Below are 115,343 nucleotides of genomic sequence, written 5' to 3'. Positions count from 1 at the left end.
GGCTCCACCCTCCACCCCGAAAGGCACCCCCATGTCGCGAACCGCCCTGCGCCGTACGGCCTCCGCCGCCGTGCTCACCCTGGCCCTGTCCGCCTTCGCCGCGTGTGGCGGGGGAGACGACGAGTCGGCCGACGACCCGGTCCCCGACACCAGCAGCTCCACCAGCGAGCCGACGGAGGAGACCTCCGACGAGCCCACCGAGGAGACCGAGGCCGCCGAGCCGACCGCGGGGGAGGAGATCGACGCGTCCGAGATGGTCGAGGTCTTCGCCGGCGCGTTCGAGCAGGCGACCACCGCGACGTTCGCCATGAACACGGGAGGGGACGCCGGCTACTCCGCGACGGGAGAGGCCGACTTCAGCACCGTCCCTCCGTCGATGCACGTGTCCATGGAGATCGCTCAGCTCCCGGAGCCGATCGAGATGATCATCGTCGACAACACGCTCTACCAGACCAGCCCCGGCACCGGCGGCAAGTTCACCGCCACCTCGCTCGATGACCCCAGCAGCCCCTTCGCCAGCCTCGGCGACCAGCTCGACATCCGTTCGCAGTTCGAGGCGATGGAGAAGGCGATCACCGCCGCGACGTACGTCGGTGAGGAGGACGGCCTCGAGCACTACAGCCTGGTGCTCGACTCCGCCGTCCTGCTCGAGGGCCAGGGCACCGACGTCAGCACGCTGCCGGAGGGCACGCTGCCGCCGTCGTTCGCCTACGACCTGTGGTTCGACGACGACGGCTACTTCCGCAAGATGGAGGCCGGCCTCGGTGACCTCGGCGGCAAGCTGACCGCGACCTACGACAACTGGGGCGAGCCGGTCAACATCAGCGCGCCGCCGGCCTCGCAGATCCAGTAGGCGAGACCCAGTAGTCAGGACGAGCTGGGTCAGCGCCCGCGCATGTTGCCGCGCATGCCCTTCATCGACGTCGGCACCGGGCCCTTGGGCATCGGGATGGCCGAGCGGTTGGCGTCGAGCGCCTTCAGCCGGTTGAGCACGTCGGTGATCTGCGCGGGCTTGACCTGACGGCCCAGCTTGGTCACGTGGCGCACCAGGCGGGCGAGCGGGACCTGACCCTCGCCGTCCCCGACGAGGACCTCGTGGATCGGCGTCTCGGCGGCCACCCGCTCGTGCTTGCGGCGCTCGCTGAGCATCAGCTGGCGTACGCGGTGGGGGTTGCCCTCACCGACGAGCACGATGCCCGGAGGGCCGACGACCCGGTGCACGACGTCCTGCTGCTTGGTGAACGCGATGACCGGGTCGGACTTCCAGCCGCGCTTGAGCATCGTCAGCGCGCTCGCCGCGGCCCCGGGCTGGCCGGACATCCGGGCGTACGCCGTCTTCTGCGCGCGGCGCGAGAAGACGATCATCATCCCGAGGAACCCGAGCAGCAGGCCACCGACGGTCGACATGACCCAGCCGATGACGCCGGCACCGGGCAGGAGGTAGAAGATCGCGAAGCCGATCCCACCGAAGAGCAGGAACGAGCCGAGCAGCCACAGCCCGATCCGCTTGTCGGTCTGCTTCGTCATCTTGTAGGTGGCGAAGATCTGCTGCCGACGACTCATGTCGGCGGGGTCGGTCGGGGTTTCCTTGCTCTTTCGGGCCATGAGAGCGGTGCTGCCTTTGCTATTCAGGTGGTCAGACGGTGGCGGTGGTGGACAGGCCCTCGCGGGCATCCATCGCCTGACGGTACAGCCGTCCGGCCCGGTAGGACGAACGGACCAGCGGCCCGGACAGGACTCCGGAGAAGCCGATGTCGTCGGCCTCGTCGCGGAGCTCGACGAACTCCTCGGGCTTGACCCAGCGCTCGACCGGGTGGTGGCGCACCGAGGGGCGGAGGTACTGGGTGATCGTGATCAGCTCGCAGCCGGCGGCGTGCAGGTCACGCAGGGCCTGGGAGACCTCGTCGCGGGTCTCGCCCATGCCGAGGATCAGGTTGGACTTGGTGACCAGGCCGAAGTCGCGGGCCTGGGTGATCACGTCGAGCGACCGGTCGTAGCGGAACGCCGGGCGGATCCGCTTGAAGATCCGCGGCACCGTCTCGACGTTGTGGGCGAGCACCTCGGGACGGGACTCGAAGACCTCGCGGAGCAGGTCGGGCTTGCCGTTGAAGTCGGGGATGAGGTTCTCGACGCCGGTGCCGGGGTTGAGCTCGTGGATGGCGCGCACGGTCTCGGCGTAGAGCCAGGCGCCGCCGTCCTCGAGGTCGTCGCGGGCGACGCCGGTGATGGTGGCGTAGCGCAGCTCCATCTTCTGCACCGACTCGGCCACGCGGCGCGGCTCGTCGCGGTCGAGCGGCTGCGGCTTGCCGGTGTCGATCTGGCAGAAGTCGCAGCGGCGGGTGCACTGGTCGCCGCCGATGAGGAACGTCGCCTCGCGGTCCTCCCAGCACTCGAAGATGTTGGGACAGCCGGCGGCCTGGCACACCGTGTGGAGGCCTTCGGACTTCACCAGGCTCTGCAGGTGCTTGTACTCCGGACCCATCGTGGCGCGGGTCTTGATCCACTCCGGCTTGCGCTCGATCGGGGTCTCGGCGTTGCGGACCTCCAGCCTGAGAAGCTTGCGCGGTCCGGGGTCGGTAGGAGCGGTGGTCACGTCGGCCAACTCTACGCGGGGGTCGGTCAGGGGACGTCGCGGCGCCGGAACGTCAGCACCGAGGCGGTCCCCACCCCGAGCAGCAGCACGCCGTAGTAGAGCGAGCCGTCGACGAGCGTCAGCTCGCGCAGCTGGTCACACTCGGAGCCCTCGATCGGCCCATCGGTGAAGCAGTGCTGGGGCACCTCGACGTAGTACCTGGTGCCGTCCTTGATGATCGCGGAGACGTTCTTGTGGGGGAACCAGCGCTCGCTGATGCCGAGCGCGGCGAAGATGAGGCTGCCGGCGAGGACGACCCCGAACAGGACGCCGACCGTGGCCACCGTGCTGCGGAAGAGCATCGTCATGGCGAAGGCGCCCAGGGCCGCCGCGGCCCCGAAGACGGACCCGCGCAGGGCGAACTCCAGGCAGTCGGCCAGGACGCCGTCAGGAACCTTCAGGTCGCGGGAACGCGCCACCATCCACAGCGCCAACCAGTACGTCGCCGACATCACCGCCGAGACCACGAAGGAGGTCACCAGGACGACGAGTGCCTTGGCGGCCCAGACCCGTCCTCGCCGTGACTCGAAGAGGAGCTGGTTGCTCATCGACCCGCTGTTCCAGTCGTGGCCGGCGAACGTCGTGCCCGCGAGCATGACGAGCAGGGTCAGCACGGCGACGACCGCCAGCCCGGTCTCGCTGCGTTGCTGGCCAAGCTTGAGCGGCTGGCTGTTGGTGTACCACCCGACGACCTGCTCCTCGCACAACGCTCGGTCCTCCACCCCGAACCGGCCGGGGCGCTTCTCGCACTGCGCGATCTCCGGCGCGGCGCTGGCCCGGGCGGCGTCGAGGTCGTCCTGGGACGGCGGCCTGGTGTCCCAGATCAGCGTCGCCGCGATCAGGGTGGGGACGACGACGGCCGCGGCCAGCAGCAGGAGCACGGCGCGCCGCCAGCGCAGGCGGGTGAGCTCGACCGCGAGGAGCTGCCTCATCGGGTCGCTCCCGTGGCTTCGTGACCCAGCGTGTGACCCAGCGTGTCGGCCTCGGTGAGCTCGAGGAACACCGACTCGAGGTCGCGGCGGACCGGGGTCAGGGCCGAGAGCCAGATGCCGGCCTCGCCGAGCACCTGGGTCACCCGGGAGGGGTCGTCGCTCTCGACCAGCAGGCTCGCCCCGTCGGCAGGCGTGGTCACCACGAAGCCCGCGCCGTCGAGGACGCGATGGGCAGCGGTCGGGTCCGGTACGTCGACCCGCATCGAGGCGGGGCCGCCCTGCAGGAGCTCGTCGACCGGGCCGCTCGCGAGCATCCGGCCGTTGCCGATGATCGTGGCCGACGTACAGACCTGCTGGACCTCGGCCAGGATGTGCGAGCTCAGCAGCACGGTGACGCCGCGCTCGCCGAGGTCGCGGATGGTGTCGCGGATCTCGCGGATGCCGGCGGGGTCGAGGCCGTTGGTGGGCTCGTCGAGGATCAGGAGCTCCGGGTCCTTGAGGAGGGTGGCCGCGATGGCGAGCCGCTGCTTCATGCCGAGCGAGTAGGACTTGAAGCGGTCTCGGTCGCGTCCGGTGAGCCCGACGGTCTCGACCGCCGCGTCGACCCGGGCCTTGGGCACCCCGATCGAGCGGGCCAGGAGCGTGAGGTTCTGGTGGCCGCTGAAGTTGGGGGAGAACTTGGGCGACTCGACGACGGCCCCGATGCGGTCGATGACCTGGGGGAGCGCCGACGGCACGGGATGCCCGAAGAGCTCCATCGAGCCCTTGCTGGCCCGCGCCAGGCCCAGCAGCATCCGGATCGTCGTGGTCTTGCCCGAGCCGTTGGGCCCGAGGAACCCGTGTACGCCGCCGCGTGGCACGGCGAGGTCGAGGTCGTTGACCGCGACCCGGAGGCCACCCCTCCGGCTGCGGAACTCCTTGCGAAGCCCCGTCGTCTCGATCACCAGGTCACTCATGTCGCCCTCTCATCGTCCGAGGTAGACGATCCAAACAGCCGAAAGGTTGCCCGGAGGGACAGACACGCGTCAGGGAGTGAGCAGCTCGATCCGTGGAGCCAGCGGCCGCGGCTCGTAGTCGGGGGTCGCGACGTAGGGGCCCCAGGCGAGGAGGTCGGCGAGGTGCCGCTCCACGGACGGCAGCACGTCGCGCACGGTCACCGGCCGGCCGACCTCCTGCGTCAGCGTGGTGACGCCGGCGTCGGCGATGCCGCAGGGGACGAACCGGTCGTACCAGCCGAGGTCGACGTCGCAGTTGAGCGAGAAGCCGTGCATCGTCACGCCGCGGCTGACCCGGATCCCGATCGCGGCGACCTTGCGCTCGGGGCCGCGGCCGTCGGCGTGCAGCCACACTCCGCTGCGGCCGGGCACCCGCGCGGTGACCACGCCGAGGTCGGCGCACACCCCGATCAGGGCCTCCTCGACGCGGCGTACGTAGTCGACGACCTTGACGTGGTCGGGCAGGGTGACGATCGGGTAGCCGACCAGCTGGCCGGGACCGTGGAAGGTGATCTTGCCGCCGCGGTCGACGTCGATGACCTCGGCGCCGCCGGGGTCGGCCGGTCGCTCGTGGGGCTCGGTGCGCTTGCCCGCGGTGAAGACAGGCGGGTGCTCGAGCAGCAGGACGGTGTCGGGCTGGCTCTTGTCGACGACCCGGGCGTGCACGTCGCGCTGGAGGTTCCAGGCAGCGAGGTAGTCGACCGCGTCGGCGCCGAGGCCGACCTGCTCGAAACGGAGGTCACTCACGCGCTCGAGGTTACTCGGGCGGTGCCTGTGGACAACCGCGGCGGCACCTCGCGAGGTGGGTAGGAGTCCACGCATGTCCCGATCCCGTACGACGCTCGCGGCCCTCGCCCTCGTGGTGACGGTCGCGGGGTGCACGCCCGACCCGCCCGCGACCGTGCCGACCGATGCGCCGGTCGCGGGCCCCGCGGTGCCGGGCCGGTCCCCGGTCGCCCTCCTGCACGCCTGGGACCGGCGGCGTGCCGCTGCCTGGGCGGCAGGTGATCCTCACGCGCTGCGGTCGCTCTACGTCGCGGGGTCGGCGGCCGGGGCGCGGGACCTGGCGATGCTGAGGTCGTGGTCGGCACGGGGCCTCACCGTCGCGCCGCTGGACGTGCAGGTCCTGGCGGGCGCGGCGGTGGCACGCGCGCCGGGTCGGGTCACGTTCGTGGTGACCGAGCGGCTGGCCCGGGCCGAGGCCCGCTCGGGGTCGCGAACCTGGCTGCTGCCGCGCGGGCAGGTCGGCACCCGGCGGGTGACGATGTGGCGCGTCGCAGGCCGGTGGCGCGTCGCGTCCGTCTCCGCAGGCTCCTAGGCCAGTGCCGTGTGGAGCACGGCGTGGACGTCGCGGTCCTGGATCGCGTAGCCGGACGCCTCGAGGGCGGCGGGGCGGACGTTGAGGGAGCCGAGCAGCTCGGGGGCCATCTCGCCGGCCCCGACCTTGAGCAGCGGGCCGGGCACCACGGCGAACGCCGGGCGGGAGAGAGCCTTCGCCAGCGCCTTGGTGAACTCCGCGTTGGTGGGCGTCTCGGCGCAGCACAGGTTGAACGCGCCTGACGCCGACGGGTGCTCGGCGAGGTGCGCGACCGCGTCGACCCAGTCGCGCAGCGAGATCATCGCCATGTGCTGGCGGCCGTCGCCGAGGCGGGCGCCGAGGCCGGTCTTGAAGACGGTGCGCAGCTGCTTGAGTGGCGCGCTGCGCCGGTCCATCACCGGGGACGTGCGCAGGATGCAGACCCGGGCGCCGGCGTCGACGGCCGGGTCGGCCGCGGCCTGCCACTCGCGCGTCACCTGCGTGAGCAGCGCGTGCCCGCGGCTGTCGGAGCTCTCGGTGAGGACCTGGCTCCCGTGGTCGCCGTAGTAGGAGATGCCGTTGCCGGCGAGGAACGCCGGCGGCGTGTCGGCGGCCGCGATCGCGTCGGCCAGGGCCCGCGTGGTGCGCACCCGGCTGGCGCGCAGGTCACGCGCCCAGGTCTTGGAGTGCGGGTTGCCCGCGGTGGGGGAGCCGGCCAGGTTGACCACCGCGTCGGCGCTCGCGACCAGGTCGTGGTCGACGACGCCCTGGTAGGGGTCCCACGTCGACTCGCCCGCGCCCTCCGCGGCCCGACGTACGAGCGTGGTGACGGTGTGGCCGCGGCGCAGCAGCTCGTCTCGCAGGTGGGTGCCGAGGAAGCCGGAGCCTCCGGCGAGGACGATCGAGAGGGAGGCCATGCCGTCCACCCTGCCATGCGGAGCAACCGACACGCCGACCCAACATGTGGTCCCGGAGATCGCAGGCGCCACTACATATGGTGGCCGACGCAGCTGGTTCGGCCCATCATCCAGACGGGTCGAGGCAAGAGGGAACCCGGTGAGACTCCGGGACTGCCCCGCAGCGGTGAGTGGGAACGAACGCCGTCACGAAGCACTGGGTGCGAGACCTGGGAAGCGACGGTCAGTAGGGGTCGAGCGTCATGCCCACGAGTCCGAAGACCTGCCAGCGCACCGCACCCGCCGGGTGTGGTGGTCCGAGGCCTCGTGGGACGGCCGACGGCTCGTACGACGGCGCCCTGCCCTCGTGCCGTCGTCCCCCTCGCAGACCCCGGACCGTCAGGACCGATCTCGCGAGGAGAGAGACATGACGGTCACAGATCTGGGCACCGAGACGCGCACGACCATGAGCGTGCGCAAGCGCAACGGCGACAGCGAGCCGGTCGACGTCAACAAGATCGTCAAGGCGGTGGACCGGGTCGCGCGCGACCTGGCCGACGTGGACCCGATGCGGGTCGCGACCCGCACGATCAGCGGGCTCTACGACGGCGCGACCACCGCGGAGCTGGACCGGTTGTCGATCCAGACGGCCGCGGAGATGATCGGCGAGGAGCCGCAGTACTCCCGGCTCGCGGGCCGGCTGCTGGCCGGCTACGTCGAGAAGGAGGTCCGCAACCAGGGGGTCGCGTCGTTCAGCCAGTCGGTGTCGCTCGGTCACGCCGAGGGGCTGATCGGCGACGAGACGGCGTCGTTCGTGAAGGACAACGCCCGCAAGCTGGACTTCGCGGTGGACCCCGCCGGTGACCAGCGCTTCGAGTACTTCGGGCTGCGCACGGTCTACGACCGCTACCTGCTGCGGCACCCGTCGACCCGGCAGGTGATCGAGACGCCGCAGTACTTCCTGCTCCGCGTCGCGTGCGGTCTCGCCCAGAGCCCGGGGGAGGCCATCCGGTTCTACCGGCTGATGTCGTCGTTGGCCTACCTGCCGTCGTCGCCGACCCTGTTCAACTCCGGCACCCGGCACACGCAGATGTCGTCGTGCTACCTCGTCGACAGCCCGCGCGACGACCTCGACTCGATCTACGGGCGCTACGCCCAGGTCGCCAAGCTGTCGAAGTTCGCCGGCGGGATCGGGATCGCGTTCTCGCGGGTGCGCTCGCGCGGAGCACTGATCCGCGGCACCAACGGCCAGTCCAACGGGATCGTGCCGTTCCTGCGCACGCTCGACAGCTCGGTCGCCGCCGTCAACCAGGGCGGTCGCCGCAAGGGGGCTGCCTGCGTCTACCTCGAGCCCTGGCACCCGGACGTCGAGGAGTTCCTGGAGCTCCGCGACAACACCGGTGAGGACGCCCGTCGTACCCACAACCTCAACCTGGCCAACTGGGTGCCCGACGAGTTCATGCGCCGGGTCGAGGCCGACGAGGTGTGGTCACTGGTCGACCCCGACCAGGCGCCGGAGCTGCCCGACCTGTGGGGGCCGGCGTTCGACGAGGCCTACCGCCGCGTGGAGGCCGAGGGCCGCTACGTGCGGCAGGTGAAGGCGCGTGACCTCTACGCCCGGATGATGCGCACGCTCGCGCAGACCGGCAACGGCTGGATGACGTTCAAGGACGCCGCCAACCGCACCTGCAACCAGACCCGCGACACGCCGGGCGGGCCAGTCGTGCACCTGTCCAACCTGTGCACCGAGATCATCGAGGTCTCCTCCGACGGCGAGACCGCGGTGTGCAACCTGGGTTCGGTCAACCTCGCGCAGCACGTGACGCGCGAGGGCATGGACTGGGACAAGCTGCGCGAGACGGTGCGTACGGCGGTCCCGTTGCTCGACCGCGTCATCGACATCAACTTCTACCCGAGCGTGGAGTCGGCGGCCTCCAACCCGCGCTGGCGGCCGGTCGGGCTCGGGCTGATGGGGCTGCAGGACGTGTTCTTCGCGCTGCGGCTGGCCTTCGACTCCGACGAGGCGCAGGAGCTGTCGACCCGGATCTCGGAGGAGATCTACCTGACCGCGCTCGAGGTGTCGTGCGAGCTGGCGCGGCGCCACGGCGCCCATCCGTCGTACGACGAGACGCGTGCGGCGACCGGCGTACTCCAGCCGGACCTGTGGGACGTCACCGGCAGCCAGACGGAGCGGTGGGCGGCGCTGCGCGCCGACATCGCCGAGAACGGGCTGCGCAACTCGCTGCTCGTGGCGATCGCGCCGACGGCAACGATCGCGTCGATCGCGGGCTGCTACGAGTGCATCGAGCCGCAGGTGTCCAACCTGTTCAAGCGCGAGACGCTCTCGGGGGAGTTCCTCCAGGTCAACGCCGCGCTGACCCGCGAGCTCAAGGCGCTCGGGCTGTGGACGCCCGAGGTGCGTGAGGCGATCAAGCGGGCCGAGGGCTCGGTGCAGGGGATCCGTGAGCTGCCGGACGACGTGCGGCTGCTGTTCCGTACGGCGTGGGAGCTGCCTCAGCGGGCGCTGATCGACATGGCGGCCGCGCGGTCGCCGTACATCGACCAGAGCCAGTCCCTCAACCTGTTCCTGGCCGGTCCGTCGATCGGCAAGCTGTCGTCGATGTACCTCCACGCCTGGAAGGCCGGGCTGAAGACGACGTACTACCTGCGTTCGCGTCCCGCCACCCGGATCACCCAGACGACGACCAGCGTCAACGCGCCGGTCGCCATACCCCTGACCATGAGCGACGACGAGGCCTTGGCCTGCTCGCTCGAGAACCCTGAGAACTGCGAGGCCTGCCAGTGACCGCCACCGACCAGATGCTGCTCGACCCGGGTATGAACCTGACCCTGCGACCGATGCGCTACCCGCACTTCTACGACCGCTACCGCGACGCGATCAAGAACACCTGGACGGTCGAGGAGGTGGACCTGCACTCCGATCTCAAGGACCTGCAGCGGCTCACCGCCGCCGAACGGCACCTGGTGTCGAGGCTGGTGGCGTTCTTCGCGACCGGCGACACGATCGTGGCCAATAACCTGGTGCTCAACCTCTACCAGCACATCAACTCACCGGAGGGCCGGCTCTACCTGTCGCGCCAGCTCTTCGAGGAGGCGGTGCACGTGCAGTTCTACCTGACCCTGCTCGACACCTACGTGCCCGACGAGACCGAGCGGCACGAGGCGTTCGCGGCGGTCGACAACATCCCCTCCATCAAGGCCAAGGCCGACTTCTGCTTCCACTGGATCGACTCGGTCTTCGAGCTCGACGAGCTGCAGACCAGGGAGCACCGTCGCAAGTTCCTGCTCAACCTGATCTGCTTCGCGGCGGTGATCGAGGGCCTGTTCTTCTACGGCGCGTTCGCCTACGTCTACTTCCTGCGCTCGCGCGGGCTGCTCAACGGGCTGGCCTCGGGCACCAACTGGGTCTTCCGCGACGAGTCGATGCACATGGCGTTCGCGTTCGACGTCGTCGACACCGTGCGGGCCGAGGAGCCGGACCTGTTCGACGACGAGCTGGCCGCGCAGGTGCGGCAGATGCTGATCGACGGGGTCGAGGCCGAGGCGCAGTTCGCCGACGACCTGCTGGGCGGGGGAGTCGCAGGCCTCTCGACTGCCGACATGCGCTCCTACCTGGAGTACGTCGCCGACCGGCGCATGGAGCGTCTCGACCTGCCGGTCATCTTCGGCTCCAAGAACCCGCTCGCGTTCATGGAGCTCCAGGACGTCCAGGAGCTCTCGAACTTCTTCGAGCGCAAGGTCTCGGCCTACCAGGTCGGCGTCTCCGGGGCGGTCGGCTTCGACGAGGAGTTCTAGCCCCATCGCACGTTGACCCGCCCGAAAGTTTCGGGCGGGTCAACGTGTGGTGCGGGTCTAGATCTCGAACTGGCCGGCTTCAAGGCGCTTCTTGACGTCCTGGAGGAAGCGGCCGGCGTCGGCGCCGTCGACCAGGCGGTGGTCGTAGGTGAGCGCGAGGTAGACCATGTGGCGTACGGCGATGGTCTCGCCGAGGTCCGGGTCGTCGATCACGACGGGGCGCTTCACGACGGCGCCGGGGCCGAGGATGGCGACCTGCGGCTTGTTGATGATCGGCGTGTCCCACAGGGCGCCGACGCTGCCGAGGTTGGTGATCGTGAACGTGCCGCCGCCGAGCTCGTCGGGACCGATCTTGTTGGTCCGCGTGCGTTCGGCCACGTCGGCGATCTTCTTGGCCAGCCCGGCGATCGACAGGTCGCCGGCGTCCTTGACCACCGGGGTGATCAGGCCCTTCTCGGTGTCGACGGCGAACGCGAGGTTCTCGCGGTCGTAGTAGGTGATCGTGCCCGCGTCGGTGTCGATGGTCGCGTTGAGCTTGGGGTGCACCTTCAGCGCGTCGATCGAGGCCTTGGCGAAGAACGGCAGGTAGGACAGCTTGACGCCCTCGCGCGCCAGGAAGTCGGCCTTGGACGCCTCACGCAGCCGGGCGATCCGGGTGACGTCGACCTCCACGACCTGGGTGAGCTGGGCCCCCGAGTGCAGGGAGTCCAGCATCCGCTCGGCGATGATCTTGCGCAGCCGGCTGATCTTCTCGGTGGTGCCCCGCAACGGCGACGGCGTCGTGCTCGGGGCGGAGGCGGCGGGCGCCGACGGGGCAGCGGCGGCAGCGGCGGGAGCCGGGGCCTGCCGGGCCTTGGCGGCGTCGAGCACGTCCTGCTTGCGGATCCTGCCGCCGACACCGGTGCCCGTGACCGCGCTCAGGTCGACGTCGTGCTGGGCGGCGAGCTTGCGGACCAGCGGGGTGACGTAGCCGGCGCCCTCCGAGGACGACGACTCCGATGACGTCTCGGGGCTCGGCTCCGGCGCCTTCTCGGCGGCGGGCTTGGTCTCCTGAGCGGGCTCCGGTTTCTTCTCCGGCTCCGGCTCAGGGGCAGCCTTCTCCTCCGGCTCCGGCTCGGGCTCGGGCTCCGGCTCGGGCTCCTCGTCCTTGGGCTCGGCCTGCGGCTCGGCCTTGGCGGGGGTGGCGTCGCCGGACCCGATCACGGCGAGCTCGGCACCGACCTCGACGGTCTCGTCCTCCTCGACCTTGATCTCCAGGAGCTTGCCGGCCACGGGGGACGGAATCTCGGTGTCGACCTTGTCGGTGGAGACCTCGAGCAACGGCTCGTCGACCGCCACGTCGTCGCCGACGGACTTCAACCAGCGGGTGACCGTGCCCTCGGTGACCGACTCGCCCAGGGCGGGCAGGACGACCGACGTACCGCCGCCACCTCCACCGCCACTGCCGCTGTCGCCCTCAGACGACGCCGCGGGCTGCTCCGGCTCGGGCTCCGGCTGGGCCTGCTCCTCGGGCTCGGGCTCCGCCTTCTCCTCGGGCTCGGGCTCCGGCTCCGGCTCGGGCTCGGACTCCTGCGACTCGCCACCGGAGTCACCGGCGGACTCACCCTCGTCGCCGATGATCGCCAGGATCGCGCCCACCTCGATGGTGTCGTCCTCCTGGGCCTTGATCTCGAGCAGCGTGCCCGCGACGGGGGAGGGGATCTCGGTGTCGACCTTGTCGGTGGAGACCTCCAGCAGCGGCTCGTCGACGGCGACACTGTCGCCGACCTGCTTGAGCCAGCGCGTGACGGTGCCCTCGGTGACGGACTCGCCGAGTGCCGGGAGGTTGACTTCGGTGGCCATGGAGTTCCTTAGCTCGTGATGGGGATCGGTGGTCAGGAGTGGGCGTGGAGAGGCTTGCCCGCGAGCGCGAGATGGGCCTCTCCGAGTGCCTCGTTCTGGGTGGGGTGCGCGTGGACGAGCGGCGCGACGTCCTCGGCGTGGGCTTCCCAGTTGTAGATCAGCTGGGCCTCGCCGATGAGCTCTCCGACCCGGTCACCGACGAGGTGGACGCCCACGACGGGACCGTCCTTGCGGCGGATGAGCTTGACGAAGCCCTGGGTCTTGAGGATCTGGCTCTTGCCGTTGCCGCCCAGGTCGTAGGTGAGCGTCTCGATGCCGTCGGCGCCGTAGGCCTCGACCGCCGCGGACTCGTTGAGCCCGACCGACGCGATCTCGGGGTGGCTGTAGGTGACCCGGGGGATGCCGGTCTCGTCGATCGGCTGCGGGTCGAGGCCGGCGATGTCCTCGGCCACGAAGATGCCCTGCTGGAAGCCGCGGTGGGCCAGCTGGAGGCCGGGCACGATGTCGCCGACGGCGTAGACGCCGTCGACGTTGGTGCGGCAGCGCTCGTCGGCGAGCACGAAGCCACGGTCCATCGCCACGCCGAGCTCCTCGTAGCCGAGACCCGATGTGCTCGGGCCGCGGCCGACCGCGACGAGCAGCAGCTCGGCCTCGATGACGCTCTGCTCACCGTTGGCGCCCTCGACCGTCACGGCCACCCCGGTGTCGGTGGTCGTGACGCTCTGGAACGGCGTGCCGGTGCGGAAGGCGATCTTGCGCTTGCGGAAGGCCCGCTCGAGGGCCTTCGAGGACGCCTCGTCCTCGGCCGCGACGAGACGGGGCAGTGCCTCGATGATCGTGACGTCGGCGCCGAAGCTCTTCCAGACGCTCGCGAACTCGCAGCCGATGACTCCACCGCCGAGGACGATCACGGAGGTGGGTACCCGGTCGAGTCGCAGCGCATGCTCGGAGGTGATGACCCGCTCGCCGTCGACGTCGAGGCCGGGCAGCGACTTGGAGTAGGAGCCGGAGGCGAGCACGAGGTGCTTGCCGGAGTAGGCCCGGTCGCCGACCGTGACCTGGCGGTCACCGGTGACCCGGCCCTCACCCTCGATGACGGTGATGCCGCGCGAGCTGATCAGGCCGGTCAGTCCCTTGAAGAGGCGCGCGACGACGCCGTCCTTGTAGGAGTTGACCCCGGCCATGTCGATGCCGTCGAGCGTGGCGCGGACGCCGAACTGCTCTGACTCGCGGGCGGAGTCGGCGACCTCGGCCGCGTGGAGCAGCGCCTTGGTGGGGATGCAGCCGACGTGGAGACAGGTGCCGCCGAGGTTGCCCTTCTCGACCAGGCCGACGCTCAGGCCGAGCTGGGAAGCACGGAGCGCACACGCGTAGCCGCCCGAACCCGCCCCGAGAACGAGCACGTCGAAGTCCGCCTCAGTCACGCTGGTCCCTCCGTGAGTCAATGTCGCACCATCCTTGCACTTCTCGTGAGCGTCACAACACCGGCCTCACGGCGGCACGACATGCCCTCGGTATGGCTCCGATGCGGTCCGGTGTGCCCTCCTGCGGACGCAATGACCTGCCTACAGGCAGACTAGGCGCATGGGTTTCATGGACCGCTTCCGTCGCGGCACCAGCACACGCATGCGCAAGCCGGCCAAGGACGCGCTGCGCACCGGCTCCACGACGGTGCGCGCCTCGAGCAAGGTCGACGAGGAGCACCTGCACGCGTTCGTCACCGAGCGCCGCGGAGTGGAGGGCTTCGTCGAGCCTCGTACGGCGGTCAGCGACGTGACGCTGCTGCTGGTGGCGCACGACGGTGAGTGGACCCGGCGCCGGGTCCCGTCGGTCAAGTGGGCCCACGACTTCGCCAACAAGCACCAGGTGCCGTCATACGACGCCGCGGTGGTCGGCATCCCGCAGCGGATGCGCGACTACAACCGCCGCCAGAAGCAGCTGCGCAAGGAGCAGGGGCTCTAGCAGCCTCAGTCGTCCTTGGACAGGGCGCGGGCGTAGTCGACCAGGGTGGCGACCGCCCAGCCCGTGCCGCCGGAGGTGAGGTGCCCGCGGGGGCCGCCGGAGTTGAACGCGGTGCCCGCGATGTCGAGGTGCGCCCAGGGCAGACCGCCGGTGAACTCACGCAGGAACGCCCCGGCGAACAGCCCGCCGCCCCAGCGGACCCAGTCGTGCTGGGCGAGGTCGGCCACCTTGCTGCCCTTGATCCGGTCGACCATCCCGTCGGGGATCGGCATCGCCCAGTGGTCCTCACCGGCGACCTCGGAGGCCGCGAGGACGCCCTGGACGATCTCGTCGGTGCCCATGACGCCGGCGACCCGGTCGCCCAGGGCGAGGACCATGTGGCCGGTCAGGGTGGCGACGTCGAGGAGCACGTCGGGCTCGGTCTCGACCGCGCGGCCGAGCGCGTCGGCCAGGACCAGCCGTCCCTCGGCGTCGGTGTTGAGGACCTCGACGGTCGTGCCGCCGTACTGCGTGAGCACGTCGCCGGGGCGTACGGACGAGCCGGAGACCATGTTCTCGGCCATCGCGGCGAACGTGCTGACGCGGATCGGCAGCCCGAGGGCGGCGATGGCATACGTCGCCTGGATGACCGCGGCGGCGCCGCCCATGTCGCTCTTCATCTCGTGCATGGAGGCGGCCGGCTTGATGGTCAGGCCGCCGGAGTCGAACGTGATCCCCTTGCCGACCAAAGCCAGGTGGCAGCGGGCGTCCTTGGGGGAGTAGGTGATCTCGACCAGCCGCGGCGGCGCGGCCGAGCCCTGACCGACGCCGAGGATGCCGCCGCAGCCGAGCTCGGCCAGCCGCTCCTCGTCGAGCACCTTGACGGTGACCTTCGGGCCGCCGCGTCCCTTGCTCCACTCCTTGGCCGAGGCGACCGCCGCGTCGGCGAACGCCGGGGGAGTCAGGTCGCCGGGAGGGGTGTTGACCCAGTCGCGGGTCTTGGCGACTGCCCGGGAGACGATCTGCGCCTCGTCGAAGGCGAGCACGCTCTCCTTGCGCCGCGCGCCGGGGCTGAGCACGACCACGTCGCCGGGGGCGTCGTCGGCCGTCGCCTTCTTGTACGTCGTGAACGCGTAGCCGCCGAGCTCGTAGCCCTCGGTCACGGCACGCACCAGCTCGGGGGAGTCGGCGGGGAGCGCCACCGCGACGGACGCCGCGTTGGTGACCGTGCGTGCGGCGCCGCCGGCGGCCCGTCGTACGGCGTCCGGGGTGATGCTGTCGCCGAGCCCGGCGAGCACCAGCACGGGGGCGCCGATCGTGCCGCCGGTCGGGACCTTCACCAGCTCGCCGGCCTTGCCCTTGACGCCCAGCGTGGCCAGCAGCGGCGCGAACTTGCGGCCGTAGGCCTTGGCGACGTCCTCGCCGCCGGTCGCGATCTTGGGTCCCTTGGGGGTGGACAGGACACCCACCACGACCACGTCTGCTCTGGACTTTGCGGGGCTGGCACTGCGCAGCGTGTAGGACGTGGTCACCGCGGCAGACTAACCCGCACCCCTGCTGTTGTAGGTTCGCGCCATGGCCGAGGACCTGCTCCGTTCCCCGCTCCACGACCGCCACGTCGCCCTCGGGGCGAAGTTCGCCGAGTTCGGCGGGTGGTCGATGCCGCTCGAGTACTCCTCGGGGGTGGTCAAGGAACACACGGCTGTGCGCTCTTCGGTCGGCATCTTCGACGTCAGCCACCTGGGCAAGGCCATGGTGAGCGGACCCGGCGCCGCCGACTTCGTCAACCGCACGCTGACCAACGATCTGCGCAAGATCGGGCCGGGCCAGGCGCAGTACACGCTGTGCTGCGACGACGCGACCGGTGGCGTGGTCGACGACCTGATCGTCTACTACCGCGACGATGAGCACGTGCTGCTCGTGCCCAACGCCGCCAACACCGCCGAGGTCGTACGCCGAATGGCCGCCGAGGCGCCCGAGGGCGTCACCATCGTCGACCACCACCGCGACTACGTCGTGCTCGCCGTGCAGGGCACGAGGTCCGACGAGGTACTGAGCGCGGTCGGGCTGCCGGTCGGCCACGACTACATGAGCTTCACCGAGGCGGAGTTCGAGGGCGTCGGCGTCGTGGTGTGCCGCACCGGCTACACCGGCGAGCGCGGCTACGAGCTGATCGCGGCCAACTCGGTCGCCGAGGCGCTGTGGGACGCACTCCTCGCCGCGGGCGCGCCGTACGACATGCTCGCGTGTGGGCTGGGAGCCCGCGACACCCTGCGTACGGAGATGGGCTACCCGCTCCACGGCCACGAGCTATCCCTCGACATCACGCCCAACGAGGCCCGCGTTGGCTGGGCGGTCGGGTGGAAGAAGGACGCGTTCTGGGGCCGCGACGTGCTGCTGGCCGAGAAGGAGGCCGGGTCCCGGCGCACCTTGCGCGGCCTCGTCGCCACCGGCCGCGCGATCCCGCGGCCGCACATGATGGTCAGCCTCACCCACGACGTGATGCTCGGTGAGATCACCTCCGGGACGTTCTCGCCGACCCTCAAGAAGGGCATCGGCCTGGCGCTGCTGCCCTCCGACATCCATCCGGAGGCCGAGGTCGGCGTCGATGTCCGCGGTCGCCGCGAGATCTTCCAGCTCGTCAAACCGCCCTTCGTCGACACCTCCGTGAGGGAGTCATGAGCCTGCCCGACCAGCCGCCGACCTTCCGTTCACCGAGCCCCACCGAGCGGCCGTGGTTCTGGCGGCTCGAGAACGCCGCCGGCGAGGAGGTCGAGGTCTCGGGCGAGCACGCCGACCAGCGGTTCGCCAGCCAGGCCGACGCGGAGTCCTGGGTCGGCGAGATCTGGGCCGACCTCGCGGCCGAGGGTGTCGACGGCGTCACGCTCTTCGAGCACGACCGCCGGGTCTACGGACCGATGTCGCTGCACGCGTGACCCCAGAGCCCGTCTCGGAGGTCTGCGCGACGTTCCTGCGCGAGGCGCCGGCCGGTCTCGTCACCGGCCTCTACCTGCGCGGCGGGGTGGGCTTCGGGGAGTGGGTGCCGGGGCAGAGCGACGTCGACTTCGTCGCCACGCTGGACCACCGGCCGGACGACGCCGAGGTCGACGCGCTGCGGCGTACCCATGAGGCGGTGGCGGCCGCCCACCCGGACCTCCACTTCGACGGGCCGCACGTCCTGGCCGGCGACCTGGCGGCCGACCCCGCCGGCTGCCCCGACGTGCCGACCGTCCTCGGCCGGCTCTTCGAGCCGGCCGGCACCGTCCACGACGGCGTCGTCGCGTGGCACGAGCTGGCCTGGCACGGGGTCCACGTCGCCGGCCTGCCGATCGTCGAGCTCGGGGTCTGGACCTCCCGGGAGCGGCTGCGCGACTTCACGGTCGACAACCTCGACACCTACTGGCGCGGAAACGCCGAGGCGCTGGCCGCGATGCCCTCGGAGGGCGCGGCGGAGACTGCCTGCGCCTGGTGCGTCCTCGGGGTGACCCGCCTGCACCACCTGCTGGTCACGGGGGAGATGACCACGAAGTCCGCGGCCGGCCGCTGGGGGCTGACCTACTACCCCGAGCGCTTCCACCGGGTGCTGCGCGAGGCACTGCGGATCCGTGAGGACATCCGCGGCGACGAGGGCACCGAATACCCCGACGACAGGCATGCTCGGGGGCAGGACACCGCGGAGCTGACGGCCTACGTGGTGGCCCGGGGGACGGAAAGGCGGTAGACGTGCGCGACGACGCTGACTTCTCGGCGTACGCCGTCGCGCGCTGGCCGTCGCTGGTGCGGATCCTCGTGCTCCTCGGCTCGCCGCCCGACGAGGCGCACCACCTCGCCCGGACCGTCCTGGCCCGGCTGCGCTCCGACTGGCGCTACCGCGACGAGCTCGGTGACCTCGACGAGCACACCGCCCAGACGCTGCTCGAGTGCCGGGCGCGGCAGCACCCGACGGGCACGCCCGACCAGGCCGCCGTGGTCCTCCAGGCCCTGCTCGACGTCGGTGGACCGGCCTCGCAGGCCGACCAGGAGGAGGTACGACGAGAGGCCGAGTCGGTCGTCGTGGACCCGCTGGAGCTCGACCAGGTGGTGCTCCTCGACCAGCAGGAGCGGCGCGCGCGGCGGCGCCGTACGACGCGTCTCGTGGTCTCGGTCGTCGCGGTCCTGGCGGTGGTCGCGGGGGGCTGGACGTGGTGGGCGACCAGGCCCGGTCCGCCCCCGGGCCTGCCCGACGCCCCGGTGCAGCGGGTCGACAACCCGGTGGCCGTCGGGTGGTACACCGACGACACCCTCCAGCTCGACCGGGTCGCGCTCACCATCGACGACCTGACGAGCTTCACCCAGGTGCCGCAGGGTGCCGTCTACGCAGACGGCGCGGGCGAGGTGATCCTGGTCGAGACCGACGGCGAGCGGACCCGGCTCGGCACCCAGGCGCCGGACGGGGCCTTCGCCGCCTCCGCCGAGGACGGCCTGGTGGCGTGGGTGGACCCCGGCGGCGCCGACGAGCTGCACGTCTACGACCTGGCCGAGAGTGAGGAGGTGACCTCCCAGGTGGTCGGGGACCTGACGCGCGTGGTCGCCGTCGACAGCGCCACGGTCCATGTGGCCGGCCCCGAGGGGGCCTACGGCCTCGAGTCCAGTCCCGGCTGGACCGCGCTCGCGAGGCTGGGTCGGGACCGTCTGCTCGACGCGGCCGGGGACGCGCTCGCGTTCCAGGACGGCCCCACGTCGCTCCTCGTGACGCACGGTCCGTCCTCGATCGAGGTCCCCGGCGTCGGCGCCCAGCTCGCGCCGGAGGGCGACCACGTGCTCACGCGCGTCGGCGACGCCCAGGGCCGGGTCCGGATCTTCGACACCGTCACCGGCCAGGAGGTCGACACGGGACTCACACCGGACGCGGAGGTCTACGCCGCCAAGCTCGGGGGCCGCGGCCTGGTGACGTACCTTGTCGAGCTGGAGCAGGGCGACCCCGACGACGGACCCCGCCTGTCCAGCTCGGGCAGCCTCCAGCTGGTGACCTGTCCACTGCTCGACCCGGGCCTGTTCACCACCTGCACGGTGCACCGCACCTTCCCCCGCAGCACCCCGTGGGCCCTGGAGCAGTAACGTCCTCGCGTGCGCGCATTTCGTCAGGTCGACGTCTTCTCCGACCAGTCCCTGCTCGGCAACCCCGTGGCCGTCGTACACGACGCCGACGGCCTGACCGAGGAGGAGATGGCGCGCTTCGCGCGGTGGACCAACCTCTCCGAGACCACGTTCCTGCTGACGCCCACGAGCGACGCGGCCGACTACCGGCTGCGCATCTGGACGCCGGGCGGGGAGCTGCCCTTCGCGGGCCACCCCACGCTCGGCAGCGCCCACGCCTGGCTGGAGGCCGGCGGCGTCCCGCGCTCGGACGACGAGGTCGTCCAGGAGTGCGGGGCCGGACTGGTCCAGGTACGCCGGGGGCTGCGGCTCGCCTTCGCCGCGCCGCCACTGGTGCGTTCGGGTCCGGTCGACATCGACGACCTCACCCGGATCGCGGCCGCTCTCCAGATCGACGAGCACGACATCGTCGACGCCGCGTGGATCGACAACGGGCCCGGCTGGGTGGGCGTCCTCCTGGCCGATGCGGCCGCGGTGCTGGCCTGCACACCGGACCCGAGGGCGTTCAGCTCGCTCGACATCGGCGTCGTCGGCCTCTACCCGGCCGGCAGCGACGTCGCGATCGAGGTGCGGGCGTTCTGCCCGGGTCTCGGCGTCGTCGAGGATCCGGTGACCGGAAGCCTCAACGCCGGGCTGGCCCAGTGGCTGGCCGGCAACCGCCTCCCCACGTTGTACGTCGCGTCGCAGGGCACCGTCCTCGGCCGGCAGGGCCGGGTGCACGTCTCGGTCGAGGGCGACGGGGTCTGGGTCGGCGGCGACACCCGCACGAGCATCACCGGGACCGTCGATATCTAGGCAGTAGGTTGGCTCCATGCAGCAGTACCTCGACCTCCTCCAGCGGATCCTCGACGAGGGAGTCGAGAAGAGCGACCGCACGGGCACCGGGACCCGCAGCGTCTTCGGTCACCAGATGCGCTTCGACCTGAGCGCCGGCTTCCCGCTGGTCACCACCAAGAAGGTGCACACCCGCTCGATCTTCGCCGAGCTGCTGTGGTTCCTGCGCGGCGACACCAACGTCAAGTGGCTCCAGGACCGCGGCGTGACGATCTGGGACGAATGGGCAGACGCCGACGGCGACCTCGGCCCCGTCTACGGCTACCAGTGGCGCTCGTGGCCCACGCCCGACGGCCACCACGTCGACCAGATCGCGCAGGTCGTCGAGCAGATCCGCCGCGACCCCGACTCGCGCCGCCACATAGTCTCCGCATGGAACGTCGCCGACATCCCGCAGATGGCGCTCGCGCCCTGCCACACGATGTTCCAGTTCTACGTCGCCGACGGCCGGCTCTCGTGCCAGCTCTACCAGCGCTCGGCCGACGTCTTCCTCGGCGTGCCCTTCAACATCGCGTCCTACGCACTGCTCACCCACATGGTCGCCCAGGTCACCGGGCTCGAGGTCGGCGACTTCGTGCACACCTTCGGCGACGCCCACCTCTACACCAACCACGTCGACCAGGCCCGGCTCCAGCTCACCCGTGAGCCGCGGGCGCTGCCCACGCTCGTGCTCGACCCGTCCGTGCAGGCCCTCGACGAGTTCGAGCTCGAGCACATCAACGTCGAGGGCTACGACCCTCACCCCGGCATCAAGGCGCCCATCGCGATATGACGCCAGGGGGCAAGCGCGTCGTCATGGTCGCGGCCGTGGCCGACAACGGCGTGATCGGGGCCGACGGCGACATCCCGTGGCGGATCCCCGACGACTTCGCGCACTTCAAGCGCACCACCCTCGGCCACGTCCTGGTGATGGGCCGCGCCACGTTCGAGTCGATCGGCCGCCCGCTCCCGGGCCGCACCACGATCGTGCTCACCCGCGACGCCGCGTGGTCGGCCGACGGCGTGATCGTGGCCCCGTCGCTCACCGCCGCGCTGGACCTCGCCGACGACCTGCCCGGTGACGTCATGGTGGTCGGGGGGGCGCTCGTCTACGACGAGGCGATGCACGTCGCCGACGAGCAGGTGCTCACCGCGGTCCACCTGACTCCCGAGGGCGACACGTTCTACCCCGACTTCGACCCCGCCGACTGGGTCGAGCAGCGTCGCGAGACCTTCCCCGACCGCGATGTCGTCTGGCTCACCCGCTCCTAGACGTTGACCCGCCCGAAACTTTCGGGCGGGTCAACCGTGGATCGGGGTCAGTGGGAGGCTGGGTGGCATGGAACTCCGCGTGTTCACCGAGCCCCAGCAGGGGGCGACGTACGACGACCTGCTCGACGTGGCGCTGGAGGCGGAGAGCCTGGGGTTCGGGGCGTTCTTCCGCTCCGACCACTACCTCTCGATGGGCGGCCCGGGGCTTCCCGGCCCGAGCGACGCCTGGGTCACGCTGGCCGGCCTGGCCCGTGACACCAGCACCATCCGCCTCGGCACGATGATGACCAGTGCGACGTTCCGCCACCCCGGCCCGCTGGCCATCACCGTCGCAGGAGTCGACCAGATGAGCGGCGGGCGGGTCGAGCTCGGGATCGGTGCGGGCTGGTTCGAGGCCGAGCACACGCGGTACGGCATCCCGTTCCCCAGCACCGCGGAGCGCTTCGACCGGTTCGAGGAGCAGCTCGCGATCATCACCGGCCTGTGGGCCACCCCGGCGGACGGCAGCGGCCGGTTCACCCACGACGGCACCCACTACCAGGTCACCGACTCCCCGGGGCTGCCCAAGCCCGCGCAGGCCCGGCCCCCGCTGCTGGTCGGAGGCCTGGGCAAGAAGCGCACGCCGGCCATCGCCGCGGCGTACGCCGACGAGTTCAACCTCCCGTTCGTCGACGAGGAGACGACCGCGGCGCAGTTCGCCCGGGTGCGTGCGGCTTGCGAGGCCAACGGCCGCAGCCCGGACGCGATGGTCTACTCCAACGCGCTGGTGCTCTGCGTCGGCGCCGACGAGGCCGAGCTCGACCAGCGGGCGGCGGCGATCGGTCGCGACAAGGCCGAGCTGCGCGCCAACGGCCTGGCCGGCACACCGGCCGAGGTGCTCGACAAGATCGGGCGCTACGCCGCGCTCGGCAGCCAGCGGCTCTACCTCCAGGTGCTCGACCTGAGCGACCTCGACCACCTCCGGCTGGTGGCGTCCGACGTGATGCCGCACCTCTGACGACAGCCCGGGGCGATAGCCTGGGGACATGACGACCACGCCCACCTTCCCGCGGCCGACGCCGTTCGGCCGCGTGCTCACCGCCATGGCGACGGCGTTCCACGACGACGGCTCGGTCGACCTCGAGGGCACCGCCCGGATCGCGACCCACCTCGTCGACCACGGCCACGACGGTGTCGTGGTCTCGGGCACGACCGGCGAGTCCCCGACCACGACGGTGGCCGAGGACGGCGAGATCCTGGCTGCCGTCAAGGACGCCGTGGGCGACCGCGCGACCGTGGTCGCCGGGGTCGGCACCAACGCGACCGCCCACTCCGTGGAGCTCGCCGTGCAGGCGGAGAAGATCGGCGTCGACGGCCTGCTGCTGGTCACGCCCTACTACAACAAGCCCAGCCAGGCGGGCGTCCTCCACCACTTCCGCACCGTCGCCGAGGCGACCGGTGTCCCGGTGATGCTCTACGACGTGCCCGGCCGCACCGGCCTGGCCATCTCCCTCGAGACCTACGCCGCCGCCATCGAGCTCGACACCGTCGTCGCGGTCAAGGACGCCGTCGGAGACTTCGTCCGGGGCGTCAAGCTGATGCAGATGGGCTACGCCGTCTACTCCGGTGACGATGTGTCCACCCTGGGATGGCTCGCCCACGGCGGCAGCGGCGTCGTCTCCGTGCTCGGCCACGCCGCCGGCCCGCAGATCCGCCGGATGTTCGACGCCTTCGACGCCGGCGACCACGCCGCCGCGCTCGCCGAGTTCACCCGGATGCTGCCCGCGGTCGACGCCGTGATGGGCGTGCCCAACTACGGCGCGACCACCGCCAAGGCAGCCCTCCAGCTGCTGGGCGTGCTCGACAACCGCAACGTCCGCGGACCGCTGGTGCCGCTGGACGACGACGAGGTGGCCGCGCTGCGCGCCGGGCTCGCCGCCTCCGGCCTTCTCTAGACGAGGACCCCCACTTGAGCCATCCCCACCCCGAGCTGTCCGCGCCACCGCCACTGGCCGAGGGGGGCCTGCGAGTCATCCCGCTCGGCGGTCTCGGCGAGGTCGGTCGCAACATGACCGTCTTCGAGTACGACGGTCGCCTGCTGATCGTCGACTGCGGGGTGCTCTTCCCCGAGGACCACCACCCGGGGGTCGACCTGATCCTCCCCGACTTCGACCCGATCCGGGACCGGCTCGACGACGTCGAGGCGCTGGTCCTGACGCACGGGCACGAGGACCACATCGGCGCCACGCCGTACCTCCTGCGCGAGCGCGGGGACATCCCGCTGGTGGGCTCCGAGCTCACCCTCGCGCTCCTCGACAGCAAGCTGCGCGAGCACCGGCTCAAGGAGACGGTGCACCACCAGGTCCGCGAGGGCGACCGGATGACGCTCGGCCCGTTCGACCTGGAGTTCATCGCGGTCAACCACTCGATCCCCGACGCCCTGGCGGTGGCGATCCGCACCGGCGCCGGGCTGGTCCTGCACACCGGCGACTTCAAGATGGACCAGCTGCCCCTCGACGGCCGGATCACCGACCTGCGCGCGTTCGCGCGGCTGGGGGAGGAGGGCGTCGACCTCTTCCTCACCGACTCGACCAACGCGGAGACGCCCGGCTTCACCCCCACGGAGAAGTCGATCACCCCGGTCATCGACCAGGTCTTCCGCGACTCCGCGCAGCGGATCATCGTGGCCTGCTTCGCCTCCCACGTGCACCGCGTCCAGCAGGTGCTCGACGCCGCCGTCGCGCACGACCGCAAGGTCGCCTACGTCGGCCGCTCGATGGTCCGCAACATGGCGATCGCCAAGGAGCTCGGCTACCTCACCGTGCCCGCCGGCGTGCTGATCGACGCCAAGGAGCTGCCCACCCTCGCTCCGGAGCGGCAGGTGCTCATCTCCACGGGCTCCCAGGGCGAGCCGATGAGCGCTCTGAGCCGGATCGCCCAGCGTAACCACAACCTCGTGCACATCGAGGCGGGCGACACCGTGCTGCTGGCCTCGAGCCTGATCCCCGGAAACGAGAACGCCGTCTACCGCGTGATCAACGGCCTGGCCCGCTGGGGCGCCAAGGTGGTCCACAAGGGCAACGCGCTGGTCCACGTCAGCGGCCACGCCAGCGCCGGCGAGCTCCTCTACTGCTACAACATCGTCAAGCCGCGCAACGTGCTGCCGGTGCACGGCGAGATCCGCCATCTTCTGGCCAACGCCGACCTCGCCCGGCTGACCGGCGTACCCAACGTCGTGATCGCCGAGGACGGCGTCGTGGTCGACCTGGTCGACGGCGTCGCCGAGATCGCCGGCAAGGTCGCGTGCGGCTACGTCTTCGTCGACGGCAGCTCGGTCGGCGACATCACCGAGTCCGACCTGAAGGACCGCCGGATCCTCGGCGAGGAGGGCTTCATCTCGATCATCGTGGTCGTCGACTCGGTGAGCGGGAAGGTCTCGAGCGGACCGGAGATCCACGCCCGCGGCAACGCGCTCGAGGGGTCGTCGTTCGAGGAGATCAAGCAGCCGATCATCGACGCGCTCGACCGCACGATCGCCGAGGGCAACACCGACGCCTACCAGCTCCAGCAGACCGTACGACGCGTGGTCGGCCGCTGGGTCAACAGCACCCACCGTCGCCGGCCGATGATCATCCCGGTGGTCATCGAGGCCTGAGCGCACTCGCCCCCCGCACGACACGAGGCCCCGCCGGAGCTGTCCGGCGGGGCCTCGCTGCGCGGTGCGTGCCTAGCTGATGCGGACCCTCACCTCGTCGGACGACGCGGCGAACCCCCCGGAGCCGGCGTACCTCACGGTGAGGTCGTGCATGCCCCGGGCAAGACCCCCGACCTGAACGGTCGTGGAGCCCCTCCGGACGACACCCTTGCCGACCAGCTTGGCGCCCTTGAACACCTTGACCACCCCGGTCGGGGCAGCGCCCTCGGAGCCGTCACGCGAGACTTTGACGGCGACCTTGCCGCTGCCGCCAGGCGTGGCCCTGGTGACCGTCTTGGCCTTGCAGATCGAGACCTCGACGTTGTCGACGTACCAGCCGTCGAGCCCGCCGCAGCCGTCACGGCCCATGTCGAAGCGGATCCTGATGTTCTTGCCGGGCGTGGCGCCGGCCTTCTTCAGGTCCACGATCGACGTGCCCCACGAGCCGTGGTTCTCGCCACCGTCGGTGCCGGTGAAGCCCTCCTCGCCCGCGAGCGGGCTGGTGTTGCCAGGAGCGGGCTCCAGCGTGGCGCCGGGTGCGTTGAACACATAGGCCTTGGTCGGGATGACCTCGAAAGGCTTGCCGCCGACGCTGATCTTGACGTTGCCGCCGTCGTAGCCGTACTCGGTTGCCAGGTAGTGCTCGAACGACAGGCGCGGTGACGGGCCGGCCGGGAGCTTGATCGCCGGGCTGGTGATCGAGTCGCGGCTGGAGACGTCCTCGGCGCCACCGGTGCAGCTACCGACGTCGGCCGGGTCCGGACCCTTGACGACCTTCGACGCGTGGGCGCCGGGGGCGTCAGTGACGGACTGCCACGGCAGACCGCTGGCACCTTCGAAGACGACGTCCTGGGTCTTGGTCCAGTCCTTCAGCCCGTCCTCGAACTTCTCCGACCAGGCGACGTCGGTCTTGAACGCCTTGCCGCACAGCCCGGGCGTGTCCTTCGCCAGGAGCGGCTTGAACTCGCACTGTTCTGTCGGGTCGAGCCGGAGCTCCACCGCGTCGCCGACCGACGTCACCGACGCGCAGTCGAGCGCGGTGATGGGCGTGGCCGCCTCCGGGGTGGCGTTGGGCTCGACCGTCACCTTGTTGATCGGGTCGCCCACCAGGTCGGTGCACGACGCGGCCAGGCTGTCGGCCAGGTCGGCGAAGTCAGCGACGGGGAAGAGGTACTCGCTCTGTGCCCGCCAGAAGATGTTCGCTGCCTTGTCCATGCCGATCGCCGGGACGGTGACGCCGTTGTAGGTGCCGCCGTCGACGAGCAGCGCGTAGGCGTGGTTGACCACGCCCGAGTTGCTGTGGACGCCGCCCGAGTCGTCGGGGCTGCACTTGTACTCGACGTCGGACACCTTGCCGGGGTCGCCGTAGCACGTGGGGTTCCACATGTCGCGGATCGCGCCACCGAAGGCGGGGTCGCCCTCGGCCGACAGCCAGCGGTAGGAGTCGTCCTTCGTGGCCTCGTCGATGTCCTTGATCGTGACGTTGACCGGGCCGGCGGCCGACTTGATCTTGGTGCCGTCCTCCTTGCGGATCATGATGCCGTAGATCTCGGCGTCACCCGAGGGCGAGAAGGGTGCCTCGCCGTCGACGTTGTTGCCGATGATGATGCCCTCGGCGCCGGCGTCCTGGGCGTTCTGTGCCTTCGTGGCGAAGGTGCAGCCGCCCCGGTCGACGTAGGCGAAGTTGCCGTCGACCGCGGCGGCGTTGTCGAACGCCGCGCAGCCGTTGGTCGGGCTGCCGTCGGTGGCGTCGTCCTGGGCCACGACGACGTCGGTGGTCACGCCGGTCTTGTTGAAGACCGGGCCGAACGCGGCGGGAGCGGCGTCACAGGCACCCGCGATGTCCGGGGGCGTGTTGATGGTCATGCCCACGGCGCCGCGCGTGTAGGCGGAGCACTGGCCGACGGTGCGGGCAGCGTCAGGGGTCTCGTTGTGGCGGTCGTTGATCTGGTCGACGGTCTCGCCCCAGATGTCCGAGAACGCCTCGTTCATCGCGCCGGACTGCCACTGGTAGATCAGGCCGGAGGTGTACTCGGTGTAGGCGTGGGCCCACTCGTGCGCCACCGTGTCGTCGGAGCTGACGCCGGCGCAGTAGTTGGTGGTCTCGCCGTTCCAGTTGGCGTTGGGGCAGTTGATGGTGGGGTCGTTGTTGACCGTGATCATCTTGGCGCCCGCGGCGTCGTAGGAGTCGCGGCCGAAGGTGTTCTTGAACAGCCAGTAGGCATCGCCCGTGCCCTCGACCTCGTTGCGCTGGTCCACGTCGAGCGAGCCGGGGAAGGCGTCGCCCTCGCTCCACACCAGGGCGTAGTCGACGAAGTCGTCGGTCTCGTCGTCGGGGGTGCCGTTGTCGTCGATAGAGGCTTCGTAGAGCTCACGGTCGAGCGCGTGCGCCAGCATCGAGTAGCGGTTGAGGATCTTGCCGGTGTCGGCGTCGAGGAAGACCATGTCGCGCACGGAGCTCGCGTTGGTCACCTCGACGACCCACGTCAGCACGGCCTTGCCGGTCACGCCGCGGGTGGAGCCGAGGCGGTAGATCATCAGCTCGGTCTCGGCGGCCTTGAGGTCGCCGGTGCTGGCGCGGCCGTCGGGCACACCGGACTTGGCGCGGACGATGTCGACGGCGCGACGCGCGGCCGAGTCGGCCGACAGTCGCGGCGTGATGTCGAGGGAGAGCCCCGGTGCGGCGTAGCCGTTGACGGAGGTCAGGTCGCCCTGCTCGTCGAGGTGCGCCCGGATCTTCGAGCCGAACACCTCCACGCCCCGGTGGCTCTGGACGTAGTCGACGGTCCAGCCGGACGTGGTCGACGAGATCCCGGACTGCGTGAGCTCACCGCGCGCCGCACCGAAGGCGGCGCCGTACTCCGTGAGGTAGGCGGTGGCCTTCTTGGCCGCGGCGGCCGCGGACCCGGCCGCGACCGACGGGAGGAGGTCTCCCTGGCCGTTGGCGCGGATGAAACCGATCTTGCCCGTGGCCCGGTCGGCCGAGAGCCGCACCGAGCCGGTCGCCTCCTCGCGCATCCGCTGCACGAGCGAGTCTCCGGCCGCGTTGGCGGCCGGGGCCGGCGAGTGGCCGAGGGCCGCCGCCGTGAGTCCCGGGGCGGCCGCGAGGCCCGAGCCCAGGAGAACAAGGCTGAGCCCTGTCTTGAGAAACTTCACTAGTTCTTCCCTCCGAGTGGGTTTTATGCGGTGATCAAGTCGTGTGACACACCGAATTGGCACCCTAGGTAGCGATGACCCGGATGGTCCATAGGCGGGGCGGTCATTTCGGGGATTTCCGCTCCGGGCGCCCCGCCGGGGCCGTCCAGGGCCTCTCGGGCCGGTCAGGGGCCTCCGGGAGGAGCCCGCGGGCGACACGCTCCCTGTGATGCAAGTGACTGGTGGGGCTGTGGCCTACTTTGGTCGCATGGCGACCCGTACGTCTTCCCCGCCGGGTTCGCGGAGCAAGAGCACGTCCTCGTCGCGATCCAACAGCGGACGAGGGGGCTCGAGCACCCGAACGCGGAGTGCCCGGAAGTCACCCAGCAGGACCACCCAGGCGAAGAGCCGCGGCCGGACGACGGCCGCCAAGAAGCGCACGCCTGCCAAGCGCCGCCCCGCAGCCCGGCCCGCCCCCCGCGCCGTACGCAGCGGCACCGGTCCGGTCGCCCGTCTCTTCCTGGCCGTCTTCCGCGGCCTCAGCACGGTCTGGCTCGGCATCGCCCACGTTGTCGGCGCCGCTGCCCGCGGGATCGGCCACACCGCGCGTGACCTCGAGCCCGAGCAGCGCCGTGACGGTGCCGGACTGTTCCTCTTCGGTCTTGCCGTCGTCGTCGCCGGTGCCGTGTGGTTCCAGCTCCCCGGCGGGGTCATGGAGGTCGCTCGTACGGCGGTCGCCGGCTCGGTCGGCAAGGTCGGCTGGTTCGTCCCGCTGCTGATCGTCGTCGCCGGCTGGCGGGTCATGCGCGACCCCGTCCGCACCGGACCGGCCGGACGCCAGGTCGTCGGCTGGGCCGCGTTCACGTTCGGCCTGCTCGGCGTGGTCCACATCGCCAACGGCAACCCCCAGCCCACCGCCGGCGACTCCAGCAGCCTCCAGGACGCCGGTGGAGCCGTGGGCTTCGTGGTCTCCTCGCTGCTCCTCGACCTGCTCCAGTCGGAGTACGTCGTGGTGCCGCTGCTGCTGCTCCTCGCCTTCTTCGGCACGCTCGTCATCACCTCCACGCCGCTCTACCGCGTGCCCTCGAGGCTCGCGGCGCTGCGCGACCACGCGCTCGGCCGCCACGCCGAGGACGACGACGCCACACAGCCGATGCGCACCCGCAAGGACCTCGACATCGACCCCGAGATGGGCGACCCCGCCTACGACACACCGGTGGTCGAGGAGAAGCCGCGCCGGCGCCGCAAGGCAGACGCCCTCGACGTGGCCCTCGACGAGGACGCGGGGCTCGGCATCATGGGCGCGCACGACGCGCCCGAGCCCATGCCGGTGCCGGTGGAGGACGAGAAGCACGAGCTGGAGCCGCCTCCGCACACGCCGATCCCGCAGCGCGTCGAGCAGCTGGCGCTGTCCGGCGACATCACCTACTCGCTGCCTGGCAACGAGGTGCTCAAGCCGGGCTCGGTCCACAAGCCGCGCTCCAAGGCCAGCGACGACGTCGTCCACCGCCTCACCCAGGTGATGGAGGAGTTCGGCATCGACGCCCAGGTCACCGGCTACACCCGGGGCCCGACGGTCACCCGCTACGAGGTCGAGGTCGGCCCGGCGGTCAAGGTCGAGAAGGTCACCGCGCTCTCGCGCAACATCGCGTACGCCGTGGCATCCGCCGACGTGCGCATCCTGAGCCCGATCCCCGGCAAGTCCGCCATCGGCATCGAGATCCCCAACCTGGACAAGGAGATCGTCTCCCTCGGCGACGTGCTCCGGTCCAACGCCGCACGCTCCGACCACCACCCGATGGTGGCCGGGCTCGGCAAGGACGTCGAGGGCGGCTTCGTGGTCGCCAACCTCGCGAAGATGCCGCACCTGCTCGTCGCCGGCGCGACCGGCTCGGGCAAGTCGAGCTTCATCAACTCGATGATCACCTCGATCCTGATGCGGTCGACGCCCGACGAGGTGCGGATGATCATGGTCGACCCCAAGCGGGTCGAGCTCAACGCCTACGAGGGTGTGCCGCACCTGATCACCCCGATCATCACCAACCCCAAGAAGGCCGCCGAGGCGCTTCAGTGGGTCGTGCGCGAGATGGACATGCGCTACGACGACCTGGCCAACTTCGGCTTCCGCCACATCGACGACTTCAACAAGGCTGTCCGCGGTGGCAAGGTCGAGGTCCCCCCGGGCAGCGAGCGCGTGCTGACGCCGTACCCCTACCTGCTGGTGATCGTCGACGAGCTCGCCGACCTGATGATGGTCTCGCCGCGCGACGTCGAGGACTCCATCGTCCGCATCACGCAGCTCGCGCGCGCCGCGGGCATCCACCTCGTCCTGGCGACCCAGCGGCCGTCGGTCGACGTGGTCACCGGCCTGATCAAGGCCAACGTGCCGTCGCGGCTGGCGTTCTCGACCTCGTCGCTCGCCGACAGCCGGGTCATCCTCGACCAGCCGGGTGCGGAGAAGCTCGTCGGCCAGGGTGACGGGCTGTTCCTGCCGATGGGTGCGTCCAAGGCCGTGCGTGTGCAGGGCTCCTGGGTGACCGAGGCCGAGATCCACCAGGTCGTCGCGCACTGCAAGTCCCAGCTCGAGCCCAGCTACCGCGAGGACGTCACCGTCGCGGCGGCGAGCAAGCGCGAGATCGACGACGACATCGGCGACGACATGGACCTCGTGGTCCAGGCCATCGAGCTGGTCGTGACGACCCAGTTCGGCTCGACCTCGATGCTGCAGCGCAAGCTGCGGGTCGGCTTCGCCAAGGCGGGCCGGCTGATGGACATCATGGAGAGCAGGGGAGTGGTCGGACCGAGCGAGGGCTCCAAGGCCCGCGACGTGCTGGTCAAGCCCGACGAGCTGGACGCCGTGATCATGACGCTGCAGTCGACGGGGATGTGAGCGAGATGACCGACACCGTGGTGACCACCGACCCGGCCGAGATCGAGGCCGCCGAGGAGTCGTCGACCGTCGAGGTACGACGCCGGGTGCCGCTCGCCGCGGCCCTGGGGCTCGCCGGCTCCGCCGTGGCGATCGCCTACCTCGTGCGTGCCACGAGCACCGGCTCGGTGCTCGACTGGGTGATCTGCGCCGTGATGGCCGCGGTCGGCGGGGTGCAGCTCCTGGCGCTCCTCGACGCCCGCTCACCGCTGCTCGTCGCCGACGAGCTCGGGCTGCGCGTGCGCCGCGGACGGACCTGGCACGGCCTGCCCTGGTCGGACGTCGAGCGGATCGAGCACCTCAAGCCCCGTGGGCCCTTCCGCGACGGCCGCCTGGACGTGTTCGGGGCCGACGGCACCGAGTGGTCGGTGCGGCTCGGCCTCGCCACCAGCGTCCTCGGTGGCGGCGACGACCTCGCCACCACCCTGCTCGAGCGCTCCGACTTCACCGCCGACGTGGTCGAGATCGAGATCGTGCCGCCCGAGCTGCACCACGACGAGCCCGTCGACGAGCTGGACGAGGCACCCGCCGCCTCGGAGGTCGCTGACGACACTGACGACACCGTGGTCGCTGACGACGCGGACGATGCTGCCGACGTGGAGCCCGCGCCGCCGGCCGCCGAGAAGCGCCCCGCCTTCGCCAGCCCCACCCCGAGCCCGCTGCGGGCGCTGATCCGCGCGGCCCGGGCCGAGACGCGGCGCGAGCCGCAGGACGCACCGACCATCGGTGCCACCGCGCTCCGCCTCGACGAGGTCGACGCGGTGCGCCCGCTGCCCGAGGCCGACCAGCTGCGCCGCGACAGCGACGGCCTGGAGGACACGGCCTACTGGGCCGGTGGGCTGTCCGCCGCCGACGAGGACGAGCCCGGCGACGTCACCGTGGTGATCGACGACCTGGCCGCGGTCCCGGTGGCCGACCCCGTGGTCGGACCCGAGCTCGCCGCCGCCCGCACCCGTCTGGGGCTAAGCGTCGACCAGCTCGCCGACCGCACCCGCATCCGTCCACACGTCATCGAGGCGATCGAGGTCGACGACTTCGCTCCATGTGGTGGCGACTTCTACGCCCGCGGCCACCTTCGCACGCTCGCCCGGGTCCTCGGGGTCGACGCGGCGCCACTGCTGACGTCGTACGACGAGCGCTATGCGGACGCCCCCGTCGACCCGCGCCGGGTCTTCGAGGCCGAGCTGGCCACCGGCTTCAACGGCTCCATCCGCGGCACCCGCGGCGGTCCCAACTGGTCGGTGCTCGTGGCGGCCGTGATGGCCGTGGTCCTGGTGTGGTCGATCGCGCGCCTGGTCATGGACGGACCGGTCCCGGTCAACGACGCCCTGCGGCTCAACGGCAGCAGCGGTCCTCAGAACCCGGGTGCCGTCAACGCCGGCCCCAAGGTGCCGTTCGTGCTGACCGCGGTCGGTGGCGGTGCCACGGTCGTGGTGCGCGACGGCGGCGGCAACGTCGTCTACGACGGCACCATCGCGTTCATGCAGAGCGTCGAGCTCGACGTCGTGCCGCCCGTCCGCGTGCAGTCCAGCGACGGTTCGGTGACGGTCACGATGGACGGAAAGGACGAAGGACCGCTCGGTGTCACCGGCCAGGAGGCCCAGGACACCTACGTCGTGCGCGACTGACCGATAACGATCACGCGCGGGCGTCGTTGAGTTGGCGACGTCTCCGAAAGGTCACCCGTGCGCGCGATCCTCCGACTGTTGCTGCCCGTTGTCACTGCCGTTGTCCTCGTGAGCGGCGCCGTGTCCTACGCGGGCACCGACGCGCAGCCCACCGGTCCCTACTCGCAGTCCTACTTCGGCGACGGCAACCTGCCGCCGGGCTGTGTCCGCGACATGAACCTCGACAACCCCGACAACCAGTGCTTCCACATGCGCACCGGCCTCAACGCCCTCGACTCTCCTCAGGTCGACGTCCTGGTGCTGGTGCCGGCCTCGCCGACGGCCGAGCGCGACATGCGCGTCATGCGCCAGTCGGTGGAGATGTGGGAGGGCGGGATCGAGCAGCTCGCCCGGCGGATGGGCCAGCCGTGGCTCACGGAGGTCGACTTCCACATCACCGTCGACGCGCTGAGCGGCGAGTTCACGACGTACCCCCTGGTCGACCCCGAGATCGTCCTGGTGGGCACCAACCCGGTCGGCGGCATCGGCATCGGCATCGACCCGGCGCAGTTCGTCGGCGAGCTCGGCATCTACGACGCTCAGGGCGTCCCGTGCCTGGGCGTCGACAACCCCTTCGACTTCGCGGCCTGGGAGAACCTGCCCGGTTTCGACTCCCACCACGAGGAGCGGTCGGGCACGTACGTCGAGGACTGTGGCGGCGCGGGAGGCAACGTCTGCTTCGCGATCAACGGCGCCATCGACCCGGTGCCGGGTATGACCGAGGTCTTCAGCATGTTCGACCTGGTCAGCCACGAGTTCGGCCACTGCCTCACGGTGGGCCATGTCGGCGACGGCGCCGAGGGCTCCTGGGGCCCGGTCCCGACCAACGACATCATGAGCTACAACGAGGACCCGCCGGGTCTGAGCAAGTGCGTCTCCAGCCTCGATGTCGAGGGCTTCGCGCTGCGGATGAGCGGCTACCTCGACCGTAACGGCGACGGCATGGTCAGCGGGGCCGACAAGCTCCAGGCCAACGACTTCCCCGGTGACGGGCGCAACCCGTTCCAGGTGCAGAGCCCGAGCGACCACATCTATGCCTCGGCCACCGGCTCGCCGACCGACTGCCCGCAGCCCGACGTGGGCGTGCTTCCCGGCTCCCGGGTGAGCTGGGGACCGACGCCGGTGACCACGATGCGTCCGGTGCTCCGCCTCCAGCGCAGCGCGCGGACCCCGGACGGCCGGGTCCGGCTGACCGGCACCGCGGCCTACGTCCCGAAGGGCAAGCAGCCGCAGCGCGCCAACGGCGCGTTCGTGGACCGCAGCGGTGACTCCGACAGTCCCTTCAACGACCTGCGCAAGCTCGACGTCCGGGTCACCAACACCTCGGTCCTGGCCACGATCGACGTCGCGCAGCTCGCGCCGACGTCGGGCGCCACCGGGACCTCGGCCTACAGCCTGATCGTCAACGGCCGGCGGTTCGACTCGACCGGCCCGGCCAGCGTCGGTGCCAACACCTGGGACAACGGCGCCGAGGTCTTCCTCGACGGCGTGAGCGACTGGGACCGCGCGGCCGGCACCGTCACCTTCAAGATCTCGCGGCGCTACCTGGAGTCCTACGGCAACGTCGCGCCCTACTACGTCGGCAGCACCTCGACCGTGCAGAACGCCAAGCGCGTCGTCTACGTCGACGACACCGCGCCGGCCGGCCGGAAGCGGATCGTGGTCACCGGCCGCAAGCTGGTCGAGCTCGACGGCCCCGAACAGGCGTCGCCGCCCACCGGCACCAAGCCCTATTCGGTCTCCTTCCGTGCCGCGGATGGCAACACGTTCGCCGTCGGGCAGACCAACGGCGGGCTCGGCAGCCTGGTGTCCGACCCGCACGTCTTCTCGATGTCGGTGACCTCACCGAGCAAGGTCGAGCTCAGCCTCGACTGGTCGGACCCGGCCTCCGACCTCGACCTGACGGCCCAGGCCGGAGCGGGCGACCCCGTCTACAGCTCCGGGGGCAAGCCCGACACGATCGTGCTCGACCGTGTCCAGGGCCCGATCGACCTCGAGGTCAACCCGACCTTCGTCGGTCCGGCCGGCACGACGTACACGCTGCGGGCCAAGGTCACGCCGATCGGCAAGGACTCCGACCGCGACGGCCTGACCGACCCGGGCGACGCCTGCCCGCGCCTGCGCGGCCCACTGCCCTCGGGCTGCCCCGACGCCGACCACGACGGCGTGCCCAACCGCACGGACCGCTGCGGCCAGGCGCCGGCGGGCACGGCCACGGGCTGCCCCGGTCGTCCGTCGGAGTGGATCAAGGTGCTCGTCGACGGCAAGGTGGTCGAGAAGGTCCGGCTGGACCGCGCCTTCGGCCTCGGGGAGTTCGACCTCAGGCTGCGGGTTCCGCAGGGAGCCCACCGGATCCGGACGATGTGGATAGACCGGTCCGGAGTCCTGGCCTCCGTCGTACGCCGGGTGCGCTGAGCTGATCCGGTCTCACGCCGGGCGGTAGCGACGCTCCGGGCGACCGGCGCCGCCGTACTGGAGGCGGGCCTTCACGGTCCCGAGGCCGGCGTAGTGCTCGAGGTAGCGCCGGGCGCTGACCCGGGAGATGCCGACGACCTCGGCACACTCGGCGGCGGAGAGCTCGGTGCCGTCGGCCAACGCCGCGAGCACCAGGTCGGCCGTCTCCTGGCTCAACCCCTTGGGCAGGACCTCCCGGCCCCCACCGAGCGGGGCGAAGACCGCGTCGATCTCCGCCTGGTCCGCGCCGCCGACACTCGCGAGCGCCCGGTGGGCGCGGCCGAAGGCATCGAGGCGGCTGCGCAGGTCCTCGAACTCGAACGGCTTGACCAGGTAGTGCGCGGCACCTCCGGCCACGGCCGCGCGCACCGTGTCGGCCTCCCGCGCCGCCGTCACCATCATCACGCCGACGTCGTTGCCCGAGCCGCGCAGCTGACGCAGCACCTCGATGCCGTCGGCATCGGGCAGGTGTACGTCGAGCAGCACCAGGTCGGGCCGCAACCTCTCGACCTCGGCGAGGGCCGCGGCTGCGGTGGCCGCGACGCCGACGACCCGGAAGCCGTCGACGCGCTCCACGAAGCGCGAGTGGATCGAGGCCACCATGAAGTCGTCGTCGACGACGAGCACCGTCAGCTCCTCCATCGGGCCACCTCTCGCAGACGCGCGGTGAAGACCGCGCCGCCGTCATTGTGGACCGACACGGAGCCTCCGCGCCGTTCGCACACCACCTGGACCAGAGCCAGCCCGACACCGCGGCCGCTGGCGTCGCTGGGCTTGGTCGAGAACCCCCGGCGGAAGATCTCCTCCACCTTGTCGGCGGGCACACCCGGACCCGAGTCGGCGACCTGGACCACCACCGCGTCCCCGTCGCGGCCGAGCCGGACCTCCACCCGGCCGCCGGCCCCGCGGACCGGTCGGGCCGACACCACGGCCTCGACCGCGTTGTCGACGAGGTTGCCGACGACCGACCCCACGTCGGCCGACAGGTCCGGGTCGAGCCGCGGCAGGACCGTGCCGTCGTGCAGCACGAGCTCCACGTTGCGTTCCGCCGCGAGGCTCACCTTGGCGACGAGGAGAGCGGCCACGGCCGGGTCCTGGACGCGGGCCAGCACCGCGTCGCTGATCTCGGCCCGGCGGCGGCTCAGGGTGCCGATGACCTGCGCGGCGTCGTCGTACTCCCCGAGCTGGAGCAGGCCCGACAGCGTGTGGAGCTGGTTGGAGAACTCGTGGGTCTGCGCCCGCAGGGTCTCGGTGACGCTCTCGCGGGCGCTGAGCTGGCTCTGTAGGGCCAGCAGCTCGGTGCGGTCGCGCAACGTGGTCACGGTGCCGATGACGCGGCCGTCCTGGACGACCTGGTTGCGGTTGAGGACGAGCACCCGGCCGCCCACGACCAGGGGTGCGTCCCGCACCTCCTCCGCGCCGACCAGCAGCTCCACCACCCGCGGCGGCAGGGAGAGGTCGGTCACCGGGCGGCCGTGGCTGTCGGCGGGCAGGTCGAGCAGGTCCCGGGCGCTGTCGCTGGCCAGCAGGATCCGGCCGTCGGGGCCGACCGCGACGAGACCTTCGCGGATCGAGGTCAGCAGCGCCTCGCGCTGGTCGGCGAGGGCCGCGATCTCGGCCGGCTCCAGGCCACGGGTGCGGCGCCGGATCAGCCGGGAGAGCAGCAGCGAGCCGGCCACGCCCAGCACCAGGCCGATGCCGAGGAAGAGCACGAGGTCGTCGAACGTGCGACCGAGCCGCTCGGTGAGCGGCGGGTAGTCCTCGGTGACGACCACGATGCCGACCAGGGTGCCCGCCGGCGGCCCGCCCTCCTCGTCGTCGTTGTCCGAGAGGATCGGCACGGTCGCCGCGATGGCGGTGCGGCCCCGGTCGGTGATGTCCCCGGTCCACGACCGCGTCTCGAGGGCGTCGCCGCTGCCGAGGTCGACGGACTCACCGGTGCGGTTGGGGTCGGTGCCGAAGACCACGACCCCGTCGGGGTCGGTCACGTAGACGGCCGAGGCGCCGACGTCGTCGGCCCGCTGCTGGGCGTAGAACGCGATCGCGGCACGGTTGTCGCGCTGCTCCATCGCCTCCCGTACGGCGTCGGTGCTGGCGAGGCTCTCCGCGGTGGCGGAGAGCCGGGCGCCGCGGGTGTCACGGAAGTCGGCCTCGCTCTGCCGCACCGAGACCACGCTGGCGACCGCCACGACGACCACCAGCACGGCCAGCTGGAGCAGCAGGAACTGCCCGGCCAGGCTCAGCCTGCCGGCGCGACGCAGACGTGACCACAAGTTCCACAACCTCCTTTGGTTACCCAAGCGTGACGGACGACACAGTGCGGGGCGAGTCTGGGCCCATGAAGGCACTCACGATCGTCGCGCTGGCCCTGGCCCTGTCCGCGTGCGGGGTGACCCGCGGAGACGACAGCCAGGACATCGCAATGTGGATCCCGAACAGCCCGGGTGGCGGCTACGACCAGACGGGTCGCGCCGCCGTTGGCGTGATCGAGGGCGAGCAGATCATCGACGGCACCATGGAGGTCACCAACATCCTCGGTGCCGGCGGCTCGGTGGCCCTCACGCGGCTGATGGGGGAGGAGGGCAACGACCACCTCCTGATGACGGTCGGTCTCGGCGTGGTCGGCTCGGCGTACTCCTTCGCCCTGGACTACAAGCTCACCGATGCGACCCCGATCGCCCAGCTGATCGAGGACCAGGAAGGCGTCCTGGTCCCGGCGGACTCACCGTTCAAGACCATCGACGACCTGGTCGCGGCCTGGGAGGACGACCCCGGAGGCGTCGTCATCGGTGGCGGCTCCAGCCCGGGCGGCCCCGACCACCTGTTCCCGATGCAGCTCGCCGAAGCCGTCGGGGTCGAGCCCTCAGAGCTCCGCTACGTCCCGTACGACGGCGGCGGCCCGCTGACCACGGCCCTGCTCGGCAACAAGATCCAGGTCGGCTTCTCGGGGCTCGGCGAGTTCGAGGGCCAGATCGCCGCCGGTGAGCTGCGGGTGCTGGCGGTCTCCGGCGAGGAGCGCCTCACAGGGGAGTCGGTCAAGGACATCCCCACCCTCACCGAGTCGGGCATCGACCTGGTGTTCACCAACTGGCGCGGCATCCTCGCGCCGCCGGGGATCTCCGACGAGCGTCGCGACGAGCTGATCGCCTACGTGGAGGAGATGCACGGCACCCCCGAGTGGGAGGCCGCCCTGGAGAAGAACGGCTGGATCGACGAGTTCAAGACCGGCGACGAGTTCGGAGACTTCCTGGAGGACCAGGACGCCCGCGTCGCCTCGACCCTGGAGGAGGTCGGGCTGCTGTGAGCACCCACCACGTCGAAGACACACACGCACAGCGCGACCTCGCCCAGCTCGGCCTCGCGGCCGTGCTCGGCGTCATCGGGCTGGTCACCCTCTGGGACACCAGCCGGCTCGAGGTCGGCTTCGCCGACCCGGTCGGGCCCAAGGTCTTCCCCTACGTCATCGGCTCGGTCATGGTCGTGCTGGCCGTCGCCCTGGTGTTCTCGGCACTGGCCGGTGGCCGCGGCGAGGTCGAGGGCGGTGAGGACGTCGACCTCGAACAGCGCGCCGACTGGGTCACCGTCGCCCGTCTCGTGGGCGTCCTGGTCGTCACCGTCGTGACGGTCGACCTCCTGGGCTGGGCCATCTCCGGCGCCGTGCTGTTCGCCGGTGCTGCCTGGTCCCTCGGCAGCCGCACCGTCATCCGCGACGTCATCGTGGGCGTCGTGCTGGCGGTGGGCAGCTGGTACGGCTTCCACGAAGGCCTCGGCATCCCTCTCACTCCCGGCATCCTGGACGGAATCCTCTGATGGGCGACCTCGACCTGCTCTGGGGCGGGCTGCAAGCAGCCGTCACCCCCGAGAACCTCATGTACGCCGCGATCGGCGTGCTGCTCGGCACCTTCGTCGGCGTGCTCCCGGGCATCGGCCCGGCGATGGCCGTCGCGCTGCTGCTGCCGGTGACGTTCGGCCTCGAGCCGACCTCGGCGTTCATCATGTTCGCCGGCATCTACTACGGCGGCATGTACGGCGGCTCGACCACGTCGATCCTGCTCAACACACCAGGGGAGTCGGCGTCGGTGATGACGGCGCTCGAGGGCAACAAGATGGCCAAGGCGGGGCGCGCCGCCCAGGCGCTCGCCACCGCGGCGATCGGGTCGTTCATCGCCGGCACCATCGGCACCCTCCTGGTCGCGCTCTTCGCGCCGATGCTCGCCGACGTGGCCGTCGACATCGGGGCGCCGTCGTACGTCGCGATCATCGTGCTGGCCCTGGTGATGACGTCCACCGTGCTCGGCAGCTCGCGACTGCGTGGCCTGGTGGCGCTGTTCCTCGGCCTCTCGATCGGCCTCGTCGGGCTCGACCTCAACACCGGCCAGCCGCGGCTCAGCTTCGGCGTGCCGCAGCTCGTGGACCGTCTCGACATCGTCGTGGTGGCCGTCGGCATCTTCGCCCTGGGCGAGGCCATGTGGGTCGCCGCGCACCTCCGCCGCAACCCGCTCCAGATCATCCCCGTGGGTCGGCCCTGGATGGGCCGCGAGGACTGGCGGCGATCGTGGAAGCCATGGCTGCGAGGCACGGCGGTCGGGTTCCCGTTCGGTGCGATCCCCGCGGGCGGTGCGGAGATCCCGACGTTCCTGTCCTACGTGACCGAGCGCAAGCTCGCCCGCGACCAGGGCGAGTTCGGCAAGGGTGCGATCGAGGGCGTCGCCGGTCCCGAGGCGGCCAACAACGCCTCGGCCGCCGGCATGTTCGTCCCGCTGCTGGCGCTCGGCGTCCCCGTGACGGCGACCGCCTCGGTGATGCTCGCCGCGCTCGAGGGCTACGGCATCCAGCCCGGGCCACAGCTCATGACCGAGCAGTCCGACCTCGTCTGGACGCTGCTCGCCAGCCTGCTCATCGGCAACACCCTGCTGCTGGTGCTCAACCTGCCGCTGGCGCCGCTGTGGGCCAAGCTGCTGCAGATCCCGCGGCCCCAGCTCTACGCCGGCATCCTGTTCTTCGCCTGCCTGGGGGCCTACAGCGTCAACCTGGACCCGTTCGACATCGCCCTGCTGCTGGCCTTCGGTCTGCTCGGCCTCGCGATGCGCCGCTTCGGGCTGCCGGTGCTGCCCTTGATCCTCGGCGTCATCCTCGGGCCGATCCTGGAGACCAAGCTCCGTGAGGCACTGGCGATCTCCGACGGTGCCTACTCCAGCCTGCTGGGCGAGCCGCTCGCGGTCGTCGTCTACGTGATCCTGGCGCTGGCCCTGGTCCTGCGCCTGGTCCTCGCGCGGGTCCGGCCCGCGGGGTTCGAGCCGGACGACATCGACGTACGCGACGAAGAGAAGGTGAACCGATGAGCTGGATCGTGGTCGGGTGGACTCCCGACGAGTTCGGACAGGTCGCGGTGGAGCACGCCACCGCCGAGGCGGCCCTCGACGGCAGCGGGGTGATCCTCGTCAACGCCAGCAAGGGCGACAAGCTCGTCGACCTGCGCTTCGCCAGCGGCGACCAGCTCGAGGAGGTACGCCGCACCCTCGCGGCCGCGCTCCCCGGCGGTGACGACGTGGTCCAGGTGCGGCAGGTGGTGGCCCAGGACGTCGCAGAGGCGGTGCTCGCCGTCGCCGCCGAGGTGGACGCCACCCTCATCGTGCTCGGCATCCGACGCCGTACGCCCGTGGGCAAGCTGCTGATGGGCAGCGTGGCGCAGCGGGTCATCCTGGACGCCGAGTGCCCCGTGCTCGCGGTGAAGCCGGGCACCCGCCCCCGCTACGCTCACTGACGCCGTTTCGCCTCGGTCGCGCCCGGGCCGTCATACTCGGAGGCGACTATGACGACCCACACGACGACTCCCGCCCCCGAGCTGCTCTCGGTAGCGATGGTGACCCTTGGCTGTGCCCGCAACGAGGTCGACTCCGAGGAGCTCGCCGGTCGCCTCGAGGCTGACGGCTTCCGGCTCGTGGACGACCCCAGCGAGGCCGACACGGTCCTGGTCAACACCTGTGGCTTCGTCGAGGCGGCCAAGAAGGACTCCGTCGACACCCTGCTCCAGGCCGCCGACCTCAAGGCCTCGGCCAACCACGGCGGCCGCGCCCAGGCCGTCGTGGCTGTGGGCTGCCTCGCCGAGCGTTACGGCAAGGAGCTGGCCGACTCGCTGCCGGAGACCGACGCGGTGCTCGGCTTTGACGACTACCCCGACATCGCCGCGCGACTGCGTTCGATCGTCGCGGGGGAGCAGCACGAGGCGCACACCCCTCAGGACCGCCGGCTCCTGTTGCCGATCTCCCCGGTCGACCGGGCCGCCTCGACCGTCGCGGTCCCCGGCCACGGCGCCGCCGCCGACACCACGACCGTTGGCCTGGGCGGGCCGGCGACCGGCCCCCGCGCCGTACGCCGACGCCTCGACGCCGGGCCGATGGCCGCGCTCAAGCTGGCCAGCGGCTGTGACCGCCGCTGCTCGTTCTGCGCGATCCCTTCCTTCCGTGGCTCGTTCGTCAGCCGTCGGCCGAGCGACGTCATCGCGGAGGGCCGATGGCTGGCCGAGCAGGGCGTCCGTGAGCTGTTCCTGGTCAGCGAGAACTCCACGTCCTACGGCAAGGACCTCGGCGACCTGCGCCTGCTCGAGACGCTGCTGCCCGAGCTCACCGCGATCGACGGCGTCGGCCGCGTGCGCGTCTCCTACCTCCAGCCCGCCGAGACGCGGCCCGGGCTGATCGAGGCGATCGCCACGACGCCCGGCGTCGCCGCCTACTACGACCTCTCCTTCCAGCACGCCAGTGCGACCGTGCTACGCCGGATGCGTCGCTTCGGCGACCCCGAGAGCTTTTTGGGACTACTCGCGAGCATCCGGGCCCTCGCCCCCGAGGCGGGTGTCCGCTCCAACGTCATCGTCGGCTTCCCCGGCGAGACCGAGCAGGACCTCGAGACGCTGTGTGACTTCCTGGTCGCGGCGCGGATGGACGTCACCGGGGTGTTCGGCTACTCCGACGAGGACGGCACCGAGGCGGCGTCGTACGACGGCAAGCTCGACGAGGACGAGGTGCGGGCGCGTCTCGAGCACGTCAGCGGCCTGGTCGAGGAGCTCAACGCGCAGCGCGCCGAGGAGCGCCTGGGCGAGGAGGTGCTGGTGCTCGTGGAGTCGCTCGACGACGACGTCGCCCCAGGGCAGGCAGAGGGCCGCGGCGCTCACCAGGGACCCGAGGTCGACGGCACCACCACCGTTACCGACCTCCCCGCCGGCGTCCGCGTGGGCGACCTGGTCCGCGCCCGGGTCGTCGCGACGGAGGGCGTCGACCTTGTCGCCGAAGGGGTTGTGGGTCCATGAGCACCGTCGACCCCCAGATGTCCACCGGCTCCAACTGGAACCTGCCCAACGCGCTGACCACCCTGCGGATCCTCATGGTCCCGTTCTTCGGCTGGGCGCTCCTGGTCGACGGCGGCGACTCGGTCCTGTGGCGCTGCGTGGCCTACGCCCTCTTCATCGCCGCCATGGTCACGGACAAGATCGACGGCGACATCGCCCGGTCCCGCAACCTGGTGACCAACTTCGGCAAGATCGCAGACCCGATCGCGGACAAGGCGATCACCGGGATGGCGTTCATCGGGCTGTCCATCGTGGGCGACATCTGGTGGTGGGTCACGATCCTGGTCCTGCTCCGCGAGTGGAGCGTGACGCTGCTGCGGCTGTCGGTCCTCAAGCATGTCGTGATCGCCGCCGCCCAGAGCGGCAAGATCAAGACCGTGCTCCAGGCGGTCGCCCTCGGCGGGCTCACGCTGCCCCTGCGCCAGCTCGACGGGGCACTCGACGTACCGGGCGACGTGCTCTTCTACGCTTCCCAGGTGCTCCTGGCAGGCGCCGTGGCGATGACCATGTGGTCGGGCTACGAGTTCTTCCGCGACGTTCGCCTCGCCCGAAAGGCGATGCGCGCCGCCTGATCATCCAGCGTTGATCAATTCTTAACCCAAAGGCTCCGTTCGCAGGAGTTCTTCGGGTTAGGGTCCTCAGTCTGTGGTCATTTCGCCTTCCCCCGGCGCCCACTCTTCTTGAGTTTCTCGGACCCCTCTGAGCGGCTCGTCGATCCCTTGTCGTGCCCTGTGAAAGGTCCCCTCCGTTGTCTGTCTTGTCGTTCGCCACCCGCGGAGGGGCCAGCCGGCGCCCGGCCGTCGCCGCCGCCCTGCTTGGTCTCGTCACCGCGCCGCTCGCCCTCGGGTTCAGTGCCCCGGCGCAGGCGTCTGTGTCCACCAAGATCAGCAGCTTCCCCTACACGCAGAACTGGTCGACCCTGACCCCGACCAGCACCTGGGCGGACTTCCCCGGCGTGGAGGGGTTCAACCCCGGGACCAGCATCTCCGCCAGCAACGCGTCGAACTCCACGGACGTGGGCACCCTGACGGCCGAGGGGACCCTCACCTCCAACCTGGTGATGAGCACGGGCACCACGGCGCCGAACACCGTCTCCACCGGCGGCGTCCTGGCGTTCCCCAACATCCCGGACAAGACCGTCGCCCTGAGCGCCACCGGCACGATCACCACGCCGCTACTGGTGTTCCACCTCGACACCACCGGCCGCGACAGCCTCGCCGTCGCCTACGACATCCAGGACCTCGACAGCGGCACCGACAACCAGCCCACCCGCGTCGCGCTTCAATACCGCGTGGGCACCTCGGGCGCCTACACCAACGTCCCGGCTGCCTACGTCGCCGACGCCACGGTCGTCAGCAACTCCACGGTCGTCTCCACCGCCGTGTCGGCCGTGCTGCCGGCCGCCGTCGACAACCAGTCGGACGTCTACCTCCGCGTCATCACCATCGACAACGCCTCCGGTTCCAACGAGCACATCGGCATCGACAACATCTCCATCACGGAAGCCGGACCGCAGCCGTTGAGCGCGACCGACCCCGCCGACCTGACGGTCGACGAGGGCGCGCCGATCCCGACGATCACGCTCGGGGCCGCGGGAGGCACTGCGCCCTACAGCTGGGAGTTCACCGGCCTGCCGGCCGGTATCACCGAGACCAGCGACGGGGTGCTCGAGGGCACCCCCACCGAGGCCGGCGACTCCACGGTCACCGCCACGGTCACCGACTCCACCACGCCGAGTGCCGGCACTGCCTCCGTCGAGTTCACGATCACCGTCGAGGGACTGGCCCCGGCCTTCACCATCGCCGAGATCCAGGGCGCCGGGGGCTCCAGCACCATGCCGGGTGACCGCGTCCGCACCACTGGCGTCGTCATCGGGTCCTACCCCGGTGGCAGTGGGCTGGAGGGCTTCTACCTGCAGACCCCGGGAGCGGACACCACGCCCGGCGCCTCGGACGGCATCTTCGTCTACACCGCCAGCCGGGCCACCCCGGCGGTGGGCAGCTCGGTGCAGGTCACCGGCCTCGTGGAGGAGAGCTTCGGCCTCACCCGCCTTGTCACCTCCCGGGCGAGCCAGCTGCTCACGGTCGCCGACCTGGGCGAGGTCGTTCCGCTCGACCAGCTCCCGGGGGCCGACTGCGCCGAGGGCGAGTGCCTGACCGGTTCCGCGCTGGCTGACGCGCGTGAGGACCACGAGAGCGAGCTCTTCCTCCCGACCGCCCCCTTCACGGTCACCGACGCCTACGACGGGTCCGTCGGCAACTCCAGCAGCATGTTCGGCGAGTTCAGCCTGGCCGCCAACTCCGTGGAGCCGCTGTACGTCCCGCTGGAGCGGGCCCGCCCGGGCAGCGCGCGAGCGGCCGACATCGCTGAGTACAACGCCGCCCACCGGGTGGCCCTCGATGACGGCTCCAACACCAACTACTCGTCCAGCACCGGCCTCGGCTACCCGTGGCTGACGCCGACCAACACCGTGCGTGCCGGTGCCGCCGTGAGCTTCGTGCGGCCGGTCGTCTTCGACTTCCGGTTCGGTCTGTGGCGACTGCAGCCCGAGCAGCCCATCCCCGCCGGCAACGACGGCAGCGACTGGGTCGAGTTCGAGCAGGACCGCCCGGCGGCTCCCGACGACGTCCTCGGCGCTGACGGCGACCTGAAGATCGCCACCTTCAACATGCTCAACTACTTCAACACCACCGGTGAGCAGTGGGCGGGCAGCGACGGCAACGGGGTCACCGTGGCCCCGCGCCGGTGCACGTTCTACAGCGACCGCGCGTCCAACCGCATCACCAACAACGACTGCGTCCAGGACGCCGTCGACCCGCTCACCGGGCTCGACGTCGACCTCCCCGGTCCGCGCGGGGCTGCCACCCAGGTGAGCTTCGAGCGCCAGGAGGACAAGATCCTCGCGGCGATCAACACCCTGGACGCCGACATCATGTCGCTCGAGGAGATCGAGAACTCGATCAAGCTCTACGACCCGGCGATCTCCCCGGGGATCCCCGCCGACGCCGACCGTGACGACGCCATCCGCAGGCTGGTGCAGGAGCTCAACGCAGCATGGCTGGCCGGGCACGTGGGCGAGACGAACCGCTGGGCCTACGTCCCGTCGCCGCGCCCCGAGGCTCAGCCTACGAAGACAGAGCAGGACGCGATCCGGTCCGGCTTCATCTACGACCCCAACACGGTCGAGGCCGTCGGTCGGTCGCGGATCCTCACCAACGCCCCCGCGATGCGCAACGCTCGCGAGCCGCTCGCTCAGGCCTTCAAGCCGCTGGGTGGTGGCCGGGCCGACCGGTTCGGCGTGATCGTCAACCACTTCAAGTCCAAGGGCGGCCCGACGGCTCCGGCGACCGTCAACGGCGACAACGTCGACACCGGCGACGGTGCGGGCTCCTACAACGGTGACCGCAAGCGTCAGGCCGCTGCCCTCGTGGCGTTCGCCGACCAGTTCGCAGCCGACCAGGGCATCGGCCCGATGTTCCTCACCGGTGACTTCAACGCCTACTCCATGGAGGACCCGGTCCAGGTCATCAAGGACGCCGGGTACGACGACCTGCACGCGAGCAACGGCGAGACGTCGTACTTCTTCGGTGGACTGGCCGGCTCGCTCGACCATGTCTTCGCCAACGAGGAGGCGCACGCGATGGTGACCGGCCAGACGGTCTGGCCCATCAACGCCAACGAGACGGTGTTCTACGAGTACAGCCGGTTCAACTCCAACGTCACCAACCTCTACAACACCAGCCCGTTCCGCAGCTCCGACCACAACCCCGAGATCGTCGGCATCGAGGTCGGCGACCTGACCCCGGACCCCGACCTGGACGTCGTGCAGGTGCTGGCCACCAACGACTTCCACGGCCGGCTCCTGGCGACCGAGGGCGGTCCCGAGGCCGGCGCCGCGTCGCTCGCCGGTGCGGTCAAGCAGCTCCGGGTGGAGAACCCCGACACGGTGTTCGCCGCGGCGGGTGACCTCGTCGGTGGTTCGACGTTCGAGTCGCTGATCCAGAACGACAAGCCGACCATCGACGCCCTCAACGAGGCCGGTCTCGAGGTGTCCGCAGCGGGCAACCACGAGTTCGACCAGGGTTACGACGACCTGGTCAACCGGATCATGGCGGACTACGACGCGACCGAGAACCCCCAGGGCGGTGCGGCGTGGCAGTACATCGCCGGCAACGTCCGGCTCCGGGACACGCTGGAGCCGGCGCTGGACGAGACCTGGTACAGCGAGCTCGGCGACGGCCGCACGGTCGGCTTCGTCGGCGCGGTGACCGAGGACCTGCCGGCCCTGGTGGCCGCAGGCGGCATCGAGGAGATCGTCGTCCAGGACATCGTCGCCTCGGTCAACCGCGACGCCGAGACCCTGCGGTCCGCCGGCGGCTGCGGCGAGGTCGACGGCTGTGACCTGGTGGTCATGCTGGTCCACGAGGGGGCCGCGAGCACCTCGTACGACGCGGTCACCGACGGGTCCACGTTCGCCGACATCGTCGCGGGGGCGAGCGCCGACATCGACGCCATCGTCTCCGGGCACACGCACCTGGCCTACAACCACAAGGTTCCCGTCCAGGAGTGGCTTACCGAGGGCCGTGCGGTCACCGCGCGTCCCGTGGTCTCGGCCGGCCAGTACGGCGCCAAACTCAACCGTCTCGAGTTCCAGTTCCTGCCCGGTACCGAGACGCTGGTGGACATCCGCCAGACCATCGTCAACCTCAACGACTACGAGGCCGACCCGAACACCCAGGCGATCGTGACCAGCGCCGTGAACTTCGCGGCCGCGCAGGGCAACGTCCCGCTCGGAGACATCGAGGGCCCGTTCCAACGTGCCCGCCGCACCGACCCGGACAACGGCAACGCCTCCGTGGAGAACCGCGGTGGCGAGTCGACGCTCGGCAACCTGGTCGCGGAGATCCAGCGCTGGAAGACCGATGCCGCCATCGGGTTCATGAACCCGGGTGGTCTGCGTGCGGACCTGTTGGGCAGCCTCACGTCCCCCCGGGTCGTGAACTACCGCCAGGCCGCCGATGTCCAGCCGTTCGCCAACACACTGGTGACGATGGACCTCACCGGTGCGCAGATCAAGACGATCCTCGAGCAGCAGTGGCAGCGTGATGCCGACGGCAACATCCCGTCGCGTCCGTTCCTCCGGCTGGGCACCTCCGACGGGTTCACGTTCACCTACGACCCCAACCGCGAGGAAGGCGACCGGATCACCGGCATGCAGCTCGACGGGTCCGAGCTGGACGCTGGCGAGTCCTACCGGGTCGCGACGACGTCGTTCCTGGCGTCGGGGACGGGCGACAACTTCTGGGGCTTCTCGGAGGCGACTGCCAAGCAGGACACCGGCAAGACCGACCTGCAGGCCGTGGTCGACTATCTGGCGGAGTTCGCCCCGCACGCAGAGGACGTCCTGCCCGTCGACTACCGCCAGCACGCCGTGGGGGTCGCCTTCGCGGGTGGCGCTCCGTCGGCGGAGTACGAGCCGGGTGACCCGCTCGTCTTCACCCTGTCCTCGCTGGCCATGACCGGCCCGGGCGACGTGCAGGACACCCAGGTCGAGGTCTTCCTCGACGAGACGTCGCTCGGTGTCTTCGGAGCCATCGACAACACGTCGCAGACCCTGCCGTTCGACGAGGCCGGCAAGCTGACCGTCAACACGGTCATCCCGTCCGGTGCCCAGGACGGGCCGGCGATGATCACCGTCGTCGGCCTCACCACCGGTACCGAGGTGGAGGTGCCGGTCGAGCTCAGCGACGGGCTGCCGAACACCAATGTGTTCGCCGATCCGCTGGTGATGACGTACGGCCAGCCCTCCAGCCTCGAGGTGACGCTCGACCAGGAGGCCGCCACTGGGACCGTGACGCTGTACACCGACTCGTTGGTCACGCTGGCCACGGCGCCGGTGAGCAACGGCTCGGCCAGCATCCCGCTCTCGGCCGGCATCCTGCCGGTCGGCATACACGGGCTCCGGTTGGTCTACTCCGGCGACGGCGGCTACTCCGGGGACGAGGCCCCGGTGACCATCGTCGTCAACAAGGCGACGCCGACCATCACGGCGTCCCCCGACCCGGCGTTCATCAACATCAACACCCAGACGTCGGACATCCACGTGACCGTCTCAGGCACCGGGGTCAGCCCCGGCGGCACCGTCACCGCCATGGTCGACGGCAACGTGCTCGACACCGAGACGCTGTCGGGTGGAGCAGCCACGCTCACCGTTGGTCCGTTCACGACGGTCGGTCCCAAGACCGTGACGATCACGTACGCCGGCGACCCGACGACGGCGTCCGGCACGACGACGACGCAGGTCACCGCGACCGAGGTCGTCGTCGACCCGGAGGAGCCGGTGGTCACCACCACGACCGCTACGGCGTCCCCGATGGTCTACGGCACGGCGGGTCAGGTTCAGGTGAACGTGCAGTCCACCGAACCGACGTCCGGCTCGGTCCAGCTGACCGAGGGCAGCACGGTGATCGGCAGCAGCAACGTCGCGGCCGACGGCACGGCGACCATCGCGATCGCCGGCACCGCACTGTCGGTGGGCACCCACGGTCTGACCGTGGCCTACCTCGGTGACACCGCCAACGTGCCCTCCCAGGGCTCCGTCACGATGACCGTCAGCAAGGCCGGTTCCGCCACCCAGGCGGCCGTCAGCCCCGCGGAGGTCGTGGTCCGCCAGGGCCGCGCCAGCGTCTCGGCCTCGGTCTCGGCCGACGGCTACACTCCGACCGGCAGTGTCCAGATCCGGATCAACGGTGAGGTCGTCGCGACGCGCTCGCTGACCAGCGGCTCGGTCTTCGCGCTGCTGGCGCCGTTCGAGTCGGTCGGTCCGCACAACGTGAGCGTCGTCTACCTCGGCGACGCCAACACCGAGGGCAGCCAGGCCGGTGCCGGGACCGTCCGCGTGGTCAAGGCGACGCCGCAGATGACCGTGACCAGGAGCCCGAACAAGGTCCGGGTCAACCGGACCGAGGTCCGGCTCAGGGTCGCGGTGGAGGCCGACGGCCAGGTCGTGACCGGCCGGGTACGCGTCAGCTTCGGTGACCGCACGTGGAGCGAGATGCTGTCGGGCGAGCGCGCCGTCATCGTGCTGCCGGAGTTCCGGACCAGGGGAGAGAAGACCGTCACTGTCGAGTACCTCGGCAGCGCTCTCGCCGAGGAGGTCACCAAGCGCGTGACCTTCAAGGTGGTCCGCTAATACCACACGACCGCGAGGGGCCGGCGCCTACGGCGCCGGCCCCTCCGGCGCGCTCATCGTCCGTCGATCGTCCCCGATGACGACAAGATCTCCGGCGAACCGACTTCATCGCGAGTTACGCAACTGCGACCCGCTGGGCAGTCAGGGGCTGTCAGCGGGTCTAGGGTGCTGATCATCACCCCCATCACGTCCGAAAGGTTCCCCTGTGCTCTTCAGCTCCCGGTCGCGAGTCACCTCGCGCCTCCTGACGGCGGGAGTGGGCATCGGCATGCTGGCGACGCCACTCGCGTTCGTCGCCCCCGCCGCTCAAGCCGCAGACCCCGTCAACATCACCATCCTCGGCACCAACGACTTCCACGGTCGTCTCGAGACCAACCTGCCGTCCAACAGCAACGCGGAGGCCGGCGCCGCTGTCCTCGCCGGTGCCGTGAAGCAGATCCGCAACGCCAACGCCAACACGGTGTTCGCTGCCGCCGGTGACCTGATCGGGGCGTCGACGTTCGACTCCTTCATCCAGAACGACATCCCGACCATCGACGCCCTCAACGAGGCCGGGCTCGAGGTGTCGGCCGTCGGCAACCACGAGTTCGACCAGGGGTACGCCGACCTGGCGGGCCGGGTCCAGGACCGCGCCGAGTGGAGGTACCTCGCCGCCAACGTCGAGGAGCCCGGAGGTGCAGACGACCTCGCCGAGACCTGGATCAGGGACTTCGGCCGGGTGGACGTCGGCTTCATCGGCGCCGTCACCGAGGACCTGCCGTCGCTCGTGACCCCCGCAGGCATCGCTGGCCTCACCGTGACCGACGTCGTGGACGCGACCAACGAGGCCGCCGACTCCCTGGAGTCCCGCGGCGCTGACGTGATCGTGCTCCTCGTCCACGAGGGCGCGGCCGGCACCAGCATCGTCGACGCGACCAACGACTCGGCCTTCGGCAAGATCGTCAACGGGGTCGACTCCAACGTGGACGCGATCATCTCCGGCCACACCCACCTCGCCTACAACCACTCGGTCCCGGTTCCTGAGTGGGTGGCCGAGGGACGCGCGGTGACCGAGCGTCCGGTCGTATCGGCGGGCCAGTACGGCTCCAACCTCAACCAGATCAACTTCTCCGTCGACCCGACCACCGGCGAGGTCCTCGCCAAGACCCAGGAGATCGTCGCACTCGAGGACTGCATCGCGGGCTGCTCGGGCAGCGCGCAGACGTGGGAGGCCAACTTCCCGGCCGACCCCGCCACGAAGGCGATCGTGGACGACGCGGTAGCCCAGGCCAACGTCCTCGGATCGGTGCCGCTCGGTGAGATCGAGGAGCCGTTCACCCGCGGCAAGCTGGCCAACGGGACCACCGAGAACCGTGGCGCCGAGTCGACCCTGGGCAACCTGGTCGCAGAGATCCAGCAGTGGGCCACCGAGAGCCCGGAGGCCGGCGGCGCCCAGATCGCGTTCATGAACCCGGGCGGGCTGCGCGCCGACCTGGCCGGCACGCTCACCGGCGACGACCGGATCGTGTCCTACCGCCAGGCGGCCACCGTCCAGTCGTTCGCCAACACCCTGGTCAACATGAGGCTCACGGGTGCCGACATCAAGGAGGTGCTCGAGCAGCAGTGGCAGACCAACCCCGGCGGCACCGCTCCGTCGCGGCCCTTCCTCAAGCTCGGCACGTCCGAGGGCTTCGAGTACACCTACGACCCCAACGCGGCAGAGGGGAGCCGGATCACCTCGATGTCGCTGCACGGACAGGCGATCAACCCCGCCACGGCCTACTCGGTGACGGTCAACTCCTTCCTGGGCACCGGTGGCGACAACTTCCGCGCGTTCAGCAAGGGCACCAACAAGCGCGACACCGGCAAGGTCGACCTGCAGACGATGGTCGACTACCTGGCGGAGTTCGCCAACACCGGCGAGGGCGACGCGCCGCTGCCGGTCGACTTCACCCAGCGCGCGGTCGGCGTCTTGTTCCCGGTCGGTGCGCCTGCGGTGTACGACGCCGGCGACACGGTGGCGTTCGACGTGTCGTCGTGGTCGTTCACGGCCCCGACCGACGTCAAGGACACCGAGGTCGTGGTGTCTCTTGGTGACGCGGAGCTCGGTTCGTTCCCGCTCGACAACGCCGCTCAGGCGGCGCTGCCCGGCTTCGACGAGGTCGGCAAGGCGTCGGTGAGCGTCACCCTGCCGGCGTCGGTCACTCCCGGGCCGGCAGAGCTCGTCCTGACCGGGGCGGCGACCGGCACCAGCGTGTCGGTGCCGATCGTGGTGGCCGGGGAACCGGCCACGGTGAAGCCGACCATGACCGTCAAGGCGCCCGCGCAGGTCAAGCGGTTCAAGGTCGCTACCGTGAAGGCCATCGTGAAGGCGGCCGGTGCACCGGCCACGGGCAAGGTCAAGTTCACCTGGCGCGGCAAGTCCGTGGTCAAGACCCTCGTGGGTGGAGTCGTGAGCGTCAAGCTCGGCGGGCTGACCAAGCTCGGCCCGGTGAAGGTGACCGTGACCTACCTCGGCAACAGCACGACGAGCAGCGTGACCAAGACGGTCACGATCCGCGTCGTCCGTCCGTAGCTCCACCCGAGGGGCCCTCCGGTGACCCGGAGGGCCCCTCGGCCTTTCTCCTAGGATCGGCGCATGGCCGACCGCAACCTCAAGCTCGCCGCGCAGGTCCACGACCTGCTGAAGTCGCGCGGGGCGATGATGGCCACGGCCGAGTCGCTCACCGGTGGTCAGCTCGCGGTGCTCCTCACCACGGCGCCCGGCTCCTCGGAGACCTTCCTCGGGGGAGTCGTCTCCTACGCGACCGACATTAAGACCGACGTCCTCGGCGTACCCCGGTCGATCGTGGAGAGCGACGGCGTCGTGTCCGCGGCCTGCGCCCGCGCCATGGCGGAGGGCGTGCGCCGCCTCACCGGGGCGGCGTACGCCGTCAGCACGACCGGCGTCGCGGGGCCTGATCGCCAGGAGGACAAGCCACCGGGGACGGTCTTCGTCGCGGTGGCCGGCCCGGCCGGGGTGACCGCGCTGTCTCTCGAGCTGAGCGGCGACCGGGCCGCGATCCAGCAACGCACGTGCGCGGAGGCGCTGTCGGCGCTTGTGGAGGTCCTGCGGGAGGAAGAAACCCCTCTCCGGTAGCGTTGGGTTCACCAACCGGCCACAGATCTGGGAAGGGGACCCGCATGGTGCTGTTTCGTCGGCTCCTGGGGGACGTGCTCCGCGCTCGTCGGATGCAGCGCGGCATGACCCTTCGCGAGGTCTCGGCCGAGGCGCGCGTCAGCCTGGGCTACATCTCCGAGATAGAGCGCGGCCAGAAGGAAGCCTCCTCGGAGCTGCTCGCCTCCCTGTGCACCGCGCTCGACGCCCCGCTGTCCGAGGTGCTGCGCGAGGTCTCCTACGCGGTCGCCCTCGAGGAGGCTGCGCTCGTCGCGACCCCGATCTCGGTCAACGCCCACACACGGGTCGGCGAGGTCGTCGCGTCGGCTGCGTGACCGACCCGCTCCCCCTGTCGTGTTCCGGGCCAGATCTCCGGTTTCGGCCCGCGTAACGCCCCTCATCTGGTGTCGTTTGCTCAGTGACGGCATCCGGCCGTCTCCTGGCGCAAGCCGCGCCCTCCCGCGAGGTGGCCCCCGTGTCGACACGTGCTCTCCGTCCTGTGTGCATCGCGATCGTGCTGGCCCTCGCTGCGATGGTCCTCCCAGCGTTCGCCACCGCGTCGCAGGCGGCCCCGGCCTCTGCGGCGTCGGCGGCTGCGCCTCCCGCGGCCGACCGGACCGTGGCCCGGGTCTTCGACCGGCTGCGCGGCTTCCGGCTCGACGCCTCCCGCCCGGTCACGGTGGCTCCGCGTGACTTCTCGGCGTTCCGGCTCGACGTCGCGCGGGCACGCACCGCCCTCGCGCCGGCCCTCGCCGACAACGGCAGCAGCCCCGTGCGGATCGCCGTACCCGCTCCCGACGGGTCCACCCAGGTGTTCGCGGTGGTCGAGGACTCCGTCATGGAGCCGGCCCTGGCCGCGAAGCACCCGGAGATCCGGACCTTCGCCGGCCGCGGCGTCACCGACCCGACCAGCACGATCCGTCTCGACCTCACCCCGCTCGGCTTCCACGCCGCCGTCCGCGGGCCCCTCGGCGCCCGCGCGTGGTACGTCGACCCGGCCTACCGCGGCCGTGGCGTCACCGCGCACCTGAGCTACCGCGGCGCGTCCGTGCCGCGCGCGGCCGAGGCGTTCGTCGAGCGCGACCTGGCCGACACCGAGGCGATCCTGGACTCCGCGCCCGGAGTGGCCGCTGCGGCCGCGGGCGAGGTGGTGCAGCGACGCACCTACCGGCTGGCGTTCGTGACCGAAACGTCCTACGCGGCGTACTTCGGCAGCGCCAACGTGCTGGCCGCCAAGAACACCCTGATCAACCGGGTCAACCAGGTCTACAACGACGACCTCGCGATCCGCTTCGTCCTGATCGCGGGCACCGACCAGCTCAACCTCGACACCCTCGCCCGCGCGACCGGCGCCAACGGGCCCTGCGGCCTCAGCGGCTGCTACGACCCCGCCGACCTGGCCGCGGAGACCGGCGGCTGCAGCAGCGCCCTGCTCACCCGCACCGAGTTCGTCCTCGGCCAGATCGTCGGGGCCGACACCTACGACCTCGGCCACATCGGCCTGGGCATCAACGGCGGCGGCATCGCCGGACTCGGTGTGGTCGGCGGCTCCAGCAAGGCATCGGGGTGCACCGGTCTGCCGTTCCCGAAGGGCGACTTCTACGCGGTCGACTACGTCGCGCACGAGGTCGGTCACCAGATGGGCGGCAACCACACCTTCGACGGCACGCTGGTCAACTGCTCCCTGACCAACCGCAACGGTCCTACCTCTGTCGAGCCCGGCTCGGGAACCTCGGTGATGGCCTACGCCGGCATCTGCGGCCAGGACAACACCCAGCCGCACTCCGACCCCTACTTCTCCCAGCGCAGCATCGACGAGATCACCGAGACCGTCACCGCCGACCCGGTGGACGTCGACGAGGCGCAGACGGTCAGCTTCCGGGGCTTCGACGACGCCGCCGACTCGGTGACCCTGCGCTTCGACGGCCGCACCACGACCATCACCAACGACGCGACCTACAACCTCATCCAGCTCCAGCAGAAGATCAACACACTCACCGGGCTGGTGCCGACGATCGGCGGCTACGACGGGGCGTTGCTCCCCGACGAGGGCGGCTTCCAGCTGTTCTTCGAGCTGCCCGCCCAGGGCGCCGGCGAGGACATCCCGCGGCTGGAGGTCGTCAGCACGACCGGCGGCATGTCGGCCTTCATCGGCGTCCAGCAGCAGGGCGGCCCGAGCGGCAACCAGGGGACCGTGAACGCCGTCACCAACCACGCGCCCACCGTCACCGCGCCCGCCGACAAGACGATCCCGATGCGCACCCCGTTCACGCTCACCGGCGCCGGCAGCGACGTCAACGGCAACCCGCTGACCTACCTGTGGGAGCAGAACGACGTCGGCAGTGAGCTCCAGGGCACGTCGCTGGTCAGCAACACCAAGACCGCCGGGCCGCTGTTCCGGGTGTTCGGCACCTACGCCGACGTGAGCCAGGACGAGTCACTCCAGTCACCCTCGCCCGACCAGAATCGCGCCGGCAGCAGCCCTTCACGCACGTTCCCCGACCTGGAGCAGATCCTCGTCGACAACACCAACGCCGAGACCGGCGCCTGCCCGGAGGCACCGGCCGAACCGGCGCCGGTTCCGCTCGCGACGGTCGACTGCTTCTCCGAGTTCCTGCCCACCGCCGACTACGGCGACCCCCTGCTGGGCTCGGAGCTCAACTTCCGGCTCACCGGCCGGGACGGCTTCCCGACCGGTGGCGGCACGTCGTACGACGACGTCACGCTGACCGTCGACACGTCCGCCGGCCCGTTCCTGGTCACCTCGCGCGCCACCGCAGGCGACCCGGCGACCGCCGGGCTGCCCGAGACGGTCACCTGGGCCGTCAACGGCACCGACGCGGCCGGGCTGGCGCCCAACGTGAAGATCAGCCTGTCGACCGACGGCGGCCGCACCTACCCTCACGTGCTGGCGGCCACCACCGCCAACGACGGCACCGAGGTGGTCACCCTGCCGGCGGTCGGCACCACGCAGGCCCGGCTGAAGATCGAGGCGGTGGGCAACTACTTCTTCGACGTCAACGACGCCAGCTTCACCGTGGTCGACCCGGCTGCCCCCGACACGACGATCACCGGGGGAGTGCAGCCCAACAGCTTCGTCCTGACCAAGGACGCCGACGTCAGCTACACCTCCTCGTCGGCGGGTGCGACGTTCCGCTGTCTGCTCGACGGCGCCGTGGTCGCGTGCGGCGACGCCACGACCACGCTGCGCAACCTGACACCGGGCATGCACCGGTTCTCCGTCGCCGCTCGCGGCAGCAACGGCAAGCTCGATCCCACACCGGCCACCCGGTTGTTCTCGGTGCCGGCATCGGCCCGGGTCCTGGGCCGCACCCGCGACTGGACCGCGGCCAACGACGCCAAGGCCTACCGCGGGTTCGCGCTGACGACCCGCAAGAAGGGCGCCGTGCTCACCTACGACGTACGCCGGGCCGCACGGCTCGCGCTCGTCGTCGGCACCGGTCCCGGCTACGGCCGGGTGCGCGTGTTCTTCGAGGGCAAGCGCGTGGCCCAGCTCTCGCTCGCATCGGGCGCCCGCGGCTTCCAGGTGCTGCTGCCGGTCGAGCGCTTCGCGCGGCCCAAGGACGGGACGCTGCGGATCGTGACCCTGGACGGCAAGCCGGTGCGGATCGAGGGGCTCGGCGTCTTCACCCGGTGAGGGGCTGGCACGACGGGCACCAGTAGGACGCGCGCTCCCTGCCGGTAGGCCCCACCATCGCGACCTCGATCGGCGTGCCGCAGCGCCGGCAGGGCGCCTTGTCGCGCCGGTAGACCCACAGCGGCTCGCGCAGGTCGCCGGTCGTGGTCTGGGTCGCGCGCCGGCTGTTGAGCTCGAGCATCTGCTTGGCCCGTCGTACGACGCGGGGTAGCGCGCCGACCGCGCCGACCGGGGTGCGCGGGTGCACACCACTGACGAAGCAGAGCTCGGCTTGGTACATGTTGCCGATACCGGCCAGGCAGGTCTGGTCGAGCAGGGCCTCGCCGACCGGGCGGTCGGGGTCGGCGCGGAGCCGGCGCAGCGCGTCGTCCTCGTCCCAGTCAGGCCCGAGCAGGTCGGGCCCGAGGTGGCCGACCGCGGTGTGCTCGTCGGCCGTGTCGATCAGCTCGACGATGCCCAGCGAGAAGCCGACCGCGGTCGTGGTGGCGGTCTCGAGCACCACCCGGGCCTGGTGGGCCGGCCTCGACCAGCGTTGCCCCGGGCGGAGGGTGTGCCAGGACCCCTCCATCTTGAGGTGGGTGTGGAGCGTCCACTGCTCGTCGTCGCGCACGATCCGCGTGAGCAGGTGCTTGCCGCGGGAGACGGTCCCGGCGACGGTGGCCCCGGCGAGGTCGGACGTCGCGAGCTGGGGCACCCGGAAGTCGGTGCGGACCAGCGTCTGGCCGGTGAGCGCCCGGTCGAGCTTGCGGGCGGCGCGGAAGACGGTGTCGCCCTCAGGCACCGCGGATCCTCAGGCCGCGCGGGGTCGCGACGAAACCGGCGGAGCTGAGCGCCGCGCGCAGCGGCGTCGAGCCACTGCCCAGCAGGGCGGCCCCGTCGGCCTTCTCGACCGTCAGCCGGCCGAGCGAGCCCCGGCCGACCGCCTCGGCGAGCGACGCGGCGGCTGGGGTCAGGACGTCGGCGTCGTCGCTCCAGGTGAGCAGGGTGCGGCCGCCGCGCTCGACGTAGAGCGTGAGGACGCCGTCGACGAGCACCACGATGGCGCCGGCCTTGCGGCCGGGGCGGTGGCCGCCCTCGCTCTCGGGCCAGCCGAGGGCGGCGCCGTAGGGGTTGGCGGGGTCGGTGGCCGCGAGCGCGACCGCGCTCGGCTTCTGGTCGGGCGCCAGCTCGCTGAACGTGCGCAGCCGGTCGATCGCCCCGGCGGTGCCGAACTGGGCGGCCCCCAGGCCCTCCACGAAGTAGCCGCGGCGGCAGCGGCCGGAGTCCTCGAAGGCGGACAGCACCTTGTAGACGGCGGCGAACCCGCCGGGCACCCGCTCGCTCATGACCGCACCGCGGATCACCACGCCGTGCCGGTCGAGGAGCCGCTCGGCGGTGGCGTGGGCGCGCCGGGTCGGGTCGGTGTCGATCGCCGGCAGCAGCGCCCAGCGTCCGGCGGTCTCGGGCGGCCCGGTGCGGGCCGGCCGCCCCGCTCGGGGAGGCGGACGACGGCTGCGGTGGCTGGGGGTGCCGGAGCGGGTGAGCGCCCGCAGTGGCACGAGCGTGTCGTTGCTGACCCGTCCTGCCCAGACCAGCTCCCAGAGCGCCGCCGACAGGGCGGTGTCGTTGAGGGAGCCGACCGCGTCGGAGAGCTGGCGGAAGAACCACGCGCCGCCCGGCTCGAGGGCGGCGAGGACGGCGTCGTGGAGCTCCGCGACGGTTCCTGAGGAGGCGAGGGACGAGCCGTCTCGAAGGGCGAAGGGGGCCGGCTCGGGGAGGGTCAGCGGCGCGGAGTCGGCGAGGTGCAGCGACACCCAGCCATCGGCGCCCGGCAGCGCGCTGTGACCGGCCCAGACGACCTCACCGGACGCGGTCAGCTCGTCGAGGTAGGCGGGGGAGTAGTCGCGCACCCGGGACCCGAGCACCAGTGGCTCGAGCGCGGAGGCGGGCACCGGACAGCCGGCAAGCTGGTCGACCGCACTCAGGACGCCGTCGACGCCGCGCAGCCCGCGCCCGGACGTGCCGGGGACGACGAGGTGCTGCCAGGCGCCGAGGAAGCGGGCCAACGCCTGGGGCTCGACCGGCTCGACCTCCTTGCGCAGTCGGGCGAGCGAGCGGCGCCGGAGCTTGCGCAGCACCTCGGCCTCGCACCACTCCGAGCCCGAACCCGCGGGCCGGAACTCGCCGTCGAGCACCCGCCCCTGCGCGGCCAGGCGCTGCAGCGTGTGTCGTACGACGGCCGCCCCGAGGCCGAACCTCTCCGCCGCCTGGTCGGTCGTGAAGGGCCCGTGGGTGCGGGCGTAGCGCGAGACCAGGTCGCCGAGCGGGTCCTCGACCGGCTCGGCGAAGGTGTCGGGGGTGCCGGGCGGGACCGGGGTGCCGAGACCGTCGCGCAGGCGGGAGACGTCTTCGACCACGGTCCAGTGAGGGGCGCCGGTGACCCGGACCTCGACCACGCGACGGGTGTCGGTCAACGCGGCGAGCCAGCCGGCCACGTCGGCGCCGTCGACCGTGCGGGCGGTGACCTCGTCGGTCGTCAGCGGGCCGAGCATCCGCAGCAGGTCGACGACGCCCTCGGCGTCGCGCGCCCGGCGGTCGGGGGCGAGCCGCTGGAGCTCGGCCTCGACCTCGGCCAGCACCTCCGGGTCGAGCAGCTCACGCAGCTCGGCGCGCCCGAGCAGCTCGGCGAGCAGCCCCTGGTCGAGCGAGAGCGCGGCCGCGCGCCGCTCGGCGATGGGGGAGTCGCCCTCGTAGACGAACTGGGCGACGTAGCCGAACAGCAGGCTGCGGGCGTAGGGCGACGGGCTCGAGGTCGCGACGTCGACCACCTGCACCTCGCGCCGGTCGACGGACCGCATCAGCGCCAGCAGTGCGGGCAGGTCGTAGACGTCCTGGAGGCACTCGCGCACGGCCTCGAGCACGATCGGGAACGACGGGTATTTCGAGGCCACCTCGAGCAGGGCGGCCGAGCGCTGCCGCTGCTGCCACAGGGGCGAGCGCCGGCCGGGGTCGCGGCGGGGGAGCAGCAGCGCGCGGGCCGCGCACTCGCGGAACCGGGCGGCGAAGAGCGCCGACCCGCCGACCTCCTGGGTGACGAGGTCCTCGATCTCGTCGGCCTCGAAGACGATCACGTCGCCGGTCGGCGGCTCGGCGTCGGTGTCGGGGATGCGGATCACGATGCCGTCGTCGGAGGCGACGGCCTGGCCGTCGACGCCGTAGCGCTCGCGCAGCCGGGCGTTGATCGCCAGCGCCCAGGGCGCGTGCACCGGCACGCCGTAGGGCGAGTGCACGACCAGCCGCCAGTCGCCCAGCTCGTCGCGGAACCGCTCGACCAGCAGCGTGGTGTCGCTGGGCAGGACGTTGGTGGCCTCGAGCTGCTCGTGGAGGTAGGTGACGAGGTTGCCCGCGGCCCACGGGTCGAGCCCGCCGGCCTGCGCGCGGACCTCGGCCTCGTGCCGCGGCATCGCCCCGAGCTCGCGGGTGAACGCACCGATCGCCGCGCCGAGCTCGGCGGGCCGCCCGAGGGTGTCGCCCTTCCAGAACGGCAGCCGCCCGGGGATCCCCGGCGCCGGGGTGACCAGCACCCGGTCGTGGGTGATGTCCTCGATCCGCCAGCTGGTGGCGCCCAGCGCGAAGATGTCGCCGACGCGGGACTCGTAGACCATCTCCTCGTCGAGCTCACCGACCCGCCGCCCCGGCCCCTCGCCGCCGACGAGGAAGACCCCGAAGAGGCCGCGGTCGGGGATGGTGCCGCCGCTGGTGACGGCCAGGCGCTGCGCGCCGGGCCGGCCGGTGAGGGCGCCGGTGACGCGGTCCCAGACGATGCGTGGGCGCAGCTCGGCGAACTCGTCGGAGGGGTAGCGGCCGCTGAGCAGGTCGAGCGTGGCGTCGTAGGCGGAGCGCGGCAGCGCGCTGAACGACGCCGTACGGCGGACCAGGGCGTAGAGCTCGTCGGCGTCCCAGGCGTCGAGCGCGGTGGCGGCGACGACCTGCTGGGCCAGCACGTCGAGCGGGTTGGTGGGGACGCGCAGCGACTCGATGCCACCACTGCGCATGCGCTCGACCGCCACGGCGGTCTGGGCGAGGTCGCCGCGGTGCTTGGGGAACAGGACGCCACGGCTGGTCTCGCCGACCTGGTGGCCGGCGCGGCCCACGCGCTGGAGGGCGCTGGCGACCGAGGGCGGTGACTCGATCTGGATGACCAGGTCGACCGCGCCCATGTCGATGCCGAGCTCGAGGCTGCTGGTGGCGACCACCGCCGGGAGCCGGCCGCGCTTGAGGTCGTCCTCGATCAGGGCACGCTGCTCCTTGGACACGGAGCCGTGGTGGGCCTTGGCGATCACGGTCGACGCGCCGGTCGACGCACCGGACTGGGCCATGATCTCGGCCGGCGGCCGGCCGGGCTCGGCCGGATCGCGGCCCGGGTCGGCGCGGGTGGTGGCGATCTCGTTGAGACGGGCGGTGAGCCGCTCGGCCAGCCGCCGCGAGTTGGCGAACACGATCGTGGAGGAGTGGGCCTCGATCAGGTCGACCACGCTCTCCTCGACGTGGGGCCAGATCGAGGTGTTGCGACCCCCGTCGGTGTCGTTGCCGGCGTCCTCGTCGTACTCACCGCCGGGGGCGGTCATGTCCTCGACGGGTACGACGACCTTGAGGTCCCACAGCTTGTTGGCCGGCGGCGCCACGATGTCGACCGGAGCCGCGCCGCCGAGGAAGCGGGCGACCTCGTCGAGGGGTCGGACGGTGGCCGACAGCCCGACCCGCTGGGCCGGCTTGGCGAGCAGCTCGTCGAGCCGCTCGAGGGAGAGGGCCAGGTGGGCGCCGCGCTTGGTGCCGGCCACCGCGTGGACCTCGTCGATGATCACCGTCTCGACACCGCGCAGGCTCTCGCGCGCCTGGCTCGTGAGCATCAGGAACAGCGACTCGGGCGTGGTGATCATGATGTCGGGCGGCTGGGTGGTCAGCTTGCGGCGGTCGGCCGGGCTGGTGTCGCCGGAGCGGACCCCCACCCGCAGCTCGGGCATCGGCGTGCCGAGCCGGTCGGCGGTGTGGCGGATGCCGGTCAGAGGTGAGCGCAGGTTGCGCTCGACGTCGACCGCGAGCGCCTTCAGCGGCGAGACGTAGAGCACCCGGCAGCGCTTGGTCTTGTCGGGCACCGGCTCGGTGAGCAGCCGGTCGATCGACCACAGGAACGCGCTGAGCGTCTTGCCCGAACCGGTCGGCGCGACCACCAGCGCGTGGCGCCCGGCCCCGATCGCGGTCCACGCCCCCACCTGGGCCGGGGTCGGCTCGGCGAACGCCGCACCGAACCAGGTGCGGGTCGGTTCGCTGAAGCGGGCGAGAGCGTCGGACACTCCCCAATCTTGACCTACGGCACCGACACCCCGGTCGCGACGACGTGCGCGGGGCCGTCGTCGAGGCGGTGCGCCTCCGGTGGCAGGCTCGCCAGGGAGGCCACCGCATGGGCGCGTACGTCGTCCAGCGTGGGGGAGTGCACCACCGCGCCGGCCCGCATGAGTGCCACCTCCACGGTGTCCTCGGTGGTCTCGTCGATGGCGAAGGTCTCCTCGACGAGCAGGCCGGCGTCGTACCGCCGCCGCGTCGCCTTGCGCCCGCCCACCGACAGCTTGTCGGGGGAGCGCTTCGTGACCGGCCGCAGCGGGCCACCGGGCTCGTCGCCGACCGCGACCAGCTTGTAGACCAGGTTGGCGGTCGGGTGACCAGACCCCGTGACGACGCGGGTGCCGACGCCGTAGCCGTCGACCGGCGCTTCGGCGAGCTCAGCGATGAGGTGTTCGTCGAGGTCGCTGGTCACCAGGATCCGGGTCGCGGTGGCGCCGAGCGAGTCGAGCTGGGCCCGGGCCCGGCGGGCCTCGTCGGCCAGGTCTCCGGAGTCGATCCGGACCGCGCCCAGGCCGGGTCCGGCGACCTCGACCGCGGTCCGGATGCCCTCCGCGATGTCGTAGGTGTCGACCAGCAGCGTGGTCCCGACCCCCTGCGCGGCCACCTGGCTGCGGAACGCGGCGGCCTCGGTCGGGTAGGCCAGCGTGAACGCGTGCGCCGCCGTGCCGACCGTCGGCACGCCGTACTGCCGCCCGGCCGCGAGGTTGCTGGTCGACGCGAACCCGGCGACGTACGCCGCGCGCGCGGCCGCCACGGCGGCCTGCTCGTGGGTGCGCCGGCTGCCCATCTCCACCAGCGGTCGCCCCTGGGCGGCGGTGACCATCCGGGCCGCGGCGCTCGCGACCGCGGTGTCGTGGTTGAGCACGCTGAGCACCAGCGTCTCGAGCACCACGCACTCGCCGAGGGTGCCGGTCACGGTCAGGATCGGGCTGTGGGGGAAGTAGACCTCGCCCTCGCGGAAGCCGTCGACGTCGCCGGTGAACCGAAAGTCGCGCAGATAGGCCGCGGTCCGTCCGTCGACGACGCCCTCGGCCTCCAGCCACGCGACCTCGTCGGCGTCGAAGCGGAAGTCGGCGACCAGCTCGATCAGCCGCCCGGTGCCCCCGACCAGGCCGTAGCGCCGACCCACGGGGAGCCGGCGCGCGAACGCCTCGAAGACCGCCGGATGCTCGGCGGTGCCGTCGGCGACCCACGCGGAGAGCATGGTCAGCTCGTAGCGGTCGGTGAGCAGGCCGGCCGAGGTCGTGGGCGAGGAGCGCATGGGTCAGTCGACCACGGTCCGCGCCCTCAATGCTGGGGTGGTTGTCGGCGCGGCCTTATAGGGTCGCGTCCCGTGAGTGAGTCGATGATCCGGGCGGTCGGTCTGCGCAAGTCGTTCGGGGAGTTCGAGGCGGTCAAGGGCATCGACGTCGACGTACGCCGGGGCGAGGCGTTCGGCTTCCTGGGGCCCAACGGCGCCGGCAAGTCCTCGACGATGCGGATGATCGCCGCGGTCTCGCCCGTCAGCGGGGGAGAGCTGAGCATCCTCGGCATGGACCCCGCCGTCGACGGCCCGGCGATCCGTGGCCGGCTCGGCGTGTGCCCCCAGGAGGACACCCTCGACAACGAGCTCAACGTGCGCGACAACCTCTACATCTACGGCCGTTACTTCGGGATCCCCAAGGGCGAGGTCAACGCGCGGGTCGACGAGCTGCTCGAGTTCGTTCAGCTCACCGAGAAGGCGAAGGCCAAGGTCGAGGACCTGTCCGGCGGCATGAAGCGGCGCCTGACGATCGCCCGCAGCCTGGTCAACCGTCCCGACCTGCTGCTGCTCGACGAGCCCACCACCGGTCTCGACCCGCAGGCGCGCCACGTGCTGTGGGACAAGCTGTTCCGGCTCAAGCAGGCCGGCGTCACGCTGGTCATCACCACCCACTACATGGACGAGGCCGAGCAGCTCTGCGACCGGCTCGTGGTCATGGACAAGGGCCTGATCGTGGCCGAGGGCTCCCCGCTGGCGCTGATCCGCGAGCACTCCACGCGCGAGGTCGCCGAGCTTCGCTTCGGCGTCGCCGAGGAGGGCGCGGGCCACGAGGCGCTGGCCGAGAAGGTCGCCGACCTGGGCGAGCGGGTCGAGGTGCTGCCCGACCGGCTCCTGGTCTACAGCGACGACGGCGAGGAGGTCATCGCCAAGACCCACGAGCGCGGGCTCCAGCCGGTCGCCGTGCTGGTCCGCCGCTCCACCCTCGAGGACGTCTTCCTGCGCCTCACCGGCCGGACGCTGGTCGACTGATGAGCCTGGAGCAGCGGGCACGGCTGGTCGGGCTCCCGCTCGGCGAGGGGGTCGGGCGGCAGTTCGACTACTGGATGACGGTCTACAAGCGGACCTGGCAGGGCTCGATCATCAGCTCGTTCGTGTCGCCGTTCTTCTACGTCGTCGCGATGGGGGTGCTGCTGGGTGGCTTCATCGCCGGTGACCCCGCCGAGCTCGAGGGGGCGACCTCCTACCTCGCGTTCGTGGTGCCGGGGCTGATCGCCGCCCACGCCATGCAGACCGGCGTCGGCGAGACGACCTACCCCGTCATGGGGCTGATCAAGTGGAACGCCGTCTACGACTCGATGCTGGCCACGCCGCTCCAGGTGCGCCACGTCGTGGCCGCCCACCTCGGCTTCGTCGGGTTCCGGCTGATGACGACGTGTGCGGTGTTCATGCTGGTGCTGGCGCCGTTCGGGGTGTTCGAGACGTGGTGGGGCCCGCTGCTGGCGTTCGCCTCGCAGGTGCTGGTCGGCATGGCGTTCGCGTGCCTGGTCTACGGCTTCACCACGCGGCTGCGCTCCGAGGAGGGCTTCGGCGTGCTGTTCCGGCTCGGGGTCTTCCCGCTGTTCCTGTTCAGCGGCGCGTTCTTCCCGGTGAGCAACCTCGGGCCGGTCGGCGAGTGGGTCGCCAAGCTCACGCCGCTGTGGCACGGCGTCAACCTGTCCCGGATGTTCTGCATCGACGAGGTCGACTGGTCGACGGCCGCGGTCAACGTCGCGGTGCTGCTGGCCCTGGTCGTCTTCGGCTGGTTCTGGTCGGTCAGCGGTCTCACGAAGAGGTTGGTCAAGTGAGCATCACGACCGGGAGCTTCAGCGACGTCAGCCCGCTCACCTCGCTCCAGGCGCTGCGGCTGCTGGTGCTGCGCAACTACATCGTCTACCGCGCCGCGTGGAAGCTCTTCCTCACCGGCTTCCTCGAGCCCGTCTTCTACCTGCTCTCGATCGGCATCGGCGTCGGTCAGCTGATCGACACCTTCGAGTTCAACGGGCAGGCGATCCCCTACGCCGAGTTCGTCGCGCCCGGCATGCTCGCGGCCTCCGCGTTCAACGGCGCGCTGCTCGACTCGACCTACAACGTCTTCTTCAAGCTCAAGTACGACAAGCTCTACGACCAGATGCTGGCGACCCCGCTGACCACCTCCGACATCGCCCGCGGCGAGATCGTGTGGGGCCAGCTGCGCGGCGGCAGCTACTCCGCGGCGTTCCTCGTCGTGATGGCCGCCATGGGGCTGATCCACTCGTGGTGGGCGTTGCTGGCGCTGCCGGCGGCGCTGCTGATCGGGTTCGCGTTCAGCTCGGTGTGCATGGCCTTGACCACGTTCATGAAGTCGTGGCAGGACTTCGACAAGATCACCCTGGTCCAGCTGCCGCTGTTCCTCTTCTCGGCGACGTTCTTCCCGGTGACGGCCTTCGACGGCTGGGTCCGATGGGTCGTGGAGTGCACGCCGCTCTACCGCGGGGTCGTGCTGTGCCGCGAGCTCACGACCGGGGCACTGTCCTGGGGCTCGGCGGTCTCGGTCGTCTACCTCGTGGTCATGGGCCTGGTCGGGCTGGCCGTCGTACGCCGTCGCTTGGACAAGCTGCTCCTCACCTGAGGCGGCTACCGTGGGTCCATGGCCAAGCCGATCGTCGCAGTCGCGGTGGTGCTCGCCCTCGCCGTGGCCGGCGTCGGGCTCTGGGCCTTCCAGCCCTGGAAGATCTTCACCAGCAGCGAGGTCGACGAGCCGCTGCCCTCGGTGGCGGTCGGCCGCTCCTCGCCCGGCCCGTCGGGCACCCCGACCCCGGGCCAGACGACCCCGCCGGCCGACACCGCGCCCGTGGCGCTCGGCCAGGGCGAGTTCGTGGACGCCGAGCACGACACGTCGGGCCTGGCCCTGGTGCTGGAGCTCTCCGACGGCAGCCGCTTCCTGCGGCTCGAGAACCTCGCCTCCTCCGACGGCCCCGACCTGCACGTCTGGATCACCGACCAGCCCAGCGGCGGTGACTGGGGCTCCTACGACGACGGCGACTACCTCCGCCTCGGCAAGCTCAAGGCCACCCACGGCAACCAGAACTACGAGATCCCCGCCGACGCCGACCTCGCCGGCTTCACGTCGGTGGTCATCTGGTGCGACCGCTTCAACGTCGCGTTCGGCACCGCCCCCATCGCCCTCGGTTGATGGTTGAGAGGATGACGCCATGCTGACCCCCGACACCAAGGACTGGACCTGGGTGCTGACGCGGCCGTGCCCCGAGTGCGGGTTCGTGGCGTCCCAGGCCGAGCGGGCCGGGTTCGGCGAGGCGCTGCGCGCCAACGCGGCGGCGTTCGCCGCCACCCTGCGCGAGCCGAGCGCCACGAGCCGCCCCGCGCCCGACGTGTGGTCGCCGGCGGAGTACGCCTGCCACGTCCGCGACGTGCACACGATCTTCGACGAGCGGGTCCGGTCCATGCGCGACCAGGACGAGCCGACCTTCGCCAACTGGGACCAGGACGAGACCGCCGTCGAGCAGCGCTACGACCTCCAGGACCCGGCTGCCGTCGCTCCGGCGCTGCTCGCGGCCGCCGAGCAGGTCGCCGCGACCTACGACGCCGTGCCCGACGGGGCGTGGGAGCGCCGCGGCTTCCGCAGCAACGGCAGCGAGTTCACCATCGACACGATCGCCCGCTACCACCTGCACGACGTCGTCCACCACCTGTGGGACGTCACCGCGTGAGGCACACCGAGTTCTGGGCACGCCTCGAGGCGGTGCTCGGCACGGCCTACTACCGCTCCTGGGCCGAGACGTTCGTGATGGCCGAGCTGGGTCGTCGTACGGCGACCGAGGCGCTTGACGCCGGCACGCCGCCCAAGCAGGTCTGGGCCGCGGTCTGGTCCGCGTTGGAGCTCCCACCCAGCGAGCGCTGACGCCGCCGACCCGCCGACCCGCCGCCGACGTCCGGAGCGGGCCGCGCCCTATGCTGGACGCTCCTCTCGGGACGCCCCACGATCGGAGCTCCAATGCAGGTCACGCGTCCGCTCGTCACGCTCTCGCTCGCCGTGAGCCTGAGCCTGGGTCTGGCCGGCTGTGGTGGCGACGACCCGAGCGAGAAGCTCATCTCGAAGCGGGACTTCCTCGACCAGGGCAACACGATCTGCGCCGCGGGCAACATGGCAGTCGACGACGTCGGCAACAGCATCGACCAGAACGACCAGGAGCAGCTGCTGACCGCGATCAGCGAGCAGGTGGTCCCGCTGGTCCGCGGCCAGCTCGAGGACCTCCGCGAGCTGGGCTATCCCGAGGGCGACAAGGACACCCTCGAGGCCATCTACGCCGACACTGAGGGAGTCCTCGACACCTGGGAGGACGACCCGGCCCAGGCCCTCGACGACGATCGGATGGCCCCGATCAACGAGCGTCTCGGCGACTACGGGCTGACCCAGTGCGCCGGCTGAGCACCACACCGTGACCGCTCTCGCCGACGTCGCGGTCATCGGCGGCACCGGCTTCTACACGTTCCTCGAGGACCCCACCGACCACGTCGTGGACACGCCGTACGGCGCGCCCTCGGCGCCGGTGTCCGTGGGCACCGTCGCCGGCCGGCGGGTGGCGTTCCTGCCCCGGCACGGGCGCCACCACGAGCTGCCGCCGCACGCGATCAACTACCGCGCCAACCTCTGGGCGCTGCGTTCGCTCGGCGTGCGCCAGGTGCTGGCGCCGTGCGCCGTCGGCGGGCTCAGCCACGACGTCGCGCCCGGCGATGTCGTCGTACCCGACCAGCTCGTCGACCGCACGCACCGCCGGGTCGGGAGCTTCGTCGAGACCGGTGCGGTGCACCTGCCGTTCGCCGACCCCTACTGCCCGGGCGTCTCGGCAGCGGTGGCCGCGGCCGCCCCGGACATCAGGGTCGGGGGGACGATGGTCGTGATCGAGGGCCCGCGGTTCTCGACGCGGGCCGAGTCGCAGCACTACGCCGCACAGGGCTGGTCGCTGATCAACATGACCGGAAGCCCCGAGGCGGCGCTGGCCCGCGAGATGCGGCAGTGCTACGCCGCGATCGCGCTGGTGACCGACATGGACGCGGGTGCCGAGCACGGCGCGGGTGTCGACCAGCGCGAGATCTTCGAGCTGTTCCGGGCCAACCTGGAGCGACTGACCGGCCTGCTCACCACGGCGATCGGGCACCTGCCCGACCCCACCGGGTGCGGCTGCGAGGCATGGGCAGACGGGCTCGAGCTGACCTACCGCATCCCCTGACCCTCACGCTGCGCTGATCGACACCTTGCCGCGCACGTCGCCGGCCTCGAGCCGGCGCATCGCCTCGGCGGCGTCGGCCAGGGGGTAGGTCCGCTCGAGGCTCGGCACCACGCGACCGTCCTCGAGCAGGGGGTTGAGCCGCTCGAGGTCGGCGGCGCGCTCCTTGGAGACGCACATGGTCAGCCGCTGGCCGACGAACGGCGAGAGCAGCAGCGCCCGGAGCTGGCGGTTCATGCCACCGCTGAAGCTGCCGCCCTCCTCGCCACCGACGATCACCGCGGTGCCCTTCGGGGTCAGCGCGCGCCGCAGCCTGGACAGCGACGGGTTGCCCGCGATGTCGAGGACCAGGTCGTAGTGCTCGGTCCCGTCGGCGTAGTCCTCGCTGGCGTAGTCGATCGTGCGCACCGCGCCGAGCGTCCGCACCAGGTCGGCCTTGGCGGCGCTGCACACCCCGGTCACGTCGGCGCCGTACGCCGTGGCGAGCTGGACGGCGTACGAGCCGACGCCGCCGGAGGCGCCGATGACCAGCACCCGCTGCCCGGCCTCGACGCGGCCCGCGTCGGTGAGCGCCTGGAGCGCGGTCCCGGCCGAGATCGGGACCACGGCGGCCTGCTCGAAGGTGAGGTTGGCGGGCTTGTGGGCGAGCTTGTCCTCGCGCGCTACGGCGTACTCGGCGAACGAGCCCGGCGCGACGCCGTAGACCTCGTCGCCCGGGGCGAACCGGGTGACGCCCTCGCCGAGAGCGACCACGGTGCCGGCCGCGTCGCGGCCCGGGACCGGGTTGCGGGGACGACGGAACCCGAACGCGGCGCGGGCGAGGTAGGGCTTGCCGGTCATCAGGTGCCAGGTGCCGCGGTCGAGGCCGGCGGCGTGCACGCGCAGCAGCACCTCACCCTTGCCGGGCCGGGGGACCGCGACCTCGGCGAGGCGGAGCACGCCGGCGTCGCCGTAGCGGTCCTGGACGATCGCGCGCTGGGTGGTGGCGGCGGCGGGGACGGTGGGCATCGGGGTTCCTTCGGATGGGCCGAGCTGAGGTTCGTACTTAGTAAGGGAGACCGTACCGTACAAAGTACGGGGGTGCTATCGTCCGACCCGACATGTCTGCACCAGTGCCTTCGAGCCCCCCGTCCGACCGTGTCCCGCTGAGCCGGGACCGGGTGCTGGCCAGCGCGGTCGCGGTCGCCGACGCGCAGGGGCTGTCCGGGCTGACCATCCGTTCGCTGGCCGGCGACCTCGGGGTCAAGCCGATGTCGGTCTACCACCACGTGGCCAACAAGGAGGAGATCCTCGACGGCATCGTCGACGCGGTCTTCGGCGAGATGGAGGTGCCCAGCGACCAGGGGGAGTGGCGTGCCGAGATGACCCGGCGGGCACGGTCGGCGCGGGCCGCACTGCGGCGCCACCCGTGGGCGATCGGCCTGATGGAGTCGCGCACCAACCCCGGCCCGGCCACGCTGCGCCACCACGACGCCAGCATCGGGATGCTGCGCGCCGGCGGGTTCTCGGTCGTGCTCACCGCCCACGCGCTGGCGCTGGTCGACAGCTACGTCTACGGCTTCGCGCTGCAGGAGACGGGGCTGCCGTTCGAGGGCGCCGACACCGCCGCCGAGGTGGCCGGGACGATGCTGGAGCAGTTCGCCACGGGCCAGTACCCCCACCTCGTCGAGCTCGCGGAGCAGCACGTGATGCGGCCGGGCTACGACTTCGGCGACGAGTTCGGGTTCGGTCTCGAGCTGATCCTCGACGGGCTGGCCGCGGCGCGGCAGTAGCGCCGCACGCACGTCGTACGCGGAAGTCGGCGACACGCCGCACCCGGACCCACAGTCGAACAGGTGTTCGGGCTAGGTTGGTGCTCGCAAGCACGGGCGCGGGACTGTCGGTGGTCACCTCTAGCGTCCAGCCAGACGACGAAGACCGTAGATCCCAAGGCACCTCACAGACGTAAGGACACAAAATCATGGCTGGTGGAGACCCCCGCGACAAGGCGCTCGACGCGGCGCTGCTCAACATCGAGAAGCAGTTCGGCAAGGGCTCGGTGATGCGCCTGGGCGACGAGACCCGGGCCCCGCTCGAGGTCATCCCGACCGGCTCGATCGCCCTCGACGTGGCCCTGGGCCTCGGTGGTCTCCCGCGCGGTCGCGTGGTGGAGATCTACGGCCCCGAGTCCTCCGGCAAGACGACCGTCGCCCTGCACGCCGTGGCCAACGCCCAGCGCGCCGGCGGCATCGTGGCGTTCATCGACGCCGAGCACGCTCTCGACCCCGACTACGCCAAGAACCTCGGCGTCGACACCGACGCGCTGCTGGTCTCCCAGCCCGACTCCGGTGAGCAGGCGCTCGAGATCGCCGACATGCTGATCCGCTCCGGCGCGCTCGACCTGATCGTCATCGACTCCGTCGCCGCGCTCGTGCCCCGCGCCGAGATCGAGGGCGAGATGGGCGACAGCCACGTCGGTCTCCAGGCCCGGCTGATGAGCCAGGCGCTGCGCAAGATGACCGGCGCGCTCAACAACTCCAACACCACGATGATCTTCATCAACCAGCTCCGCGAGAAGATCGGCGTCATGTTCGGCTCACCCGAGACCACCACCGGTGGCAAGGCGCTGAAGTTCTACTCCTCGGTGCGCCTCGACGTGCGCCGCATCGAGACGCTCAAGGACGGCACCGACATGGTCGGCAACCGCACCCGCGTCAAGGTCGTCAAGAACAAGGTGGCCCCGCCGTTCAAGCAGGCCGAGTTCGACATCATGTACGGCAAGGGCATCAGCCGCGAGGGTGGCCTGATCGACGTGGGTGTCGAGGCGGGCCTGGTCCGCAAGGCCGGCGCTTGGTACACCTACGAGGGCGACCAGCTCGGCCAGGGCAAGGAAAACGCGCGCACCTTCCTCAAGGACAACCCCGACCTGGCCAACGAGCTGGAGAAGAAGATCCTCGAGAAGCTCGGTGTCGGCCCGCAGGTCGACGCGCCCGCCGACGCCCCTGCCGACGACTTGAGCGACGAGCCGATCGGTGTCGACTCCTTCTGACGGTCCGGCCGCCGACCCGGAGTCGGTCGCGCGCAAGATCCTGCTCGACCAGCTGACCGGCCAGCCCCGCACCCGCAATGAGCTGGCCACCAAGCTGGCCAAACGAGGTGTCCCCGACGACGTCGCCAAGCGTCTCCTCGACCGGTTCGAGGAGGTCGGCCTGATCAACGACGCCGCGTTCGCGCGGGAGTGGGTCGCCAGCCGTCAGCCCGGCAAGGGCCTGGCCGGTCGCGCCCTGGCTCAGGAGTTGCGGCGCAAGGGCATCGACGACGAGGTCGCCCGCGAGGCCCTCGACACCATCGACCCCGCCGACGAGGAGCACTCCGCCCGGCTGCTGGTCCGCAAGAAGCTGCGCACCCTCTCCCGGGTCGACGACACCACCGCCACCCGCCGCCTGGTCGGGATGCTCGCCCGCAAGGGCTACGGCCCCTCCATGGCGTTCTCCGTCGTCAAGGACGAGCTAGCCCAGGCAGACCGCGAAGCGCCCTAGGATCAGCCGCGTGGCTGACGAGCGGGAGATCCTGACCTACGAGCAGTTCGGCGTCGCGGTGCGAGACCTCGCGCAGATGGTGGTGGACGACGGCTACGAACCCGACCTGATCCTCTCCATCGCCCGCGGCGGGCTCGGGCTCGGCATGGGCCTGGGCTACGCGCTCGGCGTCAAGAACCTCTCCGCCGTCAACGTGGAGTTCTACACCGGCGTCGAGACCCGCCTCGACGTGCCGATCATGCTGCCGCCCACGCCGGCGGCGGTCGACCTGTCCGGCTTCAAGGTGCTGATCGCCGACGACGTCGCCGACACCGGCAAGACGCTCGAGATCGTGCGCGACTTCTGCGCCGACCACGTCGCGGAGGCCCGGGAGGCGGTGATCTACGAGAAGCCGTGGACCGTCGTGCGTCCCGCCTACGTGTGGCGCCACACGGAGGCGTGGATCGACTTCCCGTGGTCGTCCCTGCCCCCGGTGAGCCGCAGCTGATGCGGCTCGTCGTCAGCGACCGGGGGCACGACCTGCTCGGGGCGGTGCACGCGGGGGAGTCGTGGGCGTCCGCGGCCCGACGTACTGTCGCCAGCCTCCACGCCGACCCCGTGCCGGTCGACCTGTCGAGCGAGACGCTGCAGTTCCGGATCGACCACGACAACCGGGTCACCGTGCGCGCGATGACCCAGGGCGACCTGGCCGACGTCACCCGCTGGCGGCAGTCCGAGCACGTGCACCGCTGGTGGGCCAGCGACGGCGACCCGACGCCCGAGGCCGTCCAGGCGGCGTACGGCCCGGCGGTCGACGGCATGACGCCGACCCGGATGTACGTCGCCGAGGTCAACGGCCGCTCGATCGGCTTCCTGCAGGACTACCTGATTGCCGACTACCCGGAGTTCGCGCTCCTGTGCCCCCACCCGCAGGCGGTGGGCGTGGACTTCGCGATCGGTGAGATCGCCTGGGTGGGCCGGGGCTTCGGGCCGCGGATCCTGTGGGCGTGGATGGAGCGGGCGCGCAAGCGCTTCCCGCAGGCGACGTCGTTCTTCGCGGCGCCCGACCACCGCAACCGGGCGTCGCTGCGGATGCTGGCCAAGGTCGGCTTCACCGAGGGACTGTGGTTCGACGAGCCCAAGAGTGACGGCACGGTCGACACCGTGGTCGGCTGCACCCTCGACGTGTCCACGGTCCTCGGGTGACGGTGCTGGGATAGTGGCCCCATGAGCCTGCCCCCCGTCGAGCCGCTGGTCCGACTGCCTCCCGGCCCCGTCGATCTCTCGTCCATCCAGACCGACGCCACCCCGGGCTTCGAGGGCGACAAGGAGGCGGGCGAGGCCGAGCTCGCCGCGATCGGCCCCGAGCTCGCCGGCGTGCAGGAGCGCCTGTTCGCGGAGCGTACGACAGGGTCGCCGCGCAGCCTGCTCCTGGTGCTCCAGGGCATGGACACCTCCGGCAAGGGCGGGGTGCTGCGCTACACCGTCGGCCTGGTCGACCCGCAGGGCGTGCAGATCAAGGCGTTCAAGGCGCCGACCAAGACCGAGCTGAGCCGCGACTTCCTGTGGCGGATCAAGCGGGCGCTGCCCGAGCCGGGCCACATCGGGGTCTTCGACCGGTCGCACTACGAGGACGTCCTGATCGCCCGGGTCCACCAGCTGGCGTCGGCCGCGGAGATCGAGCGCCGGTACGGCGCGATCAACGACTTCGAGGCCGAGCTGGTCGCGAGCGGCACCGTGGTCCTCAAGTGCATGCTGCACATCTCGGCGGTCGAGCAGAAGGAGCGCCTCCTGTCCCGGCTCGACGACCCCGCCAAGCACTGGAAGTTCAACCCCGGCGACGTCGACGAGCGCGCGCACTGGGCGGCGTACCAGGACGCCTACGAGATCGCCCTCGAGCGCACCAACACCGAGGTCGCGCCCTGGCACGTCGTGCCCAGCGACCGCAAGTGGTCGCGCAACCTGACGATCGCGCGACTGCTCAACGAGCGCCTCAAGGCGATGGCTCCGGTCTGGCCAGTCGCCGACTTCGACGTCGAGGAGCAGCGGGCCCGGTTGCTCAACGAGGTCCTCCAGACGTGATCCCGACCGTGTCCGTCACGCGCTACATCACCCCGCTGCGCGAGGGCGGCAGCCTGCCCGGGCTCGTGGAGGCCGACGACCTCGGCACCTACGTCTGCAAGTTCCGCGGCGCCGGCCAGGGCGTACGGGTCCTGATCGCCGAGGTGATCGTGGGCGAGCTCGCCCGGCGCCTGGGCCTCCACACCCCTCGCCTGGTCGCGCTCGAGCTTGACCCCGAGATCGCGCGTTACGAGGCCGACGAGGAGGTCCAGGACCTGCTCAACGCCAGCCCGGGGCTCAACCTGGGCGTGGACTTCCTCCCGGGCTCCTTCGGGTACGACGGAGAGGCGCCGGCCGGCGACCACGACGCCGCCACCGTGGTGTGGCTGGACGCGTTCTGCGCCAACGTCGACCGGACCTGGCGCAACCCCAACCTGCTGCTGTGGCACGGCAACCTGTGGGTGATCGACCACGGCGCCTCGCTCTACTTCCACCACGCCTGGTCCGGCGGCGTGACCGACCCGGCGCGGTTCGCCGACCAGCCGTGGGACCCCGCTGACCACGTCCTGCTCGGCCAGGTGCGCGCGCTGGGTGAGACCGATGCCCGCCTGTCGGCACTGGTGACCCCGGAGCTGATCGCCGACGTCGTCGCCGAGGTGCCCGACGCCTGGCTCGACGGCGCCGGCACCGCCGGCGTCGAGGGCGCCGAGCAGCACCGGGCGGCGTACGTCTCGTTCCTCACTGCCCGGCTCGGCTCCCGGCAGTGGCTCCCGAAGGTGGCCGGCTGATGACCGCGAAGCTGTCCTACCAGTACGTCGTCCTGCGCTGCGTGCCGCGCGTCGAGCGCGAGGAGTTCCTCAACGTCGGGGTCGTCCTCTATTGCCACGCGACCGACTTCCTCGACGTCGCCTGGCAGGTCGACCGCGAGCGGCTCCAGGCTTTCGACCCGCGCATCGACGTCGACCAGGTCTGTGACGCCCTCGACTTCGTCAAGGCGGTCTGCACCGGCGACCCCCGCGTCGGCGCCGCCGCGACCAAGCCCGTCAGCCAGCGCTTCGGCTTCCTCAAGGCCCCCAAGAGCACTGTCATCCAGCCCGGCCCCGTCCACGGTGGCCTCACCTCCGACCCACCCCGCCAGCTCGAACGCCTCCTCCACCAGCTCGTCGGGTGACGGGTCAGCGCTAGACGGGGACGAGCTCCACAGCACCGACGGCGTAGCGGGCGAGGATGGTGCGGGCCACCTCGGGGTGGGCGCCCAGGGGAGCGGAGACGGCGACGGCGCCGGCCTCGAGGGCGAGTTCGGAGGCGCGGTCGACGAGGCTGCCGGGGGCGAGGAAGAGCGAGGCCACGGCGATGTGACGACGACCCTCGGCCCGGAAGGCGCGCACCGCCTCACCGGTCGCCGGCGGCGCGCTCGAGGCGTACGCCGCGCTGACCGGCAGCTTGTGGTGCGTTCCCCAGAGCCGGGCCAGGCGGGCGACCGCCTGGTTGGCGAGCGGGTCGGTCGAGCCGGCTGCGGCGAGCACGAGCGCGTCGAGCTCACGGACCCGCGAGTGACGCAGTGCCTCGCGCAGGCGCTCGTCGAGCACCTCGAGGAAGCAGGCCTCGAGGCCGAGGATCGAGGTGACCCGGATCTGCAGGCCGGGGTGGCGTGTGGTCGCCTCGGCGATGGCCTCGGGTACGTCGACCTGGGCGTGGAACGCCTCGGTCAGCAGTAGCGGCACGACGACGATCTCGTCGTACCCCGCCTTGACCAGCCGGTCGACGACGGTCTGGAAGCCCGGCTTGGCCAGGTCCAGGAACGCCTTCTCGACGCGCAGGTCGGGGCGCATCGCCTTGACCTCGCTGACCAGGGCGGTGATGGTCTTGGTCGACCGCGGGTCACGACTTCCGTGAGCCAGAGCCACCAGTGCAGGAGCAGCCATCAGCGCGGCCTCCTCTCGTGTACGGATGATGCGGTGAGACCGACGACGTTGTCGGAGACGTGGGACCGGGAGTCGTTCATGAGTGGATCCCGCACTCGGTCTTGTTGGTGCCCGCCCAGCGGCCGCTGCGCGGGTCCTCGCCGGGCGCGACCCGACGCGTGCACGGCGCGCAGCCGATCGACGGGTAGCCGTCGTAGACGAGCGGGTTGACCAGCACGCCGTTGTCGACGATGTACTGCTCCACCTGCTCGTCGCTCCAGCGCGCCAGGGGCGAGACCTTGACCTTGCCCTTCTTGGCGTCCCAGCCGATGACCGGCGCGATGACCCGGTTGTGGGTCTCGGCGCGCCGCAGCCCGGTCGCCCAGGCGTCGTACGACGCCAGCGAGTCGGCCAGCGGCTTCACCTTGCGCAGCGCGCAGCACAGGTCGGGGTCGGTCTTGTAGAGGTCCTTGCCGTACGCCGCGTCCTGCTCGGCGACCGACTGGACCGGCGTGATGGTGAGCAGGTTGACGTTGAGGGTGGCCTCGACGGCGTCGCGGGTCCCGATGGTCTCGACGAAGTGGTAGCCGGTGTCGAGGAAGACCACGTCGACGCCCGGGACCGTCTTGGCGGCCAGGTCGGCGAGCACGGCGTCGCCCATCGAGGAGGTGATGCAGAAGCGCTCACCGAAGGTCGCGGCCGCCCACTCGATGATGTGCTCGGCGGGAGCGAGCTCGAGCTCGGCACCCCAGTGGGAGACCAGCTCGCGCAGCTCCTCGGGGGAGCGGCCGTGAGTCTGCGAGCCACGGTTGGCGCGCGCGGCCGCGGTGGTGGCGGTCGTCATGACTTCACCTCCCGGCGCAGCATCCCGAGCATCTTCACCGTGAAGGCGCGCTGGCACGAACGGCACTCCCAGGCACCCTTGGCCGACGCGTCCGTGGACTCGTGCGGCCAGAGGTTGTCGTCCCCGCAGTAGGGGCAGTGGAAGGGCACCGCTCGCTCGTTGCTCATAGTTGTGACAACGCCTTGTCGCCCCGGAGCAATTCCTCGTCGGCCCGCGCGACCCAGGCCGCGAAGCGCTCGTCCGCGGTGCGGTCGGCGAGGAAGTTGCCCACGACGTTGGTGATGTAGTCGTCGAGGCCGGCGCTGGTCACCTTGTGGGCGCGCAGCTTGCGACCGAAGTTGGCCTCGAGCCCGGTGGCACCGCCGAGGTGCACCTGGAAGCCCTCGACCTGCTCGCCGTCGGACATGACCAGCTGGCCCTTGAGCCCGATGTCGGCGACCTGGGTACGGGCGCAGGCGTTGGGGCAGCCGTTGACGTTGACGGTGATCGGGGTGTCGAGGTCGGGGAAGCGCTTCTCGAGCTCGCCGACCAGCAGCCGGGCCCGCTCCTTGGTGTCGACGATCGCGAGCTTGCAGAACTCGATGCCGGTGCAGGCCATCGTGTTGCGCCGCCAGTTGGAGGGCCGGGCCGACAGCCCGATCTCGTCGAGCCGCGCCACCAGTGACTCGACCTTGTCCTCGTCGACACCGATCAGCACGATCTTCTGGTACGGCGTGAGGCGGGCGCCGGCGACGCCGTACTCGTCGATCAGGTCGGCGAGCTGGACCAGCAGCGTGCCTGAGACCCGGCCGACGGTCGGCGCGATGCCGACGTAGAACTTGCCGTCCTTCTGGGCGTGTACGCCGATGTGGTCGCGGTGGCCGACCGGCGACGGCGGGGAGGGGCAGGACACGAGCTTGCGCTCGAGGTACTCGTTCTCGAGGACCTCGCGGAACTTGTCGACTCCCCAGTCGGCGACGAGGTACTTCAGCCGGGCGCGCGAGCGCAGCCGGCGGTAGCCGTAGTCGCGGAAGATCCCGGCGACGCCGGCCCAGGCGTCGGCCACCTCGTCGAGGGGGATCCAGACGCCCAGCCGGACCGCGAGCATCGGGTTGGTGGACAGGCCGCCGCCGACCCACAGGTCGAAGCCGGGGCCGTGCTCCGGGTGGATGGTGCCGACGAACGACACGTCGTTGGTCTCGGGGCACACGTCGTGGCCCGGGTGGCCGGTGACCGCGGTCTTGAACTTGCGCGGGAAGTTGGAGAAGTCGGGGTTGCCGATGAAGCGGCGGTAGATCTCCTCGAGGGCGGGGGTGCCGTCGATGATCTCGTCGACCGACACGCCGGCGACGGGGGAGCCGAGGAACGGCCGCGGGGAGTCGCCGCAGGCCTCGATGCTGCTCAGCCCGGCGGCGTCGAGCCGGTCCCAGATCTCGGGGACGTCCTCGACGCGGATCCAGTGGTACTGGATGTTCTCGCGGTCGGTGACGTCGGCGGTGTCACGGGCGAAGTCGACGCCGATCTGGCCGAGCGCCCGGACGGCGGCTCCGGTCAGCAGCTGGCCGTCGGAGCGGACGCGGAGCATGAAGTACTCGTCGTCGAGCTCCTCCTCTTCGAGCATCGCGGTCTTGCCGCCGTCGAAGCCGGGCGCGCGCTGGGTGTAGAGGCCCATCCACCGGAAGCGGCCGCGGAGGTCGGCCGGGTCGATCGAGGAGAAGCCGCGCTTGGAGTAGATGTTGATGATCCGAGCACGCACGTTGAGCGCGTCGTCGTCCTTCTTGGCCTGCTCGTTCTTGTTGAGCGGCTCGGTGTAGCCGAAAGCCCACTGCCCCTCGGCCCGCTTGGGGCGGGGCACCTCGGTGTGGGCCGGGGGCCGGGACTGGAAGCGCAGATCGGGCATGAGGAACTGGTCCTTCGCTGAGGGAGCGTGCGACGTCGGGCACGCGGGAGACGGATCGGACTGGCGTCTTTCAGCGGGGCCAACACATCGCGCTGCGCGTACGCCCGAAGTCCACGTGGCGTCGTACCACGAGGTAGGCATGCGTCTGCGCGCTGATCATGTCAAGCAGTCTCACTGTTTGGACGTGCCTCTCACAACCGGGAATCCCATGATGTGGACACCAAGTCCATAATACGGACAAAGTCGTACGTCGTTCCCGCCTGAGATCGCCACCAGTGCGGCGCAGGTCACACGTGCGGGTTGGGCGCCTCCCGCCTGCCTCACTAGGCTGCCGCTCATGGCCGACCTGAACGCCCTGACCAGCAGCGCCTACTCCCAAGCTCTCGAGGTCATCGCCTCGGTCGAGCCGCGCATCGCCGAGGCGACGCGCAAGGAGCTGGCCGACCAACGCAGCTCACTGAAGCTGATCGCGAGCGAGAACTACGCCTCCCCGGCGGTGCTGCTCACGATGGGCACCTGGTTCAGCGACAAGTACGCCGAGGGCACGATCGGCCACCGCTTCTACGCCGGCTGCCAGAACGTCGACACCGTCGAGTCGCTCGCCGCCGAGCATGCTCGTGAGCTCTTCGGCGCGGAGTACGCCTACGCCCAGCCCCACTCCGGCATCGACGCCAACCTGGTCGCCTTCTGGTCGATCCTCGCCCATCGCGTCGAGGGTCCGTGGCTCGAGAAGGCCGGCTCCAAGAACGTCAACGAGCTCACCGACGCCGACTGGGAGAGCCTGCGGCACGAGCTGGGCAACCAGCGCCTGCTCGGCATGTCGCTCGACGCCGGCGGCCACCTGACACACGGCTTCCGCCCCAACATCAGCGGCAAGATGTTCCACCAGCAGCAGTACGGCACCGACCCCGAGACCGGACTGCTCGACTACGCGAAGGTCGCGGCCAAGGCGCGCGAGTTCAAGCCGCTGATCCTGGTGGCGGGCTACTCCGCCTACCCCCGCCGGGTCGACTTCGCCAAGATGCGCGAGATCGCCGACGAGGTCGGCGCGACCCTGATGGTCGACATGGCGCACTTCGCCGGGCTGGTCGCCGGCAAGGTCTTCACCGGCGACGAGGACCCGGTGCCGCACGCCCACGTCGTCACCACCACGACCCACAAGAGCCTGCGCGGCCCGCGCGGCGGCATGGTGCTGGCCACGGAGGAGTACGCCGCGTCAGTCGACCGCGGCTGCCCGATGGTGCTCGGCGGCCCGCTGTCGCACGTGATGGCCGCCAAGGCCGTGGCGCTGGCCGAGGCCCGCCAGCCGTCGTTCCAGACCTACGCCCAGCAGGTCGCCGACAACGCCAAGTCGCTGGCCGAGGGCTTCCTCAAGCGCGACGCGCGCCTGGTCACCGGCGGCACCGACAACCACCTGGTGCTGCTCGACGTCTCCGGCTTCGGGCTCACCGGCCGGCAGGCCGAGTCGGCGCTGCTCGACGCCGGCGTGGTCACCAACCGCAACTCGATCCCGGCCGACCCCAACGGCGCCTGGTACACCTCCGGCATCCGCCTCGGCACCCCGGCGCTGACGACCCGCGGCTTCGGCCGCGACGAGTTCGACCACGTCGCCGAGCTGGTCGTCCACGTCCTGCAGAACACCCAGCCCGGCACCACCAAGGCCGGCGGCCCCTCCAAGGCGTCGTACGCCCTCGGTGACGGCGTGGCCGACAAGGTCAAGGACGCATCCGCCGAGATGCTCGACAAGCACCCGCTCTACCCGGGACTCGAGCTCTCCTAGGGCTCAACCGGCGGTCGAGGCCAACAGGTCGAGGCTGTGCCGGGCAATGGCCGCGCGCGCGGCAGCCAGCCGCTCGAGCTGCGGTGTCATCGGCTGGTCGAGCACCTCGAAGGGCACGGCGGAGATGCCGCTGAAGAGCTGGAGCTGGAGCGCGTGCGCGCGCCGTACCGCCGACTCGTCGACGACCAGGCCCTCGGCCGCCAGCCCGGCCGTGGGCGTAGACCTGCACCGACCAGTCGAACTCGCCTACGTGGCGCAGCGGAGCGACCCGTGGGCTGGCCGCGAGCCGACCCAGCAGGTGGGCGGCGCGCTCGAAGCGCGGCCGGTCCCACGGGCGCGGCGGGGTGGCTGACGTCCTCGAGCCAGACGGCATGGTGAGGCCGTTCGGCAGTCGGTCGCCCAGGTCGGAGCGGTAGGCCAGGGGTTCGGTGCGCCAGGGCACGCCTGCCGCAGCCAGCTCAGCGAACTCCGGCGGGACTTCCGCGAAGAACGGCGAGCGCACCCATGCCTGCACGTGCTTCACGAACAGCCGGTAGGCCCTGCGCCCGGCGGGGGTCGTCGCCGTCCCCGACACGACGGGGTCAGCGTGACGGACCTGGCCGACCGCAGGGTCCGGCTCGTACGCCGCACCGCGCGAGGCGACGACGACGTCCGCGCGGTGAGCGCGCGTCTCGGTGAGGTTGAGCGCGGCTGGGCCGAGAGGGTGGGCCCGCGCCGCTACCGGGCGTTCCGGGAGGTCTTGGTCGAGCTCGCCTTCCTCACGTGAGCTAGACGGTGGGCGTGGTGCGCTCCACGATCGCCCGCAGGTCGCCGCCGTCGAGCGCGCCGAAGACTCCGTCGTACGACGTGCCGAGCCGCGAGGCGCAGAAGACGTCGGCCACCTCGGGCGGCGCGAAGCGCACGAGCAGCGAGCCCTGGAGGCAGAGCGCCATGCGCGAGGCCAGGCGTCGAGCACCCACCTCCAACGACGCGGTGTCGCCGAGCATGGCCAGCGTGTCGTCGATGGCGCGGTCGAGGCGGGCGTCGCCGCCGCGGGCGAGGCCGACCTCGGTGATCCAGGCCGACAGCACCTCGGGCTCGCGGCTCAGCGCGCGCAGGACGTCGAGAGCGTTGACGTTGCCCGAGCCCTCCCACACGGAGTTGAGCGGCGCCTCGCGGTAGAGCAGCGGCATCACCGACTCCTCGACGTAGCCGTTGCCGCCCAGGCACTCGAGCGCCTCCGCAACGTGCATCGGCGTGCGCTTGCAGACCCAGAACTTCGCGAGCGGCAGCGCGATCCGGCGCAGCGCCGCCTCGTGGGGGTCGTCGAGGTTGTCGACCGCGGCCGCGAGTCGTACGGCGACAGCGGTGGCGGCCTCTGCCTCCACGGCGAGGTCGGCGAGGACGTTCTGCATGAGCGGCTTGTCGGCGAGCAGCGAGCCGAACGCCGAGCGGTGGGCGGCGTGCCACGACGCCTCGGAGACCGCGCGGCGCATCAGCGAGGTCGAGCCGAGCACGCAGTCGAGCCGGGTCGCGGCGACCATCTCGATGATCGTGCGCACGCCCCGGCCCTCGTCGCCGAGCCGGTAGGCGACGGTGCCGTCGAACTCGAGCTCCGAGGATGCGTTGGAGCGGTTGCCCAGCTTGTCCTTGAGCCGCACGACGTCGAGCAGGTTGCGCGACCCGTCGGGCAGCACCCGCGGCAGCACGAAGCAGGTCACGCCACCGGCGGCCTGCGCCAGCACCAGGAACATGTCGTTCATCGGCGCGGACGTGAACCACTTGTGCCCGTGCAGCGTGTACTCACCGTCGACGGAGGTCGGCCGGGCCACCGTCACGTTGGCGCGGACGTCGGAGCCGCCCTGCTTCTCGGTCATCCCCATGCCCGCGAGGGCGCCGCGCTTGTCGGCGATCGGCCGCAGCCCGGGGTCGTAGGTGGTCGACGCGAGCAGCGGCGTCCACTCCTTCGCGATCGCGTCGTCGGCGCGCAGCGCGGGGATCGCGGCGTACGTCATCGAGATCGGGCAGCCGTGTCCCGGCTCGGTGTGCGACCACGCCATGAACCCGGCCGCGCGGCGCACGTGGGCGTGCGGGGCGCCGGCCTCCTGCTGCTCCCACGGCGTCGCCGCGAGCCCGTGCCCGACCGCGCGCTCCATCAGCCAGTGCCACGACGGGTGGAAGCTGACCTCGTCGATCCGGTTGCCATAGCGGTCGTACGGCGTCAGCAGCGGGTGGTGCTCGTTGGCGAGCTGGCCGTGCTCACGCGCCTCGGCCGTGCCTGCCTCGCGGCCGACCGCCTCGATGTCCGCGAGCACGTCGGCGGAGCCGTGGCGCAGCACCGCCTCGGTGAGGGCCAGGTCGCTGGTGACCACGTTGTGCCCGACCAGCGGGGGCGCCTGGTTGGTGGTGACGCGCACGTCGCGTCGCGTCGGGGTTGGCGAGTCGGAGAGTGCCATACGGATACCGTAAGGCCATGACGGCGGACACTCGGGACACCGCCTCCTCCGACGGGACGACCCCGTGGCACCGGCGCGTCGCCGACACCGTCTGGCGCCTGATCGTGACCACGGTCGCGGCCTGCCTGCGCTACCGCGTCACCGGCCTCGCGGCCGAGGCGGCGTTCTTCGCGGTGCTGTCGGTGCCGCCGCTGATCTTCGCCCTCGCGGGCGCGATCGGCTACGTCTCCGACCGGTTCACCGCGGCCCAGGTGGAGGAGGTCCGGCAGGCGGTGATCGACCTGTCGTCGTCGTTCCTGACCGAGAGCGCGGTCGACCGGATCATCGTCCCGACCATCAACGACGTGCTCAAGGGCGGCCGCTTCGACGTGATCTCGCTGGGCTTCGTGCTGGCCCTGTGGTCGGGGTCGCGGGCGCTCAACGTCTTCGTCGACACGATCACGATCATGCACGGGCTCGGCGGGCACCGCGGGATCGTCAAGACCCGCGCGCTGTCGTTCGTGCTCTACATCCTGGCCATGATCACCGGCGCGGTCTCGATCCCGCTGGTGGTCGCGGGGCCCCGGCTGGTGGCCGAGGTGCTGCCGGACCGCGCCGACTTCGTCATGAACTTCTACTGGCCGGTCGTCATCATCCTGTGCATCTGCTTCCTCGCCACGCTCTACCACGTGTCGGTGCCGGTGCGGACCAACTGGAGCTTCAACCTCCCGGGCGCGACGTTCTCGCTGATCGCCTGGATCCTCGGCTCCTACGTGCTGCGCTGGGTGCTCACGGTCACGGCCGCCGACTCGAAGTCGATCTACGGGCCGCTCGCCGCGCCGATCGCCGTACTCCTGTGGCTCTACATCCTGGCGCTCGCCGTGCTCATCGGAGCGGCCGTCAACGCCGCCTTCGACACGGTGTTCCCGCAGAAGACGACGATGCGCGCCCGCATGGAGCTGATGAACCGGATCAGGAACCGCATGACGAAGGACCGCCCCTGACCGGATCGCACCACCGGGTCCACTAGATTCGCCACGTGCAGGACCACTCGAACGACCAGGCGGGGACCGCCTTCCGGGGTCAGATCTCCCTCCCCGACGTCGTCCGATCACCCTGGTGGGAGCTCGGGCGCCGGCTCCTGGCCGCACTCACGATCCTGGTCGGCACCGTCTTGCTGGTCTGGTTCGACAAGGACGGCTACGTCGACGGCAACGATCCCAAGAACATCATCAGCTTCACCGACGCCATCTACTACACGACCGTCACCCTGAGCACGACCGGTTACGGTGACATCGCGCCGGTCACCGACGGCGCCCGGATGATCAACGCGTTCATCATCACCCCCGCCCGCATCGCCTTCCTGGTCCTGTTGATCGGCACCACCCTCGAGGTGCTGGCGTCGCAGGGCCGTGAGATGTTCCGGGTCTCTCGCTGGAGGAAGAACATGGGCCACCACGTCGTCGTCGTCGGCTACGGCACCAAGGGGCGCAGCGCCGTCGAGACGCTGGTCAACAACGGGCTCAACCGCGAATCGGTCGTGATCGTCGACCCGAGCCCGGTCGCGGTGGCCGACGCGCACGCCGACGGCCTGGCGATCGTCTCCGGCGACGCCACCAGGCGCGAGGTGCTGCGCCGAGCGGGTGTCGGCGAGGCCGACCAGGTCATCATCACCACCAACCGCGACGACTCCAACGTGCTCGCCGCGCTCACGGTGCGCCAGCTCAACCCCGACGCCTGGATCGTCGCCGCGGTCAAGGAGCAGGAGAACGCCCCGCTGATGCGCCAGTCGGGCGCCAACTCGGTGATCACCTCCTCCGACGCGGTCGGACGCCTGCTCGGGCTCTCGTCGCTGTCACCGACGCTGGGCTCCGTGATGGAGGACCTGCTGACGTACGGCGAGGGCCTCGAGGTCGCCGAGCGGGACCTGCTCGTCAGCGAGGTCGGCAAGCAGCCGCAGCAGCTGCCCGACCAGGTGATCTCGGTCGTGCGCGACGAGAAGGTCTACCGCTACTTCGACCCCGTGGTCACCCAGCTGGCCCGCGGCGACCGGCTGATCGTCGTACGCCCGGCCAAGGAGCTGCCGTGGGCGCCACGCCCCGGCACCCACGACGAGGACACCGCCGACGAGGACGCCTGACGGCTGCTGGTCTGGACCAGCACAACTCGTGCGTGATGCCTCGGGGGTTGCCTCGTTGGATCCAGGACGGGAGATCCTCGTCGTGCACCGGGGGGCTGCACTCACTCTCAACCGCACCACGGGGGACCAGTGACGCGCGCCGACAGCGACGCCGCCGCATTTCGCGCGCGCCAGCATGGCCCCGACGGGTGGCTGCTCCTGGACTCCCAGCTCGACGAGGTGGCCGTAGCCGGGGCCGAGGCGGCGCTTGACTCGGGCCGCCACCTGCGCGAGCACGAGGTCGAGGTCGTCGACTCCTCCGGCGGCACCCGGATCGTGTTGATGTCGTCCGTGGACATGCCCGACGACGGCGAGGGGCGCTCCGTGCTCGTCGTCCGCGACATCACGCTGGAGCGAGAGATGCGCACCGAGCTGGCGGCCTTCGCCGGCGTGGTCGCCCACGACCTGCGCAACCCGCTGGCCGGCATCGACGGCTGGACCGAGCTGGTCGAGGACCAGCTCGACTCGGGGGATCAGATCGACCACGACCTGCTGCGGGAGTGCGTCAGCAAGGTCCGGGCTTCGTCGCGGCGGATGCGCGACCTGATCGGCAGCCTCCTGCAGCACGCCACCAGCACCAACCGAAGTCTGGAGCCGACCACGGTCGACCTCGAGGCGCTGGTCGCCGAGGTCGTGGCCGGCCATGCGGCGGGGGCGCTCGTGAGGTTCAACCCGCTGCCGCAGGTCCACGCCGACGAGATGCTGCTGGGCCAGGTGCTCGACAATTTGATCGGCAACGCCCTGAAGTACGTCGTACCGGGGGAGCGGCCGCAGGTGACGGTCTCGGCTCGCGCGGTCTCGTCGGACCGGGTGGCGGTGGCCGTGGCCGACCGCGGGATCGGGCTGCCGGAGGGCGAGCACAAGGCGGTCTTCGAGGAGTTCCACCGCGCGCACCGTGAGTACGACGGCAGCGGCCTCGGGCTGGCGATCTGTCGCCGGATCGTGCGGCGTCACGGCGGCACGATCGTGGCGCGGGACAACCCCGACGGGGCCGGGTCGGTCTTCGAGTTCACGATCCCCACCGCCTGAACCCGCCCGTACCCGAGAGAGTCGAACAGGTGTTCGAAGCCTGTGAGACGATCGGTCCATGGCGGGCGGGATGAACAAGCGGGGGAGCCGGATCGCGCTGGCCGACCGGGTCCGCGACGGCCAGCCGGTGGCCTCGACCGCTCCGGCCCGCTCGGCTGACGTCTGCCCGGCGCGGCACTGCTGGGTCGCCGACGCTGTGGACCGCTACGGCGTGAAGCGCCCGGGGCTGCTGGCGGAGTGGCGCCAGGGTCCGGACGGTTGGGAGGGGCGCGTCGTCTACGCCGCGCAGCTGCGGCCCGGTGAGTGGCAGCTCGTGGAGGAGTGGCTGCCCGCCGACCTGCTGACCCCCCTGTGACCTGCCCGTTTCCGCGGACGCCGCAGGGGTACCTCCGCATGTGAAGATCTTGGTGACCGGTGCCACCGGCTACGTCGGTGGGCGGCTGGTGCCCGTGCTGCTCGAGCGCGGCTACGACGTACGCACGACCACGAGCGACCCGGACCGTCAGCAGCCGTGGTGGGGAGACCGTGTCGAGACCGTGGTCATGGACGCGCTCGACCCGGACCAGGTCGCGGCCGCCTGCGACGGTGTCGACGCGATCTACTACCTGATCCACGGGATGGGCGGCGACGACTTCGCCGAGACCGATCGTGCCGCCGCCACCAGCTTCGCGGACGCCGTACGCCGCCACAGCGTCGGCCGGATCGTCTACCTCGCGGGGCTGGTCCCCGACGCCCCCGACGACGAGCTCTCGGATCACATCAGGTCGCGCCGCGAGGTCGAGCGGATCCTCAGCGGCACGCCCGCGACGGTCGTCGTCCTGCGCGCCGCCGTGCTGCTGGGCAGCGGGTCCACCTCGTTTGAGATCATCCGCCAGGTCAGCAAGCGGATGCCGGTGCACACCGTGCCCACCTGGATGAACTCCCTCGTACAGCCGATCGCAGTCGTCGACGTGCTCGAGGCGCTGATCGGGGCGCTCGCGTATGCCGGTCCCTCCCGTCACTTCGACCTGGGCGGTCCCGACCGGCTGCGCTACGGCGCGCTGCTCGCCGCCTACACCTCGCACGCCGGGCTCGCGCGTCCTCAGGTCGAGGTGCCGCTGCTCCCGACCGGCCTCGTGGGCACGCTGGTCGGGAGCCTGACCGACGTGCCGCGGCCCACGGTCGAGGCGCTGGTGGAGAGCCTCCATCACGACATGGTCGTCGCCGACGCCGCCTCCCATGCCGAGGCGCAGCTCGTTCTCCTGCCCGATGGGCACCAGCTGGTGGGGCTCGACGAGGCGTTCCGGCGTGCGCTCGCGCCGAGCACGTCCGGGCCCGAGGAGGCGGACCCGATGGGACCGCTACCGCAGGACCCGGTCTGGGCCAGCGGTGGCGACGACCGGCCGGCGATGGCCAGGGCGATCGACGCCGTCAGGGGCCTGCTGCCCGACTCGTGACGAGAGGCCGGAAATAGACCGAACCGCTGGCGTCTCGGGTCACCAGCGGTTCGGTGAGACAACCCTAGCCAAGGCCGGCTCGGACGCGCAGCAAGTCTCGAAAACTGGGGAGAAATCTCAGGATCTCGACCCAAAGGCTTGGCGTCGGCGGTCTCGCACCGAGGTGCAGTCCTCCCGATCGGGCTGCGTAAGCCCTACCTGGCTGAGACCGCCGACACCTCAGTTCTACCGCATCCGACGTGACCTGGACCTCATCCGAGAAGGTGATTGTCAGGGACCCGGAGGAATTCCTACCCGGGGTTTGGGAGCCCGATGAGGGGGAATGGTCGTAAACATCGGAGACCACCGGCCCGCCTTCTAGCACTAGGCGGAGCGGTGGTCTCGGTCTTATGCGACGCTGAGTGCGGGTGTTCCGATGATCACCCGACCCGTCCGATACGACTAAACAGACGGTACGTCAGCAGCCGGGAGCTGAGTAGGTTTCCGTGAATCTTTCTCAAGATCACATGCTACGAAACGCCCGCCGCAGCGGGCCCAAAGGCCCTACCGGCGCCCCCTCCCGAGGAGCAACCTGACAGTGCGGAGTTCTTCTCCGCGGTGGTAGCGAAGGGAGGCGATCCCGTGACCAGCACCGGGGTCCAGACCTCACGCGCCACGCGCCGTACGTCGGTACGGCCCCACGGACTCCCTGCCCCATGAGGGCCCGTCATGGCGACGAGGAGCAGCGCCGGGTCGGCCTCCCAACGGCCTCACGCAGGCCAGGAGGACCGACCCGGTCGCAGGGTGTCCAGCACTCGAGGAGGGCATGATGAAGACGTCTGAGGCAAGCCCGGTCCTGACGTTCCTGGGAGCGACCGGCACCGTCACCGGCAGCCGCTTCCACGTCGAGGTCGCCGACCAGGGGATCCTGGTGGATGCCGGCCTCTACCAGGGCGTGGCCTCCCTGCGGCGCCGCAACTGGGAGGAGCCGGACCTCTCCCCGAAGGACCTCGCGGCAGTCGTCCTGACGCATGCGCACCTCGACCACTGCGGCTACCTGCCCCGTCTGGTCCGCGACGGGTTCACCGGCCGCGTCGTGTGCACGCGCGAGACCGCCCAGCTGGCGACGATCGTGCTCCGCGACAGCGCCCACCTCCAGGAGGAGGACGCGCGCTACGCCAACCAGGCGGGCTACTCCAAGCACCACCCGGCCCTGCCGCTCTACGCGACCGAGGACGTCGAGCGGACGCTGCCGCTGCTGGAGCCCGTGACCTACGGCGTCCGGACCCAGCTGGCCGACGACCTCGCCGTCACCCTCCAACCGGCCGGGCACATCCTCGGCTCGTCGGTGGCCCTGGTCGAGGCCGGACACACCCGCACCGTGTTCAGCGGTGACCTGGGCCGGCCGTCCCACCCGCTCCTCGCGCCGCCGCTCCCGCCGCCCGCCGCCGACGTGATGGTGGTGGAGTCGACGTACGGCGACCGCAGCCACCCCGAGCCGGACCCCGATGTGCTGGCCGACGTCGTACGACGCACGGCCGCCCGCGGCGGGAGCGTGCTGATCCCGGCGTTCGCGGTCGACCGCACCGAGCTGGTGCTGCTCGAGCTGCGGCGCCTGCTGGAGGCCGGCCAGATCCCGGAGCTCCCGATCTTCGTGGACAGCCCGATGGCCCTGGCCGCCCTCGACGTCTACCGCCACGCCATGGGCCGCCCGTCGCCCCAGCTCCGGCCGGGTGCCGGTGCGCGCCTGGCCGAGGCGGTCGACGGGCTCGACGTACACGCGGTGGCGGAGGCCTCCGGGTCGCAGCTGCTCAACGAGCCGACGTTCCCGTGCATCATCGTCTCCGCGTCCGGGATGGGCACCGGCGGCCGCGTCGTGCACCACCTCGCCCACCAGCTGCCCGACCAGCGCAACAGCGTCGTGCTCACCGGCTACCAGGCCGAGGGGACGCGCGGGCGCCAGCTCGCAGACGGGGCCACGCACGTGAAGGTGCACGGGCGCTACGTCCCGGTGCGCGCCGAGGTCGTCACCGTCTCGGACTTCTCGGTCCACGCCGACGCCGGCGAGATGCTCGCGTGGCTCGCCTCGGCCCCCGAGCCGCCGCGGACCGTGTACGTCGTGCACGGCGAGGCGGCTTCCTCGCGCCAGCTCGCGACCCGGATCGAGGACGAGCTCGGCTGGTGCGCCGTCGTACCCCGTCTCGGGGAGCGCGTGCGTCTCGACTAGCCGTTCGGAAAGGTCAGGAGGACCAACGATGAGTGCCAATGCCTACCCGGTCCGTGTGGACGCGACGTTGGACGAGGGCCTCAGCAGATGGCTGTGGCTCTTCAAGTGGTTCCTGGCGATCCCGCACTACCTGGTGCTGGTGCTGCTGTGGCCGGTGTTCGCCATCCTGAGCGTGGTGGCGCTGGTCGCCATCCTGTTCACCGGGCGCTACCCGCGCGGGATCTTCGACTTCAACGTCGGGGTGCTGCGCTGGACCTGGCGCGTGGGCTACTACGCCTACAGCGCCCTCGGCACCGACCACTACCCGCCGTTCAGCCTCCAGGACCGGCCGGACTTCCCGGCCCACCTCGAGGTCGCCCACCCCGAGCACCTCTCGCGCGGCCTGGTGCTGGTGAAGTGGTGGCTGCTGGCGATCCCGCACTATCTGGTGATCGGGCTTCTCGCCGGCGGCGGCTGGTACCTCTCGACCGCCGCGTCCGACGGCTGGGGTCCGGGCACCTGGCACGGCGGCCTGATCGACCTGCTGGTGCTGGTGGCCGCGGTGGTGCTGCTCGTGACCGGCACCTACCCGCGTGCGATCTTCGACCTGGTCCTCGGCCTCAACCGCTGGGTGCTGCGCGTCGCGGCCTACGCGGCGCTGATGACCGACGACTACCCGCCGTTCCGCCTCGACCTGGGTGGTGACGACCCCGGCTCGGTGCTGCTCGCCGAGGGGCCCGTGGCGCCGGCACCCGCCCCGCCGAGCCCTCCCGCCAGCACGCGTGAGTGGGGCGCCGGCCGGCTGCTCGCCGTGATCGTCGCCGGCATGATGCTGCTGACAGCGGCCGGGCTGCTCGTGTCCGGCCTGCTGTTCCGCGTGGCCGACAGTGCCGCGCGCGACGCCGACGGCTACCTCACGACGTCCGCGATGCACCTCCAGTCGCCCGGCTACGCGCTGACCTCCGAGGAGCTCTCGATCCAGGGGGAGGGGACCGGTGTGGAGCTGCCGCAGCGGCTGCTGGGCACCGTCAAGGTCGAGGCGATCGGTCTCACCGGCAATGGCGTCTTCGTCGGGATCGGCCACAGCGACGACGTCGCCGACTACCTCGACGGTGTCGCGACCTCCGTGGTCGTCGACCCGGCAGGTGAGGACGGGGACAGCCCTGAGTACGAGTTCACCGACGGTGGCTCGCCGCGGGCCGCGCCGTACGACGAGACCTTCTGGGTCGCCTCGGCCACCGGTGACGGACAGCAGACCATCACCTGGGAGCCCGGCGAGGGCGACTGGACGCTCGTCGTGATGAACGGCGAGGGCACTACGCCCGTCGACAGCGAGGTGGAGATCGGCGCGACCGTCCCGGTCCTCGACAACGTGGCCTACGGGCTGCTGATCGGCGGCGTCGTCCTGCTCCTTGCTGGCGGCCTGGTGCTCTGGCTGGCCGTGCGGTCGCCGCGGCCGTGAGTGACCCGATCGGGGCGAGCGTCGAGCTCTACTGGCTGCCCCTGGGCGCCGGCGGGCACTCGGTGCGCTGGAACGGACGGGTCTTCGAGGCGGTCGCCGCTCGGGTGGCGCACCGCCCGGCCCGCGACCTCTACCACTCGGCGCTCGTGGTCACGGTCGACGGCAGCGAGCACACGATCGAGATGGGGCCGGTCTGGCAACCCGGTACGTCGGGCCGTGGCGTCGTGGCCGAGGGGCCGGTGGGCGCGCGCTGGCTGGGGCGCTCGGCACTGTTCCGCTACGAGATCCGCTGCTGGCGCGGGGGAGTCATCCCCGACCTCGCCGAGGCGGTGGCGAGCCCCCAGCTGCTGAGCGAGGACGCCGAGACCGTCCGGCGCCTGCTGGCGCTCGTGCCGCAGGTGCCGGCCCTCACCTGGGGGAGGGACCCCGGCGGCGTGGGTGACATGTGGAACTCCAACTCGCTGGTCAGCTGGCTGCTCGTCGCCGGCGGCCTCGGCCTGGGCGGCGTCCGCCTGCCCGACTGCGGTCGGGCGCCCGGCTGGGACGCGGGTGTCGTGCTCGCGGACCGTCGTACGAGAAGTGGGGCGGTCGCGGGAATGCCATAACCCCCCGGGGGGTTATGCTGATATCGCCTGGGGAGGACGCCCCGGGCCCATCCGAGGAGAGGAACCCATGTCCACACTCACGCTCACCGCCGACAACTTCCAGGAGACGATCGAGAAGAACCCGATCGTGCTGGTCGACTTCTGGGCGTCGTGGTGCGGCCCGTGCCGCCAGTTCGCGCCCGTCTTCGAGGCCGCGGCCGCCGCGCACCCCGACGTCGTCTTCGGCAAGGTCGACACTGAGGCGCAGCAGCAGCTCGCCGCCGCCGCGCAGATCACGTCGATCCCGACGCTGATGGCGTTCAAGGGCGGCCAGCTCGTCTTCTCCCAGCCCGGCGCCCTCCCGGCCGCCGCTCTGGAGCAGGTCATCACCGCGGTGGTCGACCTGGACGTCGAGGCCGCGCGGGTCGGGAGCGACTCATGAGCGAGGCCGGGCACGAGCACGGCGCCGGCGTCCTGGACGCCCTCGCACCCCTGCACCGCGCGCTGCGCCGTGCGGTTCCCGACGTCTACAAGGGCTTCGGCGAGCTGCACAAGGCGGCGTTCCAGCCGGGCGAGCTCGACGTCAAGACCAAGGAGCTGATCGCTCTCGCCATCGGCGTGGTCGAGGGTTGCGACGGCTGCATCGCCTCGCACGCCCAGGCGGCGGTGCGCGCCGGGGCCACTCCGCAGGAGGCGGCCGAGGCGATCGGCGTGACGTTCCTGATGAAGGGCGGACCGGCGACCATCTACGGCCCCCGCGCCTACGCGGCCGTCTGTGAGTTCGCAGAGGGGGCTGCTGGCGGGTGAATGACAGGACCTAGGACCCTGATGGACCAGACCGCCGCTGCCTAGCGTTGTGTCACGGGGCCTCGGCAAGCGAACCCCCCCAATCCGTGGGAGCCACCATGACTGAGCAGTCCGACGACCCGGTCCAGGAGCTCACCGTCGAGCAGTGTTGGCAGCTACTCGGTGACGAGGAGTTCGGCCGGCTGGCCTACCGACTGGTCGACGAGGTCCACATCGTGCCGATCAACTACCTGGTCGACAACCGCTGCCTGCTCTTCCGCACGGCCTCGGGCAACAAGCTGCTCGCCGCCGCGCTGCACAGCGACGTCGCGTTCGAGATCGACTGGCGCGACGAACACTCCGCCTGGTCGGTCGTCGCGCGCGGCTCCCTGCGGCGCCTCGGCGAGGACGAGCAGCACCGGCTGGACAACCTGCCGCAGCAGCCCTGGGTCGACACCCCCAAGTACGACGTCGTCGAGCTGACCCCCGACGAGGTCACCGGGCGCAGCTTCCAGCTGCACCGCACCTCGGTCCCTCACGAGGCGCCGAGCTCCTGACCTCGCTCGGCTAGGTGGGTACTGACCCCCCGTCCTGGGTAGTGGGCCTCATGGACTCTCCAGGAACAACCCTGCCCACGGAGCCCATCGGCGGTCGCTACCGCGTCGAGCGGGAGGTGGGCCGCGGCGGCATGGGCAGCGTGTGGCTGGCCCAGGACGAACGCCTCGGCCGGCCCGTCGCCGTCAAGCGCGTCGGCCGGCTGCCCGGGGAGTCGCTGCCCCACCTGGCCCGCGCCATGCGCGAGGCCCGCTCCTCGGCCGCCCTCAACCACCCCAACGTGGTCTCGGTGTACGACGCCGTGGAGGAGGGCGAGCACCTCTGGCTGGTGATGGAGTACGTGCCCGGCCGCACCCTCGCCGAGCTCGTCGCCGCCGAGGGCGCCCTCGCCCCCGAGCGGGTCGCCCGGATCGGCGCCCAGGTCGCCGAGGGGCTCGCCGCGGCCCACGCCCTCGGCACCGTCCACCGCGACGTGAAGCCCGGCAACGTGCTCGTCGGCGACGACGACGCCGCCAAGATAAGCGACTTCGGCATCGCCCGCAGCGCCGGCGACGACAAGCTCACCCAGACCGGCCTGATGACCGGTACCCCGGCGTACTTCGCCCCCGAGCTGGCTCGCGGCAACGACGCCACCCCCGCCTCCGACGTGTGGGGGCTCGGAGCCACGCTGTACGCCGCCGTCGAGGGCCACTCGCCCTACCCCTCCGCGAGCAACCCGCTCGCTCTCATGGCCCGGATCGCCCACGAGGAGCCCCCGCTCCCGCAGACCGCCGGCCCGCTGCGCCAGCCGATCTCGCGGATGATGGACGTCGACCCGGCCGCTCGCCCGACCATGGCCGAGTGCGCCGACGTCCTGCGGCGCGCCGCCGCCGGCCCCACCACCACGGCCGCCCGTCCCGCCCTGGCGCCCGACACCGAGCCCGAGGTCCAGCCGGCACCGCCCGTGGACCAGCCGCGCCGTCGCCGCAGCCCGTTGCTCATCGCCGGGGTGCTGGCCCTGCTCCTGCTCGTCGCTGGCATCGGCTTCCTGCTGCTCCAGGGCCGCGAGGACGGCGACCCGAGCGCCGCGACCGACGAACCGTCGACGAGCAAGTCCCCGAAGCAGTCGCAGTCCGTGGAGACCACCCCCGAGCAGACCCCGGAGGAGACGCCCGAGGAGACGACCGCCCCGCCGGTCTCCTCGGACGCCACGACGTTCGCGGAGGACTACTACTCGCTGCTACCGGACGACACCAACGCATCCTGGAAGCTCCTGACGAAGGACTACCAGAAGGAGATGGGGCGCGGCTCCTACGAAGGCTTCTGGAACAGCATCGACGACGTCACCTTCGACGACGCCGAGGAGGTCGAGCCCGGCGTCGTCGACGTCACGATCACCTACCTCACCGACGGCTCCGAGGAGACCGAGGTACGTCGCCTCTACCTCGAGGAGGACGACGGAGAGCTGCTCATCGCTGCCGACGAAGTCGTGGGATGACTTCGTCATCCTCACGCGTAGCGGGCGGCGAGCTCCGTACCGATACGCCCGAGTTGGTCTCGCACGGCGTCCGGCTCCAGCACCTCGACGTCGCCGCCCCAACCGGCGAGCGTGCGCGCGATGTCGAGCGGCGTGGGTGCCCCGACCCGCACCCGTGACCGGCCGTCGGCCCGGTCCTCCTCGACGTGGCAGTGGCGCCCGAAGTGGTCGCGCAGGATGCGCACGAAGCGAGTCTCGATGAGCAGCGTCGCCCAGGTCTGCGACCGGCGCTGCTCGACCTCGCCGACCACCTCGGCCCAGGCCTCCTCCAGCTCGAAGTCGTCCGGCCGCTCGAACTGCTCGTCGGTCGGCTCCGCCGTGACCACCCGGTCGAGTCGGAAGGTACGACGGCCGCGGTCGGTGCCGGCGACGAGGTACCAGACCTCGTCCTTGTCGACGAGCCCCCACGGCTCGACCAGCCGCTCGGACTCCTCGCGCCCCACGCCCGCGTACACCAGCCGCACCCGTGTCCGCCGTACGACGCACTCCTGGAGGAGGTCGACCAGCGGCGACCGCGGGCGGTCGCGCTCGCCCCAGCGTGTGGCGTCGATCATGGTCGCTCCGGCCGCAGCCTCCGCGTCGGCGCGGAAGGTCACCGGCAGCGCGCGGACCAGCTTGCGCAGCGCGGACTTGGCCTCGACCGACACCGCGGCGGCCGGCCCGACCAGCAGGAAGAGCGCCTGCGCCTCGGGCGCCGAGAGCCCGCTGAGGTCGGTGCGCGCCCCGCCGACCAAGGCCCAGCCGCCACCCCGGCCAGCCTGTGGGTAGACGGGGATGCCTGCGGACGATATCGCCTCGAGGTCGCGGCGTGCCGTAGCCACCGACACCTCCAGCTCGTCGGCGAGCTCGGCCGCAGTCAGCCGGCCCCTGGACTGCAGGAGCAGCAGGGCGGCCACCAGTCGGTCTGCACGCATGCCGCGATGTTGCCAGACAAAGTGCTCAGAAGGTGAGCACTTAACGCGGAAGAGTGGGTCTCACCAACCACTGAAAGCACCGAAGGAGACACCCGATGTTGCGAGGACTCACCACCGTCAGCTTCTACGCCGACGACCTGGACGAGGCGGCCGCCTGGTACACCGAGCTGCTCGGCATCGCGCCCTACTACCGCCACGAGGTCGGGGGAGTGCCGGCGTACGTCGAGTTCCGGATCGGCGACTTCCTCCACGAGCTCGGCTTCATCAACCGGGCGTACGCCCCTCCCGGCATCGGCGAGGGCAACGACCGCGCCACGACCTACTGGGCCGTCGACGACGTCCACGCCGCCTACCAGCGGCTGCTGGACCTCGGCGCCACGTCGTACCAGGAGCCGATCGAGCGCGGTCCCGGCTTCGTCACGGCGTCGGTGCGCGACCCCTTCGGCAACGTCCTGGGCGTCATGTTCAACCAGCACTACCTCGACACCGTCGCGTCCGTCGGGGCAGCCACCCCGCTCACCGAGGCTGTCTCAGGCATCCGTTGACAGGAAACGAACGAGCGTGCGATTCTTGGTCGTGAGCAAGGGCCAAGACACCAAGACGGCGATCCTCGACGAGGCCGTGGGGCTGGCGTCGCGGGTGGGGTTCAACGCGCTCACGATCGGGCAGCTTGCCGAGTCGACCGGGATGAGCAAGAGCGGGCTGTTCGCGCACTTCAAGTCCAAGGAGGCGCTTCAGCTCGAGACTCTGGAGCGGGGGCGTGAGCGGTTCACCGACCTGGTGATCCGCCCGACGCTGGCCGCGCCGCGCGGCATCGCGCGTGTCCGTGCGCTCACCGACAACTGGCTGGTCTGGGAGACCGGCGCGCTCCAGGGGGGGTGCGTCTTCGTTGCCGGGTCCATCGAGTTCGACGACCAGCCCGGCGCGATGCGCGATGCGCTGGTGCGCAACCAGCGGGACTGGGCGGAGTTCATCGAGACGGTCGCCCGCACCGCTGTCAGCGAAGGCGACTTCCACTCGGATCTGGACGTCGAGCAGTTCGCGTTCAGGCTCCAGGGCCTGCTCTACGCCTTCCACCACATGGTGCGGCTGCTTCGTGATCCGAAGGCTCCCCACCACCTCCGGGCCGGCCTTGACCAGCTGGTCGAGTCCGCCAGAGCCTGAACGACTTCGAGGCCGGGCACCAGCTCGGCCTCCGCCGAAAAAGGAGAGAACCTTGAACTGGGACAGGAAAAGCACGATCGTTCGTGCTCAAAATCGAGCGATGGGCGTCTACTTCCGCTACGCCGAGCACACGCTTCCCGGTCCGGCGGGGCGACTCGCGCGAGACCTGTGGTTCGCGGCGCCGCCCCGGATGGCCGGGCTGCCGGCACCCGAGGGCGGAGAGCCGTTCGAGGTCGAGGTGCAAGGACACATCGTGCGCGGGATCGTCTGGAGCGACGTTCCCGACCCGGCCGCACCACCGCGGACGGTCTACCTGATGCACGGCTGGGGTGGGCGCGGCTCGCAGTTCGGTGCCATGGTCGAGCCGCTCCTGAGGTCAGGTCGTCGCGTGGTCATGCTCGACGCACCGGCGCACGGCGACTCCGACCACGGCCCCGCGGGCCCACGGCGTACGAACGGCCTGGAGTTCGCGAAGGCGCTGGACGCGGTGTTCTGCAGGTTCGGTCCGGCGGACGCCGTGGTCGCGCACTCCCTCGGCACCATCGCGACCTACCTGGCGCTGCGGTTCGGCTGGCTCGGCACGAAGAGGCTGGTCTTCATCGCGCCCATGGTCGAGTCGCAGACATTGTTCGACCAGTTCGAGGGCGCTCTCGGCTTCGGCAAGCGCACCCGGCGAGCCTTCGACCGCTCGGTCCTCGAGTGGGTGGGAATCCCGGTGGCCGAGTTCGACGCACGCTTCCAGGCAGCACAGGTCGAACCGGTTCCCACCTTGGTCATCACGGACCGAGGCGACCGCCAGACGCCGTACGACGACGTCGTCGACTTCGCTTGGTCGGTCCAGGCGCCGCTGGTCACGACCGAGGGCCTGGGGCACCGCAAGATCCTCCGCGACCCCGATGTCGTCGCGTGCGTCGTCGACTTCGTCTCGGGTCGAGCGGCCACGGGCGGCCAGGTCTCGGTCATTCGCGACGGGTCGTCGGTCGCCTGAGCCCTGACCCGGTCATGGCGGGGACATCCTGACCGGGTCAGTCGGCCACGCGACGCGGCGGTGCTCCGAGCTCGGTGGACAGGGCGGCGGCGCACCGGGTGACGTAGATCCCGAGGTCCTCGAGGCGGGTGCCGAGGCGCGCCTTCGGAGCGCTCACGTTGAGGGCGGCGACGACGGCACCTGTGGCATCGCGCACGGGGGCCGAGGCGGCGACCACGCCGGCCTCGAGCTCGGCCTCCGACGTCGCGAAGCCGCGTCGACGAATGCGGCCGAGCTCGCTGTGGAGCGTCTCGAGGTCCTGGACCACCACCTGGTCGAGCATCGGTTCGGTGAGGAGGGAGAAGGCGCCTGGTGCCGGCGACTCCTGCGGATGGACCAGCGCGGCGTCGTGCCCGTGCATCTTGTACCAGGTCTCCACCGAGGCCCGGTCCCAGTCGCTGATCAGCACCCGACCGGACGGGGTGCGCCACGCCGCAGTCGTGGTCCCCGCCCAGCTCGTCGTGCCGACGACGTGTGAGCTCAGCTCGCTGGCCAGCGTCAGCACGTTGCCTCCGCGCAGCACGCACAGATGGGTGGTCTCCCGGGTGGTCGCGGCGATCTGGCGAAGGATCGGCCGGGCGCGCTGGACCATCGACGCCTCCGACGTGCGCGCCGCCAGGGCGTAGAGGCGGGAGCCGAGTCGATAGGTGAGCCGGTCGGCGTCCCGGTCGACCAGCCCGGCATCGGCCAGGGTGGCCAGTGCGCGCGAGATGGTCGCCTTGTCGCGTCCGAGCGCCTCCGCGATCTGCAGGACTCGTAGTCCGTCCTGGTGGGCGGCTTCCGGACCGGAAAGCAGGTCCAGGATCTCGACGTCTCGCGAGAGCCCCGAGGAGTTGCGCCGCCCGGTCGGGGCGTCGCGCAGCGGGCGGCCAGGGGGTGGGAGCATGCGAGGACGTTAGATGGTTGTTGCCATATACGCAACGATAGTTGTTCAGATTGAACTCTCAGTGACAAGGTCCGCTGACCCGGTCGCTGTGACCGGCATCACCAAGGAGCTGGACATGACGCTCGTCGCTGCGGCTGCCGACGGCCTAGAGGGGCTGGACGGGATGGCGGAGTTCCTCGACCGCCGCTCGGACGACCTCACCCAGATGCTCGTCGAGCACCTCGCCGTGGTCGCCGTCTCGGTCGCTGTCGCCACGGTGGTCGGGGTCGCCCTCGGTCTGCTGGTCTGGGACCGCCCGGTGGGCCGGTCGGTGACGATCACCACGGCGGCAGTGATCCTCACGATCCCCTCGCTGGCGCTGCTGGCGATCCTGAGCCCGCTGTTCGGGCTGGGTTGGGGCCCCAGCATCGTCGCCCTGGTCCTTTACTCGCTGCTGCCGATCGTGCGCAACACGGTCGTGGGCCTGCGCGAGGTGCCGGCGCCCGTGCTGGAGTCGGCCCGCGGGATGGGGATGACCCGCACCGGGGTGCTGCTGCGGATCCAGCTGCCGATGGCGTGGCCGATCATCCTGACCGGCATCCGCGTCGCCACCCAGCTCGCCATCGGGATCGCCGCGATCGGGGCCTACGTGGCCGGCCCGGGTCTGGGTCAGTACATCTTCCGGGGTCTGTCCTCGTTGGGATCCCGTAACGCCCTGAACTACGCGCTCAGCGGGACCGTCGGGGTGGTGGCGCTGGCCCTTGCCGCCGACGCGCTCTTCATTGTCATTGCCCGTCTCACGACACCGAGGGGTCTCCGTGCCTAAGCCGACCACCATCATCTTCCCGTCGATGGACGTGCGGGGCGCCGCGAGCGGCGGCAGCGCCACCTCCGGCGGCGGCGTCTCCATCGAGCTCGACAGCGTGACCAAGACCTACCCAGGTCAGGACGTGAGCGCTGTCGAGGACTTCTCGATGCGGATCGAGCCGGGAGAGCTGGTCATGTTCGTGGGGCCTAGCGGCTGCGGGAAGACCACCACGATGAAGATGGTCAACCGGATCATCGAGCCGACGTCGGGGTCCATCCGGATCGACGGCCAGGACGTCCTGAGCCTCTCGCCTGACCAGCTGCGCCGTCACATCGGCTACGTGATCCAGCAGATCGGGCTGTTCCCGCACATGACCATCGCCGACAACATCGCGACCGTGCCGCGGTTGCTCGGGTGGTCGAAGAAGGAGACCTCGGCACGCGTCGAGGAGCTGCTCGACACCGTGCAGCTCGACCCGGCGGTCTTCGCCGACCGCTACCCGCGACAGCTCTCCGGCGGACAGCAACAGCGCGCCGGCGTCGCCCGCGCTCTCGCGGCGGACCCGCCCGTGATGTTGATGGACGAGCCGTTCGGCGCCACCGACCCGATCACCCGGGAGAAACTGCAGGCGGAGTTCCTGCGCCTGCAGGCCGACATCGGCAAGACCATCATCTTCGTCACCCACGACTTCGACGAGGCCGTCCGGCTCGGGGACCGGATCGCGGTCCTCAGCGAGCGCAGCCAGATCGAGCAGTTCGACACGCCTGCCGCCATCCTGGCGGCGCCCGCCAACGACTACGTCGCGTCGTTCATCGGCTCGGGCGCGGCGCTGAAGCGGCTTTCGCTGATGCCGGTCACGTCTGCCGACCTCTCCTTCGGTGCTCCTGCGTCGGGTGGCAAGCGGCCGCAGCTGGACCCGACCGCCACGCTGCGCGACGCCTTGGACCTCCTCGTCGTCACCGGGGCCGAGGCACTCGAGATCGTGGATGCCGACGGCACGCGCCTCGGCTGCCTCACGCACGCCGCGATCTCGGCCGCCCTCACCCAGAGCAGCCCGACCCGCGGGGCCGGTCCTGCGGCAGGCGAAGGTGTGCACCGCTGATGAGCACCCTCACCAGCCCCGACGTCGGGCGGCGTACCACCGGCCGGCGCGGTGCCGTCGCCCGGGTGCTCGCAGCCCCGCTCGTCGTCGCGGTGCTGGGCCTGGTCACGCTCCTCTGGCTGCAGTCCATCGAGCTCGACTCGATCGAGAAGCGGACGCTCAACACCGACTACCTGGTCGACCGGGTCCGCGAGCACCTGCTCCTGTCCCTGTCGGCCGCGGCACTGGTGGCCCTGCTTGCCATCCCCGCCGGCGTACTTATCCACCGGACCAACTCGCGCGTCCTGCGTGGTGTCGTCCTGGCACTGGCCAACATCGGCCAGGCGACGCCCGCGGTCGGTGTCGTGATCCTGCTGGCGATCGTGTGGCGCACCGGATTCACCACCGCGCTGGTCGCCCTCGTGGCCTACTCATTCCTGCCGGTCCTGCGCAACACCCTGACCGGGCTCGCCGAGGTGGACCCCGCGACGCGGGAGGCCGCGCGGGGCATGGGCATGACCCGGACGCAGGTGCTGCGCCGGATCGAGCTGCCGCTCGCTTCGCCCGTCATCCTGGCCGGTCTGCGCACCTCGCTGGTCTTTGCCGTCGGCGTCGCCACCATCGCCACCTTCATCAACGCCGGTGGCCTCGGCGACATGATCGTCAACGGGCTCAAGCTGCAGCGCTACCCCGTACTCATCGTCGGTGCGGCCCTTGTGGCCGGCATCGCGATCCTCATCGACTGGGTCGCCGGCCTCGTCGAGGAGTACGCCCGCCCGCGGGGGCTTTGAGCTCCGCCTCCTGTTTCTCAGGCGCTCGGGCGCCCTACCGATCCACATCCCACCCACCACCTGAAGGAAGAACACGATGAAGAGACTGATCCCGCTGGCGCTCAGCCTGAGTGTCCTGGCACTGACCTCCGCCTGCGGCGGCTCGTCCTCCGGGGGTGGCGGCGAAGGCGACCTCGAAGGCTTGACCGGCACCATCGGCTCCAAGGACTTCTCCGAGCAGTACATCCTCGCGCACATCACCGGTGAGCTGCTCAACGCCAACGGCGCCGACGTGGACGTCAACACCCAGCTCGTCGGCTCCGCCAACGTGCGCCAGGCCCTTGAGGGCGGTGACTTCCTCGGCTACTGGGAGTACACCGGCACGTCCTGGATCAGCTACAACAACCAGACCAAGCCGATCACCGACCCGGAGGAGCAGTTCCAGGCGGTCAAAGAGGCTGACGCCGAGAACGACATCGCGTGGCTCGACCCCGCGCCGTTCAACAACACCTACGCTTTCGCCATCCGTCAGGACAAGGCCGAGGAGCTCGGGGTCTCGACCCTGAGCGACGTCGCCGCGCTGGCCGCCGACGAGCAGACGTTCTGCATCGAGAGCGAGTTCAGCACCCGCGACGACGGGTGGCCGGGCCTCAAGGGCGCCTACGGCTTCGACGTCTCCGACGACGACCTCGTGATGCTCGACACCGGCGTCATCTACACCGCGACCCAGGAGGGGACGGACTGCAACTTCGGCGAGGTCTTCGCAACCGACGGTCGGATCCAGGCGATGGACCTGCTGGTGATGGAGGACGACCAGAAGTTCTTCCCCGTCTACCAGGGCGCCTTCACCCTCGACGCTGCCGCCTTGGAGGAGTACCCCGAGATCGCCGACGTCATGGCCGAGGTCTCCCCGCTGCTGACCACCGAGGTGATGCAGGAGCTCAACGCCAAGGCCGACGTCGACGGTGAGGACCCCGAGGACATCGCCATCGACTGGCTCGTCGAGCAAGGGCTCATCGATGAGTGAGCTCGGCGTCCAGATCGGGGAGTCGTTCATCGGCTCCGGCCCCAACGCCGCCCACGTCAATACCGTCCTGGGCGAGCGCGACGGACCGGTCGGGACGGCCTGGGCGACGGCCCTCGCCACCCCCTCCGCAGGGCACGTACCCTTCATGGCGGTGCTCCAGCCAGGGCTGCCGGTCAAGCCGATGACGCTGTTCGTCACGAAGGCGGCACCGGTGGGTGACGACCACGGCGTCATGATCTGGGGCCCCGCGCAGGCCGGCGTCGCCGGTGGAGTGGCGGACGCCGTCGCCGACGACGTCATCACCGCCGCCAAGCTCGACACCACAGCACTCATCGTCGCGGTCTGGGTCAACCCGGCCGCCGACGACGCCGACGAGGTCTACCGCAACAACCGCGAGGCCACGCTGGCCGCGCTGACCAACGGGGCCCGGTCGCTCCCGTCCCGTGAGGACGTCCTCGCGGCCCGCGACCAGGTGCGCAACCCCTTCTATACCCCCAGCGCCTGACCCAGGCCCGCCGCCGACTCCCGGGCCACAAGCCCGGCAACCTGTGAGGAAAACACCGTCGCTATGCAGCTCACCACACCCCCGAGGATCGGGTTCATCGGCTTGGGGAGCATGGGCTCGGGGATGACCCGCAACCTGCTCCGGGCTGGGTTCCCCCTCGTGGTCCACGACACCCGGACCGAGGTCCTCGAGGAGTACGCCGCCTTGGGTGCCGAGGTCGGCGCCTCGCCGGCAGCGGTCGCGGCGGCCTCCGACGCCGTGATCACCATGCTGCCCACCCCGGCCATCGTGAGCGAGGTCGTGAACGGTCCCGACGGGATCCTCGCCGGGCTGCGCGACGGCGGGACCTGGATCGACATGTCCACCTCGGTGCCGGCGGTGGCCGACGACGTCCGTCGTCGTACCGCCGGCCGAGGCATCGTCGTCCTCGATGCCCCTGTCAGCGGGATGGCGGTCGGCGCGGCGTCTGGGCGCCTGCAGATCTTCGTCGGCGGTGACGCCGAGGAGGTGGAGCGCTGGCGCCCGGTCCTCGAGGCGATGGGGGACCCCGACCGGATCCTGCACGTCGGCTCCCACGGGGCCGGGTACGCCGCCAAGCTCATGATCAACCAGCTGTGGTTCTCCCACCTCGTGGCGACCGCCGAGGTGCTGGCGGTCGGTGTGAAGGCGGGCGTCCGCCTCGACGTGCTGCGCAGCGCCCTCATCGCGAGCCCTGCCAACAGCAACTTCCTCGAGCGCGACGTACTCTCCATCCTCGAGCACAGCGACTACGACGAGGGTTTCGCGATCGCCCTGGCCTGCAAGGATCTGGGCCTGGCCACCGACCTCGCCGCCGCCGTCGGCGTACCGGTCGAGCTGTCCGCGCTCGTGGGGCAGGTCTACCGGCGGGCCCGCGCCTCCTACGGCGACCAGGCCGGCGAGATGACGCCGTTCCAGCTTTACGAGGACCTCCTCGGACATCCGTTGCGCCTCACCGTGTCGACCCCCGAAACTCTGGAGGAGGTGGCGCACGCATGAGCGCCGTGACCGACGACCAGCTGCTTGCCTCGGTGCCCACCAGCCTGTACGTCGACGGCGCGTGGGTGCCGGCCGAGGGCGGACGACAGTTCGACGTGACCGATCCGGCCACGGGCGCGACTCTGCTCGCAGTGGCTGACGGTTCCGCCGCAGACGGACTCGCCTGCCTCGACGCGGCCGACCGGGCGCAGGCGTCCTGGGGCCGCACCGCCCCGCGGGCCCGGGCCGAGATCCTGCGCCGTGCCTTCGAGCTGGTGACCGCTCGAGCCGAGGACTTCGCCCGCCTGATCACGCTGGAGATGGGCAAGCCGCTCGCCGAGAGCCGCGCCGAGGTGGCGTACGGCGCGGAGTTCCTGCGCTGGTTCAGCGAGGAGGCGCCGCGGATCTCCGGGCGCTACGCCACGGCACCTGACGGAGCCAACCGGCTGTTGGTGCGCAAGCGCCCGGTCGGCCCGTGCCTGCTGATCACCCCGTGGAACTTCCCGATCGCGATGGCGACCCGCAAGATCGCGCCGGCGGTCGCCGCTGGCTGCACGATGATCCTCAAGCCGGCCGACCTCACTCCGCTGACCTCCCTGCTGTTGACCGAGGTGATGACCGAGGCCGGCCTGCCCCGTGGTGTGCTCAACGTCGTCACCACCACCGACCCCGCCGCGGTGAGTAGCCCACTGCTCGGCGACCGAAGGCTCCGCAAGCTCTCGTTCACCGGGTCCACCCCCGTCGGGCGCCGCCTCATGGCGGCCGCCTCCGAACAGCTGCTGCGCGTCTCGATGGAGCTGGGCGGCAACGCTCCGTTCCTCGTGTGTGCCGACGCAGACGTCGAGGCGGCGGTCGAGGGCGCGCTCCTGGCCAAGATGCGCAACGGCGGCGAGGCGTGCGTCGCCGCCAACCGCATCCTCGTGCACCGTTCCGTGGCGGCAGAGTTCAGCGAGCTGTTCGCAGCCCGCATGAGCGCGTTCGTCCTCGGGCCGGGATCCGAGCCGGGGACGACCCTGGGCCCGCTCATCGACGAGCGGTCGCGGCGCAAGGTCTCGGCTCTCGTGGACGGCGCCGTCGCCGCCGGCGCTTCGCTCCTCACTGGAGGGACGGTGCCCGAGGGCCCGGGCTACTTCTACCCGCCGACGGTCCTCACGGGCGTCACCCCGGCCATGGAGATCGTGCAGCAGGAGATCTTCGGCCCCGTGGCGCCGGTCATGGTGTTCGACGACGACGCCGAGGCGGTGCGCGTGGCCAACAGCTCGGAGTACGGCCTGGTCGCGTTCGTCTTCACCCGTGACATCGACCGCGCGCTGCGGCTCTCCGAGCAGCTGGAGTCGGGGATGCTTGGCATCAACACCGGAGTGGTCTCCAACCCGGCGGCTCCCTTCGGGGGGGTCAAGGCCTCCGGCCTCGGTCGCGAGGGTGGCGCTGAAGGCATCGAGGAGTATCTCGAGACGGTCTACGTCGGCATCCGAGACCCATTTGCCACCGAGGCAGTGAGCTGATGAGCCTCGCCGACTTCAGCCTCGAGCTCTTCTCCCTGGCGGGGAGACGCGCCATCGTCACCGGCGGCAACACGGGCCTGGGACGAGCCTTCTCGGTCGCCCTCGCCGCCGCCGGGGCGGACGTCTTCGTGCCGAGCATCGCCGACGACGGTGGCGAGACCGAGAAGCTGGTCACCGAGCATGGCCGCCGCTACGCGTTCATGTCCGCAGACATCACCCAACCGGGAGTGCCGGGGGAGGTTGTCGACCGGTGTGTGGCCTCACTCGGCGGGGTCGACATCCTCGTCAACTCGGCGGGCATCTGCCTCCTGGCCGAGGTCGCGGACTTCGACCGGACGCTGTGGGACCCGATGGTCGCGGTCAACCTGACGGCCGCCTTCGAGATCGCCCACGCGGCCGGCCGCGAGATGGTGCGTCAGGGCGGCGGCAAGATCATCAACGTCGCCTCCCTGTTCTCGTTCCTCGGAGGCCGGCAGTCTCCGGCGTACGCCGCCACCAAGGCCGGCATCGTCGGCTTCACCAAGGCCTACTGCGACGAGCTCGCCGAGCACAACGTCCAGGTCAACGCGATCGCACCGGGCTACTTCGCGACTGCCATCACCACCGCCACCCGGGACGACGACGAGACCAACCGTCGCATCGTCGAGCACATCCCGGCCGGCCGCTGGGGCGACCCGGCCGACCTCATGGGAGCCACGGTCTTCCTCGCCTCCCGGGCGTCCGACTACGTCAACGGCCACGTGATCGTCGTCGACGGCGGCTATCTCGTGCGTTGACCCGCCGTCCGCGACCACCCTCACCCATTCCTCCCGGAAGGACCCTCATGGTCACCTCTCGCTCCACCCTGAGCCGCCCGGCCATCGTCGAGGCGGTGACCGACCTGCTCGGTGCCGCGCAGGTGAACACTGACGAGGCGCACCTGCGCGAGAGCAGCGTCGACCGCTTTCGCAAGTACTCCGCCGTCCACGGCGTGTACGACGGACCGTTCCCCGCCGCCGTGGCCTACCCCACCTCGACCGATGAGGTCGCCCGTCTGCTCGACCTGGCACAGCGTGAGCGCATCGCCGTAGTCGCGCGCACCGGTGGCACGAGCACCGAGGGCGGGTTGGAGACGGTCGTCGAGGACACCCTTGTGGTCGACGGGTCGCGGATGGACCAGATCCTCCATGTCGACGCCGACAACATGATGGTCACTGCCCAGTGCGGGGTGCCCCTTCAGCTGCTGGAGGACACGCTGCGGGCCCAGGGCCTCACCACCGGGCACTCGCCCCAGTCCAAGCCGATCGCCCAGCTCGGCGGCCTGGTCGCGACCCGCTCGATCGGCCAGTTCTCCACGCTCTACGGGGCGATCGAGGACATGGTGGTCGGCCTCGAGGCGGTCTTCCCCGGCGGGGTCGTCACCCGGATCAAGAATGTGCCGCGCCGTGCGGCGGGACCTGACATCCGGCACGTCGTGATCGGAAACGAGGGGGCGCTGGCGTTCGTCACCGAGGTGACCCTCAAGGTGTTCCGCTGGTACCCCGACACAGCCCGCTACTTCGGTTTCCACGTCCCTGTCTTCGCGGACGGCGTCGGCATGCTGCGAGAGATCGTGACCGCGGGCTACCGGCCGTCGGTGGCTCGCCTGTACTCGCCCGAGGACGCCCGGCAGCACTTCCCGGACCACCCGATGGACCAGAACCTCGTCATACTGAGTGCTGAGGGACCCGCGCCGCTGGTGGCCGCGACTGCCCAGGCCATCGAGGCGATGGCGGCATCTGTGGGGCACGAGCGCGTGCCCGAGGAGGACATCCGCGCCTGGTTCGAGGGCCTCAACTGGGGTGCGGACAAGATCGAGGCCGAGAAGCGCTCCATGCTCGAGACCTCGCACCTCGGCTACACCACCGAGGTGTCGGTGGACTGGTCGCGGACCGCCGAGCTCTACGACGCCGTCATGCATCGCATCCGTACGACGTTCGCCCGGGCCGCGGACCTGACGCTTCTCGGCGCGCACTCCTCGCACTCCTACCAGACCGGCACCAACCTCTACTTCGTCTACGACTACCGCATCGCGTGCGAGCCGCGGGAGGAGATCGACGTCTACCACCAGCCCCTGAACGCGATCATCGTGGAGGAGGCGCTGCGGCTGGGGGGCTCGATGGTGCACCACCACGGGGTCGGCAAGTACCGCACGCCGTGGGTCCAGGAGGAGCACGGCAGCGCCTACTTCCTCCTGGCCGGCCTCAAGCGCGCCTTCGACCCCGACAACGTCATGAACCCGGGCTCGGTCTACCCGATCGACGCCGAAGGGCGAGCCGTGCTGGCGCAGACCGGCGTGCCGTGAGCGACTACTTCCTCGCCGTCGACGGCGGCTCGCAGAGCACGAAGGTCTCGGTCATCGACGAGGTCGGGGTCGTCCACGCGACCGCCCAGGTCGCGTTGAAGCCCTACGAGCTCGGTCCGCACGGCCGAGCGGTGCACCCCGGTGACGACCTGTGGGACACGTTGGTCCTGGCGGCACGCCGGGCCGTGGCCGACTTCGCCGGCAACGTCGACGACATCGTCGCGGTGGGGCTGTGCGGCATCAGGTTCTGCCGGGCCCTGATGGACGCCGACGGGCGCCTGACCGAGCCGGTGCTGAGCTGGATGGACGCCCGCGTCTCGCAGCCGCTGCGCGCCATCGCCCCCGAGGTCGCTCTCGTCGCGAGCGCCGGCGGACACCTGTCCGTCCGGCTGACCGGCGAGCGGCGCGACAGCGCGGCGAGCTACCAAGGCATGTGGCCCATCGATCCGGTGACCCGGGCGTGGTCGACGGACCCTGCCCAGACGGACCGGACGGGCATGCCGGTCGACCTCCTCCCCGAGCTGGTCGACCCCGGCGGGCTGCTGGGCCGGGTGACTCCCGAGGCCTCGCAGCAGACCGGGATCCCCTGCGGGCTGCCGGTCTACGCGACCGCCAACGACAAGGCCGTCGAGGCCCTCGGCTCGGGGCTGCTCGCCAGCGGATCGGTCCTGCTCTCGCTGGGCACGTATATCGCGTCGATGACCGTGGGGGAGTCCCTGGCGGCGGACGACGACCGCTACTGGGTCAACGCCGCCGCCGTACCGGGTCGCTACCTCTACGAGAGCGGCGGCATCCGCCGTGGCATGTGGACGGTGTCGTGGCTGCGGCAGCTCGTGAGCGCCGCCGTACCGGACCTGGTCGACCCGCAGGCCGTCCAGCGCTGGCTGGAGGAAGCAGCCCGGGACGTGCCGCCGGGGTGCGGGGGACTGCTGACGGTCCCGGACTGGCTCGCCCCCGGACATGCACCGCACCGTCGCGGCGCGATCCTGGGACTCGACGGCTCGCATGGCGCACCCCACCTCTACCGCTCCATCCTCGAGGGGATCGTGATCACCATGCGTGGTCACACGGAGGCCATGGAGACCGCGCTCGGCCTTCCGGCGCAAGGGCTGGTGGTGTCCGGCGGCGGCGCCCGGTCCGACCTGCTGACCCAGATCGCGGCAGACGTCTACGACCGACCGGTGGAGCGCGCCGCGGTCGCCGACGCTGCCGGGCTCGGGGCAGCGGTCTGCGCCGCCGTGGGACACGGCACGTACCCCGACTTCGAGACGGCAGTCAGGGCGATGACCCGTCCGGGGCAGGTCTTCGAACCCGACGGCGCCTCGCGACGACGCTACGACGAGGTTGTCGCCGTCTACCAGGACCTGACGGAGTTCACCGACCCCCTCTTCCACCGCATGGCGCCGTTGAGTAGCTGACGACGGGCGCCTCGAGTCCGGAGTCCGGCGGGAAGATCCGGAGGCGCGACAGAGTTGACGGGCTATGACCACCGAACCCTCCCGTGTCCGACAGCTGCGAGTGATCGTCGAAGCCGACGACTACGACGCGGCCGTGACCTTCTACCGCGACGTGCTCGGCATGGGCGAGCTCGCTGCGTTCGCAGAAGGCGGCGATGACCGTGTTGCGATCCTCGACGCCGGCCGGGCGACACTCGAGATCGCGAGCCCGGCGCACAAGGAGACGATCGACCGGGTCGAGGGCGTGACGGAGCAGAGCCCCCGCATTCGGCTCGCCTTCGAGGTGGGCGACTCCGCAGGCGTGACCGAGGACCTCACCGATGCCGGCGCCCGGCTGGTCGCGCCGCCGATCCTGACGCCCTGGAAGTCCCTCAACTCCCGTCTCGACGCCCCCGCCGGCCTGCAGATCACGGTGTTCCAGGAGACCGTGGCGGCCGACCAGCGGGCCGAGCTCGACGGCTTCGACACGGACGACCGACGCTGATGCGCCGCTCCCACATCGGCGTGGTCCTGATCGACCACCCCGCATCGTCGTTCGACGACGCTGTCACCTTCTGGGCCGGCGTCCAGGGCGTCACCCCGAAGCCAGAGCAGGACGATGACCAATACGTCGCCATCGGCAGCGCCGGTGGCCTCGGCCTCGACGTCCAGCGTCTCGACTCCGGCACCCCGCGCGTCCACCTCGACATCGAGACCGACGACGTCGCCGCGGAGGTGGCCCGAGTCGTCGACCTCGGCGCCCGCTTCCTCGAGCAGCGGGACGGCTACACGATCCTCACCGATCCCGGCGGCCTGGTCTTCTGCGTCGTTCCCGTCCAGAACGCCGATCTGTTCGACGCGCACGCGACCACCAGGGACTGACCCGCTCAGCTTTCGCAGGCGACCCCGTCGCCGTCACGGTCGAGGTCGTAGGGATCCGATCCGGTGACGTAGACGGGTCCGTAGGCAAACTCCGGTCCGTCACCCGACCCTCCGGCGCAGTCGTAGTCATAGGCGGGCGTGAGACACGGGCTGTAGCCCGACGTGCAGTTTGACGGAGGGGGCGGCGGCGTCACCGTGCGGATCACGGACGACACCACGATCGTGATGGTCGAGTGCGGCTTGGCGCGGTCTCTGCCCGCTGGCGTCTGACTGAGGACGACCCCATCCTTTCCCGACGTCCGCGTCTCGGTGATCACCGAGACCTGGAACCCAGCCTCCCGAAGTCCGCTCACTGCCGCGGACTCTGAGCGGCCGACGACGTCGGGGACCCGCGGGTAGGGCATGGCAACGGTCAGGATGACTCCCGCCCCGGCGGGGATCGAGGCGCCGGCCTTTCGGTTCTGACCAAGGATGGTTCCGCGAGGCTGTGCTGAAGGGACCTGGCGAACCTCCAGGACCACTAGCCGGGCGGCAGTCAGCTGAGCCTCCGCCTCGCTGCGGGACAGTCCAGTCACTTCGGGCACGACCGACCTCGGCGGCTCGGTCGCCACTGCGACGGGCTCGGGCGTCGAGGACGGCGCAGGGGTGGGCGTTGGCGCCGACTCGGTCGACGCTGCGGCGGGCGGCGGGTCATCATCCTGGGACGTGCTGGAAGTGGTGTCGGTCAGGAGCCCGACCGCCAAGAGCACCACGACGGCAAGCGCTACTGCCATTGCCCCCGGGATCGCTCCCCCTCCGCGCTGCCACCAGGCCCGCGGGGCGGGTTTGGAGCCGACGTACCACCCATACGGCTTGGGCGAGGTGTGTGCGGTCCACGCGCGGCCATCCCAGTAGCGGATGAGCCGGCCATCGGCTGGGTCCGGGTACCAGTTGGCTGGCTGGACGGGCCATGGTGCCGGCGGACATGCCATGACGTCGTCTCCCTCGGTTGGCCCCTCAGGAGTATCAGTGAGGACGACATCTACGTCAGTCGAACTCGAGAACCGAAGGGATCCGTGACGGCTGCGGTGGGGACGGCGATCTCTAGGCGGCGCGTCTGGTAAGCACAGGGGATGGCGAAGTACTCGGTACACCAAAAGCCCGTCGACACGCTTCTGGCGGAGGTCAAGAGTGGCCAAGTCGCGATCCCGGAGCTCCAGCGACCGTTCGTATGGACCTCGACCAAGGTTCGCGACCTGATGGACTCGCTCTACAAGGGTTACCCAGTCGGCTACTTGATCACCTGGCAGTCACTCGGCGCAGCCCTCAAGGGCGGTTCGGCGGCTGCTCATCAGCACATCCTGATCGATGGACAGCAGCGGATCACGGCGCTCCGGGCCGCTGTCGCCGGACTCCCGGTTGTCGACAACCGCTATCGCAAGCAGCGCATCACCATCGCGTTCAACCCGGTCTCCGAGTCGTTCGAAACGGTCACACCGGTCATCAGGAGTAGCTCGGAGTGGCTGCCCGATATCGCCGAGATCTTCAACACCCCAGCGACCTTCTCGCTTCTGTCGGGGTACTTCGAGCGCAATCCCGAGGCCGACAGGGGTGCGGTCGAGGCCGCGTTCACGCGACTCCTGGGCATCAAGAACGCTCAGATCGGCATCATCTCGCTGGCCGAAGACCTGGACGTTGAGACGGTCGCCGAGATCTTCATCCGCATCAACTCCAAGGGCGTGCCGCTTTCGAGCGCCGACTTCGCGATGAGCAAGATCGCCACCTACGGTGAACGAGGCCGCAACATCAGGAAGCTCATCGACTACTTCTGTCACCTGTCTGTCGCCCCGCACGTGTACGACGACATCATCGAGAACGATGCGGAGTTCGCTGCAACCGAGCACATGCGCAAGATCGCGTGGCTCCGCGACGATTCGGACGACATCTACGATCCCCAGTACGGCGACATGATTCGAGTAGCCAGTCTTCTCGGCTTCAACCGCGGCAAAGCTTCGTCACTCGTGAGCGAGCTGTCAGGCCGGGATCCTGAGACGCGCAAGGTTGACGAGTCCCGCATTCCGATCGCCTACGACCGGCTCGAAGGTGCTCTCCACCAGGCGGTGAGCAAGTTCGCCTTCGAGAACTTCCTCATGATCGTCAAGTCGGCCGGCTTCATCGATCCGTCCATGATCGGCTCGATGAACGCGCTGAACTTCGCGTACGCGCTGTACCTGCGCCTCCGACAGGACAGCAGCATCGCGGAGGGGGAACGGACTCGGATCGTGCGCCGATGGTTCGTCATGTCGCTTCTTACCGGTCGCCACTCGGGCAGCTTCGAATCCACGTGGGAGCAGGACATCCGGCGGATCACGGCGCAAGGAGCGGCGGAGTACTTGCGCCAGATCGAGGAGTCGGAGCTGGAGAGCGGATTCTGGAGGACGACGCTGGCCGCCAACTTGGAAACCACGAGCACCCGCAGTCCGTACTTCCAGACGTTCATCGCCGCCCAGGTAGCCCGAGGGGCCCGTGGCTTCTTGTCGAAGTCGATCACCGTCAAGGCGATGCAGGAGCACCACGGCGACATTCACCACGTGGTGCCCAAGGACTACCTCGCCAAGAACGGTTTTCCTGACCGCTCCGACTACAACCAGGTAGCGAACTTCGCCATCACGGAGACGCCAATCAACATCCGGATCAGCAACCGCGCTCCTGCCGACTATCTCGACGAGGTCCACCGACAAATCGAGACCGGAGCCCTGAGCCTGGGGGAGATCACAAGCCCTCTGGAGCTGGAGGCCAACCTTGCCGAGAACGCCCTGCCGTCCGACCTGCGCGACGTCACGGCCGAGTCCTATCAGGCGTTCCTCAAGGGGCGGCGGTCCCTCATAGCCGCCTACATCCAGGCGTACTACGACGGCCTCTAGGGGGCCGTGTTATGCCGGGCGATGATGGGGCTTAAGTCAGCGCCCGAGTACGTCGCGTTCGCCGGGGTCGCGGGCCGGGTCGTTCGCGGGCAGCGCATCGACCGCCCAGTCGGAACGCTTCCAGTCCGGGACCGGCGTCACGCGGTCGCTGCTCGGCACGAACCGCGACCGCTGCACGAGCTCGTAGCGGTGGATGTAGCGCGGACAGTTGGGGTAGACCGAGCGCGTGCGGACCCGCACGACGAACTGCGCCTCCGGGTAGTCGGCTCGTAACGGGTCGTTGAGGTCGATGGTCGCCGTACCCTCCAGCCGCATCCGGTGGCCCTGCTCGAAGTCGATGAACAGCATCCCGACGTGGGGGTTCGACAAGACGTTGCCGGTCGAGAGGTACATCCCGTTTCCGTCATAGTTGGGAAAGACCACGGTCTGCGGATCCAGCACCCGCACGAAGCCCGCCTCACCGCCCTTGTACGAGCAGGTCGGTCGCCCCTCAGAGTCGGCCGTCGCCAGGAAGAACATGTCGCGATCCTCGATGAACGCGCGGTCACCCTCGCTGATGCTGTCGCCGACGAGAAGCCCGTCGATCCGGTCGGCCAGGGCCCGCGTGTCGAACTGGTCCTGCAGCAAGCGGCTGCCGTCGTGGAAACCGGAACCCATGGGTCCTCCTGAAAGCCGACGAGAAGGTCTCAGCCACAGTGTGATCGCAGCGCCGAGTCCAGTCGAGGCCGCTGACCCAGGTCGGTTGCGCCGGTCGGGGTCGTGAGGAACCGTTGGTCGTGGGGGTCGCGCCACAGGAACACTCCCGGCGCGAGGGACTCGTAGCGCCAGTGGGTATGGGTCTTCAGGCGATGGTGATGTCGACACAGGGGCGCGAGGTTGCCCTCGGTGGTCAGGCCGATGGGCCAGGGGATGAGGTGGTCGAGGTCGCAGCCCCGCGAGGGTCGGGCGCAATGCGGGAACACGCACGTCGGGTTGCGCAGCTGCACGCGCTCGCGCAGGGACTCCGATGGCGTGTAGCCCTCCGAGCCCGGGTGGCTCTCGTTGAGATCGATCACCGGCCGGACCGTCACGTGGCGGTCGGTGCGTCCGCACCAGAGCCGCACGGTCTGCTCGAGCAAGGTGCGGCCGGACTCGTCGCGGGCCGTCGGGTCGAGGCCGCGGACGGCCTCCTCGCCGAGGTGGACGTAGGCCACCACCTCCTTGGTCGGCGCCGGCGGCTCGTCGTCGTTGATCAGCGCCAGGGCGCGGGCGGGGTCGGCGAGGATCCCGATGGCCACGGCACGCCGTACGTCGAGGGACTCGGGGCAGCCGTCGCGCTTGAGCGCGGCCGCCACCAGTGAGAGGGCCTTGTCGAAGTCCTTGAGGTCGGCCCACTCTGCGCGCAACGTCATCTCGCCGATGCCGGTGTGGTTGAGGGAGCGCTCGTCAAGGGTGGCGTGGCGCTTGTCGAGCTCTTCGAGCTGCTCGATCTCACGTTGCTCGGGGTAGAGCCGGGTCATGGCGTCGTCGAGCACCCGGTCGAGCGTGACCGCTCCGACCTGGTGGGCCACCGAGGCGAGTTCGGTGTCGACGTAGGCAGCAACGTCGGCGGGCTTGCCGAGCACGGCCTGGGCGATCCGGCGAGCCCGCCAGACCTGGACCTGGCCCCGCACAAGCCGGGCGTAGATCCGGGGGAGTCGGTGCCGCAGGACCAGGGCGTCACGCAAGAAAGCCTTGCCCGCGGCCGTCGTCATCGCGTTGGCGGCCGCGAACGCTGCCGGTGCCTCCCATGCGACCTCGGGGATGCCGAACCACTCCAGCTGCTCCGGATCTTCGAAGTGCTCGACCCGCGGGCTGCCGTCGTCGTCCCCGTCGGCCTTCGGCGCGTGCCAGTTGTCATCCCAGGGATTCGCTGGGTGGGCATGTGCCCAGGCGACCGCGAGCTCGAGCAGGTCGGCCTCCGCCCGGTCCGCTGCCGCGCGGGCATCACGGACGCGCGCGATCAGCTCGGAAGGGGTGACCGCAGGCTCGTCAGGACCAGCCGAGTGCTGGTCGTCGTGCCCGAGAGTGGCGGTCATCACTCATGATAAACGAACATACGTTCGCATGTCAAGCACTTTGTGTCAAGTCTCTATCGGGCCTCAAGGCTTTGGCAAGCAGGCGTTCGACCGCATCCACCACGCCATCGTCCAACGCCGCGCCGACATCCACACGGACGTGCCGCCGTCACTTTCGCCGCACGCGACCACCTGGACTGAACGGCTCTGCTCTCGCAGGCCACGCCGTCGCTGTCGAGGTCGTATGGGTCAGAGCCGGTGACGTAGATCGGGCCCGATGCGTATACGCGGGCGTCATCATCGGGCCCGACCTCCGCTACGACCCAGGCAGCGGCAAGCT

General features: G+C 70.8%; 102 protein-coding genes, 1 pseudogene and 1 riboswitch (1 of these 104 only partly in view). Of the genes and pseudogenes, 76 read left to right on the top strand and 27 right to left on the bottom strand.

The genetic code is table 11. From position 1 onward, the window contains the following. Positions 1-31: 31 nt before the first annotated feature. Positions 32-853: a hypothetical protein gene (locus BLR90_RS15285; RefSeq protein ID WP_091026081.1), complete on the top strand. Its 822-nt coding sequence runs from the start codon at positions 32-34 to the stop codon at positions 851-853. Between the two features lie 29 nt (positions 854-882). On the opposite strand, the gene BLR90_RS15280 is transcribed toward BLR90_RS15285, so the two are convergent. From BLR90_RS15280 to lipB, 5 genes are all read right to left on the bottom strand, one after another. Then, positions 883-1,605, bottom strand: coding sequence for a DUF4191 domain-containing protein (locus tag BLR90_RS15280; protein WP_091026080.1), 723 nt, complete (start codon positions 1,603-1,605; stop codon positions 883-885). 31 nt (positions 1,606-1,636) lie between these two features. After that, a complete protein-coding gene (lipA, locus tag BLR90_RS15275) occupies positions 1,637-2,593 on the bottom strand; it encodes a lipoyl synthase (RefSeq protein WP_091026183.1) in 957 nt (318 codons plus the stop codon). 26 nt (positions 2,594-2,619) lie between these two features. Then, entirely contained in the window at positions 2,620-3,564 is a 945-nt protein-coding gene (locus tag BLR90_RS15270) for a hypothetical protein (RefSeq protein ID WP_091026079.1), read from the bottom strand. Next, a complete protein-coding gene (locus BLR90_RS15265) occupies positions 3,561-4,520 on the bottom strand; it encodes an ABC transporter ATP-binding protein (protein ID WP_091026078.1) in 960 nt (319 codons plus the stop codon). Before BLR90_RS15265 ends, BLR90_RS15270 begins: the two co-directional genes overlap by 4 nt. 69 nt (positions 4,521-4,589) lie before the next feature. After that, positions 4,590-5,306 (bottom strand): lipoyl(octanoyl) transferase LipB, encoded by a 717-nt coding sequence (lipB, locus tag BLR90_RS15260; protein ID WP_174812364.1) that lies wholly within the window; start codon positions 5,304-5,306, stop codon positions 4,590-4,592. A gap of 73 nt (positions 5,307-5,379) precedes the next feature. On the opposite strand from lipB, the gene BLR90_RS15255 reads away from it, so the two are divergent. Next, the gene (locus BLR90_RS15255; RefSeq protein WP_091026076.1) at positions 5,380-5,877 is read left to right on the top strand and encodes a hypothetical protein; all 498 of its coding nucleotides are present in this window, start codon (positions 5,380-5,382) and stop codon (positions 5,875-5,877) included. Here BLR90_RS15255 and BLR90_RS15250 read toward each other — a convergent pair. Further along, on the bottom strand, positions 5,874-6,773 hold the full coding sequence (locus tag BLR90_RS15250) for a TIGR01777 family oxidoreductase (protein ID WP_143016229.1): 900 nt from the start codon (positions 6,771-6,773) through the stop codon (positions 5,874-5,876). The genes BLR90_RS15255 and BLR90_RS15250 overlap by 4 nt on opposite strands. A 92-nt stretch (positions 6,774-6,865) precedes the next feature. Beyond that, positions 6,866-7,043: riboswitch (cobalamin riboswitch) on the top strand. Positions 7,044-7,179: 136 nt separating this feature from the next. On the opposite strand from BLR90_RS15250, the gene BLR90_RS15245 reads away from it, so the two are divergent. Continuing rightward, positions 7,180-9,558 carry a ribonucleoside-diphosphate reductase subunit alpha gene (locus BLR90_RS15245; protein WP_091026074.1) on the top strand — a complete coding sequence of 793 codons (2,379 nt, stop codon included), beginning with the start codon at positions 7,180-7,182 and terminating at the stop codon, positions 9,556-9,558. Further along, complete coding sequence (locus tag BLR90_RS15240) at positions 9,555-10,568, top strand: ribonucleotide-diphosphate reductase subunit beta (protein WP_218029398.1); 1,014 nt, start codon at positions 9,555-9,557, stop codon at positions 10,566-10,568. Before BLR90_RS15245 ends, BLR90_RS15240 begins: the two co-directional genes overlap by 4 nt. A 57-nt stretch (positions 10,569-10,625) precedes the next feature. Here BLR90_RS15240 and sucB read toward each other — a convergent pair whose 3' ends face one another. Both sucB and lpdA read right to left on the bottom strand, forming a co-directional pair. Beyond that, positions 10,626-12,410: a 2-oxoglutarate dehydrogenase, E2 component, dihydrolipoamide succinyltransferase gene (gene sucB, locus BLR90_RS15235; protein ID WP_091026073.1), complete on the bottom strand. Its 1,785-nt coding sequence runs from the start codon at positions 12,408-12,410 to the stop codon at positions 10,626-10,628. 32 nt (positions 12,411-12,442) lie between these two features. Beyond that, positions 12,443-13,834, bottom strand: a complete 1,392-nt coding sequence (gene lpdA, locus BLR90_RS15230) for a dihydrolipoyl dehydrogenase (protein WP_091026072.1) — start codon at positions 13,832-13,834, stop codon at positions 12,443-12,445. Positions 13,835-13,994: 160 nt separating this feature from the next. Here lpdA and BLR90_RS15225 point away from each other — a divergent pair, with 160 nt between their 5' ends. Next, the gene (locus BLR90_RS15225) at positions 13,995-14,372 is read left to right on the top strand and encodes a hypothetical protein (RefSeq protein ID WP_245715339.1); all 378 of its coding nucleotides are present in this window, start codon (positions 13,995-13,997) and stop codon (positions 14,370-14,372) included. Positions 14,373-14,377: 5 nt separating this feature from the next. On the opposite strand, the gene BLR90_RS15220 is transcribed toward BLR90_RS15225, so the two are convergent. Next, positions 14,378-15,883 carry a leucyl aminopeptidase gene (locus BLR90_RS15220; RefSeq protein WP_245715338.1) on the bottom strand — a complete coding sequence of 502 codons (1,506 nt, stop codon included), beginning with the start codon at positions 15,881-15,883 and terminating at the stop codon, positions 14,378-14,380. A gap of 43 nt (positions 15,884-15,926) precedes the next feature. Here BLR90_RS15220 and gcvT point away from each other — a divergent pair, with 43 nt between their 5' ends. The 10 genes from gcvT (at position 15,927) to BLR90_RS15170 (ending at position 25,206) form a co-directional block, all read left to right on the top strand. Continuing rightward, positions 15,927-17,033 carry a glycine cleavage system aminomethyltransferase GcvT gene (gene gcvT / locus BLR90_RS15215; RefSeq protein ID WP_091026071.1) on the top strand — a complete coding sequence of 369 codons (1,107 nt, stop codon included), beginning with the start codon at positions 15,927-15,929 and terminating at the stop codon, positions 17,031-17,033. Further along, a complete protein-coding gene (locus BLR90_RS15210; RefSeq protein WP_091026070.1) occupies positions 17,030-17,287 on the top strand; it encodes a hypothetical protein in 258 nt (85 codons plus the stop codon). Before gcvT ends, BLR90_RS15210 begins: the two co-directional genes overlap by 4 nt. Then, a complete protein-coding gene (locus tag BLR90_RS15205; protein ID WP_091026069.1) occupies positions 17,284-18,072 on the top strand; it encodes an aminoglycoside adenylyltransferase domain-containing protein in 789 nt (262 codons plus the stop codon). Before BLR90_RS15210 ends, BLR90_RS15205 begins: the two co-directional genes overlap by 4 nt. 2 nt (positions 18,073-18,074) lie before the next feature. After that, entirely contained in the window at positions 18,075-19,448 is a 1,374-nt protein-coding gene (locus tag BLR90_RS15200) for a hypothetical protein (protein WP_091026068.1), read from the top strand. 9 nt (positions 19,449-19,457) lie between these two features. Further along, on the top strand, positions 19,458-20,282 hold the full coding sequence (locus BLR90_RS15195) for a PhzF family phenazine biosynthesis protein (protein WP_091026067.1): 825 nt from the start codon (positions 19,458-19,460) through the stop codon (positions 20,280-20,282). Positions 20,283-20,298: 16 nt separating this feature from the next. Next, positions 20,299-21,093 (top strand): thymidylate synthase, encoded by a 795-nt coding sequence (locus BLR90_RS15190; protein ID WP_091026066.1) that lies wholly within the window; start codon positions 20,299-20,301, stop codon positions 21,091-21,093. Continuing rightward, positions 21,090-21,572, top strand: a complete 483-nt coding sequence (locus BLR90_RS15185) for a dihydrofolate reductase (RefSeq protein WP_091026065.1) — start codon at positions 21,090-21,092, stop codon at positions 21,570-21,572. Before BLR90_RS15190 ends, BLR90_RS15185 begins: the two co-directional genes overlap by 4 nt. Before the next feature lie 67 nt (positions 21,573-21,639). After that, positions 21,640-22,569, top strand: a complete 930-nt coding sequence (locus tag BLR90_RS15180) for an LLM class F420-dependent oxidoreductase (RefSeq protein WP_091026064.1) — start codon at positions 21,640-21,642, stop codon at positions 22,567-22,569. Between the two features lie 28 nt (positions 22,570-22,597). Next, positions 22,598-23,506, top strand: a complete 909-nt coding sequence (dapA, locus tag BLR90_RS15175; protein ID WP_091026063.1) for a 4-hydroxy-tetrahydrodipicolinate synthase — start codon at positions 22,598-22,600, stop codon at positions 23,504-23,506. A 14-nt stretch (positions 23,507-23,520) separates the two neighbouring features. Then, the gene (locus BLR90_RS15170) at positions 23,521-25,206 is read left to right on the top strand and encodes a ribonuclease J (RefSeq protein ID WP_091026062.1); all 1,686 of its coding nucleotides are present in this window, start codon (positions 23,521-23,523) and stop codon (positions 25,204-25,206) included. Positions 25,207-25,278: 72 nt separating this feature from the next. On the opposite strand, the gene BLR90_RS15165 is transcribed toward BLR90_RS15170, so the two are convergent. Further along, positions 25,279-28,401 carry a M4 family metallopeptidase gene (locus BLR90_RS15165; protein WP_091026061.1) on the bottom strand — a complete coding sequence of 1,041 codons (3,123 nt, stop codon included), beginning with the start codon at positions 28,399-28,401 and terminating at the stop codon, positions 25,279-25,281. A gap of 247 nt (positions 28,402-28,648) precedes the next feature. Here BLR90_RS15165 and BLR90_RS15160 point away from each other — a divergent pair, with 247 nt between their 5' ends. The 3 genes from BLR90_RS15160 (at position 28,649) to BLR90_RS15150 (ending at position 35,391) form a co-directional block, all read left to right on the top strand. Next, on the top strand, positions 28,649-31,270 hold the full coding sequence (locus BLR90_RS15160) for a DNA translocase FtsK (RefSeq protein WP_091026060.1): 2,622 nt from the start codon (positions 28,649-28,651) through the stop codon (positions 31,268-31,270). A 5-nt stretch (positions 31,271-31,275) separates the two neighbouring features. Further along, complete coding sequence (locus BLR90_RS21305; RefSeq protein WP_218029397.1) at positions 31,276-32,937, top strand: helix-turn-helix domain-containing protein; 1,662 nt, start codon at positions 31,276-31,278, stop codon at positions 32,935-32,937. Positions 32,938-33,045: 108 nt separating this feature from the next. Next, a complete protein-coding gene (locus BLR90_RS15150) occupies positions 33,046-35,391 on the top strand; it encodes a hypothetical protein (protein WP_091026059.1) in 2,346 nt (781 codons plus the stop codon). A gap of 12 nt (positions 35,392-35,403) precedes the next feature. Here the strand turns inward: BLR90_RS15150 and BLR90_RS15145 are convergent, their stop codons facing one another. Both BLR90_RS15145 and BLR90_RS15140 read right to left on the bottom strand, forming a co-directional pair. Further along, positions 35,404-36,072 (bottom strand): response regulator, encoded by a 669-nt coding sequence (locus tag BLR90_RS15145; RefSeq protein WP_091026058.1) that lies wholly within the window; start codon positions 36,070-36,072, stop codon positions 35,404-35,406. Further along, positions 36,060-37,703 carry a sensor histidine kinase gene (locus BLR90_RS15140; protein WP_091026057.1) on the bottom strand — a complete coding sequence of 548 codons (1,644 nt, stop codon included), beginning with the start codon at positions 37,701-37,703 and terminating at the stop codon, positions 36,060-36,062. The genes BLR90_RS15145 and BLR90_RS15140 overlap by 13 nt, the downstream gene beginning before the upstream one ends. 65 nt (positions 37,704-37,768) lie before the next feature. Between BLR90_RS15140 and BLR90_RS15135 the strand changes: the two genes are divergently transcribed. The 11 genes from BLR90_RS15135 (at position 37,769) to BLR90_RS15085 (ending at position 56,761) form a co-directional block, all read left to right on the top strand. Next, positions 37,769-38,734 (top strand): Bug family tripartite tricarboxylate transporter substrate binding protein, encoded by a 966-nt coding sequence (locus BLR90_RS15135; RefSeq protein WP_091026056.1) that lies wholly within the window; start codon positions 37,769-37,771, stop codon positions 38,732-38,734. Further along, the gene (locus tag BLR90_RS15130; RefSeq protein WP_091026055.1) at positions 38,731-39,240 is read left to right on the top strand and encodes a tripartite tricarboxylate transporter TctB family protein; all 510 of its coding nucleotides are present in this window, start codon (positions 38,731-38,733) and stop codon (positions 39,238-39,240) included. Before BLR90_RS15135 ends, BLR90_RS15130 begins: the two co-directional genes overlap by 4 nt. Further along, entirely contained in the window at positions 39,240-40,772 is a 1,533-nt protein-coding gene (locus BLR90_RS15125) for a tripartite tricarboxylate transporter permease (protein WP_091026054.1), read from the top strand. The genes BLR90_RS15130 and BLR90_RS15125 overlap by 1 nt, the downstream gene beginning before the upstream one ends. Next, a complete protein-coding gene (locus tag BLR90_RS15120) occupies positions 40,769-41,194 on the top strand; it encodes a universal stress protein (RefSeq protein WP_091026053.1) in 426 nt (141 codons plus the stop codon). The genes BLR90_RS15125 and BLR90_RS15120 overlap by 4 nt, the downstream gene beginning before the upstream one ends. A 48-nt stretch (positions 41,195-41,242) precedes the next feature. Further along, a complete protein-coding gene (gene rimO, locus BLR90_RS15115) occupies positions 41,243-42,736 on the top strand; it encodes a 30S ribosomal protein S12 methylthiotransferase RimO (protein WP_091026052.1) in 1,494 nt (497 codons plus the stop codon). After that, positions 42,733-43,347: a CDP-diacylglycerol--glycerol-3-phosphate 3-phosphatidyltransferase gene (pgsA, locus tag BLR90_RS15110; RefSeq protein WP_174812363.1), complete on the top strand. Its 615-nt coding sequence runs from the start codon at positions 42,733-42,735 to the stop codon at positions 43,345-43,347. The genes rimO and pgsA overlap by 4 nt, the downstream gene beginning before the upstream one ends. A 176-nt stretch (positions 43,348-43,523) precedes the next feature. Further along, on the top strand, positions 43,524-49,967 hold the full coding sequence (locus BLR90_RS15105) for an ExeM/NucH family extracellular endonuclease (RefSeq protein ID WP_218126872.1): 6,444 nt from the start codon (positions 43,524-43,526) through the stop codon (positions 49,965-49,967). Between the two features lie 205 nt (positions 49,968-50,172). Next, positions 50,173-52,521 (top strand): bifunctional metallophosphatase/5'-nucleotidase, encoded by a 2,349-nt coding sequence (locus BLR90_RS15100; RefSeq protein ID WP_218029396.1) that lies wholly within the window; start codon positions 50,173-50,175, stop codon positions 52,519-52,521. Between the two features lie 63 nt (positions 52,522-52,584). After that, positions 52,585-53,085 carry a CinA family protein gene (locus tag BLR90_RS15095; protein ID WP_091026050.1) on the top strand — a complete coding sequence of 167 codons (501 nt, stop codon included), beginning with the start codon at positions 52,585-52,587 and terminating at the stop codon, positions 53,083-53,085. 44 nt (positions 53,086-53,129) lie between these two features. Next, positions 53,130-53,438: a helix-turn-helix domain-containing protein gene (locus BLR90_RS15090; protein ID WP_091026049.1), complete on the top strand. Its 309-nt coding sequence runs from the start codon at positions 53,130-53,132 to the stop codon at positions 53,436-53,438. Positions 53,439-53,578: 140 nt separating this feature from the next. Further along, entirely contained in the window at positions 53,579-56,761 is a 3,183-nt protein-coding gene (locus BLR90_RS15085) for a reprolysin-like metallopeptidase (protein WP_245715337.1), read from the top strand. Here BLR90_RS15085 and BLR90_RS15080 read toward each other — a convergent pair. From BLR90_RS15080 to BLR90_RS15070, 3 genes are read right to left on the bottom strand one after another with little or no spacing between them, the layout of a single operon-like run. After that, complete coding sequence (locus tag BLR90_RS15080) at positions 56,751-57,542, bottom strand: DNA-formamidopyrimidine glycosylase family protein (RefSeq protein ID WP_091026048.1); 792 nt, start codon at positions 57,540-57,542, stop codon at positions 56,751-56,753. The two genes, BLR90_RS15085 and BLR90_RS15080, sit on opposite strands and share 11 nt — an antisense overlap. Beyond that, a complete protein-coding gene (locus tag BLR90_RS15075; protein WP_091026047.1) occupies positions 57,535-62,094 on the bottom strand; it encodes an ATP-dependent helicase in 4,560 nt (1,519 codons plus the stop codon). The genes BLR90_RS15080 and BLR90_RS15075 overlap by 8 nt, the downstream gene beginning before the upstream one ends. 14 nt (positions 62,095-62,108) lie before the next feature. Further along, positions 62,109-63,404, bottom strand: coding sequence for a nicotinate phosphoribosyltransferase (locus BLR90_RS15070; RefSeq protein ID WP_091026046.1), 1,296 nt, complete (start codon positions 63,402-63,404; stop codon positions 62,109-62,111). A 72-nt stretch (positions 63,405-63,476) separates the two neighbouring features. Between BLR90_RS15070 and BLR90_RS15065 the strand changes: the two genes are divergently transcribed. The 8 genes from BLR90_RS15065 (at position 63,477) to BLR90_RS15030 (ending at position 68,653) form a co-directional block, all read left to right on the top strand. Then, complete coding sequence (locus tag BLR90_RS15065; RefSeq protein WP_245715336.1) at positions 63,477-64,415, top strand: ABC transporter ATP-binding protein; 939 nt, start codon at positions 63,477-63,479, stop codon at positions 64,413-64,415. Continuing rightward, on the top strand, positions 64,415-65,230 hold the full coding sequence (locus BLR90_RS15060; protein WP_091026044.1) for an ABC transporter permease: 816 nt from the start codon (positions 64,415-64,417) through the stop codon (positions 65,228-65,230). Before BLR90_RS15065 ends, BLR90_RS15060 begins: the two co-directional genes overlap by 1 nt. Further along, a complete protein-coding gene (locus BLR90_RS15055) occupies positions 65,227-66,033 on the top strand; it encodes an ABC transporter permease (protein ID WP_245715335.1) in 807 nt (268 codons plus the stop codon). Before BLR90_RS15060 ends, BLR90_RS15055 begins: the two co-directional genes overlap by 4 nt. A gap of 18 nt (positions 66,034-66,051) precedes the next feature. Continuing rightward, positions 66,052-66,597 carry a DM13 domain-containing protein gene (locus tag BLR90_RS15050; protein WP_091026043.1) on the top strand — a complete coding sequence of 182 codons (546 nt, stop codon included), beginning with the start codon at positions 66,052-66,054 and terminating at the stop codon, positions 66,595-66,597. Positions 66,598-66,616: 19 nt separating this feature from the next. After that, on the top strand, positions 66,617-67,132 hold the full coding sequence (locus BLR90_RS15045) for a DinB family protein (RefSeq protein WP_091026042.1): 516 nt from the start codon (positions 66,617-66,619) through the stop codon (positions 67,130-67,132). Continuing rightward, a complete protein-coding gene (locus BLR90_RS15040) occupies positions 67,129-67,323 on the top strand; it encodes a DUF3046 domain-containing protein (RefSeq protein WP_091026041.1) in 195 nt (64 codons plus the stop codon). Before BLR90_RS15045 ends, BLR90_RS15040 begins: the two co-directional genes overlap by 4 nt. 93 nt (positions 67,324-67,416) lie before the next feature. Then, complete coding sequence (locus BLR90_RS15035; RefSeq protein ID WP_091026040.1) at positions 67,417-67,851, top strand: hypothetical protein; 435 nt, start codon at positions 67,417-67,419, stop codon at positions 67,849-67,851. A gap of 10 nt (positions 67,852-67,861) precedes the next feature. Continuing rightward, positions 67,862-68,653 carry an S-methyl-5'-thioadenosine phosphorylase gene (locus BLR90_RS15030; RefSeq protein ID WP_091026039.1) on the top strand — a complete coding sequence of 264 codons (792 nt, stop codon included), beginning with the start codon at positions 67,862-67,864 and terminating at the stop codon, positions 68,651-68,653. Positions 68,654-68,656: 3 nt separating this feature from the next. Here the strand turns inward: BLR90_RS15030 and BLR90_RS15025 are convergent, their stop codons facing one another. Further along, positions 68,657-69,658 carry an NAD(P)-dependent alcohol dehydrogenase gene (locus tag BLR90_RS15025; RefSeq protein ID WP_091026038.1) on the bottom strand — a complete coding sequence of 334 codons (1,002 nt, stop codon included), beginning with the start codon at positions 69,656-69,658 and terminating at the stop codon, positions 68,657-68,659. Positions 69,659-69,750: 92 nt separating this feature from the next. On the opposite strand from BLR90_RS15025, the gene BLR90_RS15020 reads away from it, so the two are divergent. The 8 genes from BLR90_RS15020 to BLR90_RS14985 all read left to right on the top strand — a co-directional run bounded on the left by BLR90_RS15020 (position 69,751) and on the right by BLR90_RS14985 (position 75,379). Beyond that, complete coding sequence (locus tag BLR90_RS15020; protein ID WP_091026037.1) at positions 69,751-70,422, top strand: TetR/AcrR family transcriptional regulator; 672 nt, start codon at positions 69,751-69,753, stop codon at positions 70,420-70,422. A 188-nt stretch (positions 70,423-70,610) separates the two neighbouring features. Further along, complete coding sequence (recA, locus tag BLR90_RS15015) at positions 70,611-71,678, top strand: recombinase RecA (protein ID WP_091026036.1); 1,068 nt, start codon at positions 70,611-70,613, stop codon at positions 71,676-71,678. Beyond that, entirely contained in the window at positions 71,662-72,168 is a 507-nt protein-coding gene (locus BLR90_RS15010; protein ID WP_091026035.1) for a regulatory protein RecX, read from the top strand. The genes recA and BLR90_RS15010 overlap by 17 nt, the downstream gene beginning before the upstream one ends. A gap of 10 nt (positions 72,169-72,178) precedes the next feature. Then, a complete protein-coding gene (locus BLR90_RS15005; RefSeq protein WP_091026034.1) occupies positions 72,179-72,655 on the top strand; it encodes a phosphoribosyltransferase in 477 nt (158 codons plus the stop codon). Further along, complete coding sequence (locus tag BLR90_RS15000; protein WP_245715334.1) at positions 72,622-73,353, top strand: GNAT family N-acetyltransferase; 732 nt, start codon at positions 72,622-72,624, stop codon at positions 73,351-73,353. The genes BLR90_RS15005 and BLR90_RS15000 overlap by 34 nt, the downstream gene beginning before the upstream one ends. A gap of 21 nt (positions 73,354-73,374) precedes the next feature. Beyond that, a complete protein-coding gene (locus BLR90_RS14995) occupies positions 73,375-74,229 on the top strand; it encodes a PPK2 family polyphosphate kinase (protein ID WP_091026033.1) in 855 nt (284 codons plus the stop codon). Next, the gene (locus BLR90_RS14990) at positions 74,226-74,996 is read left to right on the top strand and encodes a HipA family kinase (protein WP_091026032.1); all 771 of its coding nucleotides are present in this window, start codon (positions 74,226-74,228) and stop codon (positions 74,994-74,996) included. Before BLR90_RS14995 ends, BLR90_RS14990 begins: the two co-directional genes overlap by 4 nt. Continuing rightward, the gene (locus tag BLR90_RS14985; protein WP_091026031.1) at positions 74,996-75,379 is read left to right on the top strand and encodes a DUF3037 domain-containing protein; all 384 of its coding nucleotides are present in this window, start codon (positions 74,996-74,998) and stop codon (positions 75,377-75,379) included. Before BLR90_RS14990 ends, BLR90_RS14985 begins: the two co-directional genes overlap by 1 nt. A 10-nt stretch (positions 75,380-75,389) precedes the next feature. On the opposite strand, the gene BLR90_RS14980 is transcribed toward BLR90_RS14985, so the two are convergent. The 4 genes from BLR90_RS14980 to BLR90_RS14965 all read right to left on the bottom strand — a co-directional run bounded on the left by BLR90_RS14980 (position 75,390) and on the right by BLR90_RS14965 (position 78,835). Continuing rightward, positions 75,390-76,133, bottom strand: a complete 744-nt coding sequence (locus BLR90_RS14980) for a sirohydrochlorin chelatase (RefSeq protein ID WP_091026030.1) — start codon at positions 76,131-76,133, stop codon at positions 75,390-75,392. Positions 76,134-76,209: 76 nt separating this feature from the next. Then, complete coding sequence (locus tag BLR90_RS14975; protein ID WP_091026029.1) at positions 76,210-76,956, bottom strand: phosphoadenylyl-sulfate reductase; 747 nt, start codon at positions 76,954-76,956, stop codon at positions 76,210-76,212. After that, positions 76,953-77,123, bottom strand: coding sequence for a hypothetical protein (locus BLR90_RS21080; protein WP_091026028.1), 171 nt, complete (start codon positions 77,121-77,123; stop codon positions 76,953-76,955). Before BLR90_RS21080 ends, BLR90_RS14975 begins: the two co-directional genes overlap by 4 nt. Continuing rightward, positions 77,120-78,835, bottom strand: a complete 1,716-nt coding sequence (locus BLR90_RS14965) for a nitrite/sulfite reductase (RefSeq protein ID WP_091026027.1) — start codon at positions 78,833-78,835, stop codon at positions 77,120-77,122. The genes BLR90_RS21080 and BLR90_RS14965 overlap by 4 nt, the downstream gene beginning before the upstream one ends. 337 nt (positions 78,836-79,172) lie before the next feature. Here BLR90_RS14965 and BLR90_RS14960 point away from each other — a divergent pair, with 337 nt between their 5' ends. Both BLR90_RS14960 and BLR90_RS14955 read left to right on the top strand, forming a co-directional pair. Then, positions 79,173-80,615 (top strand): glycine hydroxymethyltransferase, encoded by a 1,443-nt coding sequence (locus tag BLR90_RS14960; RefSeq protein WP_091026026.1) that lies wholly within the window; start codon positions 79,173-79,175, stop codon positions 80,613-80,615. 586 nt (positions 80,616-81,201) lie between these two features. Beyond that, complete coding sequence (locus BLR90_RS14955) at positions 81,202-81,381, top strand: hypothetical protein (protein WP_091026025.1); 180 nt, start codon at positions 81,202-81,204, stop codon at positions 81,379-81,381. A 1-nt stretch (position 81,382) separates the two neighbouring features. Here BLR90_RS14955 and BLR90_RS14950 read toward each other — a convergent pair whose 3' ends face one another. Continuing rightward, positions 81,383-83,050 carry an acyl-CoA dehydrogenase family protein gene (locus BLR90_RS14950; protein WP_091026024.1) on the bottom strand — a complete coding sequence of 556 codons (1,668 nt, stop codon included), beginning with the start codon at positions 83,048-83,050 and terminating at the stop codon, positions 81,383-81,385. A gap of 17 nt (positions 83,051-83,067) precedes the next feature. Here BLR90_RS14950 and BLR90_RS14945 point away from each other — a divergent pair, with 17 nt between their 5' ends. The 12 genes from BLR90_RS14945 (at position 83,068) to BLR90_RS14890 (ending at position 94,722) form a co-directional block, all read left to right on the top strand. Then, a complete protein-coding gene (locus BLR90_RS14945) occupies positions 83,068-84,033 on the top strand; it encodes a YihY/virulence factor BrkB family protein (RefSeq protein WP_091026023.1) in 966 nt (321 codons plus the stop codon). Between the two features lie 35 nt (positions 84,034-84,068). Further along, entirely contained in the window at positions 84,069-85,169 is a 1,101-nt protein-coding gene (locus BLR90_RS14940; RefSeq protein ID WP_091026022.1) for a potassium channel family protein, read from the top strand. A gap of 129 nt (positions 85,170-85,298) precedes the next feature. Further along, on the top strand, positions 85,299-86,237 hold the full coding sequence (locus tag BLR90_RS14935) for a sensor histidine kinase (protein WP_091026021.1): 939 nt from the start codon (positions 85,299-85,301) through the stop codon (positions 86,235-86,237). A 58-nt stretch (positions 86,238-86,295) separates the two neighbouring features. Next, positions 86,296-86,592 carry a hypothetical protein gene (locus tag BLR90_RS14930; RefSeq protein WP_091026020.1) on the top strand — a complete coding sequence of 99 codons (297 nt, stop codon included), beginning with the start codon at positions 86,296-86,298 and terminating at the stop codon, positions 86,590-86,592. Between the two features lie 40 nt (positions 86,593-86,632). Next, complete coding sequence (locus BLR90_RS14925) at positions 86,633-87,673, top strand: NAD(P)H-binding protein (protein WP_218029395.1); 1,041 nt, start codon at positions 86,633-86,635, stop codon at positions 87,671-87,673. A gap of 808 nt (positions 87,674-88,481) precedes the next feature. Continuing rightward, on the top strand, positions 88,482-89,879 hold the full coding sequence (locus tag BLR90_RS14920; RefSeq protein WP_170254292.1) for an MBL fold metallo-hydrolase RNA specificity domain-containing protein: 1,398 nt from the start codon (positions 88,482-88,484) through the stop codon (positions 89,877-89,879). Between the two features lie 28 nt (positions 89,880-89,907). Continuing rightward, positions 89,908-91,320, top strand: a complete 1,413-nt coding sequence (locus BLR90_RS14915; RefSeq protein ID WP_091026018.1) for a DUF4389 domain-containing protein — start codon at positions 89,908-89,910, stop codon at positions 91,318-91,320. After that, complete coding sequence (locus BLR90_RS14910) at positions 91,317-91,925, top strand: hypothetical protein (protein WP_143016228.1); 609 nt, start codon at positions 91,317-91,319, stop codon at positions 91,923-91,925. Before BLR90_RS14915 ends, BLR90_RS14910 begins: the two co-directional genes overlap by 4 nt. A gap of 67 nt (positions 91,926-91,992) precedes the next feature. Further along, positions 91,993-92,346 (top strand): thioredoxin, encoded by a 354-nt coding sequence (trxA, locus tag BLR90_RS14905; RefSeq protein WP_091026017.1) that lies wholly within the window; start codon positions 91,993-91,995, stop codon positions 92,344-92,346. Then, positions 92,343-92,711: a carboxymuconolactone decarboxylase family protein gene (locus BLR90_RS14900; RefSeq protein WP_091026016.1), complete on the top strand. Its 369-nt coding sequence runs from the start codon at positions 92,343-92,345 to the stop codon at positions 92,709-92,711. Before trxA ends, BLR90_RS14900 begins: the two co-directional genes overlap by 4 nt. 98 nt (positions 92,712-92,809) lie before the next feature. Beyond that, entirely contained in the window at positions 92,810-93,247 is a 438-nt protein-coding gene (locus BLR90_RS14895; protein ID WP_091026015.1) for a pyridoxamine 5'-phosphate oxidase family protein, read from the top strand. Positions 93,248-93,297: 50 nt separating this feature from the next. Next, a complete protein-coding gene (locus BLR90_RS14890; RefSeq protein ID WP_091026014.1) occupies positions 93,298-94,722 on the top strand; it encodes a serine/threonine-protein kinase in 1,425 nt (474 codons plus the stop codon). Positions 94,723-94,733: 11 nt separating this feature from the next. On the opposite strand, the gene BLR90_RS14885 is transcribed toward BLR90_RS14890, so the two are convergent. Next, positions 94,734-95,675, bottom strand: a complete 942-nt coding sequence (locus BLR90_RS14885) for a helix-turn-helix transcriptional regulator (RefSeq protein WP_091026013.1) — start codon at positions 95,673-95,675, stop codon at positions 94,734-94,736. 95 nt (positions 95,676-95,770) lie between these two features. Between BLR90_RS14885 and BLR90_RS14880 the strand changes: the two genes are divergently transcribed. The 3 genes from BLR90_RS14880 (at position 95,771) to BLR90_RS14870 (ending at position 97,827) form a co-directional block, all read left to right on the top strand. Beyond that, complete coding sequence (locus BLR90_RS14880; RefSeq protein WP_091026012.1) at positions 95,771-96,220, top strand: VOC family protein; 450 nt, start codon at positions 95,771-95,773, stop codon at positions 96,218-96,220. Positions 96,221-96,251: 31 nt separating this feature from the next. Next, complete coding sequence (locus BLR90_RS14875; RefSeq protein WP_091026011.1) at positions 96,252-96,839, top strand: TetR/AcrR family transcriptional regulator; 588 nt, start codon at positions 96,252-96,254, stop codon at positions 96,837-96,839. 100 nt (positions 96,840-96,939) lie between these two features. Continuing rightward, positions 96,940-97,827: an alpha/beta fold hydrolase gene (locus BLR90_RS14870; RefSeq protein WP_091026010.1), complete on the top strand. Its 888-nt coding sequence runs from the start codon at positions 96,940-96,942 to the stop codon at positions 97,825-97,827. 37 nt (positions 97,828-97,864) lie between these two features. Here the strand turns inward: BLR90_RS14870 and BLR90_RS14865 are convergent, their stop codons facing one another. Further along, positions 97,865-98,752, bottom strand: coding sequence for an IclR family transcriptional regulator (locus BLR90_RS14865; protein WP_091026009.1), 888 nt, complete (start codon positions 98,750-98,752; stop codon positions 97,865-97,867). Between the two features lie 115 nt (positions 98,753-98,867). On the opposite strand from BLR90_RS14865, the gene BLR90_RS14860 reads away from it, so the two are divergent. From BLR90_RS14860 to BLR90_RS14805, 12 genes are all read left to right on the top strand, one after another. Beyond that, a complete protein-coding gene (locus BLR90_RS14860; protein WP_245715333.1) occupies positions 98,868-99,557 on the top strand; it encodes an ABC transporter permease in 690 nt (229 codons plus the stop codon). Then, positions 99,550-100,641 carry an ABC transporter ATP-binding protein gene (locus BLR90_RS14855; RefSeq protein WP_307725101.1) on the top strand — a complete coding sequence of 364 codons (1,092 nt, stop codon included), beginning with the start codon at positions 99,550-99,552 and terminating at the stop codon, positions 100,639-100,641. The genes BLR90_RS14860 and BLR90_RS14855 overlap by 8 nt, the downstream gene beginning before the upstream one ends. After that, complete coding sequence (locus BLR90_RS14850; protein WP_091026008.1) at positions 100,641-101,411, top strand: ABC transporter permease; 771 nt, start codon at positions 100,641-100,643, stop codon at positions 101,409-101,411. The genes BLR90_RS14855 and BLR90_RS14850 overlap by 1 nt, the downstream gene beginning before the upstream one ends. Before the next feature lie 76 nt (positions 101,412-101,487). After that, complete coding sequence (locus BLR90_RS14845; protein ID WP_091026007.1) at positions 101,488-102,417, top strand: glycine betaine ABC transporter substrate-binding protein; 930 nt, start codon at positions 101,488-101,490, stop codon at positions 102,415-102,417. Further along, the gene (gene fae, locus BLR90_RS14840; protein WP_091026006.1) at positions 102,410-102,922 is read left to right on the top strand and encodes a formaldehyde-activating enzyme; all 513 of its coding nucleotides are present in this window, start codon (positions 102,410-102,412) and stop codon (positions 102,920-102,922) included. Before BLR90_RS14845 ends, fae begins: the two co-directional genes overlap by 8 nt. A gap of 63 nt (positions 102,923-102,985) precedes the next feature. Beyond that, positions 102,986-103,939, top strand: coding sequence for an NAD(P)-dependent oxidoreductase (locus BLR90_RS14835; protein ID WP_091026005.1), 954 nt, complete (start codon positions 102,986-102,988; stop codon positions 103,937-103,939). After that, on the top strand, positions 103,936-105,423 hold the full coding sequence (locus BLR90_RS14830) for an NAD-dependent succinate-semialdehyde dehydrogenase (RefSeq protein ID WP_091026004.1): 1,488 nt from the start codon (positions 103,936-103,938) through the stop codon (positions 105,421-105,423). Before BLR90_RS14835 ends, BLR90_RS14830 begins: the two co-directional genes overlap by 4 nt. Then, positions 105,423-106,199, top strand: coding sequence for an SDR family oxidoreductase (locus tag BLR90_RS14825; protein ID WP_091026003.1), 777 nt, complete (start codon positions 105,423-105,425; stop codon positions 106,197-106,199). The genes BLR90_RS14830 and BLR90_RS14825 overlap by 1 nt, the downstream gene beginning before the upstream one ends. A gap of 47 nt (positions 106,200-106,246) precedes the next feature. After that, on the top strand, positions 106,247-107,746 hold the full coding sequence (locus tag BLR90_RS14820; protein ID WP_091026002.1) for an FAD-binding oxidoreductase: 1,500 nt from the start codon (positions 106,247-106,249) through the stop codon (positions 107,744-107,746). Next, positions 107,743-109,164 carry an FGGY-family carbohydrate kinase gene (locus BLR90_RS14815; RefSeq protein ID WP_091026001.1) on the top strand — a complete coding sequence of 474 codons (1,422 nt, stop codon included), beginning with the start codon at positions 107,743-107,745 and terminating at the stop codon, positions 109,162-109,164. Before BLR90_RS14820 ends, BLR90_RS14815 begins: the two co-directional genes overlap by 4 nt. Before the next feature lie 64 nt (positions 109,165-109,228). Next, positions 109,229-109,687, top strand: coding sequence for a VOC family protein (locus BLR90_RS14810; protein WP_091026000.1), 459 nt, complete (start codon positions 109,229-109,231; stop codon positions 109,685-109,687). Beyond that, positions 109,687-110,064 (top strand): VOC family protein, encoded by a 378-nt coding sequence (locus BLR90_RS14805; RefSeq protein WP_091025999.1) that lies wholly within the window; start codon positions 109,687-109,689, stop codon positions 110,062-110,064. The genes BLR90_RS14810 and BLR90_RS14805 overlap by 1 nt, the downstream gene beginning before the upstream one ends. 5 nt (positions 110,065-110,069) lie before the next feature. On the opposite strand, the gene BLR90_RS21515 is transcribed toward BLR90_RS14805, so the two are convergent. Continuing rightward, positions 110,070-110,468, bottom strand: a complete 399-nt coding sequence (locus BLR90_RS21515) for a PASTA domain-containing protein (RefSeq protein ID WP_245715332.1) — start codon at positions 110,466-110,468, stop codon at positions 110,070-110,072. A 12-nt stretch (positions 110,469-110,480) separates the two neighbouring features. After that, positions 110,481-111,035, bottom strand: a pseudogene (locus tag BLR90_RS21775) (DUF2510 domain-containing protein); the annotation flags it as partial. Between the two features lie 141 nt (positions 111,036-111,176). On the opposite strand from BLR90_RS21775, the gene BLR90_RS14795 reads away from it, so the two are divergent. Further along, positions 111,177-112,967 (top strand): GmrSD restriction endonuclease domain-containing protein, encoded by a 1,791-nt coding sequence (locus BLR90_RS14795; RefSeq protein ID WP_091025997.1) that lies wholly within the window; start codon positions 111,177-111,179, stop codon positions 112,965-112,967. Positions 112,968-113,003: 36 nt separating this feature from the next. On the opposite strand, the gene BLR90_RS14790 is transcribed toward BLR90_RS14795, so the two are convergent. Then, positions 113,004-113,624, bottom strand: a complete 621-nt coding sequence (locus tag BLR90_RS14790) for a pyridoxamine 5'-phosphate oxidase family protein (protein ID WP_091025996.1) — start codon at positions 113,622-113,624, stop codon at positions 113,004-113,006. A 29-nt stretch (positions 113,625-113,653) separates the two neighbouring features. Beyond that, a complete protein-coding gene (locus BLR90_RS14785) occupies positions 113,654-115,024 on the bottom strand; it encodes an HNH endonuclease signature motif containing protein (RefSeq protein ID WP_091025995.1) in 1,371 nt (456 codons plus the stop codon). 5 nt (positions 115,025-115,029) lie between these two features. Between BLR90_RS14785 and BLR90_RS14780 the strand changes: the two genes are divergently transcribed. Then, positions 115,030-115,343: the 5' portion of a DNA/RNA helicase domain-containing protein gene (locus BLR90_RS14780; protein WP_091025994.1), read on the top strand. Its footprint extends 208 nt past the window's final position; the window shows 314 of its 522 coding nt (coding positions 1-314); it begins with the start codon at positions 115,030-115,032; the stop codon falls past the right edge of the window.

The sequence above is a fragment of the Nocardioides szechwanensis genome, from assembly GCF_900103935.1.
In the GTDB taxonomy this organism is placed as follows: Bacteria; Actinomycetota; Actinomycetes; order Propionibacteriales; family Nocardioidaceae; genus Nocardioides; species Nocardioides szechwanensis.
Note: the sequence above shows the minus strand (reverse complement) of the source record. Positions and strands in the feature narration are given on the sequence as shown.

What these genes read in the sequence shown, in the direction of transcription:
- BLR90_RS15285 (WP_091026081.1), top strand. Translation starts at nt 32, where the DNA reads ATGTCGCGAACCGCCCTGCGCCGTACGGCCTCCGCCGCCGTGCTCACC.
- BLR90_RS15280 (WP_091026080.1), bottom strand. Translation starts at nt 1,605, where the DNA reads ATGGCCCGAAAGAGCAAGGAAACCCCGACCGACCCCGCCGACATGAGT.
- BLR90_RS15270 (WP_091026079.1), bottom strand. Translation starts at nt 3,564, where the DNA reads ATGAGGCAGCTCCTCGCGGTCGAGCTCACCCGCCTGCGCTGGCGGCGC.
- BLR90_RS15265 (WP_091026078.1), bottom strand. Translation starts at nt 4,520, where the DNA reads ATGAGTGACCTGGTGATCGAGACGACGGGGCTTCGCAAGGAGTTCCGC.
- BLR90_RS15255 (WP_091026076.1), top strand. Translation starts at nt 5,380, where the DNA reads ATGTCCCGATCCCGTACGACGCTCGCGGCCCTCGCCCTCGTGGTGACG.
- BLR90_RS15250 (WP_143016229.1), bottom strand. Translation starts at nt 6,773, where the DNA reads ATGGCCTCCCTCTCGATCGTCCTCGCCGGAGGCTCCGGCTTCCTCGGC.
- BLR90_RS15245 (WP_091026074.1), top strand. Translation starts at nt 7,180, where the DNA reads ATGACGGTCACAGATCTGGGCACCGAGACGCGCACGACCATGAGCGTG.
- sucB (WP_091026073.1), bottom strand. Translation starts at nt 12,410, where the DNA reads ATGGCCACCGAAGTCAACCTCCCGGCACTCGGCGAGTCCGTCACCGAG.
- BLR90_RS15225 (WP_245715339.1), top strand. Translation starts at nt 13,995, where the DNA reads ATGGGTTTCATGGACCGCTTCCGTCGCGGCACCAGCACACGCATGCGC.
- gcvT (WP_091026071.1), top strand. Translation starts at nt 15,927, where the DNA reads ATGGCCGAGGACCTGCTCCGTTCCCCGCTCCACGACCGCCACGTCGCC.
- BLR90_RS15210 (WP_091026070.1), top strand. Translation starts at nt 17,030, where the DNA reads ATGAGCCTGCCCGACCAGCCGCCGACCTTCCGTTCACCGAGCCCCACC.
- BLR90_RS15190 (WP_091026066.1), top strand. Translation starts at nt 20,299, where the DNA reads ATGCAGCAGTACCTCGACCTCCTCCAGCGGATCCTCGACGAGGGAGTC.
- BLR90_RS15185 (WP_091026065.1), top strand. Translation starts at nt 21,090, where the DNA reads ATGACGCCAGGGGGCAAGCGCGTCGTCATGGTCGCGGCCGTGGCCGAC.
- BLR90_RS15180 (WP_091026064.1), top strand. Translation starts at nt 21,640, where the DNA reads ATGGAACTCCGCGTGTTCACCGAGCCCCAGCAGGGGGCGACGTACGAC.
- dapA (WP_091026063.1), top strand. Translation starts at nt 22,598, where the DNA reads ATGACGACCACGCCCACCTTCCCGCGGCCGACGCCGTTCGGCCGCGTG.
- BLR90_RS15160 (WP_091026060.1), top strand. Translation starts at nt 28,649, where the DNA reads ATGGCGACCCGTACGTCTTCCCCGCCGGGTTCGCGGAGCAAGAGCACG.
- BLR90_RS21305 (WP_218029397.1), top strand. Translation starts at nt 31,276, where the DNA reads ATGACCGACACCGTGGTGACCACCGACCCGGCCGAGATCGAGGCCGCC.
- BLR90_RS15145 (WP_091026058.1), bottom strand. Translation starts at nt 36,072, where the DNA reads ATGGAGGAGCTGACGGTGCTCGTCGTCGACGACGACTTCATGGTGGCC.
- BLR90_RS15135 (WP_091026056.1), top strand. Translation starts at nt 37,769, where the DNA reads ATGAAGGCACTCACGATCGTCGCGCTGGCCCTGGCCCTGTCCGCGTGC.
- BLR90_RS15125 (WP_091026054.1), top strand. Translation starts at nt 39,240, where the DNA reads ATGGGCGACCTCGACCTGCTCTGGGGCGGGCTGCAAGCAGCCGTCACC.
- BLR90_RS15120 (WP_091026053.1), top strand. Translation starts at nt 40,769, where the DNA reads ATGAGCTGGATCGTGGTCGGGTGGACTCCCGACGAGTTCGGACAGGTC.
- rimO (WP_091026052.1), top strand. Translation starts at nt 41,243, where the DNA reads ATGACGACCCACACGACGACTCCCGCCCCCGAGCTGCTCTCGGTAGCG.
- pgsA (WP_174812363.1), top strand. Translation starts at nt 42,733, where the DNA reads ATGAGCACCGTCGACCCCCAGATGTCCACCGGCTCCAACTGGAACCTG.
- BLR90_RS15095 (WP_091026050.1), top strand. Translation starts at nt 52,585, where the DNA reads ATGGCCGACCGCAACCTCAAGCTCGCCGCGCAGGTCCACGACCTGCTG.
- BLR90_RS15090 (WP_091026049.1), top strand. Translation starts at nt 53,130, where the DNA reads ATGGTGCTGTTTCGTCGGCTCCTGGGGGACGTGCTCCGCGCTCGTCGG.
- BLR90_RS15070 (WP_091026046.1), bottom strand. Translation starts at nt 63,404, where the DNA reads ATGCGCTCCTCGCCCACGACCTCGGCCGGCCTGCTCACCGACCGCTAC.
- BLR90_RS15060 (WP_091026044.1), top strand. Translation starts at nt 64,415, where the DNA reads ATGAGCCTGGAGCAGCGGGCACGGCTGGTCGGGCTCCCGCTCGGCGAG.
- BLR90_RS15050 (WP_091026043.1), top strand. Translation starts at nt 66,052, where the DNA reads ATGGCCAAGCCGATCGTCGCAGTCGCGGTGGTGCTCGCCCTCGCCGTG.
- BLR90_RS15045 (WP_091026042.1), top strand. Translation starts at nt 66,617, where the DNA reads ATGCTGACCCCCGACACCAAGGACTGGACCTGGGTGCTGACGCGGCCG.
- BLR90_RS15035 (WP_091026040.1), top strand. Translation starts at nt 67,417, where the DNA reads ATGCAGGTCACGCGTCCGCTCGTCACGCTCTCGCTCGCCGTGAGCCTG.
- BLR90_RS15025 (WP_091026038.1), bottom strand. Translation starts at nt 69,658, where the DNA reads ATGCCCACCGTCCCCGCCGCCGCCACCACCCAGCGCGCGATCGTCCAG.
- BLR90_RS15020 (WP_091026037.1), top strand. Translation starts at nt 69,751, where the DNA reads ATGTCTGCACCAGTGCCTTCGAGCCCCCCGTCCGACCGTGTCCCGCTG.
- recA (WP_091026036.1), top strand. Translation starts at nt 70,611, where the DNA reads ATGGCTGGTGGAGACCCCCGCGACAAGGCGCTCGACGCGGCGCTGCTC.
- BLR90_RS14995 (WP_091026033.1), top strand. Translation starts at nt 73,375, where the DNA reads ATGAGCCTGCCCCCCGTCGAGCCGCTGGTCCGACTGCCTCCCGGCCCC.
- BLR90_RS14985 (WP_091026031.1), top strand. Translation starts at nt 74,996, where the DNA reads ATGACCGCGAAGCTGTCCTACCAGTACGTCGTCCTGCGCTGCGTGCCG.
- BLR90_RS14980 (WP_091026030.1), bottom strand. Translation starts at nt 76,133, where the DNA reads ATGGCTGCTCCTGCACTGGTGGCTCTGGCTCACGGAAGTCGTGACCCG.
- BLR90_RS14975 (WP_091026029.1), bottom strand. Translation starts at nt 76,956, where the DNA reads ATGACGACCGCCACCACCGCGGCCGCGCGCGCCAACCGTGGCTCGCAG.
- BLR90_RS21080 (WP_091026028.1), bottom strand. Translation starts at nt 77,123, where the DNA reads ATGAGCAACGAGCGAGCGGTGCCCTTCCACTGCCCCTACTGCGGGGAC.
- BLR90_RS14965 (WP_091026027.1), bottom strand. Translation starts at nt 78,835, where the DNA reads ATGCCCGATCTGCGCTTCCAGTCCCGGCCCCCGGCCCACACCGAGGTG.
- BLR90_RS14960 (WP_091026026.1), top strand. Translation starts at nt 79,173, where the DNA reads ATGGCCGACCTGAACGCCCTGACCAGCAGCGCCTACTCCCAAGCTCTC.
- BLR90_RS14950 (WP_091026024.1), bottom strand. Translation starts at nt 83,050, where the DNA reads ATGGCACTCTCCGACTCGCCAACCCCGACGCGACGCGACGTGCGCGTC.
- BLR90_RS14945 (WP_091026023.1), top strand. Translation starts at nt 83,068, where the DNA reads ATGACGGCGGACACTCGGGACACCGCCTCCTCCGACGGGACGACCCCG.
- BLR90_RS14930 (WP_091026020.1), top strand. Translation starts at nt 86,296, where the DNA reads ATGGCGGGCGGGATGAACAAGCGGGGGAGCCGGATCGCGCTGGCCGAC.
- BLR90_RS14920 (WP_170254292.1), top strand. Translation starts at nt 88,482, where the DNA reads ATGAAGACGTCTGAGGCAAGCCCGGTCCTGACGTTCCTGGGAGCGACC.
- BLR90_RS14915 (WP_091026018.1), top strand. Translation starts at nt 89,908, where the DNA reads ATGAGTGCCAATGCCTACCCGGTCCGTGTGGACGCGACGTTGGACGAG.
- trxA (WP_091026017.1), top strand. Translation starts at nt 91,993, where the DNA reads ATGTCCACACTCACGCTCACCGCCGACAACTTCCAGGAGACGATCGAG.
- BLR90_RS14900 (WP_091026016.1), top strand. Translation starts at nt 92,343, where the DNA reads ATGAGCGAGGCCGGGCACGAGCACGGCGCCGGCGTCCTGGACGCCCTC.
- BLR90_RS14895 (WP_091026015.1), top strand. Translation starts at nt 92,810, where the DNA reads ATGACTGAGCAGTCCGACGACCCGGTCCAGGAGCTCACCGTCGAGCAG.
- BLR90_RS14890 (WP_091026014.1), top strand. Translation starts at nt 93,298, where the DNA reads ATGGACTCTCCAGGAACAACCCTGCCCACGGAGCCCATCGGCGGTCGC.
- BLR90_RS14885 (WP_091026013.1), bottom strand. Translation starts at nt 95,675, where the DNA reads ATGCGTGCAGACCGACTGGTGGCCGCCCTGCTGCTCCTGCAGTCCAGG.
- BLR90_RS14880 (WP_091026012.1), top strand. Translation starts at nt 95,771, where the DNA reads ATGTTGCGAGGACTCACCACCGTCAGCTTCTACGCCGACGACCTGGAC.
- BLR90_RS14870 (WP_091026010.1), top strand. Translation starts at nt 96,940, where the DNA reads ATGGGCGTCTACTTCCGCTACGCCGAGCACACGCTTCCCGGTCCGGCG.
- BLR90_RS14865 (WP_091026009.1), bottom strand. Translation starts at nt 98,752, where the DNA reads ATGCTCCCACCCCCTGGCCGCCCGCTGCGCGACGCCCCGACCGGGCGG.
- BLR90_RS14860 (WP_245715333.1), top strand. Translation starts at nt 98,868, where the DNA reads ATGACGCTCGTCGCTGCGGCTGCCGACGGCCTAGAGGGGCTGGACGGG.
- BLR90_RS14850 (WP_091026008.1), top strand. Translation starts at nt 100,641, where the DNA reads ATGAGCACCCTCACCAGCCCCGACGTCGGGCGGCGTACCACCGGCCGG.
- BLR90_RS14845 (WP_091026007.1), top strand. Translation starts at nt 101,488, where the DNA reads ATGAAGAGACTGATCCCGCTGGCGCTCAGCCTGAGTGTCCTGGCACTG.
- fae (WP_091026006.1), top strand. Translation starts at nt 102,410, where the DNA reads ATGAGTGAGCTCGGCGTCCAGATCGGGGAGTCGTTCATCGGCTCCGGC.
- BLR90_RS14835 (WP_091026005.1), top strand. Translation starts at nt 102,986, where the DNA reads ATGCAGCTCACCACACCCCCGAGGATCGGGTTCATCGGCTTGGGGAGC.
- BLR90_RS14830 (WP_091026004.1), top strand. Translation starts at nt 103,936, where the DNA reads ATGAGCGCCGTGACCGACGACCAGCTGCTTGCCTCGGTGCCCACCAGC.
- BLR90_RS14825 (WP_091026003.1), top strand. Translation starts at nt 105,423, where the DNA reads ATGAGCCTCGCCGACTTCAGCCTCGAGCTCTTCTCCCTGGCGGGGAGA.
- BLR90_RS14820 (WP_091026002.1), top strand. Translation starts at nt 106,247, where the DNA reads ATGGTCACCTCTCGCTCCACCCTGAGCCGCCCGGCCATCGTCGAGGCG.
- BLR90_RS14810 (WP_091026000.1), top strand. Translation starts at nt 109,229, where the DNA reads ATGACCACCGAACCCTCCCGTGTCCGACAGCTGCGAGTGATCGTCGAA.
- BLR90_RS14805 (WP_091025999.1), top strand. Translation starts at nt 109,687, where the DNA reads ATGCGCCGCTCCCACATCGGCGTGGTCCTGATCGACCACCCCGCATCG.
- BLR90_RS21515 (WP_245715332.1), bottom strand. Translation starts at nt 110,468, where the DNA reads ATGCCCTACCCGCGGGTCCCCGACGTCGTCGGCCGCTCAGAGTCCGCG.
- BLR90_RS14795 (WP_091025997.1), top strand. Translation starts at nt 111,177, where the DNA reads ATGGCGAAGTACTCGGTACACCAAAAGCCCGTCGACACGCTTCTGGCG.
- BLR90_RS14790 (WP_091025996.1), bottom strand. Translation starts at nt 113,624, where the DNA reads ATGGGTTCCGGTTTCCACGACGGCAGCCGCTTGCTGCAGGACCAGTTC.
- BLR90_RS14785 (WP_091025995.1), bottom strand. Translation starts at nt 115,024, where the DNA reads ATGACCGCCACTCTCGGGCACGACGACCAGCACTCGGCTGGTCCTGAC.